108 protein-coding genes and 2 tRNA genes are annotated in these 115,343 nt (G+C 42.0%); 27 read left to right on the forward strand and 83 right to left on the reverse strand.

From position 1 onward, the window contains the following. Positions 1-360: 360 nt before the first annotated feature. The 3 genes from betT to A7P54_RS02595 form a co-directional block, all read right to left on the reverse strand. Positions 361-2,337 carry a choline BCCT transporter BetT gene (gene betT / locus A7P54_RS02585; RefSeq protein ID WP_005319672.1) on the reverse strand — a complete coding sequence of 659 codons (1,977 nt, stop codon included), beginning with the start codon at positions 2,335-2,337 and terminating at the stop codon, positions 361-363. 152 nt (positions 2,338-2,489) lie between these two features. Next, positions 2,490-3,185: an ion channel gene (locus A7P54_RS02590; protein WP_005200676.1), complete on the reverse strand. Its 696-nt coding sequence runs from the start codon at positions 3,183-3,185 to the stop codon at positions 2,490-2,492. 43 nt (positions 3,186-3,228) lie between these two features. Beyond that, the gene (locus tag A7P54_RS02595) at positions 3,229-3,825 is read right to left on the reverse strand and encodes a TetR/AcrR family transcriptional regulator (RefSeq protein ID WP_033133979.1); all 597 of its coding nucleotides are present in this window, start codon (positions 3,823-3,825) and stop codon (positions 3,229-3,231) included. Between the two features lie 85 nt (positions 3,826-3,910). Between A7P54_RS02595 and A7P54_RS02600 the strand changes: the two genes are divergently transcribed. Further along, positions 3,911-5,119, forward strand: coding sequence for an oxygenase MpaB family protein (locus A7P54_RS02600; protein WP_171548557.1), 1,209 nt, complete (start codon positions 3,911-3,913; stop codon positions 5,117-5,119). Positions 5,120-5,172: 53 nt separating this feature from the next. Here the strand turns inward: A7P54_RS02600 and A7P54_RS02605 are convergent, their stop codons facing one another. After that, complete coding sequence (locus tag A7P54_RS02605) at positions 5,173-6,888, reverse strand: cation acetate symporter (protein ID WP_033133976.1); 1,716 nt, start codon at positions 6,886-6,888, stop codon at positions 5,173-5,175. 1 nt (position 6,889) lies between these two features. Further along, positions 6,890-7,222 (reverse strand): DUF485 domain-containing protein, encoded by a 333-nt coding sequence (locus A7P54_RS02610; RefSeq protein WP_004802016.1) that lies wholly within the window; start codon positions 7,220-7,222, stop codon positions 6,890-6,892. Positions 7,223-7,407: 185 nt separating this feature from the next. Here A7P54_RS02610 and A7P54_RS02615 point away from each other — a divergent pair, with 185 nt between their 5' ends. Both A7P54_RS02615 and A7P54_RS02620 read left to right on the forward strand, forming a co-directional pair. Continuing rightward, positions 7,408-10,902 (forward strand): PAS domain-containing hybrid sensor histidine kinase/response regulator, encoded by a 3,495-nt coding sequence (locus A7P54_RS02615; RefSeq protein WP_171548650.1) that lies wholly within the window; start codon positions 7,408-7,410, stop codon positions 10,900-10,902. A 315-nt stretch (positions 10,903-11,217) separates the two neighbouring features. Beyond that, positions 11,218-11,979, forward strand: coding sequence for a hypothetical protein (locus A7P54_RS02620; protein WP_171548558.1), 762 nt, complete (start codon positions 11,218-11,220; stop codon positions 11,977-11,979). A 45-nt stretch (positions 11,980-12,024) separates the two neighbouring features. Here A7P54_RS02620 and A7P54_RS02625 read toward each other — a convergent pair whose 3' ends face one another. The 3 genes from A7P54_RS02625 to def form a co-directional block, all read right to left on the reverse strand. Further along, positions 12,025-14,136 (reverse strand): TonB-dependent copper receptor, encoded by a 2,112-nt coding sequence (locus A7P54_RS02625; protein ID WP_171548559.1) that lies wholly within the window; start codon positions 14,134-14,136, stop codon positions 12,025-12,027. A 75-nt stretch (positions 14,137-14,211) separates the two neighbouring features. Continuing rightward, entirely contained in the window at positions 14,212-14,649 is a 438-nt protein-coding gene (locus A7P54_RS02630; protein WP_033133975.1) for a DUF2946 family protein, read from the reverse strand. A 20-nt stretch (positions 14,650-14,669) separates the two neighbouring features. Further along, positions 14,670-15,200: a peptide deformylase gene (def, locus tag A7P54_RS02635; RefSeq protein WP_004802009.1), complete on the reverse strand. Its 531-nt coding sequence runs from the start codon at positions 15,198-15,200 to the stop codon at positions 14,670-14,672. Between the two features lie 122 nt (positions 15,201-15,322). Between def and A7P54_RS02640 the strand changes: the two genes are divergently transcribed. From A7P54_RS02640 to A7P54_RS02650, 3 genes are read left to right on the forward strand one after another with little or no spacing between them, the layout of a single operon-like run. Further along, positions 15,323-16,474 (forward strand): LysM peptidoglycan-binding domain-containing protein, encoded by a 1,152-nt coding sequence (locus A7P54_RS02640; RefSeq protein ID WP_004802007.1) that lies wholly within the window; start codon positions 15,323-15,325, stop codon positions 16,472-16,474. Between the two features lie 10 nt (positions 16,475-16,484). Next, the gene (gene dprA, locus A7P54_RS02645) at positions 16,485-17,618 is read left to right on the forward strand and encodes a DNA-processing protein DprA (RefSeq protein WP_171548560.1); all 1,134 of its coding nucleotides are present in this window, start codon (positions 16,485-16,487) and stop codon (positions 17,616-17,618) included. A 36-nt stretch (positions 17,619-17,654) separates the two neighbouring features. After that, a complete protein-coding gene (locus A7P54_RS02650) occupies positions 17,655-18,224 on the forward strand; it encodes a Sua5/YciO/YrdC/YwlC family protein (protein ID WP_171548561.1) in 570 nt (189 codons plus the stop codon). Positions 18,225-18,618: 394 nt separating this feature from the next. On the opposite strand, the gene A7P54_RS02655 is transcribed toward A7P54_RS02650, so the two are convergent. Beyond that, positions 18,619-19,539, reverse strand: coding sequence for a DMT family transporter (locus A7P54_RS02655; protein ID WP_171548651.1), 921 nt, complete (start codon positions 19,537-19,539; stop codon positions 18,619-18,621). A gap of 103 nt (positions 19,540-19,642) precedes the next feature. After that, a complete protein-coding gene (locus A7P54_RS02660) occupies positions 19,643-20,287 on the reverse strand; it encodes a TetR/AcrR family transcriptional regulator (protein ID WP_070076730.1) in 645 nt (214 codons plus the stop codon). Positions 20,288-20,433: 146 nt separating this feature from the next. On the opposite strand from A7P54_RS02660, the gene A7P54_RS02665 reads away from it, so the two are divergent. From A7P54_RS02665 to A7P54_RS02685, 5 genes are all read left to right on the forward strand, one after another. Further along, complete coding sequence (locus A7P54_RS02665; protein WP_171548562.1) at positions 20,434-21,657, forward strand: MFS transporter; 1,224 nt, start codon at positions 20,434-20,436, stop codon at positions 21,655-21,657. 288 nt (positions 21,658-21,945) lie between these two features. Continuing rightward, positions 21,946-23,160, forward strand: coding sequence for an MFS transporter (locus tag A7P54_RS02670; protein ID WP_171548563.1), 1,215 nt, complete (start codon positions 21,946-21,948; stop codon positions 23,158-23,160). 14 nt (positions 23,161-23,174) lie between these two features. Further along, the gene (locus A7P54_RS02675; protein WP_171548564.1) at positions 23,175-23,948 is read left to right on the forward strand and encodes a helix-turn-helix transcriptional regulator; all 774 of its coding nucleotides are present in this window, start codon (positions 23,175-23,177) and stop codon (positions 23,946-23,948) included. A gap of 118 nt (positions 23,949-24,066) precedes the next feature. After that, entirely contained in the window at positions 24,067-24,612 is a 546-nt protein-coding gene (locus A7P54_RS02680) for a glutathione peroxidase (protein WP_004801991.1), read from the forward strand. A 173-nt stretch (positions 24,613-24,785) separates the two neighbouring features. Next, positions 24,786-25,382, forward strand: coding sequence for a hypothetical protein (locus A7P54_RS02685; protein WP_171548565.1), 597 nt, complete (start codon positions 24,786-24,788; stop codon positions 25,380-25,382). Between the two features lie 94 nt (positions 25,383-25,476). On the opposite strand, the gene A7P54_RS02690 is transcribed toward A7P54_RS02685, so the two are convergent. From A7P54_RS02690 to A7P54_RS02735, 10 genes are all read right to left on the reverse strand, one after another. Further along, on the reverse strand, positions 25,477-25,896 hold the full coding sequence (locus A7P54_RS02690) for a F0F1 ATP synthase subunit epsilon (protein WP_004801986.1): 420 nt from the start codon (positions 25,894-25,896) through the stop codon (positions 25,477-25,479). A gap of 17 nt (positions 25,897-25,913) precedes the next feature. After that, positions 25,914-27,308 (reverse strand): F0F1 ATP synthase subunit beta, encoded by a 1,395-nt coding sequence (atpD, locus tag A7P54_RS02695; protein ID WP_004801985.1) that lies wholly within the window; start codon positions 27,306-27,308, stop codon positions 25,914-25,916. Positions 27,309-27,335: 27 nt separating this feature from the next. After that, a complete protein-coding gene (atpG, locus tag A7P54_RS02700; protein WP_004801983.1) occupies positions 27,336-28,205 on the reverse strand; it encodes a F0F1 ATP synthase subunit gamma in 870 nt (289 codons plus the stop codon). A gap of 89 nt (positions 28,206-28,294) precedes the next feature. Continuing rightward, the gene (gene atpA, locus A7P54_RS02705; protein ID WP_004801981.1) at positions 28,295-29,839 is read right to left on the reverse strand and encodes a F0F1 ATP synthase subunit alpha; all 1,545 of its coding nucleotides are present in this window, start codon (positions 29,837-29,839) and stop codon (positions 28,295-28,297) included. 42 nt (positions 29,840-29,881) lie between these two features. Beyond that, complete coding sequence (locus A7P54_RS02710; protein WP_171548566.1) at positions 29,882-30,418, reverse strand: F0F1 ATP synthase subunit delta; 537 nt, start codon at positions 30,416-30,418, stop codon at positions 29,882-29,884. A gap of 11 nt (positions 30,419-30,429) precedes the next feature. Continuing rightward, the gene (locus tag A7P54_RS02715; RefSeq protein WP_004801977.1) at positions 30,430-30,900 is read right to left on the reverse strand and encodes a F0F1 ATP synthase subunit B; all 471 of its coding nucleotides are present in this window, start codon (positions 30,898-30,900) and stop codon (positions 30,430-30,432) included. 39 nt (positions 30,901-30,939) lie between these two features. After that, on the reverse strand, positions 30,940-31,185 hold the full coding sequence (gene atpE / locus A7P54_RS02720) for a F0F1 ATP synthase subunit C (RefSeq protein WP_000424060.1): 246 nt from the start codon (positions 31,183-31,185) through the stop codon (positions 30,940-30,942). A gap of 82 nt (positions 31,186-31,267) precedes the next feature. Continuing rightward, complete coding sequence (atpB, locus tag A7P54_RS02725) at positions 31,268-32,143, reverse strand: F0F1 ATP synthase subunit A (protein ID WP_004801976.1); 876 nt, start codon at positions 32,141-32,143, stop codon at positions 31,268-31,270. 100 nt (positions 32,144-32,243) lie between these two features. Beyond that, entirely contained in the window at positions 32,244-32,642 is a 399-nt protein-coding gene (locus A7P54_RS02730) for an ATP synthase subunit I (RefSeq protein ID WP_004801974.1), read from the reverse strand. A gap of 170 nt (positions 32,643-32,812) precedes the next feature. Then, a complete protein-coding gene (locus A7P54_RS02735; RefSeq protein ID WP_005200703.1) occupies positions 32,813-33,652 on the reverse strand; it encodes a metal ABC transporter substrate-binding protein in 840 nt (279 codons plus the stop codon). A 219-nt stretch (positions 33,653-33,871) separates the two neighbouring features. On the opposite strand from A7P54_RS02735, the gene A7P54_RS02740 reads away from it, so the two are divergent. Genes A7P54_RS02740 through znuB form a run of 3 tightly spaced genes read left to right on the forward strand, consistent with a single transcriptional unit; the run spans position 33,872 to position 35,943 of the window. Then, on the forward strand, positions 33,872-34,369 hold the full coding sequence (locus tag A7P54_RS02740) for a transcriptional repressor (protein WP_004801969.1): 498 nt from the start codon (positions 33,872-33,874) through the stop codon (positions 34,367-34,369). Next, positions 34,342-35,130 (forward strand): zinc ABC transporter ATP-binding protein ZnuC, encoded by a 789-nt coding sequence (gene znuC / locus A7P54_RS02745; protein WP_171548567.1) that lies wholly within the window; start codon positions 34,342-34,344, stop codon positions 35,128-35,130. Before A7P54_RS02740 ends, znuC begins: the two co-directional genes overlap by 28 nt. Positions 35,131-35,133: 3 nt before the next feature. Next, positions 35,134-35,943 carry a zinc ABC transporter permease subunit ZnuB gene (gene znuB, locus A7P54_RS02750; protein ID WP_004801966.1) on the forward strand — a complete coding sequence of 270 codons (810 nt, stop codon included), beginning with the start codon at positions 35,134-35,136 and terminating at the stop codon, positions 35,941-35,943. Positions 35,944-35,952: 9 nt separating this feature from the next. Here the strand turns inward: znuB and A7P54_RS02755 are convergent, their stop codons facing one another. Beyond that, positions 35,953-36,576, reverse strand: a complete 624-nt coding sequence (locus tag A7P54_RS02755) for a LysE family transporter (protein ID WP_171548568.1) — start codon at positions 36,574-36,576, stop codon at positions 35,953-35,955. 157 nt (positions 36,577-36,733) lie between these two features. On the opposite strand from A7P54_RS02755, the gene A7P54_RS02760 reads away from it, so the two are divergent. From A7P54_RS02760 to A7P54_RS02770, 3 genes are all read left to right on the forward strand, one after another. Then, a complete protein-coding gene (locus A7P54_RS02760) occupies positions 36,734-37,654 on the forward strand; it encodes a Dyp-type peroxidase (protein WP_171548569.1) in 921 nt (306 codons plus the stop codon). A 172-nt stretch (positions 37,655-37,826) separates the two neighbouring features. Then, positions 37,827-39,617 (forward strand): arginine--tRNA ligase, encoded by a 1,791-nt coding sequence (argS, locus tag A7P54_RS02765; RefSeq protein ID WP_171548570.1) that lies wholly within the window; start codon positions 37,827-37,829, stop codon positions 39,615-39,617. Between the two features lie 340 nt (positions 39,618-39,957). After that, positions 39,958-40,569 carry an SPOR domain-containing protein gene (locus A7P54_RS02770; protein WP_004801958.1) on the forward strand — a complete coding sequence of 204 codons (612 nt, stop codon included), beginning with the start codon at positions 39,958-39,960 and terminating at the stop codon, positions 40,567-40,569. 55 nt (positions 40,570-40,624) lie between these two features. On the opposite strand, the gene A7P54_RS02775 is transcribed toward A7P54_RS02770, so the two are convergent. The 13 genes from A7P54_RS02775 to A7P54_RS02835 all read right to left on the reverse strand — a co-directional run bounded on the left by A7P54_RS02775 (position 40,625) and on the right by A7P54_RS02835 (position 50,541). Next, positions 40,625-41,278, reverse strand: coding sequence for a glutathione S-transferase (locus A7P54_RS02775; protein ID WP_171548571.1), 654 nt, complete (start codon positions 41,276-41,278; stop codon positions 40,625-40,627). Positions 41,279-41,375: 97 nt separating this feature from the next. Continuing rightward, positions 41,376-41,774 (reverse strand): OsmC family protein, encoded by a 399-nt coding sequence (locus A7P54_RS02780; RefSeq protein WP_171548572.1) that lies wholly within the window; start codon positions 41,772-41,774, stop codon positions 41,376-41,378. Beyond that, positions 41,771-42,718, reverse strand: coding sequence for a pirin family protein (locus A7P54_RS02785; protein WP_004801952.1), 948 nt, complete (start codon positions 42,716-42,718; stop codon positions 41,771-41,773). The genes A7P54_RS02780 and A7P54_RS02785 overlap by 4 nt, the downstream gene beginning before the upstream one ends. Positions 42,719-42,881: 163 nt before the next feature. After that, positions 42,882-43,154, reverse strand: a complete 273-nt coding sequence (locus A7P54_RS02790) for a DUF2798 domain-containing protein (protein ID WP_004801944.1) — start codon at positions 43,152-43,154, stop codon at positions 42,882-42,884. A 144-nt stretch (positions 43,155-43,298) separates the two neighbouring features. Beyond that, on the reverse strand, positions 43,299-43,607 hold the full coding sequence (locus tag A7P54_RS02795) for a DUF3861 domain-containing protein (RefSeq protein WP_171548573.1): 309 nt from the start codon (positions 43,605-43,607) through the stop codon (positions 43,299-43,301). Positions 43,608-43,626: 19 nt separating this feature from the next. Then, complete coding sequence (locus tag A7P54_RS02800; RefSeq protein WP_005200726.1) at positions 43,627-44,016, reverse strand: transcriptional repressor; 390 nt, start codon at positions 44,014-44,016, stop codon at positions 43,627-43,629. 14 nt (positions 44,017-44,030) lie between these two features. Then, a complete protein-coding gene (locus A7P54_RS02805) occupies positions 44,031-44,564 on the reverse strand; it encodes a PadR family transcriptional regulator (protein WP_171548574.1) in 534 nt (177 codons plus the stop codon). A gap of 336 nt (positions 44,565-44,900) precedes the next feature. Continuing rightward, entirely contained in the window at positions 44,901-45,167 is a 267-nt protein-coding gene (locus tag A7P54_RS02810; protein WP_096911049.1) for a hypothetical protein, read from the reverse strand. Between the two features lie 157 nt (positions 45,168-45,324). Further along, positions 45,325-46,581, reverse strand: coding sequence for an OprD family outer membrane porin (locus A7P54_RS02815; protein WP_171548575.1), 1,257 nt, complete (start codon positions 46,579-46,581; stop codon positions 45,325-45,327). Positions 46,582-46,657: 76 nt separating this feature from the next. Then, on the reverse strand, positions 46,658-48,001 hold the full coding sequence (locus A7P54_RS02820; protein ID WP_171548576.1) for an aromatic acid/H+ symport family MFS transporter: 1,344 nt from the start codon (positions 47,999-48,001) through the stop codon (positions 46,658-46,660). A 108-nt stretch (positions 48,002-48,109) separates the two neighbouring features. Then, positions 48,110-48,811 (reverse strand): fumarylacetoacetate hydrolase family protein, encoded by a 702-nt coding sequence (locus tag A7P54_RS02825; RefSeq protein ID WP_004801930.1) that lies wholly within the window; start codon positions 48,809-48,811, stop codon positions 48,110-48,112. 36 nt (positions 48,812-48,847) lie between these two features. Continuing rightward, complete coding sequence (gene maiA / locus A7P54_RS02830; RefSeq protein WP_171548577.1) at positions 48,848-49,483, reverse strand: maleylacetoacetate isomerase; 636 nt, start codon at positions 49,481-49,483, stop codon at positions 48,848-48,850. After that, positions 49,480-50,541 (reverse strand): cupin domain-containing protein, encoded by a 1,062-nt coding sequence (locus A7P54_RS02835; RefSeq protein ID WP_171548578.1) that lies wholly within the window; start codon positions 50,539-50,541, stop codon positions 49,480-49,482. Before A7P54_RS02835 ends, maiA begins: the two co-directional genes overlap by 4 nt. 153 nt (positions 50,542-50,694) lie before the next feature. Between A7P54_RS02835 and A7P54_RS02840 the strand changes: the two genes are divergently transcribed. Then, the gene (locus A7P54_RS02840; protein WP_004801927.1) at positions 50,695-51,588 is read left to right on the forward strand and encodes a LysR family transcriptional regulator; all 894 of its coding nucleotides are present in this window, start codon (positions 50,695-50,697) and stop codon (positions 51,586-51,588) included. 81 nt (positions 51,589-51,669) lie between these two features. Here the strand turns inward: A7P54_RS02840 and A7P54_RS02845 are convergent, their stop codons facing one another. From A7P54_RS02845 to guaA, 4 genes are all read right to left on the reverse strand, one after another. Beyond that, positions 51,670-53,127, reverse strand: coding sequence for an aldehyde dehydrogenase family protein (locus tag A7P54_RS02845; RefSeq protein ID WP_171548579.1), 1,458 nt, complete (start codon positions 53,125-53,127; stop codon positions 51,670-51,672). 348 nt (positions 53,128-53,475) lie between these two features. After that, a complete protein-coding gene (locus A7P54_RS02850; RefSeq protein WP_171548580.1) occupies positions 53,476-54,405 on the reverse strand; it encodes a LysR family transcriptional regulator in 930 nt (309 codons plus the stop codon). Between the two features lie 127 nt (positions 54,406-54,532). Continuing rightward, positions 54,533-55,315, reverse strand: coding sequence for an ANT(3'')-II family aminoglycoside nucleotidyltransferase (locus A7P54_RS02855; protein WP_171548581.1), 783 nt, complete (start codon positions 55,313-55,315; stop codon positions 54,533-54,535). Positions 55,316-55,372: 57 nt separating this feature from the next. Next, positions 55,373-56,941 (reverse strand): glutamine-hydrolyzing GMP synthase, encoded by a 1,569-nt coding sequence (gene guaA, locus A7P54_RS02860; RefSeq protein WP_005200744.1) that lies wholly within the window; start codon positions 56,939-56,941, stop codon positions 55,373-55,375. A 443-nt stretch (positions 56,942-57,384) separates the two neighbouring features. Between guaA and A7P54_RS02865 the strand changes: the two genes are divergently transcribed. Further along, positions 57,385-58,611, forward strand: coding sequence for a DUF445 family protein (locus tag A7P54_RS02865; protein ID WP_171061146.1), 1,227 nt, complete (start codon positions 57,385-57,387; stop codon positions 58,609-58,611). A 52-nt stretch (positions 58,612-58,663) separates the two neighbouring features. Here A7P54_RS02865 and A7P54_RS02870 read toward each other — a convergent pair whose 3' ends face one another. Next, a complete protein-coding gene (locus tag A7P54_RS02870; RefSeq protein ID WP_171548582.1) occupies positions 58,664-59,035 on the reverse strand; it encodes a NirD/YgiW/YdeI family stress tolerance protein in 372 nt (123 codons plus the stop codon). 135 nt (positions 59,036-59,170) lie between these two features. Beyond that, on the reverse strand, positions 59,171-59,587 hold the full coding sequence (locus tag A7P54_RS02875) for a DoxX family protein (protein ID WP_004801921.1): 417 nt from the start codon (positions 59,585-59,587) through the stop codon (positions 59,171-59,173). Between the two features lie 236 nt (positions 59,588-59,823). On the opposite strand from A7P54_RS02875, the gene A7P54_RS02880 reads away from it, so the two are divergent. After that, entirely contained in the window at positions 59,824-60,462 is a 639-nt protein-coding gene (locus tag A7P54_RS02880; RefSeq protein WP_005200750.1) for a DedA family protein, read from the forward strand. 13 nt (positions 60,463-60,475) lie between these two features. Here the strand turns inward: A7P54_RS02880 and A7P54_RS02885 are convergent, their stop codons facing one another. From A7P54_RS02885 to A7P54_RS02905, 5 genes are all read right to left on the reverse strand, one after another. Next, positions 60,476-61,066 (reverse strand): LysE family transporter, encoded by a 591-nt coding sequence (locus tag A7P54_RS02885; protein WP_171548652.1) that lies wholly within the window; start codon positions 61,064-61,066, stop codon positions 60,476-60,478. 210 nt (positions 61,067-61,276) lie between these two features. Further along, positions 61,277-61,666 (reverse strand): hypothetical protein, encoded by a 390-nt coding sequence (locus A7P54_RS02890; protein ID WP_004801913.1) that lies wholly within the window; start codon positions 61,664-61,666, stop codon positions 61,277-61,279. 9 nt (positions 61,667-61,675) lie between these two features. Next, positions 61,676-62,518: a ParA family protein gene (locus A7P54_RS02895; RefSeq protein WP_004801912.1), complete on the reverse strand. Its 843-nt coding sequence runs from the start codon at positions 62,516-62,518 to the stop codon at positions 61,676-61,678. An 82-nt stretch (positions 62,519-62,600) separates the two neighbouring features. Continuing rightward, on the reverse strand, positions 62,601-62,993 hold the full coding sequence (locus A7P54_RS02900) for a SirB2 family protein (protein WP_171548583.1): 393 nt from the start codon (positions 62,991-62,993) through the stop codon (positions 62,601-62,603). A 9-nt stretch (positions 62,994-63,002) separates the two neighbouring features. Beyond that, positions 63,003-63,311 (reverse strand): BolA family protein, encoded by a 309-nt coding sequence (locus A7P54_RS02905; protein ID WP_004801908.1) that lies wholly within the window; start codon positions 63,309-63,311, stop codon positions 63,003-63,005. A 189-nt stretch (positions 63,312-63,500) separates the two neighbouring features. Between A7P54_RS02905 and A7P54_RS02910 the strand changes: the two genes are divergently transcribed. Further along, positions 63,501-63,573, forward strand: a tRNA-Gly gene (locus tag A7P54_RS02910). A 41-nt stretch (positions 63,574-63,614) separates the two neighbouring features. Then, a tRNA-Gly gene (locus A7P54_RS02915) sits at positions 63,615-63,690 on the forward strand. Between the two features lie 65 nt (positions 63,691-63,755). On the opposite strand, the gene A7P54_RS02920 is transcribed toward A7P54_RS02915, so the two are convergent. From A7P54_RS02920 to A7P54_RS02955, 8 genes are all read right to left on the reverse strand, one after another. After that, complete coding sequence (locus A7P54_RS02920) at positions 63,756-64,127, reverse strand: rhodanese-like domain-containing protein (protein ID WP_171548584.1); 372 nt, start codon at positions 64,125-64,127, stop codon at positions 63,756-63,758. 210 nt (positions 64,128-64,337) lie between these two features. Then, positions 64,338-65,696, reverse strand: a complete 1,359-nt coding sequence (locus tag A7P54_RS02925; RefSeq protein WP_171548585.1) for an MFS transporter — start codon at positions 65,694-65,696, stop codon at positions 64,338-64,340. A gap of 118 nt (positions 65,697-65,814) precedes the next feature. After that, positions 65,815-66,840, reverse strand: a complete 1,026-nt coding sequence (locus A7P54_RS02930) for an enoyl-CoA hydratase/isomerase family protein (protein ID WP_171548586.1) — start codon at positions 66,838-66,840, stop codon at positions 65,815-65,817. Between the two features lie 13 nt (positions 66,841-66,853). Continuing rightward, complete coding sequence (locus tag A7P54_RS02935) at positions 66,854-67,627, reverse strand: enoyl-CoA hydratase (RefSeq protein WP_171548587.1); 774 nt, start codon at positions 67,625-67,627, stop codon at positions 66,854-66,856. Positions 67,628-67,648: 21 nt separating this feature from the next. Then, positions 67,649-68,776 carry an acyl-CoA dehydrogenase family protein gene (locus tag A7P54_RS02940; protein ID WP_171548588.1) on the reverse strand — a complete coding sequence of 376 codons (1,128 nt, stop codon included), beginning with the start codon at positions 68,774-68,776 and terminating at the stop codon, positions 67,649-67,651. A 10-nt stretch (positions 68,777-68,786) separates the two neighbouring features. Beyond that, on the reverse strand, positions 68,787-70,436 hold the full coding sequence (locus A7P54_RS02945; protein ID WP_171548589.1) for an AMP-binding protein: 1,650 nt from the start codon (positions 70,434-70,436) through the stop codon (positions 68,787-68,789). 78 nt (positions 70,437-70,514) lie between these two features. Further along, complete coding sequence (mmsB, locus tag A7P54_RS02950; protein WP_171548590.1) at positions 70,515-71,405, reverse strand: 3-hydroxyisobutyrate dehydrogenase; 891 nt, start codon at positions 71,403-71,405, stop codon at positions 70,515-70,517. A gap of 14 nt (positions 71,406-71,419) precedes the next feature. Beyond that, positions 71,420-72,937, reverse strand: a complete 1,518-nt coding sequence (locus tag A7P54_RS02955) for a CoA-acylating methylmalonate-semialdehyde dehydrogenase (RefSeq protein WP_171548591.1) — start codon at positions 72,935-72,937, stop codon at positions 71,420-71,422. A 165-nt stretch (positions 72,938-73,102) separates the two neighbouring features. Between A7P54_RS02955 and A7P54_RS02960 the strand changes: the two genes are divergently transcribed. Then, on the forward strand, positions 73,103-73,984 hold the full coding sequence (locus A7P54_RS02960; RefSeq protein ID WP_005200816.1) for a LysR family transcriptional regulator: 882 nt from the start codon (positions 73,103-73,105) through the stop codon (positions 73,982-73,984). 64 nt (positions 73,985-74,048) lie between these two features. Here A7P54_RS02960 and A7P54_RS02965 read toward each other — a convergent pair whose 3' ends face one another. From A7P54_RS02965 to A7P54_RS02980, 4 genes are all read right to left on the reverse strand, one after another. After that, the gene (locus A7P54_RS02965; protein WP_171548592.1) at positions 74,049-75,485 is read right to left on the reverse strand and encodes an amino acid permease; all 1,437 of its coding nucleotides are present in this window, start codon (positions 75,483-75,485) and stop codon (positions 74,049-74,051) included. A gap of 191 nt (positions 75,486-75,676) precedes the next feature. Continuing rightward, positions 75,677-76,036, reverse strand: coding sequence for a RidA family protein (locus A7P54_RS02970; protein WP_216077023.1), 360 nt, complete (start codon positions 76,034-76,036; stop codon positions 75,677-75,679). A gap of 9 nt (positions 76,037-76,045) precedes the next feature. Further along, positions 76,046-77,149, reverse strand: coding sequence for an alanine racemase (gene alr, locus A7P54_RS02975; protein ID WP_171548593.1), 1,104 nt, complete (start codon positions 77,147-77,149; stop codon positions 76,046-76,048). 23 nt (positions 77,150-77,172) lie between these two features. After that, the gene (locus A7P54_RS02980; protein ID WP_033133737.1) at positions 77,173-78,429 is read right to left on the reverse strand and encodes a D-amino acid dehydrogenase; all 1,257 of its coding nucleotides are present in this window, start codon (positions 78,427-78,429) and stop codon (positions 77,173-77,175) included. Positions 78,430-78,568: 139 nt separating this feature from the next. On the opposite strand from A7P54_RS02980, the gene A7P54_RS02985 reads away from it, so the two are divergent. Then, complete coding sequence (locus A7P54_RS02985; RefSeq protein WP_005200824.1) at positions 78,569-79,036, forward strand: Lrp/AsnC ligand binding domain-containing protein; 468 nt, start codon at positions 78,569-78,571, stop codon at positions 79,034-79,036. 43 nt (positions 79,037-79,079) lie between these two features. On the opposite strand, the gene A7P54_RS02990 is transcribed toward A7P54_RS02985, so the two are convergent. Further along, positions 79,080-80,267, reverse strand: coding sequence for a capsular biosynthesis protein (locus A7P54_RS02990; RefSeq protein ID WP_171548594.1), 1,188 nt, complete (start codon positions 80,265-80,267; stop codon positions 79,080-79,082). Between the two features lie 9 nt (positions 80,268-80,276). Beyond that, positions 80,277-82,250 carry a capsular polysaccharide biosynthesis protein gene (locus A7P54_RS02995; RefSeq protein WP_252728584.1) on the reverse strand — a complete coding sequence of 658 codons (1,974 nt, stop codon included), beginning with the start codon at positions 82,248-82,250 and terminating at the stop codon, positions 80,277-80,279. Positions 82,251-82,442: 192 nt separating this feature from the next. Between A7P54_RS02995 and A7P54_RS03000 the strand changes: the two genes are divergently transcribed. Continuing rightward, complete coding sequence (locus A7P54_RS03000; RefSeq protein ID WP_171548596.1) at positions 82,443-83,453, forward strand: glycosyltransferase; 1,011 nt, start codon at positions 82,443-82,445, stop codon at positions 83,451-83,453. After that, the gene (locus A7P54_RS03005; protein WP_171548597.1) at positions 83,446-84,456 is read left to right on the forward strand and encodes a galactosyltransferase-related protein; all 1,011 of its coding nucleotides are present in this window, start codon (positions 83,446-83,448) and stop codon (positions 84,454-84,456) included. Before A7P54_RS03000 ends, A7P54_RS03005 begins: the two co-directional genes overlap by 8 nt. On the opposite strand, the gene A7P54_RS03010 is transcribed toward A7P54_RS03005, so the two are convergent. From A7P54_RS03010 to A7P54_RS03125, 24 genes are all read right to left on the reverse strand, one after another. Next, entirely contained in the window at positions 84,453-85,175 is a 723-nt protein-coding gene (locus tag A7P54_RS03010; RefSeq protein WP_171548598.1) for a DUF6270 domain-containing protein, read from the reverse strand. The genes A7P54_RS03005 and A7P54_RS03010 overlap by 4 nt on opposite strands. Before the next feature lie 37 nt (positions 85,176-85,212). Continuing rightward, entirely contained in the window at positions 85,213-88,035 is a 2,823-nt protein-coding gene (locus A7P54_RS03015; protein WP_171548599.1) for a heparinase II/III family protein, read from the reverse strand. Between the two features lie 103 nt (positions 88,036-88,138). Then, positions 88,139-92,386: a glycosyltransferase gene (locus A7P54_RS03020; protein ID WP_171548600.1), complete on the reverse strand. Its 4,248-nt coding sequence runs from the start codon at positions 92,384-92,386 to the stop codon at positions 88,139-88,141. Positions 92,387-92,504: 118 nt separating this feature from the next. Beyond that, positions 92,505-93,752 carry a UDP-N-acetyl-D-mannosamine dehydrogenase gene (gene wecC / locus A7P54_RS03025; RefSeq protein ID WP_171548601.1) on the reverse strand — a complete coding sequence of 416 codons (1,248 nt, stop codon included), beginning with the start codon at positions 93,750-93,752 and terminating at the stop codon, positions 92,505-92,507. A 55-nt stretch (positions 93,753-93,807) separates the two neighbouring features. Then, on the reverse strand, positions 93,808-94,929 hold the full coding sequence (wecB, locus tag A7P54_RS03030) for a UDP-N-acetylglucosamine 2-epimerase (non-hydrolyzing) (RefSeq protein WP_171548602.1): 1,122 nt from the start codon (positions 94,927-94,929) through the stop codon (positions 93,808-93,810). A 135-nt stretch (positions 94,930-95,064) separates the two neighbouring features. Next, on the reverse strand, positions 95,065-96,741 hold the full coding sequence (locus A7P54_RS03035; RefSeq protein WP_171548603.1) for a polysaccharide biosynthesis/export family protein: 1,677 nt from the start codon (positions 96,739-96,741) through the stop codon (positions 95,065-95,067). A gap of 5 nt (positions 96,742-96,746) precedes the next feature. Continuing rightward, positions 96,747-97,847: a capsule biosynthesis protein gene (locus A7P54_RS03040; protein WP_171548604.1), complete on the reverse strand. Its 1,101-nt coding sequence runs from the start codon at positions 97,845-97,847 to the stop codon at positions 96,747-96,749. Further along, positions 97,828-98,499 (reverse strand): ABC transporter ATP-binding protein, encoded by a 672-nt coding sequence (locus A7P54_RS03045; RefSeq protein ID WP_171548605.1) that lies wholly within the window; start codon positions 98,497-98,499, stop codon positions 97,828-97,830. The genes A7P54_RS03040 and A7P54_RS03045 overlap by 20 nt, the downstream gene beginning before the upstream one ends. Beyond that, positions 98,496-99,317, reverse strand: coding sequence for an ABC transporter permease (locus A7P54_RS03050; RefSeq protein WP_171548606.1), 822 nt, complete (start codon positions 99,315-99,317; stop codon positions 98,496-98,498). Before A7P54_RS03050 ends, A7P54_RS03045 begins: the two co-directional genes overlap by 4 nt. A 301-nt stretch (positions 99,318-99,618) precedes the next feature. Beyond that, entirely contained in the window at positions 99,619-99,984 is a 366-nt protein-coding gene (locus A7P54_RS03055) for a ribonuclease E inhibitor RraB (RefSeq protein ID WP_004801857.1), read from the reverse strand. 136 nt (positions 99,985-100,120) lie between these two features. Then, positions 100,121-100,594 carry a GNAT family N-acetyltransferase gene (locus A7P54_RS03060; protein ID WP_171548607.1) on the reverse strand — a complete coding sequence of 158 codons (474 nt, stop codon included), beginning with the start codon at positions 100,592-100,594 and terminating at the stop codon, positions 100,121-100,123. A gap of 24 nt (positions 100,595-100,618) precedes the next feature. Continuing rightward, positions 100,619-101,284: a pseudouridine synthase gene (locus tag A7P54_RS03065; protein ID WP_171548608.1), complete on the reverse strand. Its 666-nt coding sequence runs from the start codon at positions 101,282-101,284 to the stop codon at positions 100,619-100,621. Positions 101,285-101,380: 96 nt separating this feature from the next. Further along, positions 101,381-101,833: a hypothetical protein gene (locus A7P54_RS03070; protein WP_171548609.1), complete on the reverse strand. Its 453-nt coding sequence runs from the start codon at positions 101,831-101,833 to the stop codon at positions 101,381-101,383. Positions 101,834-102,403: 570 nt separating this feature from the next. Further along, on the reverse strand, positions 102,404-103,291 hold the full coding sequence (locus A7P54_RS03075; RefSeq protein WP_004801849.1) for an EamA family transporter: 888 nt from the start codon (positions 103,289-103,291) through the stop codon (positions 102,404-102,406). Positions 103,292-103,363: 72 nt separating this feature from the next. Then, positions 103,364-104,065 (reverse strand): hypothetical protein, encoded by a 702-nt coding sequence (locus tag A7P54_RS03080; RefSeq protein ID WP_171548610.1) that lies wholly within the window; start codon positions 104,063-104,065, stop codon positions 103,364-103,366. Positions 104,066-104,194: 129 nt separating this feature from the next. Beyond that, complete coding sequence (locus tag A7P54_RS03085) at positions 104,195-104,893, reverse strand: hypothetical protein (protein ID WP_171548611.1); 699 nt, start codon at positions 104,891-104,893, stop codon at positions 104,195-104,197. Between the two features lie 64 nt (positions 104,894-104,957). After that, positions 104,958-105,476, reverse strand: coding sequence for a GNAT family N-acetyltransferase (locus A7P54_RS03090; protein ID WP_171548612.1), 519 nt, complete (start codon positions 105,474-105,476; stop codon positions 104,958-104,960). 76 nt (positions 105,477-105,552) lie between these two features. Beyond that, positions 105,553-106,128 (reverse strand): DUF4126 domain-containing protein, encoded by a 576-nt coding sequence (locus A7P54_RS03095; RefSeq protein WP_171548613.1) that lies wholly within the window; start codon positions 106,126-106,128, stop codon positions 105,553-105,555. A 127-nt stretch (positions 106,129-106,255) separates the two neighbouring features. Beyond that, positions 106,256-106,399 (reverse strand): zinc ribbon-containing protein, encoded by a 144-nt coding sequence (locus A7P54_RS03100; RefSeq protein ID WP_004637424.1) that lies wholly within the window; start codon positions 106,397-106,399, stop codon positions 106,256-106,258. A 136-nt stretch (positions 106,400-106,535) separates the two neighbouring features. Further along, positions 106,536-107,966: a hypothetical protein gene (locus tag A7P54_RS03105; RefSeq protein ID WP_171548614.1), complete on the reverse strand. Its 1,431-nt coding sequence runs from the start codon at positions 107,964-107,966 to the stop codon at positions 106,536-106,538. 77 nt (positions 107,967-108,043) lie between these two features. After that, the gene (gene acnD / locus A7P54_RS03110; protein ID WP_171548615.1) at positions 108,044-110,662 is read right to left on the reverse strand and encodes a Fe/S-dependent 2-methylisocitrate dehydratase AcnD; all 2,619 of its coding nucleotides are present in this window, start codon (positions 110,660-110,662) and stop codon (positions 108,044-108,046) included. Then, complete coding sequence (gene prpC / locus A7P54_RS03115; protein WP_004656677.1) at positions 110,662-111,819, reverse strand: 2-methylcitrate synthase; 1,158 nt, start codon at positions 111,817-111,819, stop codon at positions 110,662-110,664. Before prpC ends, acnD begins: the two co-directional genes overlap by 1 nt. A 269-nt stretch (positions 111,820-112,088) precedes the next feature. Then, positions 112,089-112,973 (reverse strand): methylisocitrate lyase, encoded by an 885-nt coding sequence (gene prpB / locus A7P54_RS03120; protein ID WP_005200878.1) that lies wholly within the window; start codon positions 112,971-112,973, stop codon positions 112,089-112,091. Further along, positions 112,966-113,676, reverse strand: a complete 711-nt coding sequence (locus tag A7P54_RS03125) for a GntR family transcriptional regulator (RefSeq protein WP_005209855.1) — start codon at positions 113,674-113,676, stop codon at positions 112,966-112,968. The genes prpB and A7P54_RS03125 overlap by 8 nt, the downstream gene beginning before the upstream one ends. Before the next feature lie 452 nt (positions 113,677-114,128). Here A7P54_RS03125 and A7P54_RS03130 point away from each other — a divergent pair, with 452 nt between their 5' ends. Further along, a complete protein-coding gene (locus tag A7P54_RS03130; protein WP_004801828.1) occupies positions 114,129-115,343 on the forward strand; it encodes an amino acid aminotransferase in 1,215 nt (404 codons plus the stop codon).

Genomic DNA, 115,343 nt, shown 5'->3' on the forward strand with positions numbered 1-115,343 from the left:
TTCTACAGCATTTCACATCAGGTGCAAGCACTTTTAAAAATTAAATTATTCGGTTGTTTTATTTTTAAACTTTAACTTATCTAATTCACTGATTTATATAATTTAAAATTTATTAATTATCTTAAAAGTGAATTTAAACAACATAAGCAACTGTAATTTAATGATTTTCTAATAAATATGCTTTAATTATCAGCGGAAAAACAACTTTATTTTTATATTTAGCTTTTATTTTAGCCACCTTAGTTCGCTAAAACGTCTTTCCAGCATCCTCTACATGCTTAAAATACACTCATCCAAATGAAAACAACGGCTTTGATACGCTCAAAACCGTTGTTTTCAATATTACAGTCAGCATTTCGACTAAGAAGTTGTGCCTCTCACAATATTTAGGAAGTAAAGATGACGTTCATATTGATCAATAATGTCCTGAATCAAATCTTCTTGCGTCCAATCCATCACATCATAGTTTTGCCCACCTTCACGCAAGAATACTTCTGCCTGAAAGTAATTGGCCTCATCTTCATCCGCACGCCCTAACATAAAGCTAGGTGGAACAGTGGCATGCGAAACCACTTTATAGGTAAAGTTAATTTCATGGTGATGATCGACATGCAATTGCAGACCATTTTCGATTTCACGAATTTCCACTTCCAAGTGACGGCGTTTGAATTCACGCTGAATACTTTCAAAAGCCTTACGAACTTGCGTGTCGATATAGTGCTGAACTTCAGTTTCAGTATGCGGATAATGCATGATTAAACCTAAACGCTGCTGCCAACTGCGTGGATTATTGATGGCTCGTGGGGTAATACGCGCCTCTTGAATGGCCTTCATTTTGGTGACATCCAACTTCAAGGCTTTGAGTAAACCCCAACTCATCAGCAACATAATAAAAGTAAAAGGCAGTGCACTCATAATAATAGAAGATTGCAATGCAGACAGACCACCAACCAACAGCAGGATAATGGCCAAAGCTGCCATCAACACGGTCCAAAATAGTCTTTGCCATGTTGGAGAATTCTCGGTTTTAGCGGTGAGATAATCGGTAACCAAAGCACCCGAATCCGCAGATGTTACGAAAAAGAGCATTACCAATACCGTCGCCAGCAAGCTCATCACACCCGAAAATGGCAAATGATTCAAAAACTCAAATAAAGCAACTGATGAATCCGTTTGCACGGCATGAAGCAAACTTACATTATGCTCCTGCATAATGCTAAACAGTGCAGCATTACCTAAAAATCCCATCCAGATGATGGTAAAACCTGTCGGAATCAGTAACACCCCAACAATAAACTCACGGATGGTTCGGCCACGCGACACACGGGCAATAAACATCCCCACAAATGGTGACCATGAAATCCACCATGCCCAATACATAATGGTCCAACCGCCAATCCAGCCATTCGGCTGATAGGCGTAGAGGTTAAATGTCATGCCAAATAGGTTCGACATATACGAACCCATGTTTTGAATGGTGGTTTGCAGCAGATAAATACTTGGGCCAGCAATAAACACAAAGGCCAACAACACCAAAGCCAAAATCAGATTGAGCTCGGAAAGGCGTTTGACCCCTTTATCCAGACCTAAAAACACCGACATGGATGCCAAAGCACTGACAAAAATAATCAGGATCACCTGAACATTGCTGCTTTGCTCGATCCCAAATAGATAATGCAGACCTGAATTGATCTGGGTGACCCCGAAACCTAAAGAGGTCGCCACCCCGAAAACTGTACCAATGGTGGCAAAGGTATCAATCCCATCGCCCCAAGGGCCATAGATTTTCTTACCAATAATTGGATATAAGGCGGAACGGGTTTTTAATGGCAGATTATGCCGATAAGCAAAATAGGCCAAGGCCAATCCAACCACGGCGTAAATTGCCCATGCATGTAAGCCCCAATGGAAAAAGGTAATTCTCAAGGCTTGTTGTGCAGAAGCGACACTTTCAGGATCACCACTCGGTGGACTGACATAGTGCATCACTGGCTCTGCTACACCGAAGAACATTAACCCAATCCCCATCCCTGCAGTAAACAGCATGGCAAACCATGAGCCGTTACTATATTCAGGTTGGCTGTGATCAGGGCCTAATTTAATTTTTCCGCTGGCCGAACAGGCGATATAAATCAGTAAAATCAAAAACACTGCAACAGAGAGGACATAGAACCAGCTAAACGAGTCCGTGATCCATTGCTTCAGTTGTTGTGTCAGAAATTCAAATGAACTGGGTGCGATAATGACGATTGCGATAAAAATCGCAATAATAATCACCGTGCTTAAAAACACGTTTGGATTCACATTCGCAAACTGCGAAGATGGCTTGGAAGGCATAATTCCCTCACGTTATTCTAATGATAATGGACAGGCCATGATGGCCAAAGAAGACATTCACAATGTGAATAAAAGCGAGCTTAAAGCATGTAAAACTCGATACTAATTATAAAAAATGTGAAAAATAAAGCAGTTGTAATGCTGTAACAAAGCTATTCTTTATCATTGGCGTGTTTTGGCGCATGTGCAATATACTGTAAGGCAATGAGGCGAGACACCACCACAGCCAAATACATGACCCCACCAAACATTTGCAGCATTGCCAACACTCTGGCCGCAGGGCTGATCGGGATTAAATCCGATAATCCAGTTGCGGACTGCAGACTAAAACTCAAAAACAATAAATCGAGCCAATGTTGTAAGGCTTGAGCTTGATTGGGATTTTGAAAACTATTTGGCAGGATTAACTGACAGATACTATATAAGAAGGCAAAAGCCCAAGCGATGAGGGTAAATACTGCCCCTGCTGCAAACAATTCATCTCTGGTGAGATAGCGATCCGCAAACATATAGCGCAATAAACCATAAGCCGCATAAAAGTAAGCCAAGGCTTCAAAACTATGCGCAATAATTTGTATGGTCCGATTGCCATATCCAAGAAAAATTAAAATCGAAAATAAGAACGCACCACTGACAAAGACCAAGCCCCAAAAGGTAAATACAGGGCTTTGCCGAATCACTTTAGCGATGATCAATAAGGCCAATACACCCAGCGACCAAGTTAAAGCACGAAATTCACTGTCGCCAGTGGTCAACATATATAAAATCAACAAGGCCAATTGAACCAGCAACAACCATGCTGATGGAAGTAAGCGAAGGCTCTGCCAAAATTGTTTTAACGTTTGCATGTTGTTATTCCTAAATCTTGTTCTGGTTTTCTTATCAATCGCATCATACTGCATCTAAAAATGAAACAATCATTTTCGAGAGTTCTTGTTGTAGTCGTTGTTCCTCAATCAAAAAGGTATTTTTACTGGCATAACGCATCATGGTAAATAAAGTACTGTTAATAATCACAAAAGACTTATGTTTTAAAGTTTCAAAATCCCAATGCGGATAGTAACGACCAAATAAATACATGCCGATTTCCAAGAAGTGCTGCTCCAATACCTGTGCCGCTTCCGAGTCACTATAAGCATGCCAGTTTTTTAAGATTTCGATAAAAAAACCTTGATCAGATTTCAAAGATTCAAAGCCAAACGCAATACTTAATGTGATGATGTCTTGAATAGAGGTTTGTTGTTGTAGCATCACCAACTGTTTTACTGCTTGCCCCAAGCTTTCGCTTTTACGCAATAATAGTTCTGCGATGATCTGTTCTTTATTTTCAAAATACTGATAGATCGACCCAACACTCACACCTGATTTTTCAGAGATTTTAGGCGTAGTCACCTGCAAAACCCCATATTCAGAAATACATTTCTGCGCCCCTTCCAAAATACTTTCGACAATCATTTTAGCACGCTGTTGCTGTGGTCTTTTTCTCATAAACAGACTCGACTGAAATGCGAATTGAATGCGAATAATTATTCATATTAAGCTTTGATTAAATAACAATCACAGGCTTTATGCAATGCAAAGCATCATTAAACCTAAACGCTTGGCTGCGTTTAAAGATATGAGTCAGTCTAATATCAAAACCAAAATTCTGAGTTATATCACTCATCAACAGGTTCAACCCAGTTATGCAGAATATCAGGCACTGAATACCGCTCTGCAAAGTGGTGATGAACCCATGGATCAACTGCTGCTATGGGTGCTACAGAATCCAAAACAACATCGTAAATACTTTGAAACTGCGCTATATCAAGGTCTCGATAAACTGCCACATGAAATTCCTGAACTCACTACCTTCTTTCAATTCGTTGAACAAAAACCTGCTTGGTATGATCAAAACAAAATTGATACTGCACTGAAATTTACCTATCGCTTGGGAATCAATAACGGTCTTATCCTCCGAGATTTATCCTTAATGACAGGCTATATGTACCCTGGTTTTAACCAACCCTTGGTCCTGACAGGCGCATTAAAAAAACAGGCAGGTACACGTTTGGCTGAAACCACCAAATGGTGGGTCGATATCACCGAAAAAAATGGTTTTGAACGTTTTAGCAAAGGTTTTACCTCCACCATTTTTGTGCGTTTTATTCATTCACTCGTGCGTCATCAACTGCAAAAATCAGAAAAATGGGATGCCAACACTTGGGGCATCCCAATCAATCAATATGATCAGGCCATGACCAATATCGCTTTTAGTGGTGTCGTCTTGATTGGAATACGGGCTTTAGGCATTTTTCCAAGTAAACAAGATGTCGATAGCTTTTTACATTTTTGGAAATACGCAGGCTGGCTAATGGGCGTTGAAGAAAAATGGCTAGTCGATCATGAAGCCGATGGTTGGAAACTGATTTACTGGATGCACTTCGCACATCCTCAATCTGATGACAGCAGCATTTCATTGGGTTCCAGTCTTTCCAAAGAACCCTTTGAGCGAAAATATCGCTATCTACGTTCTTTCCAACAGAAACTGGCCTATAAGCAGCATCTCGAGATTACTCAATTTTTCATTGGCCGTAAGAAAATGCAGAAGCTCGGTTTAGCTCCACAATCAGCATCTTGGTTTGCTTATTATCTGATTGGTCGTAATTTAGCCTTATATACAGGTGCTAAGCATATTCCAAAATTAAACAGCTTCCTTGAGCAAAATGGACGACAGCTACAACGGATTGGTCTGTCTTTATACCGCAACCAAGGGCAGCAACTGGCAAGTATGCATCAATAAGCCATAAAAAAGCCCTCAATCAATGAGGGCTTTTATTTTATGCTTGGTTTTGATTAGTGATCTGACGCGCCAGATGCACCGATCCCTGTCATTGAACGAACAAACTGAGCATCAAAGGCTTTACGCTCTTTCTCTGCACGTGCTGATTTATCAGTTACAGAGAAGAACCAGCAGCAAAGAAATGATAAAGGCATTGCAAAGAGTGCTGGACCATTGAATGGGTTTGGCGCAGTTTCAGAAATTGCCAAAGTATCGACCCAAACGGCTTTAGACAGAATGATTAGGCTCACCGCACCAACCAAACCAACCACACCACCAATCACTGCACCACGTGTAGTCAAGCCTTTCCAGAACATTGATAACACGAGGATTGGGAAGTTTGCACAACATGCCACAGAGAATGCTAAACCGACCATGAAGGCAACGTTTTGCTTCTCAAACAAGATACCCAAGATCATGGCAAAGATGGCTAAACCTAAAGTTGCAATTTTTGACATCTTCAATTCAGATTCAGGAGTGGTTTTGCCTTTTTTGAACACGTTGGCATATAAATCATGTGAAATCGCTGAAGCACCTGACAGGGTCAAACCAGCAACCACGGCAAGAATTGTTGCGAATGCGACTGCTGAAATAAAGCCCATGAACAAATCACCACCCACTGCATCACTTAAATGCACGGCAGCCATGTTGTTACCACCCACCAACTCTAATTTTCCTGTTACTGCCGCTTTTGCAACATCAAGGAATTGCGGGTTGTTCGCAACAAATAGGATTGCACCGAAACCGATAATGAAAGTGAGCAGATAGAAGTAACCAATAAAGCCTGTTGCAACCACAACTGATTTACGTGCTTCTTTGGCATCTTTTACTGTAAAGAAACGCATCAAGATATGAGGTAAACCTGCCGTACCAAACATCAACGCAAGACCAAGTGATAACGCATCAATTGGGTTTGCCGCGAGTTTACCCGGCCCCATGATTTTGGATGCTTCTTCCCAGCTCATGCTATGCGCTTGGCTATACACACCAATGGCTTGGTTAAACATATTGGTAAAGCTAAAGCCAACAGCTTTCATCACCATAAAGGCCATGAACGTCGCGCCACTGAGTAACATCACCGCTTTGATGATCTGTACCCAAGTCGTTGCCAACATACCACCAAAGATCACATAAGCCATCATCAATAGACCGACGATCACAACTGCGATGTTGTAGTTCAAACCGAATAGCAATTTGATCAACTGACCTGCACCCACCATCTGTGCAATCAGGTAGAACGCAACCACAACCAATGAGCTAAATGCTGCCAAAGTACGGACTGGCTTTTCTTCCAAACGGAATGACACCACGTCTGACAAGTTATATTTACCCAAGTTACGTAAGCGTTCCGCAACAAGGAAAAGTACAATTGGCCAACCCACCATAAAACCAAGTGAGTAAAGTAAGCCATCAAAGCCTGAGCTAAAAACTAATGCTGAAATACCCAAAAATGATGCCGCTGACATATAGTCACCCGCAATCGCCAAACCATTTTGGAAACCACTGATTCCACCACCTGCCGTATAAAAGTCTTGTGCAGATTGAGTTTGCTTTGCCGCCCATTTGGTAATGAACAATGTGAAACCGACAAAGATCGTAAACATAATGATCGCATGCCAGTTAGTCGCCTGCTGTTCAGCAGCACCTAGGTCTGGGCCCGCGAATGCAATACTTGAGCAGCAAAAACTGAGCAGCGTAAACAGTATCGCTTTAAATGATGTCCCTTTCATCTCAGTGCATCCCTTTTTCATGTGCAATGGCCTCAACTTCCTTGAGGGCTGCTTCATTCAGTTGATCAAGTTTCGTATTGGCAATATAGGAATACACACCACATAATAAAAATGACAATACGATAATGCCTAAACCAAGGGGAATTCCCCATGTGGTTACACCACCGCTAAATGAACTTGCTAAAAATTCTTTGTTATAGCCAACCAAAAGCATAAACCCAACGTAGATAAACAGCATGATTGCTGTTAATGTCCAACTTAATGTGCGCTTTTTGCTGACCATCTCTTGAAACTTTGGATTTCGTAGAATTCGATCTACCTGTGAATCATCCATAATTGACTCCTTATTTTTGTGTCCAACCGTGGACCCCTTTTTCACATGGGATTTTTCATTATCCAAAGTAACAAGATTATGCTTGACTCGTAACTTAGACTTTGGTCTCTAAATGACAATCTCTACTCCTTGCTATACCTGCACTTCGGGTATGATAAAAAATGGAATTTGATCACGTGAGCAATATGAACAGCTGGCTTATTCTTGGTGTCCTTGCCCTGTATATTGTGCTGTTATTCGGCTGCGCTTTTTTTGGTGAAAAACATGCCAGCCGTTTAAGTACCCGCGGCCGTATGCTGCTGTTTAGTTTGACTTTAGGGGTCTATTGCTCATCATGGACCTTTTACGGCGCGACGGGTGCTGCGGTACGTCAGGGGGTTATTTTTCTACCGATTTATCTTGGTCCTTTGCTGTTCATCTGGTTTGGTTATGACATCTGGAAACGCTTAGGTCGGATTCGTCAACATCATGCGATTTCTTCGATTGCCGATTTTGTCGCAGCGCGTTATGGCAAAAGTGGTAGCTTGGCCGCACTGGTGACCATCCTTGCTGTGATTGCGATCGTGCCTTATCTGGCTTTGCAACTGCGTGCTATTGCCCTTAGTGCATCGGTCATTCTTGAACAAAATGCGCATATCCATACCACCACCAATAGTGTGTTAGTGCTGACTGCGGTACTGGCAATTTTGGCGATGATTTTTGGTACCCGTCATATTGCCCATACCGAACAGCACGGCGGTTTAATGCTGGCAGTGGCGTTTGAATCCTTTGTTAAACTGTTTGCACTGCTCTGCGTCGCTGCTTTTTTCTTATTACAATCACCTGACAATATCAAACAGGTCAGCAGCGATGTCAGTCAGCATTTCCATGACCTGCAACAACTGGGTGTGCCTGAGACTTTTTGGGTTCAGACTCTACTTGCAGGCTTAGCCATGATTTGCTTGCCGCGTCAATTTCATGTGGCAGTGGTCGAATTACGGGATGAAAAGCATATTCGTGGCGCAAGACGCTGGTTCGCGGCCTATCTGATTCTGACCGTGATTGCGATTATTCCGATTGCCAGTTGGGCTTTACACTCTTTACCTGAATCACTTGGTACACCTGATATTGCGGTATTGGCTCTGCCTTTAAGCTATCAACAAGAATGGTTGGCTTTATTGGCCTTTTTAGGCGGCTTTTCGGCTTCAACAGGCATGCTATTAGTGGCTTCGGTCGCACTGTCGATCATGCTCAGTAATGACCTGATCATGCCCGCATTATGGCGCTTTAAAATCATTTCTCGCCATGATCAGCACCTACCTCGTGTACTCAAATTGACGCGTCGTATCAGTATCGTCAGTGTGATGCTATTAGGCTTCTTATTCTTCCATTTCTTTAATGATATCAATCAGCTTTCAGTCTTTGGCTTATTGGCTTTTAGTGCGGTGGCACAGTTTTCTCCCGCCTTGATTGGTGGACTATACTGGCGAGGTGCAAGTCGCCAAGGGGTTTATGTCGGCTTACTCATGGGCTTTGCCATGTGGAGCTACACACTACTATTTCCAACAGTATTACGCAGCTTGCCAGATCACTATCAAGAATTTGCACAACACCTATTACTGTTTGGGCCTTTTGATATTAATGGTCTGCGTCCAGAGGCTTTGCTTGGTTTCGAATCCTTTGCTCCCCTCACCCATGGCGTACTTTGGTCACTGGGTCTCAATGTGGTGCTGTATATCTGGGTGTCTCGTCTATATCGTCCAAGTGTGGCAGAACAAATTCAGGCGGAAAGCTTCTTCTATTATGAAAGTAAGCCTCTGCCATCAGCTCAGTCCAATACGGATTTAACCGATCTACACCTGAATGCCGCACGCCTGAAAGTCGGTGACTTATTGGCTCTGGCTAAACGGGTTACGGGTGATAAGCCAACCCTTCAAGCCTTCCAACAGTTTTGTGAACAAAACCATGTGGTTTTAAATGAAAATCACGTTGCCAATGGCATGTGGTGGCGTTTCACCGAACAGTATCTGGCAGGAATTATTGGTGCAGCCTCTGCACGTACATTGCTGACCACTGCCATGATTAACAATGGTTTAGCACTCGGGCAAGTTGCCAATATTCTCGACCAAGCTTCACAATGGCAGCGTTTTAATCAGAACCTACTCATGACCATGATCGACCATATGACTCAAGGCGTCAGTGTGGTGGATAAAAATATGTGTTTGGTGGCGTGGAACAACCAATATCTCAAGCTATTTGATTATCCTAAAGATTTGGTCTACGTCGGTTGTCCAATCGCAGATCTGATTCGCTATAACGCGGAACGCGGTGAATGTGGTCCCGGCCCTGTCGAGGAACATGTGCGCAAACGACTGCACTGGATGAAATTAGGCAGTGCGCATGAGTTTGAGCGGATTCGTAAAGATGGTCTGGTCATTCAGATGCGTGGTAATCCCATTGAAGGTGGGGGTTTCGTGACCACTTTCGCCGATATTACCGCCTTCCGTGAAAATGAAGCAGTGTTGGAAGAACGCGTCAGTGACCGAACTCAGCAGCTTGCCAATGCATTGACCGAGCAACAACTCGCGCTAGAACAAGCCGATAAAGCCAATCAATCGAAAAGTCGCTTCCTTGCCGCAGCCAGTCATGACCTATTACAGCCCATGCATGCGGCCCGTTTATTTAGTACTGCTTTAGAGCAAAGTGTGCATTCAACCGAAGACCAACAGACCTTGCAACAACTGGATCGCGCACTCTATGGTGCAGAAAGTATGCTCTCTGCTCTCCTCGATATTGCCCGTTTGGAAGGCGGCACGATTCAGCCAAAACGCCAAGCTTATGCACTGCATGACTTATTAAATGATCTGGAATTACAGTTCAAATCGATTGCTGCTCAACGCAATATTCATCTGTCTGTTCACGACACTAAATTTTGGGTCGATACCGATCCGCAATGGATGCGACGTATTATCCAGAACTTTGTCAGCAATGCATTGCGTTATACCGCTCAAGGTCGTGTGGTGGTTGGCGTGTTACGTTCTGCACAACGCCCAAATCATATTCGTATCGGGGTTTGGGACACAGGACCCGGTATTCATGAACAACAACGCCTGAAACTATTCCAAGAATTCGAACGCTGTGGCCATACTTCGCCTTGGGGCGAACAAGGTCTTGGTCTCGGACTTGCCATCGTACAACGTATGACCAGCCTGCTTGATTTTCCTGTGCATGTCTATTCGGAACTGGGTAAAGGCTCTTGCTTCATGATTGAAGTACCAATCGCTGAAGCGCCAAAAATTCAAATGGCGGTACCGCATGTGCCGGCACTGCAACATACCGCCTATAAAGTGTTGTGCTTGGACAATGATGAAACCATTTTAGAAGGCATGCGCACTTTACTCAGCAAATGGGGCTATCAGATTTTTACTGCAACAGAACCTGAGCAAGCCCTGCGACTGATTGAACAAGAGGATATTCAGGTCTGGCTGATCGACCAGCATTTGAACCATGATCAACGTGGTCTAGACTTCATTGAACAACATCGACTGGCCCATATTCCAGTCGCGCTGATTACCGCAGATTCGGACCCAGAACTTCCGCAATACTTAAAACAGCAGAATATTGTATTGTTGAGAAAACCACTCAAACCAGCAGGCCTGCGTGCGTGGCTATCTGGTTTAAAAATCATGCCCATGCAATAACTAGCAAAATATTTTGCAACATAGGCCAAAATGATCAAAACAATGCACTTTGCTCGATAATGAATTGACCAAAGTGCTCAAATCATTATTGGCTATGGCAAAAACGTTCACTTACATTAGTGAACGTTTGTACACTTACTTACAATTTAACAAGTATTTGTTTTTACTATTAAATTTTACCCTTAAAATTGCATCTACAACTTTAGTCGTATTCTACTTGTTTTCTCGATACCGCATAAATTGATCAAGTTCAACGAAACCTAGACCTCGGCTTGTTGGGTTTCTCATTACAAATTGTCAAAAAGGACATTGATCATGAATAACAGTCACCCTTCAACTGACCATAGCTCACAACAGTTTTATCGCCAATACAGCGCGAATGCCCTGTTACCTGAACTGGACTGGCAAACCATCTTTATACACAGCAAACTGGATGACACCCATTTACGCGCATTGAATACGCTTTACCAAGCCGCTGTTCCACTGGCACTCAATGTCTTTAACCAACTCAATTTTGATGTGTTTGCACCTGCGGCCTACCATCCACAAGGTCTTGGCTTATTTGAAAAACTGGCAGAGCAAGAAGAGACATTCTTAGACGCACTCGAAGCAGAATCAGCCCATCTTGATCATGAAACACGTCATCAAATCTGGAGCATGCTGTTACGTGGCGGTGCGGTATTGGTATTTAAAGCATGGTTAGGACATGTCAAAGGTGGTGAAAACCAATTGGATAAAACCCAGTTCGATGAACTTTCAGATTTACTGTTTATCAAAACACGCCCTGAACAATTAGCACAACGCTTAAAAGTCGATGCCAATGCCGCTTTGACGCACATTTTCTTAATGTATGAAAATGATGTGTTCTTAGACCATTTTAATAGCTTAGAAACGGCCGCTTTATTTGTTGATTTAGGCGTTTATGATGCAGCATTTTTAAGTCTGCGTGATGACCGTGTTGCAGAATATCTCAAAGCCAAAGGCTATGTGACTCAAGAACAAATCGATGATTTGCAATGTGCTTTAAATCCATTGTATTGCGATAGCTTAATGCCAAAACAGGATTGCTTGGCTTAACGCTAAAATGAAACAAGGTGGCTCAGCCACCTTGTTTTTTGTTGCTTAGAACTTCATGCTCATACGCATCCAGTAATTTCGACCAGTATTATTGAATTGCTCTTCACTGGCAAAACCAAAACCCGAACTACCGGCTTTATTCAGGTGCTCGGTATAGGTCTTATCCAAGACGTTATCGACGCCGACTGAAAGATCAATATCTTTATTGAGACTATAACTACCATTCAGTGAAATCGTTGAGAAACCTGCACTTGGTTTCAAGTCATAACCCACGATGTTACCTTGATGCAAGCTGATGCGATTTTGCTGATCCACCACTCGCCACAACATACCGAGCGTATATTTATCAGCAACATAGCGCAGGTTAACCCGACCTTCCAAAGGTGCGATTTGTGGTAACGGTGTATTGTCAGTGGTATTTTTCCCCCACGCATACATCGCACTCACATCTGCTTGAATGTGATCGGTAAACTGATAACCAATACCTGCCTCGGCACCCGCAATGGTTGCATCCACATTCTTCGCGCCAGCAGTAATGCCGCTGCTGCCATGCCCGCCATGTCCACCAGCATGCATATGGCTATGATCGTGATAATTCATCAGAATATAGTCATCAATCAACCCTGCGTATGCCGACACCCATGAGTTAAATGCCCCCTGCTGCTGAGTAAAACCAAGATCTAACTGTAAGGTTTTCTCTGGACGTACCCCATTAAAGGTATTGCTCGAACCTGCATTACCATGTTCAGGACTGAATAATTCCCAATAATCAGGCATACGTTCAACATAACCCAAGCCCACATAACTGTTTACGCCATGCTCGGCATTTTGATTTTCCAAACGAACAAAAGCACTAGGTAAGGTTTTTTCAAGTTGGGTATTGAAACCTTTGGCTTTAGAATCCGCACGCTCATCATCAACAGTGACTTGGTCTACACGAGCACCTGTCACGATTTTATTCTGCGGATTCAATTGATAAGTCAACTCACCAAAAGCACCATAAGACTGGAAGCGCATATCCTGACGGAAAGGTACATTCATCGATGTCATGGTCGGCGAGAACATACTGCCACCATGTTTATTGAACTGAGAGTCGACCCCAGTGATTAAGCTCCATTGATCCCATTCCGAGGTCATGGCCAAACGCGAGTTCAAAGTACGGCGTGTCACTTGCATCGCCATCGGGTTTGGCATCAACATGCTGTGTCCACCATGTTGCATTTCAACCAATGGCGGTGTACGCAGGCTATAATTATCCATGATATGGTCGTTATAGCTATAGTTGACCTGAGCTTCAATTTTCTTGATTACATCAGTGACATTTTTCTTTTCAAAACGTAGACCTAAGCTTTCACGGGCGAATTGTGCCCCATCCATACCACGACCCGCATATTCAGCCTCACCATCCGCTTTACCACCTGTCAATTCAAGCCAAGTGTTTTCATCTGGGGTCCAGCCCAATGCAACATCGGCATTCCAGCGCTCCCATGAGGACGGGATGGTGTTGCCATCGCCATCTTGATAACTATTCGATTCAGAGCGGTTGGCATTTAAGCGGATATATTTTTTCTCATCACCAATCGCCGCTTCAACATTCTGGTCTAAACGCCCAAATGAACCCCACAATACACTCGCCTGTCCACGATAGGGTTTGTCTTGGGTGAGCTTTTCAGGTTCACGTTCAAAGATCACCGTTGCTGCTGAACCGGTATTGGCATATTGAACCGTTTGTGGTCCTTTAATCACTGAAATTCGATCATAGCTTTCAGGAGAGATATAAGAGGTCGGTGCATCCATACGAGCAGGACATGCACCAAGGTTCTCCGTACCATCGGTTAAAATCTTGATGCGGGAACCAAACATACCACGAAAGGTCACATCTCCATTGGTGCCACCGCTTTGTATTGAGTTAAAACCCATAATACTTTGTAGATAGTCGGCACCATCTGTCGCTGGGATGGGTTGAATCGGTTTCTTAGGATCGGCTTGCACCACCAAACCATTGCTCTCATTCGGTTGTTGTGCAGTGACCACAATCGGTGCCATTGAGACATGTGCCTGCTCATGCTGAACAGGTTCTGCCCACGCCATTGCGGTATTTGAAGCAGCCAAGATCGCAACCGTCAGCGGTTGTAATAAAAATTTAGGTTGAGCCATCATCGGTCTCTCTTAAAACATAGATAAAACAGAGCCAGAGTTCCAAAAAAACCCTAACGAAAAGAAAGTTTTAATTTATGCAAAGAGTGGCGGAGCCCGCCCTTGAGGCAACAAGAATAACCGTTGCAGTGCAAAATAAACATGCTTAAAGGCTTGTTGATACGCAACTAAACGGATTTGGATACGGACCAAAACCTCTTTCACCCCCAATTCAGGCGGCAATACCAGATTGGCATAGACCGTACAGTACTGACATTGGTGGTTAGGATCGTGATGATCATGTTCTGGCATCGACACTTGAACATGTTCAAGTTGATGCTCATGCTGCAAAGATGCATGGACCGAATGGCTGTGCGAAGCTTGTAGCTTAGGCAACAGCAACGCCTGAGTAATGGTTTCACAGACAGGCGCGATTTGATATTGCTTCGGAAGTAGCGGCTGCAAGAAAACCGCAATCTGCAAACAGACCGCGGTTAAAGCCAGCAGCAAGCCACAACGAAACAAAGAGAACATCTTTAAAAAGTGTCTATCGCTTAACGTTTGACGCTTACTTTTTCTTTTTCACGTTGGCGAACCACTTTTTCCACTTTCTCACGTGCACGTTGACGCTTTAATGGCGATAAATAATCAACAAAAAGTTTGCCATTTAAGTGATCCATTTCATGTTGGATACAAACAGCGAGAAGTTCGTCAGCTTCTAACACAAATGCTTGACCTTCAAGGTTAATTGCCTCGATTTTTACGCGTGACGGACGCTCAACTTTGTCGTATATTTGAGGCACAGAGAGACAGCCTTCTTCATACGGCTGAGTATCTTCGGTCAGTGGAATGACTTTGGGGTTAATGAACACCATTGGTTGGTTTTTCTCTTCAGAGATGTCCATAACAATAAGCTGAATATGATGATCAACCTGAGTTGCCGCTAAACCTATACCCGGTGCCTCGTACATGGTTTCAAACATATCTGCTGCAAGCTGACGAATATCATCAGTGACTTCTTCGACTGGTTTGGCGATGGTACGAAGGCGGGGATCAGGAAAACTTAGAATAGGTAATAAGGCCATACAGTCGTCCTCACTTATGCCATTGATCAAAAAACCAACTAAAGGGAATACTTGATCAAAAAATTGTGTGTAAAGTCGTTATTATAACGCAACTACACACATAATTTTTAGGAATTATGATAATGAAAAAGGTTTTAAACGGCATACACTCATTTCATGCCTTGGGGTTAAAAAAACAACTGATTGCCGCTGCAATTTGTGCGGGATTAGGCATGAGCATTAATTTCGCCCACGCAGCCAGCCCAAATGTCAGTCCACCTTCAGTGAAAGTCGGTGCGCCACATGTTTATGTGGTGAAAAAAGGCGATACGCTTTGGGATATCTCAGGGAAATTTTTAAGTAAGCCTTGGCGCTGGCCAGAGATATGGGCAAGCAATAAACATGTGAAAAACCCGCACTGGATTTATCCAGGCGATCGCTTGCTGCTGTGCAGTTTGAACGGTAAACCATTGATTGGTAAAGATGAGGGCGATGGCTGTGACGGTATCATTCGTCGCTATACAGGCAATACCTCAAATTTACGTCCTCAAGTCCGTGTTGAGGCCTTGAATAATAGTGTTCCTGTTATTCCTTTGGCACACATTCAGCAATGGTTAGAGCGTACCTCGGTCCTGCCAGCAGATGCGATTGCCAATACCCCTTATATCTTGGGCACAGCAGACAACCGCGTACTTGCAGGTAAAGGTCAAAGTGTTTATGTGCGTGGTAAAGGCCTTGAAAACGGTCAACGTTATGGCGTATTCCGTGAAGGTGAGCCGTACATTGTATTGGACCAAAATGGCAAGAAACAGAATCTTGGGGTTGAGCTGACGCAAGTGGCTTCGGCTGTTGCCATTCGCAATGAAAATGACATCACTACAGTTGAACTCACCGATAGTTATAACGGTGAAGTTCGTCGTGGCGATCGGGTGATGGCTGAACAGGATGCCATGCTACCGACTTTATTCTACCCAATTGATGCTAATCAGGTAAAAGACGGCGGCAAAATCATTCGTGTGATGGGTTCAATTGGCACAGCGGCCAAAAATGGCGTGGTCACCGTGGATCGTGGCACCGCTGATGGCGTTGAAATTGGTCAGGTATTCAGCGTCTATCAAGATGGTGAAGTGGTCAGAGATCCAAAAACCAAAGAGAAAGTGAAACTCCCAGGACAATACCTAGGTAGCGCCATGATCTTTAAGAGTTTTGATCGTATCAGCTACGCCTATATCCTTGAAAGCGAGCTACCGATCAAGCTTGGCTCGGATATTAAGCCACCTCGTTTAGATGACTAAGTAAACGCCTATGTTGAATCAATTATCACCTCATCACTATCACACTGTGTTGGTGTGGTACTTGGTTCAGCATTCGCTGTCGAGTTTCAGCAAAATTCAGCAGCACTTTGGTGGTTGTGAACAAGCAACACAGCCTCATCGTTTCTCAGAATGGTCACAACTGGGCTTACACGCCAATCACTTAAAACGTTTAGCCGAATTTCAAAGCCCTCAGGGTCAGCAACAATTCCAACAACTACTTGATCTGGTTTGCAAATATAGCGATTTTATTTTAACGCCTGATGATATTGGCTACCCAACGCAACTACTACCTTATGTAAATCGTCCTCCCATTTTATTTGGACAAGGTCAGGCACAAGCCTTATTACAACCACAGATTGCCATGGTCGGCAGCCGAAAACCGAGTCCACATGGACGCCAAGTCGCTTATGATTTTGCCTATTATTTAAGTGAAAAAGGCTTTTATATCAGCAGTGGTTTGGCCCATGGGATTGATCAAGCCGCACATCAAGGTGGATTAGCACATCAGCGTACGATTGCAGTGACGGGTACAGGCCTCGATAGCGTCTACCCCGCTCAGCACAAACAACTGGCACAACAAATTACCCAATCTGGGGCCATCGTGACGGAGTTTCTGCCAACGACAATGCCCTTACAACAGCACTTCCCAAGACGCAATCGGATCGTCAGTGGTCTGAGTTTGGGTGTCTTAGTGGTGGAGGCTGCACTGAAAAGTGGCTCTCTCATCACGGCAAATGAAGCAGCCAATCAAGGTAAAATGGTATTTGCGATTCCAGGGCATATTTACAGTGAACATCATCAAGGTTGCCATCAACTGATTCGAGAAGGTGCCATTCTGGTCGATCATCCCGAACAGGTTATCGAGGATTTAGCACTACCGACGCAGTGGCAAGTCCAGCAACACTCAACTGATGAAGCCAGTACTGCTCCTCCGCCGAGCCTGCCCGCACATTTGATTGCGTTGTATCAGAGTCTGGACTGGATTGGACAAGATTTGGATCAACTGGCGCTGCGCCATCCAATTACGATTGCAGAGCTAACCGCCCAATTAATGGAATTGGAATTACTCGGTTTATGCATGCAACAAGCAGGACGCTATTTACGTTGTCGCCCAATGCATTAAACTAGTCATACTCTCTCCTGTTTTCACATACATCCCATGATGACTTCCTCTATTTCTGATGCAGCTCAACTTTTAAAGCAAGGACAAGTTCTGGCTTATCCGACAGAAGCAGTTTGGGGATTGGGTTGTGATCCCTTCAATGAACAGGCATTTCAGAAAATTCTGGAACTGAAACATCGTCCCGTTGAAAAAGGCGTGATCTTATTGGCTGGGCATTTAGACCAAGTCGAACATTTATTGCAGGACTTAGACCCAACAATCCGTCAACAAGTGATTGCTACATGGTCGAATCGCCTTGAGACAGAACGTGCCACAACATGGCTACTGCCTGCTGATCAAAGTATTCCAACATGGATCAAGGGGCAGCATCCTTTGGTCGCAGTTCGTGTCACGACACATCCTCTGTGCATGCAGCTATGCCAACAATTTGGCAGCTTTATTGTCTCTACCAGCGCCAACCCAGCTGGTCTCTCACCCGCACAAAGTTTAGAAGAAGCGCAACATTACTTCAGCACTTCATTAAATTATCTCGAAGGTGATTTAGGGTTGAGCCGAGAACCAAGTCGCATTTTGAATGCACTGACAGGTGAAGTTGTTCGCGCCTAATTAGGTGAATAGCGGACAAAAAAAAGCTCAGTTATATAGGGATAACTGAGCATAAAAAGGATGTGTATAATCACATCCAGAGGGTCCATAAATTTGGTGAGCAACCTATTCATTCTAAAAATGAATCATCTTGCTGTGATTGCTATTATGAGGGAATCGTCCCATTTATACAAATATATTATTTATCTAACAAAAAGTGTGAAAAGCGTACCAATTTTGTCACTTCCTCATTTTCAATAAAATTATATTTATATTTTTATTCAGCTTTTTTTTGATCATAAATTTAGTAAATCTTAAAAATATATTTGCAAATCATATAGAAAGCACAGTCACCAAAAAATATTTTTGGTGCGTTTGTTGATATTTTAAACAAACGCACCGTCAGCTTTCATATTTAAGATGCAGATTCAGCCAGCGGAGCCGATACTTTAACCGTTTTCTTCTGCGCCATAATGATCCCCATCAGGATCATCAGACCGCCAATGCTATGATAAATTGTCCAGTGCTCTGACAACCAGAAACTGGCAATAATCGCAGTAAATACTGGCATTAAATTCATAAAAATACTGGTACGATTTGGGCCAATCGCCTGTACTGCGACCATCCATAATAAAGGTGCAATTAATGAAGGGAACATGCCCGCATACAGAACACTCGCTGCATTCTGAGCATTAATCCCATCTAGGCCAAACCAGAGCAAAAATGGGACGTGATACAGCAACGCAAAACCAATTTGTACATACAAGCTGCTTAATAAAGGAAGCTGTAGCTGCCATTTTTTCAAGAACACGCCATAAAACGCATAGAAACCCACAGCCAATACCATGACTGCATCGCCCCAATGTCCACCTTGATCAAATAGGTTTGAGAGGTGACCTTGACTCATCACATAAATCAAGCCTGCAAAAGATAAAAGACTGCCAAAAATGGCAAAACGATTCGGTGCATCTTTTAAAATAAAATAAGAGATAAAGATGGTAAAGATCGGGACAAAGGCATTCACAATGCCCATATTGGTCGCCGTCGTATAGTGGGCAGCGGTATAAGATAAACCTTGGTACAGCACCATACCAAAAGCACTGAGTACGGCTAATTTAGGAATCAACGGACGAATTACAGCGCGTTGTCGCCATACTTTCGGCAACATAAACGGTGTCAAAATAATAAAGGCAACAAACCAACGATAAAAACTAATACTCACAGGCGAAATATAGTCCGCCACATAGCGTGTCACTGCAATATTCAACGACCAAATCAAAACCGCAATCAAGGGCAATACGAAGGCCCACTTTTGGTACTTACTTAACTGACCCATCATTTTCTCACCCTATCTCAGCAATGAGAGTATTGTGGAAGATGTCCAAAATAATTGAAATATCGTATTTCAGACATTTATATCGCAGTCACGACATCGTGGCTTAGAACAGCTCCCATGCGCGCATCGCGTGTTCAACCACCTTATGCAGTTGTTCAACCGTCGCCCCATCTCGTGCTTGAATCGTCAGACCCTGCACAACCGTTGCATAGAAGTCTGTCATTTCCTGTAAAGGCGCTGTTGCTGGCAAATCCCCGTTGGCAACTCCCTGTTCTAAACGCTCAAACAGTTTTTGCTTGGTCTGCAAACGTTTTTCCAGAATATTGTGTTGAACCGCCTGTGCATTGTCCGAGCAGTTCATGGTCGCAACCACCAACATACAACCTGCTGGTTTATTCGGTTGAGCCAAACGTTTAACGTTGTCATATAGATAAAGCTCAAATGCAACTTTGGCGGTTTTGGCTTCTAAAAAAATAGGAACAATCGGACAAGCTTCATGTGCCAAATAATAGTCGATGCATTTATAAAACAAACCCGCTTTATCACCAAAGCTACTATATAAGCTCGGTGCAGTCAGCTCTAGCGCTTGTGTTAAATCGCTGATCGACGTGGCTTCATAACCATGCTCCCAAAATAGCAACATGGCTTTTTCCAAAGCCTGCTGCTCGTCAAAACACTTTGGACGACCACGCTTTTTTTTCAAGCTGTCATCACAGGGTGTTGGCAGAGGATCAGGTGCATTTGTCATAACAGTCACAGGTATTTTCATAACGATCACTATCAAATTAATTGACGCAGCAACATTAATCAACTATTTTATTTTATATCGATCGTTATAAAAAATTACTACTTTTCAATTTTATTGTTATCTAACTAACAATAAAGGGAATTTTTATGGAAAACCCATCTGCAACTGACCTCAGCTCACTGGAGTCAAACCCCTCACAAGGAAACTGGCTCGCATTGCTCTCTGTTACCTTCAGCGCTTTTGCCTTGGTCACAGGTGAGTTTCTTGCGATTGGTGTACTCAATGACATCGCAAGGGACTTTCAAGTCTCGGTTGGAACAGCTGGTCTAACCGTTTCATTGACCGCAATCGTCGGTATGTTTGCTGCAGTGCTGATTCCAATTTCGGCGAAGACACTAGATCGACGAACTCTGTTACTGATGCTCACCCTGTTAATGATTATTGCCAATCTTCTCACCGCATTTGCGCCTAACTTTATCCTGCTATTAGTCGGACGTATCATTCTGGGCGTTGCCGTTGGCGGATTCTGGGCCACTGCAGTTGCTTTAAGTGGCCGCCTTGCACCGCCCCATTTACCGATTGCCAAGGCAACGGCTTGGGTGGCTTTCGGAGTGACTTTGGCCAGTGTATTAGGTGTTCCGATGGGCACATGGTTAGCTCAGTATAATGGTTGGCAGACCTCTTTCACGGCAATTTCATTGATGGGGGTATTGCTGTTTATCTTCCAGTATCTGTATCTGCCTCAACTCAAACCCGCCTCTTCATTGCATTGGAAAGAACTTCCGATCCTGTTGCAACATCCTGCTGCGCGTAAAGGTCTGATCATCTTTATTTTTATGGGCTTTGCACATTTTGCGGCTTATAGTTATTTTTCTGCCTTTTTTAAGCATCAATTGGACTTCTCTGATGGCCTGATTAGTCGTTTACTGCTGGTCTATGGGATTGCAGGAATTTTTGGCAATATTTTTGCTGGCTATCTGGGGCAGAAAAATATCCGTTATACCTTTGCAGTCAGTGGTATCACCTTCTTCTTTGCCTTTCTGTGCTTACCGCTGTCTGGCGCATATGTCGTCTCTGCAATCATCTTGACTGCTTTATGGGGCTTCGCTTATGGCATTATCCCAACCGCAGTCAACATCTGGATGTTTACACATGCGCCTGAAGCCGTTGAAAAAGGCATGCCAATGGTGACATTAACCTTTTTAATTTTGATTGCGCTGGGCAGTATGTTTGGTGGCATTATCGTGGATTATTTTAATGGTACGGTCTTATTTTTCGCCATGCTGCCATTGGTCCTCTGTTCTCTAGTATTGATCTTTACGCTGGCACGAGGTCTGAACAATCCCAAAATCCATTATCAGAAACAATGATACAGGCTGAGCTCATACTGAATGCCCCCTGCTTAGATATTTCTTCTATCCGCACCATGACTGGTCGCCTCTACACAAATTGTTAAGGCGACCTATTGATTCGTTTCCACGTGACTTTCCCAAGCTATGCATATTTCTCATAAGCCTTATAAATATTTTTATAACGATCACTATTAAATTAATTGACGACCTTGAATTTATCTATTATTTTATTTTATAGCGATCGTTATAAAAACTTAATTTATTCTTAACCCTTTTGTCATCTTAATGACAAATAAGGACATTCACATGGAACAATCCACTTCCTCAGATGCACGACCCATCGAAACCACGCAAGGCAGTTGGTATGCAATTTTAGCTGTTGCCATTGGTGCTTTTGCCTTGGTGACCAGCGAATTCTTGCCAGTAGGCGTACTGAATAGTGTCGCGGCGGACTTAAATATTTCCGTCGGGACTGCAGGTTTAATCATTACCTTACCTGGGGTGATGGCTGCAATTGCTGCACCACTATTACCTATTTGGGTCAAACAACTTGATCGTCGCTATGTATTGATCTTATTGACTGCAATTATGGTCATAGCCAACACCATTACTGCATTTGCCGATAACTTCAATGTGTTATTACTCAGCCGTCTAGTACTCGGAATTTCAATTGGTGGCTTCTGGGCAACCGCAATCGCGCTCAGCGGTAAGCTTGCACCACCCCATTTACCCATCGCCAAAGCCACTGCAATTGTGATGGCTGGTGTTACTTTTGCAACCGTCCTAGGCGTTCCGATCGGAACATGGCTGAGTGAATTCTATGGTTGGCGCAGTGCTTTTGGCATTACTGCGGTGATTGGACTACTGGTTTTGGTTCTACAAGTGATGTTCTTACCAAAACTGAAACCTGAGTCTGCCATTCATTTACGCGACCTACCTGCATTATTGCGTACCCCCAAAGCACGTAGCGGCATGTTGATCGTGTTACTGATTGGTCTTGCTCACTTCTGTGCCTATAGCTACTTGGCACCCTTTTTTAAAAATATTGCAGGTTTTAACGGGACCACCATTAGCTCATTACTTCTGCTTTATGGTATTGCAGGTATTTTTGGTAATGCCTTTGCAGGCTATAGTGGCAATTTAAATGTGCGCTATACCCTTGCCTTTGTCGGGATCTGTTTTGCAATCGTCTTCTTTGGCTTCCCAATCTTTGCAGTTCATGAGTTTGGTGCGATTGTACTGACCGCCTTATGGGGTTTTGCTTTCGGTGCCTTCCCGACCTCAGCCAATATCTGGATGTTTGTGCATGCCCCTCATGCCGTTGAAAAAGGGATGCCTCTGTTCGTGGGCATGTTCCAAGTCATGATTGCCACAGGTTCACTACTCGGTGGTTATGTGGTTGATCATTTCAATGAAAATATCTTAATTTATGGTGTAATTAGTTTTGTTGCCTTAGCTTTGATTAGTATTTTTACTTTAGCCAAAGGTCTAAACAATCCTAAAGTAACTTACGAAAACTAAAATGAGCCCCTCAAATGAAGCATGATATTGCTGAACAATTTCCCTTTTTACACGGTATAGAAGTCCATGAATTTCTCTATCAAAAAGACGATATTGTCACACCTCATTCTTCACTTTGGGGCGATTTCAATTTTAGTTTGAATGGGACGTTAGAGTTTGATATTGAAGGTCAATACTACCTATCACCACCGAGTTATGGATTGTGGTTACCCTCACGAACCGAACACCAATCACTCCCTGTTGAACATGAAATTCATTATATTTGTATCCGCCTACATCCTAAGTTTGGCGATTTTTTAGGGAATACTTGTCGTTGTTTTAGTATCGAGCCTTTCTTTCGGGCATTGGTACTGCAAATCTTAGAGCAACAAAAACAAGCTGCTCCCCCTGAATATCTCGAACACCTGCTACAAGTGCTGTTCGACCAGCTCAAACAAGCCCCTGCTTACTCACATTACTTACCGCAAAGTAGCCATCCTATTTTATCGCCAATCTTAGAGAAGCTATCTGATCCTGAGTTATTTAATAGCAGTTTACAGCAGGTATTACAGAATTTTACGGTGAGCGAGCGGCACGTTTTACGCCTGAGTCAACAAGAGTTACAACTGTCGCTGTCAGAATGGCGTAATCGCGCCAAGATTATTTTTGCCATCAACCAGATCCGCCAAGGAATGACCATTAAACAGTTGGCCTTTGCTTTAGGCTATCACCACAGTTCCAGCTTTATTGAGTTCTTTAAGCGCTATACGGGACAAACTCCCATTCAACTTAAAAATGCCTCCCTCTAAAATAAAGGCTTGGTTTTTCTGATTATTTGTATGGATTCATATCAAGAGCATTGCACTCTGCGGCAATAGCAGTTAAAACAAACGGGTATTGTCACAACAACAAATTAGGACGTATTCCATGAGCCAATCGGTTTATCACATTCCAGTTAAAGACATTAAAGGCCAAGAAGTCGATCTAGATCAATATCAAGGCAAAGTCCTGTTGATCGTTAACGTAGCATCAAAATGTGGTTTAACACCGCAATACGAAGGTCTGGAAAAACTGTATCAAGCCAAAAAAGATCAAGGTTTAGAAATTCTTGGTTTTCCTGCGAATAATTTCTTGGAACAAGAGCCAGGATCAAATGATGAAATCCAACAGTTCTGCTCACTGAACTATGATGTGCACTTCCCTCTGTTCGCAAAAATCTCTGTTGCGGGGGAGGATAAACATGCTTTATATCAAACCCTGACCCAAGCGATTCCAGAGCGTCAGGGCGAAGGTCCATGGTGGAAAGACTTGGTCGATTATGGTTTAACGCCAAACAACCCACCAGAAGTGTTATGGAATTTTGAAAAGTTCTTAGTGAATAAGAATGGTGAAATTGTTGCTCGTTTTGCACCAGATATTACTGCGGATGACGAGCGTATTGTCAGCGCGATTGAAGCGGAATTAGCGAAGTAAACTTGAGAAACACCTATAGAAAAGCGCAGTTGATCTGCTCTTTTCTATTCCAAACCTAGAAAGTCCTTCGTCTCCCTACATTCATCAAACTGTTGCTGAATTGCAAAAATCACTTCTTTCTCCACACTTTCTGATTATAGTGACCCTCTCTTATAATCTGGTGTCGTTCAGCCATGATGGAAAATCTATCTCTCAAAGCCATTCTCTCTGTATCTACACTTGCGGCGGCATTAACGCTCACTGGCTGTGACCAAGCCCCTCAAGAGAATGAACAAACTGAGCAAACAACTGTGTTTGAACAGACAGACACAACTTCTGAAAATACAGAAAGAGCAACAGCAATCACTCAGGATACCCACCCCTTAAGTCGTGGCAATATGTTGAACATCGCCCGTGATATTGCCAAGTTGCAAATCGAGACTGATGACTACGTCACGCTGCTTAAGCAATCACAAAGCAACCTTGAACAAGCGATTCAAGATAAAAATGTTCAAAGTCTGCAACAGACAACAGGTACTTTAAGCCAAGAATTGAATGGTTTACATGATGCCTTGCTGGCACTCAATTTAAAAAGTACGGAAGTGGATCAAATTCGCCAAAGCTTATTGAGTGCAAATCAACAGCTGCTAAATATGCCGCTATTGCATGGTCAAACCGATCTTTCAAAAATTGATTTTGCCAAGATAGAAAAGCAGTTTAATACGATTCAAATGGATATGGTAAAACTAGCGACCCTAGTGTTGGGAAATAAAGACGAGTCAAATACTTAAAAGTATCGATTGTTTAACTTCAAATTCAGGTTTCAAAATAGATGAGACATAAAAAAGCCACCTTACGGTGGCTTTTTTATGTCAAACCTGCAAATTACAATGCGCGGTTTTTCATCTTACGAATCGTTTCGAGCTGACCTGCGATCTCAGATAGAGATGCGAGTGCAGCAGCAGAGTCCAAGTCACTCTTTTGATTTGCTAGCAATGCTTCAGCTTGTTTACGAGCATCCAAAATTGCAGCTTCATCTAAATTGTCAGCACGAACTGCAGTATCTGCAAGTACGGTAACAACATGAGGTTGAACTTCTAACACACCGCCAGATACATAAACGATTTCTTCTGTACCATTTTCCAACTGAACACGAATCGGGCCCGGTTGGAGTAAAGTTACGAGTGGTGCATGCCCTGGTAAAATACCAAGCTCACCGCCCGCACCTTTTGCGATTAACATCGTAACTTGTCCAGAGTAAATTGACTCTTTAACACTTACGACATCACATTGCATAGTCGCCATGAGATGATCTCCTTAAATTAGAGTTTCTCAGCTTTAGCAATCACTTCGTCAATACCACCAACCATATAGAACGCTTGTTCTGGGATGTGATCGTATTCACCAGCTAATAGACCTTTAAAGCCACGAATCGTTTCTTTAAGCGGTACTAATTTACCAGGCGCACCAGTAAACACTTCAGCTACGTGGAATGGTTGAGAGAAGAAACGTTGGATTTTACGCGCACGGTAAACAACCAATTTGTCTTCTTCTGCTAACTCGTCCATACCCAAGATTGCAATGATGTCTTTAAGCTCTTTATAACGTTGCAATACGTTCTGTACAGAACGTGCAATTTCATAATGCTCAGCACCAACAACCAATGGATCTAACTGACGTGAAGTTGAGTCAAGTGGATCGATCGCTGGATAAATACCAGAAGATGCGATGTCACGGCTCAATACAACTGTTGCGTCTAAGTGAGCAAATGTTGTCGCAGGCGATGGATCTGTTAAGTCATCGGCAGGTACGTATACTGCTTGGATCGAAGTGATCGAACCAGACTTAGTAGACGTAATACGCTCTTGAAGAACACCCATTTCTTCTGCAAGTGTCGGTTGGTAACCTACTGCAGATGGCATACGACCTAACAATGCTGATACTTCAGTACCCGCAAGTGTATAACGATAGATGTTGTCGACGAATAATAATACGTCACGACCTTTACCATTTTCGTCTTTTTGATCACGGAAATATTCAGCCATGGTCAAACCAGTTAACGCTACGCGTAAACGGTTACCTGGTGGCTCATTCATCTGACCGTAGACCATTGCTACTTTGTCAAGAACGTTAGAATCTTTCATTTCGTGATAGAAGTCGTTACCTTCACGAGTACGCTCACCAACACCAGCAAACACAGATAAACCTGAGTGTGCTTTCGCGATGTTGTTGATCAACTCCATCATGTTAACGGTTTTACCAACACCCGCACCACCGAATAAACCAACTTTACCACCTTTCGCAAACGGGCAAAGTAAGTCGATGACTTTGATACCAGTTTCTAAAAGATCAGTAGAAGCTGCTTGTTCAGCATAAGAAGGTGCTTGACGGTGAATCGGCAAACGCTCTTCAGTCGCTACAGGACCCGCTTCATCAATTGGGCGACCCAAAACGTCCATAATACGACCAAGCGTAGCTGGGCCAACTGGAACAGAAATCGGTGCGCCAGTGCTAGTCACGTTAAGACCGCGTTTAAGGCCTTCAGTAGAACCCATTGCGATAGTACGAACTACACCATCACCAAGCTGTTGCTGAACTTCCAAAGTCGTTTCAGTACCATCAACTTGGAGAGCTTCATAGATCTTAGGAACGCTATTACGTTCAAACTCGACGTCGATAACCGCGCCGATGATCTGAATGATACGACCGCTACTCATTGCTGTCTCCTCAATTCAAAAATAATGTTAAACGGCAGCGGCACCACCAACGATCTCGGAAATTTCCTGAGTAATCGCGGCTTGACGCAGCTTGTTATAAATGAGTTGTAGGCTCTTGATGAGATCGCCTGCATTGTCAGTCGCTGCTTTCATAGCGACCATACGTGCAGATTGCTCACAGGCGATGTTTTCAATCACACCTTGATAAACCATAGACTCGATATAGCGGACCAACAAACCATTTAACAATTCTTCTGCTTCTGGTTCATAGAGGTAATCCCAACCATAAGTACGGTTAAGGTCATCACTCTCTTCTGCTGGTGCTAAAGGAACGAGTTGTTCTACTTTAGGCTGTTGTGTCATTGCATTGATGAAGCCATTTGATACGAGGTAGATACGATCTAATTCGCCCTTATCAAATGCATCAAGCATAATTTGCACTGAGCCCGTTAACTGTTCCAAACTTGGTGTATCACCCAACTGAGTGGTCACACCGAGCACTTTACCGCCGTAGCTCTTAAAAAACGAAACCGCTTTTTGACCAATCAAAGCAAATTCAACTTCAATTGACTGCTCTTGTTGTGCTTTGACATGCTGCACAACTTTCTTAAACAAGTTAATGTTTAAGCCGCCTGCCAAACCACGATCTGAAGACACCACAATATAGCCAACGCGCTTAACTGGGCGCTCAACCATATAACGGTGTTTGTATTCAGGGTTTGCTTGGACTAAGTGAGCAATTACACGGCGCATATTATCGGCATACGGACGGCCCTGAGCCATGCGCTCTTGCGCACGACGCATTTTAGAAGCAGCTACCATTTGCATCGCGCGAGTAATCTTTTGCGTGCTCTTGATACTAGCTACTTTGGCGCGAATTTCTTTTAAATTTGCCATACGCTTAACCTAGTATTCGAAAGCTCTTGCGAGCTTCCGAAGGTTGATCCGTGAACCAAACTTAACTAAAGTTTTAGCTATTGCTAAAATTAGTAAGTTTGAGTCGCTTTGAAGCTTTCAATACCTGATTTGATTGCTGCTTCGATGTCTTTGTTGTAATCACCAGTTTCATCGATCTGTTGCATTAACGCAGCTTGTTCAGAACGGAAGTAAGAAATTAACGCAGCATCAAAGTCTACGATTTTCTTCACTTCTACGTCAGCCATATAGCCTTCGTTAGATGCATAAACAGAAACAGCTTGGTCAGCAATTGAGTAAGGAGCATATTGTTTTTGCTTCATTAACTCAGTTACACGTTGACCATGCTCAAGTTGCTTACGAGTTGCTTCATCAAGATCAGAAGCGAACTGAGCAAACGCAGCCAATTCACGGTATTGCGCTAAAGCAGTACGGATACCACCAGACAATTTTTTGATGATCTTCGTTTGAGCAGAACCACCAACACGAGATACAGAGATACCCGCGTTCACAGCAGGACGAATACCTGCGTTGAATAATGATGTTTCTAAGAAGATCTGACCGTCAGTAATCGAAATTACGTTGGTTGGTACGAATGCAGATACGTCACCAGCTTGAGTTTCAATGATCGGTAACGCAGTTAAAGAACCAGTTTGACCAGTTACTGCACCGTTCGTGAACTTCTCAACATAATCAGCTGAAACGCGCGAAGCACGTTCAAGAAGACGCGAGTGAAGATAGAATACGTCACCTGGATACGCTTCACGACCTGGTGGACGACGTAAAAGTAATGAAATTTGACGGTAAGCAACAGCTTGCTTAGACAAATCATCATAAATAATTAACGCGTCTTCACCACGATCACGGAAGTATTCGCCCATTGTACAGCCTGAGTACGGAGCTAAATACTGCATTGCTGCAGGATCAGCGGCCGCAGCTGCGACAACAGTTGTATACGCCATAGCGCCAGTTTCTTCTAGCTTACGTACCACGTTTGCAATTGTTGATTGTTTTTGACCAATCGCAACGTATACACATTTAATGCCAGAGTTTTTCTGAGCGATGATCGCATCGATCGCCATTGCTGTTTTACCAGTTTGACGGTCACCAATAATCAACTCACGCTGACCACGACCTACAGGGATCATGGTATCAACTGATTTATAACCAGTTTGAACAGGTTCGTCGACAGACTGACGCCAAATTACACCTGGTGCTACTTTTTCAACAGCATCAGTTAATTTTGCATCAATTGGGCCTTTACCATCAATTGGATTACCCAAAGCGTCTACGACACGGCCAAGAAGTTCAGGACCAACCGGAACTTCTAATACACGACCTGTGCAACGAGCTTTTTGACCTTCTTGAAGGCTTAGGTAGTTACCTAAAACAACGGCACCCACTGAATCCTGTTCTAGGTTCAGTGCCATACCAAATAAGCCGCCGTCGAATTCGATCATTTCACCGTACATTGCATCTGCAAGACCGTGAATGCGCACGATACCGTCAGATACCATGACGATGGTACCTTCATTCTTCGCGGTCGCGCTGGTGTCCAGATCGCCGATACGCTGTTTAATGAGCGCACTGATCTCGGATGGATTCAGTTGTTGCATTGCGCTATTCCTCAATCTTTTTTAAGTTCAGTCTTTTTGCTATTACGCAAGAAGACGAGTCCGCATTTTTTCAAGCTTGTTAAGCGCAGAGTCATCTATCACTTGGTCGCCTGCACGAATCACAACACCTGCGATCAACGCTGGATTAACGTTAACAGTGACATGAACTGTTCTGTTAAAACGTTTTTCAAGCGCATGAGCTAAAATATGCTCTTGTGTCGCATCCATTGGAAAAGCAGATTCAATTTCTACTTCCAATGTGTTGTTGTTCTGCGATTTAAGTAGTTCGTATTCTGTTGCGATTTCAGGCAATAAAACTAAACGATCATTATCTGCAAGCAATGTCAGAAAGTTAGACACTGATTGAGTTTGATCTTCACCTAAAACCTTGGCAAAAAGACCTACTTGTTCCGCAGGAGTCAGCTCAGGGCGATTTAAATAAGCGGAAAATGCTTCATCTTGCACCGCAGCACTGAGCAGTTGTAACGCATTTGACCAAGCGTCAGTTGCATTCTGCTCAGATGCATAAGCAAATGCTGCTTTGCTGTACGGGCGTGCTAACGTCAAGAGTTCAGCCATATTCGCCTCGCTTAAAGTTTAGCAGCCAGCTGATTCAGCATGGCATTATGAGCTTCTGCGTCAACTTGTTGGTTCAGAATTTTTTCTGCACCAGCAACTGCCAAAGCAGCAACTTGTTGACGTAATTCTTCGCGAGCAGAATTGATGTCTTGATCAACAGTTTCTTTCGCCTGTTGACGAATACGCTCACCTTCAGCAGATGCTTGGGTACGCGCTTCTTCGATCAATTGTGCTGAACGACGGTTCGCTTGTTCGATCAATTGAGCCGCTTGTGCTTTTGCTGCGTCTAATTCTGCCTTTACTTGTGCTTGCGCATCAGCAAGGTCAGCTTTTGCTTTTTCAGCAGCGTTTAAGCCATCAGCGATTTTACGCTGACGCTCACTAATCGCATTGATTAGTGGAGGCCAAACAAACTTCATGCAGAATGCGACAAAGATCGCAAATGCAATTGCTTGGCCAATCAATGTGAGGTTGATATTCATTTCGCTATTCCTCAATATGTGGATTTAGGAATTAAGCTATTAACCTACAAATGGATTAGCGAAGATGAAGAACAAGCCAATACCAACACCGATCATAGGCACAGCATCAAGAAGACCCGCAATTAAGAACATACGAGTTTGAAGTTGTGGAGCCAATTCTGGTTGACGAGCAACAGCTTCTAAGAAGCGACCGCCTAAAAGACCAAAACCAATCGCAGTACCTAAAGCACCGAAAGCGATCAAGATAGCAGATGCAATTGCAACTAGACCTAAAGTGAGTTCCATGAAAAATTCCTCAGAGGTTAGGTTATTACCAAATTAAACTAAAATTTAAGCCCAACGATCAGGTGATAGTTAGGCAATACCATTAATGCTTTTCGCTTGCCATGCTCAAGTAAACGATGGTCAGCATCATAAAGATAAATGCTTGCAGCGTGATTACAAGAATGTGGAAAATAGCCCAAGGCACAGATAACGCCCACTGGATCCAGAACGGCAATAATGCGATCAAGATGAAGATCAACTCACCCGCATACATGTTACCGAACAGTCGTAGAGCTAACGAAACTGGACGAGCAAGGAAAGTTACTAATTCCAAAATTAAGTTCACTGGAATCAATAACGCTTTTGCAAATTTGTTACTTGGGTTGAATGGGTTAAGTGCCAATTCACCGACGAAACCGCCGATCCCTTTTTCACGAATACTATAGAACAAAATTAAAACAAATACAGACAACGACATACCAAGGGTAATGTTCGGGTCAGTAGATGGAACAACTTTGAAGTAAACGTGGTGAGGGTCCATACCAAATACGTTTGCACCAATCAATTGAGCTGTATACGGGATCCAGTCAACAGGGATTAAGTCCATTGCGTTCATGAGGAAAATCCACACGAAAATGGTTAATGCCAATGGTGCAATTAAACGTGATTTGCCGTGGAAAGTATCACGAACACTTGAGTCTACAAACTCGATAATCATTTCAATCGCTGATTGGAATTTAGTTGGAACACCTGCATTCGCAGCTCTCGCAACTGTCCAAAACAACAAACAGAAAATCACACCAAGTCCGATAGACCAACCCATTGAATCCAAGTGAATTGCAGTGAACCCCATCGAATGAGCTTCTTCAGCAGTCTCAGCCAATTTCCATGTACCATCAGGCATTTTGCCATAGGTCATATTGGTCAAGTGATGCTTGATATACTCGGTCGAAGTCAGGGCATGTTCTTCAGCAGCCATAAATCACACCTGGTCAATGTCAATCATTAAAAAGAAGTAGAAACGAATCAAGCGGATGGCAAAGATCCCGCCTCTACTTCCAAAAATCTCAAAATGTGTTTTATCCTCGTTTTTGTAGACGTGCCACCCAAAATGGCGCGACCCACGACATCGCTTGTACGAGAATAAATCCACAAAACAATGCAACCGGTGACAGCGGTTTAACATTGCTCAAAATTAATATAAAACCCACGATCACAATCGCAAACTTACCGAGCATTCCTCGGTACATATTCAGCATGACTTGTTTTGATGCTCTTGCGCCTGCCGTTCTAAACGACTGCCAAGCAAAATAACAATGTGCCAACCAACATACCAAAGCCCCAAGCGCAGCACTCAAAGCAGCAGTTGTATCTTTCATTGCCCATGCCAGTAAAGCGGCAACAGGAATCATACATGCTTGTAAGAAGACCAAAGCTTTTGCTAATCGTCGGTCAATCATGCGACTAGTTTGGCTCATTTTTTACCCACTTACAGCAGAACTGCTTGACAAGTTTTAATCATGATCGTTTCGAATCGCAGGCATTATAGAGTTACACCCCTGAACATGCAATCTTTTCTCGACTTAAGTCTGCTTTTTTCGTTACCATATTTTTTGACGTTAGAGTCAATTGATTTTTATTTTTTTGATCAATTTTGTGCACTTATTACGCATTTATCGGTTTTTAAAGCCAATTTTTGCCATGCTGTTACAAAATTATCTTCACCACGCATGCTTTCATCTACCGATTGGAAAACTACTGGGTTCATTTTTTGGTACTGACTGGCACTTGCTGTCGTTTCGGCCAATAAGCACATTTTATTTTGCGGACGATTGTCTCTTAAGTACTTAATCTGAGCTGCCGTTGGTGCAATATGTGGATCATCGGTCAGCGCACCTGCAAATTTCAGGTTCAATGCTCTTTCTAGATACTGATAGGCATCATGATAAGACCAATAGTTTTTGGCTTTATTAGAGCTTTCATATTGTTGTGAGGCTTGCAGCATCTGCTGAGAGAACTCTTTGGCATTGGCCATATATTTGGCTTTATTTTCTGGATATTGCTGCGAACGTAAAGTTGCAATAAAGAAAGCGATACGTACCGCATTATTTGGATCTAACCACACATGACTATCTACCGTGTTCGCCATAGATGCACCACGCAAATTACGCAGCGGTAAAGTCGTTAAAATGCCTGAATCCAATAGCGCAATCGCTTTACGGTTCTGATTTAGCATCTTTTCAAGCGGTGCCTCATGCGCTTTCCCAAGCCAAATCACCAAAGAGGCATCTTGAATCGCTTTACGGTGTGCTGGTGTGAGTTGTACGTCATGGCCACTTTGATCTTTTAATAACAGAATCGGTTCTTCTACTCCGTCTGTTACTTCTTTGGCAATCAGATAAATTGGGTGTGTTGAAACCACCAAGCTTTGTGTCCAGCCCCATGTGCTTAACATCGAAAACAAGACCAAGACAAATAGGCGAGACATCACAACATTACTCAATTTAGCGAAGCATGTTATAATATAACAAAAGTTAAAAAATGCCTATGTCTATTTTTAGATTCGCTGCACTATCCGTCGTGCATTTAACTTATATAGATAGTTATCATAAATTGCATGTTATGATAGCGGGGCTATTGCGACACTATTCAGACACTTGATGTCAGTGAAAATTCAATAGGCTCTACAAAACAATGAGGTCAATCTATGAGTTCTTGTTCACATGAACATGACAATGCTTTACATGGTGTTCACGGTCATCACGATATTAAAGCACGCCTTGCCGAAGCAGAAATTTTATGCACTGCGACTGGCGCTCGTCTGACACCTTTACGTAAAGAAGTACTTGAACTCATTTTAAATGCATCTGCACCAATGGGTGCTTATGACTTATTGGCGAAAATTAAAGGCCAAGCAGATCGCCCTGCCGCGCCTCCTACGGTTTACCGTACTTTAGACTTTTTATTAGAAAAAGGCTTAATTCATAGACTTACATCTATTAATGCCTATATTCCTTGTTGTCATCCACGTGAAGGCCATCAAGCGGCTTTTCTGATCTGTACGGAATGTCATTCTGTGAAAGAAGCATCAGCACAAGGTTTGATCCAGCAACTCGATCAACTTGCGTCATCAGACCAGTTTTTAGCGCAACATAGCATTATTGAAATCTCTGGAAAATGTCATCAGTGCAGCACACGCCAGTAAGCACTCCACTTATTCAGCTGGAGAAAATCTCAGTTCGTCGTGATGAGCTGGATATTTTAAGAAATGTAGATTTTGCCTTGCAGGCAAAAGAAATTGTGACGTTGATTGGTCCCAATGGCGCAGGCAAATCTACATTGATCAAAGTGCTGTTAGGTATCATGCCGCCGAATACAGGCAAAATTCACTTTTCTAAAAAATTAAAAATGGCCTATGTTCCGCAGAAGTTTAACCCTTCTGCGAGCCTCCCTTTACGCGTACAAGATTTGCTTGATCTAGAAGTCTGCGAACAGGCGTTACGCGAAGAGATTATTCGCGACACAGGCATTCAAAAATTACAGTCATCCAAAGTACAGCAGCTTTCAGGTGGTGAACGGCAACGGGTGTTACTGGCTCGTGCTTTATTGCGTCAACCCGATATTTTAGTACTAGATGAACCAATGCAAGGCTTGGATATTCAGTCCGAAGCTGAGCTTTATGAATATGTCCGCAGTTTGCCTGAACGCTATGGCTGTGCTGTGTTGATGGTGTCACATGATCTACAATGGGTGATGCAAGGTACGCATCGCGTAGTCTGCCTTAACAAACATATTTGCTGTAGTGGTTTACCTGAAAGTATTCAGCAACATCCAGAATACCAAGCGATTTTTGGCACCCAACGTATGTTCTATCAGCATCATCACAATCACTGTGGGCATAGTGATCATGCCGAACCGTGTTCGCACGATCCACGCCCACATATTCACCCTGAGCCAAAGGTCTAAGCCATGATGGAATGGTTACAACTCCTCCTCCCTGCTTGGATCATGGGGTCATTACTGGTTTTTCTAACCGCTCCTCTCGGCTGCTTGATGCTTTGGCGCAGAATGTCTTTTTTTGCAGACACCATGGCACACGGCACCTTACTCGGTGTCGCAGTTGCAGGGATTCTGAATTTACCTTTTTGGCTGGGTGTCGCTTGCCTTGCGCTGTTGCTGGTTGCTCTTCTTTGGGTTTTGCACGATTCACGCCTACCCAATGATGCATTACTCGCTTTAAGCTCAGCCACCCTCCTCTGCTCTGGTCTGCTACTGATTCAGCAAGTACCAAGTTTGCGTCCTGAATTGCTTAGCTATTTATTCGGCGATTTACTCAGTATCGAGTGGGCTGATTTACCCATGTTTGCCGTGGTGATTGCAGGTGCATTAATCGTACTTTATCGTTCATGGTCAGCGCAGATTCAAATTGCGATTGATCCTGATATCGCCATGAGCGAAGGCGTCAGTGCCAACTGGCAACGTTTGATCTTCATGTTGTTATTGGCTTTGTTTACCGTATTGGCATTACGTGCGGTCGGTTCATTATTGATGGGTGCTTTACTGGTGATTCCAGCCCTGAGTGCACGCTTATTGGCGCACTCCCCCAAACAAATGGTGGTTTGGGCATTTGTGTTGGCACAGCTCGGGGTCACGGTTGGCCTATGGTCGAGTGCTGCACTGAATATTTCTACAGGCTTAAGTATTGTTCTGTGTATGGCACTTTGCTTTGCCGCTATTTTCATCACGCAAAAACTCAAAAGCCAAGCTCAATCTGCCTAAATCAGGCAGTCAGCTTGACTGTTGAATTGCACTTAATAAAAGTGCTGCACCACTAAACATCACCGCAAAACCACGATTTAAATATTTTTGCTGTGTTGGTGAGCGAAGCAGTCTCAATACTTTCGAAGCCAGTCCGGTATAGCCCGCCATGACAATCAGATCGATCGTCACCATCGTGACCGCCATAATTAAGTATTGCAGCCATTGTGGTCGACTCAAATCTAGAAATTGCGGTAAAACAGCCAGCAAGAATACAATGGCTTTAGGATTACTCATATTCACCACAAAGCCTTTCAATATTAAGGCTAAAGCGGATTGAGGTTGCTCCTGTCGAATCTCAATCGACTGAATCGGTGCAGTCCACTGCTTATACGCCAAATAAACCAAATAAGTGACGCCAAACCATTTCACCACCTGAAAAGCCAAAGGTGTTGTCGCAAACAGCACACCAACACCTGCTGCCACAATCAGAATTTGTATGAGTAACGCCACTTGCAGGCCAATGACGTTCCAATAGCCATGTCGAAAGCCGTAGTTGAGGCCACTCGACATTGACGCAATTGCGCCTGCGCCTGGTGAGATACTAATCACCCAGCACGCCAACATAAAAGCAAACCAAATCTGCAAAGACATAACGACTACAGTCGAACAATAAAAGGTGAATTATACCGTTTTATCAGCGCATCACGTTGATATTTTAGGCAAGAAAATTTAGCAAATAAGCTACTCTACCCTGATAACATCAGGCACAATTATCGTTTTCCCCTTAAAAATAACTAAGGAGTTTTTAATGACTGCGCAATCTGTCATTCTTCCATTACCTTCTGACCACGCCCGCTTTATTGTTTTACGTTTAAAAGATCTAAGCATTGCCGAATTAAAACAACAGATTGAAGCTCTCCTTTCGACCCGTGACCGTTTAATCACACAACACCCCAATGACCAGATTAAAACAGCCATCGCTTTTGGTCCCGAACTTTGGGCGCGACTCAACTCGCAAACACCTGAAGGATTTAAACAACTCGACCCGCAACAGGGTGCCTTTAATATGCCAGTGGTGCCTGCTGATGTATTTATTCATCTCGCCAGTGCCCGTGCAGATATTTGTTTTGCCATGAGCCAAACTTTTTTTAACGGCATTCAAGACAAAGTCGAAGTCCTAGATGAGCGTGCTTGTTTCCGTTTCTTTGATGGCCGTGATATGACAGGCTTTATTGATGGAACAGAGAATCCGCAATTTCCAGATGACCGTGCAGAAGCAGCATTACTACCAGAAACAGCAGGTGCCTTTGCCGAAGGCAGCTTTATCTTTGCGCAGCGTTATATTCATGATCTTGCAAAATGGCAAATGCTGAAAGTCGATGCGCAAGAACATGTGTTTGGCCGTACCAAACTTGAGTCAATTGAGTTGGATGATGATGTAAAACCAGAAAACTCACATGTCGCACGTACAGTCGTTGAAGACGATGAAGGTGAGGAAATGGAAATCTTGCGTCACAGCTTGCCTTATGGTGATGGCAAAGGTGAGCAAGGCTTATTCTTTGTCGCTTACACCAACAATTTAAGCATTATTGACGAGATGCTGAAACGTATGTTTGGGACCACAGGTGATGGCATTCATGATCGCTTGCTGCATTTTACTACCGCAATTGATGGTGCTTATTACTTCGCGCCAAGCGATGAATTATTAGAACAGATTTTAGAAGATTAGAACCACCAGATGCTATGTTTATCAATGACATAGCATCTGTATGACCACCAAATTTCTACTCACGCCAAAAAGATTTATGTGAATATGTTAATTCCGCACAAATCCCACTCCCCTTAAGCCGATAAAATTTGCTATATTGGTCGTTTTTCCGCGACATTTATTTTCGGTAACTATGAATACGGCAATACAAGCAGCTCTCGATCATGCGGTACAAACCCTGCAACAACAAGGTGTACTTCCTTCAGATTGGACCAACACGAGCCATTTAACCCGTACCAAAGACCGAAGTCACGGAGACTTTGCTTCAAATATCGCCATGATCGGCTCAAAAGTTGCAGGTATGAAACCTCGCGATCTCGCTGAAAAAATCTTGGCAGCCCTGCCTGAAGTCGCTGACATTACCAAAGCAGAAATTGCAGGTCCGGGTTTTATCAACTTCTTTTTGAATGCTGACCAACGCTACGCGGTACTCGACCAAATTCAAGCACAAAAAAATGATTATGGTCGTAGCCAAGCCAACGCAGCTAAAAAGATCCAAGTCGAGTTTGTCTCAGCAAACCCAACCTCTAGCCTGCATGTCGGCCATGGTCGTGGCGCAGCGTATGGTATGACCGTTGCGAATCTATTAGAAGCGACAGGTGCAACCGTTGATCGTGAATACTATGTCAATGACGCAGGTCGTCAAATGGACATTTTGGCGACTTCAACTTATTTACGTTATTTAGAATTGACGGGACAAACTTTAGTTTTCCCTAAAAATGCCTACCAAGGCGACTACGTCAAAGAAATCGCACAAGAAATTATTGATAAAGATGGCAATGCACACGTTCGTGCCGTTGCTGACATCTATAAAGATGTACCAGAAGATGTTCAATACGCTGAAGAACTCGATGCAGAAGGCAACAAAGTTGTGCTTTCTGGCGATAAAGAAAAACACATTGATGGTTTGATCGCAAACTCACAACAACACTTGGGTGCGGACTACCGTGTTTTCCATCAAGCAGCGTTACATGCCATCTTAGATGACATCAAAGATGACTTGGCTGACTTTGGCGTGACCTTTGACAAATGGTTCAGTGAAGACTCTTTAACTGACAAAATTGACGAAGCGCTTGAGACATTAGACCAGCGTGGTTACCTCTATGAAAAAGAGGGTAACATCTGGTTTAAATCAACTGAATTTGGTGATGAAAAAGACCGTGTGGTAAAACGTCGTAATGGTCAAACCACTTACTTCGCCTCTGACATTGCTTATCACTTAAATAAATTACAACGCGGCTATACTGACCTGATTGATATTTGGGGTTCAGACCACCACGGTTATATTTCACGTGTCAAAGCTGCCATTGATGCAATGGGCTATGACTCGAAGAAATTGACTGTGCTTTTGGTTCAGTTCGTAAGCTTGTGGCGTGGCGGTGAGATGGTACAAATGTCATCTCGTTCGGGTCAGTTCGTGACTTTACGTGATCTACGTAAAGAAGTGGGTAATGATGCCGCACGTTTCTACTATGTGATGCGTAAGTCTGAACAACACATCGACTTTGACCTTGATCTTGCGGTTTCACAAAGCAAGGACAATGCGGTGTATTACATTCAATATGCCCATGCACGTATTTGTCGTATGTTAGAAAAAGCAGCCACTACAGGGATCAGTTTTGATGCTGTTGCAGCACGCGAACAAGCCAATCGTTTAGAACTTGATGCTGAAACAGAAATTCTGTCTAAGCTTGCTGCTTATCCTGATATTTTAGTCCGTGCGGCAAATGTCTATGAACCACACCAAATTGGTAACTATCTTAAAGAATTAGCTGCCCTATTCCATGCTTGGTATAATGAGCATAAAGTTTTGGGTGATGATGTAGCGCTTACACAAGCACGTTTATTGCTTTCAATCAATGTACAGCAAGTTTTACACAATGGCTTAGAATTACTCGGTGTCTCCGCTCCTGAGACCATGTAAAAAGTGAAGCAAAAGCTTCACACATGGTCGCAAGACGGAGGGCTGTGCCCGAAGTAACCATGTAAAAAGTGAAGCAAAAGCTTCACACATGACTGCAAGACCGAAAGCTATGCTTGAGATGGGCTGTAAAACAGCAAAGCAACACTTTGCACATCGTCGCAAGACCAAAGGCTATGCCTGAGGTAAAACGGCAACCAGTAAATCAAAGCTTAAACACATGTAAACTTAAACCATGATTGTTAAACAATATGGTAAACAAAGCATTATTTTTAAACATAATGCTTTGTTTTTAAGCAGATTCAAGTTACAAATAACCTAATAGGATCAAGAGGAATTTCTGGTGTTTGGAAAAACGCAACGTGGTGTATCTGAACGACCAAACAAGCCCAAAAAACCACTCATTCCAAAGTGGTTAGGAATGCTTGTCGCAGTTCTCGCGATCCTGTGCGCTGCCGTGATGCTCATGCTTTGGCAACCATGGCAGCCTGTTCCTGCAAAAAATCAGGTAACTTCTGAACACTATGAAGAAGAAAATACCAATAAAGACTACCGTTTTTACGACTTACTTCCGCAACAGCAAGTAACCCCAATTCCTGAGCAAGCCGTGCCAGAATCTAAACCTCAGGGCAATGTTGTGATTATCGAGTCACCAAAACCTGAAACCACAACAACAGAAGATCCAAGTGGCATCACCCCAAGTGAACAAGCTGCAGCTCCTGCACATGCAACTTATATTTTACAAGTACGTAGCTACCCTGACCCAGACAGTGCTGACGCACGTCGTGCAGAAATCATCCTGAATGGTTTATCTGCAGATGTGGTGAAAAGCGTTGAAAATGGTCAAACTTGGTATCGTGTGTTCTCTGGACCTTATGACAGCCAAGAATCTGCGCTTGCTGCTCAACAGACCTTACAACATAGCGGCATTGATTCAATTGTAATTAAACGCTAAAAATAGAGTCACAATAAAAAAGGGAACAATCAGTTCCCTTTTTTATGTTAAAAATTTATGTGCATTGAGAATGCAGCGTTCCTTGTTCAGCACGTTGAAAAGCCGGACGCTGCTGAACACGTTGTACAAAAGCCTGAATGTTTGGATACTTACCATGTAAGCGGTTCTGAATCGCAATCAATGGAAAGGCCATTTGAATGTCAGCAAAAGAAAAATCACCTGCAAAATAATCATGTTTTGACAAATAATCTTCAAGATACAAAATATGTTCTTTCACCCGTGGACGAACAAAACCAGCTTTAACACCATCGGTAATTTTTTCCGCAATCGGACGAATCACCCAAGGAACATGTTTGCTGACATTATTCATCACTAGGGTCATGACCAATAACGGCATCAATGAACCTTCTGCATAATGCATCCAGTACAAATATTGATGTTGATCAGATGCCTGCTGAGGTTTAAATTTGCTTTGAAGATCATACTGCTGTTGCAAATAATCGAGGATTACAGCAGATTCAACAATGACATCATCCCCATCGACCAAAATAGGTGCTTTACCGAGAGGATGAATTTGTTTAAGGCTTTCTGGCGCTGCGTAACTGGCTGACCTTTGGTAATACTCAACTTGGCAATCCACACCAAGTTCTTCTAACGCCCACAATATGCGGAACGAACGTGAGCATTGTAGGTAATGTAAGGTAATCATTTTTGTGCCTGCTTTTTAGCTGCGTAACTATGGTTTTAGTCCCTCTCATAGCTACGCTTAGAATTATGTTTTGCCCAAGCACAATAGCACTTTAGTCTTAAAGAATCATGGTCTGAATGTCTAAACTACGTAACAAAGTTTTAGTAACAGGCGTTTTGCTACAGACATTGAGAAGCTTTTCTTTTAAATCTTGTGAAACAGGTTGTTTAAATATTACACGGCGCTCGATCCGTTCCTGCTGTTCACGATTGGTATGAAAATCGACTTCAACCGAAAACGCACCCAAATCCATTTCCTTATGCTGTGCATACATGCGCAAGGTAATCATGGTGCAGGAGGCCAAGCTTGTGGTCAGGAAATCATAAGGTGCTGGCCCTGTATCATGTCCACCAAACTGTTCTGGCTTATCGGTAAGAAATTGATGTGTACCACTCTTCACCTCGCCTTTCCAAGGTTCTGGCAAAGTCTGGACTGCTGCACTGGCAATAATACTCATTTTGATGCCCTCATTTGATCGGGTAACACAGGTGCTTCTAGGCGTTTACCTTGGTAATCTGGAATTTCCCCAAAACGAGCATCGTGATTAATCCAGTCTTCACGCGCTTGCTTTAACTCTTCCATGGTACGCCCTACAAAATTCCACCACAGTAAAATCGGCGATTCAAACGGTTCACCACCAATCAATAACAGACGATGACCTTGAGTTAACTCGACTTCAATTTCAGTGAGTCCAGTTTCCAAAACCACCATATTATCGGCAGTCAGTTCATGACCATTGACGCGAGCCGTGCCCTCCAACGCCATAAAGGCATATTCAAACTTTGGATTGAGTGGAATACGGGTTTTGGTATCGGCTTGTGCAGTCAGATCTACACCCACCAAAGGCGTATGCACGTGTACAGGTGAGGTTGTATCGAGGAAATCTCCGACCAGTACTGTAAATTCAACCTGATCTTTATTCACAATCGGTAATTCTGGATAGTGCTCAAACTTAGGCGACATATTCAGTTTGTCATCTGGTAAAGCAATCCAAAGCTGTGCAGCATGCATTTTGGTTTCGGTATCAGGTGCAACTTCGGTATGTGAAATTCCGTGACCTGCCGTCATCAAATTGACTTGCTTCGGGCGAATTAATTGTTTTGAGCCCAGACTATCGGTATGCATCATGGTGCCTTCAATCATCCATGTGAACGTCTGCAAACCAATGTGTGGATGCGGTCCCACATCTAAACCATCACCCGCTGGAAAACTCACAGGCCCAGCATGATCTAGAAAACACCACGCCCCGACCAAACGTTTTTGTCGGCTCGGCAAAGCCCGTTTGATCACGGTTCCCTTACCAATTTCGGCAGAACGAATGGTAAATTCTTGAATGAATTGATTAATATATGTTTCGCAGTCTTTTGAATCAGAAATATCGTAGTCGTTATTATTGCTCATGATATTGCTCTCTTTTACCTATGCTATTGCAATGAGTTGATAGCTTGATCTTATCAATACAATCATTCAGCAATATAGTCTTTTAGTAATACACAGAGTGTTATTCATGAGACAATCTTGATATAGGCTTAATATCCTTCGATAAAATACCGCCTCATTAGGCTTATGGCTTAGCTTGCATATCGACAATCAAGCCTGTTAAACGCCGTACCACAGGCAATAAAACCAAGACCAATGGATAAGCGATCAACCAAGAAAACATCCATGTTTCCAACCAGATCATGGTAAATCCTGAAATAAAGCCCGTTCTCATCCATAGATTAACGAGTGATAAAGTCCCACTCATAAAAAAAGATAAAATCAGCGGTAAGATCCACGCTGCATACTTCGCGGGTAATTTTGCAATCAGTCGTGGGCTTGCTTTCAATTCTTGCATTTTTAGCTCGTTTTAATAAAAACAATCTTTAGTTAATTTTAATAATATATAACGTCATCAGCATGATCCATAAATGATACACAGGATACTATTTATGCAACAATCTATTGCTGAATGCATCATGGACTTTGTTTTAAAACAACCTTACTCAGGATTGTCTTTCTTCACGTGCTGTTTTAAATTTTTCATAAACTGACCAAACTGAGGTAGAAAAGTTTCAAATAAAGGATGATCTTTGTTTTCCAACATCACTTCACTAAACAGCTTTAAGCCCACTGCAAATGATTTGGTGGTTTGATCATCAAAAAAATCAGCCTTCTTCAAACGCTCAACGATCTCAAAGATATCGTCATGATTACCCGTATAAAACTCTAAACGCTCGGTATAGGTCGAGACTTGCCCTTTCGCATCCTTTAAATGCTGTACCGTGACATGATATTGATGTTGTTTCATGCTTCTGCTCCAAGAGGCTTTAAGCACTCTCTTTAATTTCAACCTGCATCAGGTCGACTTGAAATTGATGAAATACCGCAGCCAACGACTGTAAAAATGCGGTCTGTTTGGCTGTGGTTAAATCGGCACAACGAATATGCAACATTTGACTGTTAGGGATTGAAGGTAAATTAAACTTAGTCTCAGCACGATGAAACTGATAACTGGCAATCAAGCCGACCTGCACCAGATCACTGACCACCCGATACACTGTGGCCAAACTCAGTTGCTGTTTCTGTTCATTCAGCCGTTGATAAATCTGCTTCACCGTAAGCTCTTCTGATTGTTGTGCCAGCACAGACAATATCGCCATACGTGGATGAGTCACCCTTAGACCCGCCTGCTTGATTTTCTGTTGTAGCTCTAACATATTTCGCTCCCAACTTATAAACGTCCAATTGCGATAGCGGCCTGATCAATTTTTTCCGCAATTTGATGAATCTGTTCTTGTTGCAAATCTGCAATATTCAGCTTTAAACGCAATGCGGTTTTAAGATTTTCCATCGCGCGATGGATATCAATCAGCTGATCATTATTATGAATTTCACGTCTTAGTCGCAGCTTTTGTAGAAGTGCCAACAGCATGTCTTGCTGCTCTTTTAAATAGCTGTCGCCATAGTCGGTAATCTGATATTGCTTACGTTCAGCATCCAGCACGCGAATCAAATTCATTTCTTCCAACGCAGTTAGTGTTGGATAAATTGTTCCTGCACTTGGGGTATAACCATCGCCTACCAGATCACTAATTTCTTTAATAATTTCATAGCCATGTTTGGGGCTTTGCTGAATCAAATGCAGTACCAACAGTTTCATGCGACCTGATTCAAATAAGCGACCACGGCGACCGGCTCGGTGATGTTCTCGATGTAATAAAGCCGCTTCGGCTTCATCATGGGAATGCTCTGATTGATGTTTCATCTGTTATTTTTCTCTATATTTGCTTAATTTACGCATATTAAGATATATCTTAATATATCTTTTATCAAGTTAAGATATAACTTAAATCTTAATGACTTGATATTGAAAGAATTATTTTTCTAAGGAAGGGTTTTAAAAAAGTTAAGTAATAAAAAAGAGCTGCTAAGCGCCCTTCTTTTATTACTAGGTAAGTATCGGAATTGATCAAAAAGAGGTCTATTTACTTCAAGTATAGTCTCAACAGAAACATAAGATATTGATAATAAATATTTTAAGTTAATTTTCCATAATGCCTTTATTTTAATAGCGTAGCTTATCTGTTGTTATAGAACTATCCTAAGCATTATTTTTTAAATCAATTGCTTTTTTTATTGCTATACCTATGAATGCTGCAGTTAATAGAATTATAAACCATACATTTTCACTTAGATCATCTCCTCTAAGTGAAAGTAATCCGATAGCTAAAAAAGGAGACGTTATAGCTAATAATATTGCTCTTATAAATCGCATTTTTCTGTCATCTTTTGCAATGTCTGGTTTTCGATGCTTAATTGCAAATTCGCCAATAAAAAATAAACCTATTGATATGATTAGAAACCACATATTTCACTTCCCCATTTCTTAATTTTTATAAAATTAGCATAATATGGTTTATGCAGAAAAAATCCAAATTTCTTAATTAGCATCAAACATTTAAAATTTCTTTTTAAAAAATAAAAAAAGAGTGCTCAAACACTCTTTTTTACGACTTTGAATATGATTAAAACCGCTTCGTATAGTTCACAAACAAACGGTCTTCACCAAAGTCATTGCCATGTTTGACCTTGTAATCAACACGCAGATATTGAACAGCAAAACCCTTTAAATAAGGCTGCTGAAAGGCATAATTGACCAAGACATTGGATTCAGTTTCATGATTTTTCTCACCATTGGCGGTTTTAAAATCATGACCATAAACATACTTAACCATGGCATTTAGCCCCGGTACGTGGTCTTTAAAATCATAGCCATACATCAAATGATAAGACTTTTCATTCTGCTTAAAAAAGCCTGTGGCATTCCAGTTAATAAAATACAACTCAGGCAAAAAACCATCAGGTAAAGGATAGGCCGATTCACCAACAATCTGTTGATAACCCAAACCAAAGCTCTGATTGTTCACTTTCAACATTTCCAGCAGCCCGATATTTTGCGCATCAATCTCAAAATTATTGCCATCATTTTTAGCATTAAAATATTTCAACTTGGAATTGAGTGAAAAAGTCGGCTGTTTCCACGTATGCTCCAAGCCTAGATAGTGTTTGTTATATAAATCTTCTAAATTGCCAAAATAGTATTCAGCTTTCAGTGCAGGTGTCAGTTGATAACGTAGATCTAGATAATTTAAGCCATCGGAATAGGCCGTTTTGCCTTTGGCGGTAAAGGAAAAGCGATGAAAATCCTCCTCATTGCGTGGAGATACTTTTTCCACTCTACCCAGTTCAACATACAGCTGATCCGAAATCTGTGACTTTAAATTCGTCCCCCAATACGAGGTAATGAGCTGCCGACTCGCATCTGAAGTGGTGACAGGTAAATCCAGCCATAACTCCCCGATACTCAACAAGGTTTTGTTATAACCCAGTTTTAAGGTTGCCCCATATTTTGAATAATCAGCGGCTTGGGATTGTGTTTTGGAGTCAAAGGGCAACACCATATCACTGACATGCCGATCTGCACTTAAACGTACGGCATATTGCACCGAAGCGTCCGCGCCAATACGAATCGGCTTGTCTGCGATCACTAAAGGCGTGTCGTGTAAATTTGAAGTATAAAATAAAGATGCCCCTTGCGACCAACTGCCAAAATTTTTGGCATTGGGATTGTCATAATCCCGATATAGATAGGCATTCTTTAGGTTAAATTTCCATTCATCTTGAATAGCTTGGGTTGGATCTGCTGCCCATAGCACCGAACTGCTTCCTAACATCACCAACAGTAGGCTCAGCGTTAAAGTTTGTGTATTTAAATGGCTCATTGAAGGAATCATCCATCGCTGGGGCTGTGCCATCCATTGGCACAGCAATCTATTTTTATGTGGAATATCTTTGATTTCAGCCTAGCGTTGTCACAACGACAGGCTGTTCTTTTTTAAGGCGTTTAATCAGCAATAATGAAATGGCCGCACAGAAGGCAGGAATAGCAAGAATGCTCAGAATGGCAAAACTAGAAAGGTTCAATGACATCAGCCAGCCGCCCATGATAGAGCCGACAACAGACCCTACACGTCCAATCGCATTGGCCCAACTCACGCCAGTTGCACGACAATGTGTTGGATAAAAACTGGATGAAAAGGCATTTGCGCCAACTTGTGAGCCACTGATCCCCACACCCACACCAAACATGGCAAACATCAGCAATATAGTATTGGACTGTTCAATCCCGAGACCTAAACAGATCAGGAACAAACCACCAAAAGCATAAGCTGCACTTAAAATTTTAGTCGCATCCATTTTATCCATCAGCAAGCCTAAGACGATGGCACCGATTGTTCCGCCAATCTGAAAGATCGAGGTGAGCCATGAGGCATTGGATAAGTTAAAACCTGCATTGGTAAGTAAAGTCGGCATCCAGCTTGAGATCATATAAATAATCAGCAGACTCATGAAAAATGTAAACCAAATCAGAAAAGTACCTAAAGCAAGACCTTTACTAAATAGGTCTTTAAGACTTGATTTTGCCACTTCATTTGCAGGCGGGACCAAGCTTGGAATCTGCGTGATATGCGGTGCCATACGACGAATGATGCTTTCAATGTGTTCGGTACTTTTTTGTTTCAAAACCAGAAAACGCAGCGATTCAGGTAAGAGATAATATAAGAAAGGCACTGTACATAAAGGCGCAATCCCCCCGATCAATAAAATGCCATGCCAACCGATATGCGGTAGCAGTTGTGCCGATAGAATCCCACCCAGCGCAGAGCCAATGGTAAAACCACAAAACATCATGGTGACCAAATTGGAACGGCGGGACGTCGGTGCATATTCTGACGTTAAGGTAATGGCATTCGGTAAAGCACCACCTAAACCTAGCCCAGTGAGAAAGCGCCAAATAATCAGCGTTTGTAAATCCGATGAGAACGCTGCAAAAAGACTGGCACAGCCAAACATGATCACCGAGCCGATCAGAATCGGCTTACGTCCAAGTTTATCGGACAAAGGGCCAAAAATAAGTGCGCCTGCCATTAAGCCAAATAAACCTGCGCCAAATAACGGTGCCAGATCAGTGGGTTGTAAGCCCCACTCGGCTTTCAATGCAGGCGCAATAAAACCGACTGCTGCGGTATCGAAGCCATCAATTGCAACAATCAAAAAGCACAACCACATGATTAGCTTTTGCAGAGCTGACAGTGGTATTTCATCAATGAAATTTTGTACATCTATGGTTTTCTGAGACATAACGACTCCTTTTGCCAATACCTTGGCCAGTGCAATCCTTAGCAAAGGTGCTCAACTCTATTTATTGTTCAGTTTGAGCACCTGTTTAAACCACTCAGATCAAGTGAGTTATTTCACATTCACGGTGATGCCTGTTAGACCTGTAATCTCCGCACGCATCACATCACCTCGCACCACAGCACCGACCCCTTCAGGCGTACCTGTAAAGATCAAGTCACCCGCTTTCAGTTCAAATAAGGTCGACAGATTGGCAATGGTTTCAGCAACGGACCAGATCAGATGGGTGATATCACTGCGTTGTACCGTTTCACCATTCACGGTCAAATGAATATCAGCCTGATTGATTTCACCAGTTTCCGTCATCGGGTGAATGGGGCCAATCGGCGCAGAAAAATCGAATGCTTTGCCAATTTCCCATGGACGCCCCTTTTCACGCATACTCATTTGCAAGTCACGGCGAGTCATGTCCAAACCAACCGCATAACCATAAATGTAATTTACGGCATCTTCGACCGAAACATTTTTAGCATCGCGTCCTATCGCCACCACCAACTCAATTTCATAGTGATAATTTGAGGTTTCGGTTGGATAAGGAAGATCTACCGCATCCTGATTAACGGGTACGATCGACTCTAGATCGTTCGGCTTACAAAAGAAAAATGGCGGCTCACGATCTGGATCAAAGCCCATTTCACGTGCGTGGGCAGCGTAGTTACGCCCGACACAATAGACACGACGTACTGGAAATTGCTGATCTGAGCCATGAATAAACAGGCCCGCGGGTGTCATTGGCTGGAAAATAAAAGTCATGGCATATTCCTTGTTGATATAGGTTAAATCAGCGCCTTAAAACGCATCGGCCTGCTGTTCAGGCGCAGCTTTCTGGAATGCGTCGAGGGTCATACAATGCTGATAAATTTCATTAATTTGAGGATAAGCCGACAGGTCGACCTGAAAGCGTTCTGCCGATACCACTTGTGGAATCAAATATGCATCGGCAATGCTGACTTGCTTGCCATAGCAGAACTTTTCCCGAGTTGGATCTTCAGCCAATATGTGCTCTAAGGCTGAAAAACCATCCTGAATCCACTTGGCACACCAAGCATTGATCTGATTCTGATCCAGTCCAAGCTGGCGTAAATACTCCAGTACACGCTTATTGTTTAAGGGATGAATATCGCATCCGATCAAGGCTGCAATGGCACGTACTTTCTCTCTACCCAACGCATCTGCTGGCAGCAAAGCAGGCTCAGGATATTGCTGTTCTAACCATTCGATAATGGCAGGGCTTTGTAACAGCATCCCCGCCTCCGTTTCCAGGACGGGAACAAAACCCTGTGGATTTAGCCTTTGAAAAGCAGCTTGATGATGCTCATTTTTCGCCAGCGATACATAGCTCGCCTCATAATCCAAACCCTTGAGATTCAGGACAATGCGGGTACGGTGCGAGGTGCCACTACGGAAAAATCCATACAGTTTCATGGGCTCACTCCTTCAGCATGGCGTTCACGTACCGAATACAAGCCTAATTTACGTTGCAAAGGTGCCTCATCGGCAATAAACACATAGCATGGCTGCGCAGATGTATTGATTAAATCAATAACAGCAAAACATGGTGCACATGCGGTATCCGCTTGGGTTAAATGGAAGTCCTGTTGATCAATCTGAATGGTCAGTCCACCTTCAATGACATGAAAGACCTGTGCAGTGGAACGCAAAGGCAAAGACAGCGTTTCATTCGGACGCAGAAGTAAAGCTGAATAACCCAGAATGTTCTGACAGTCTTTACCTGTTTCAGGATTGACATAAGCCACTTGTAACGGGTCCTGATAGCCAGCTTTTTCAGCCAAGGTATCCAATACTTTTTTGGTGTCTTTCCAGGCATAACGCATCATCGGATAAGGCGCATCTTCACGATTAAAATGTGGTGTAGGCACGATACCCGCTGCATATTGAGGCGTAGAACCTTGATTAATCCGATCCACTTCCTGACGGCGACCCTCTTCAACAAAAGAGGCTTCCATGTAGTAAACCAGCGGTAAATCTAGGATATCCATCCAGATTACGGGTTGATCACCATCATGCCCATGCTCATGCCACAAACCAGAAGGCGTCAGGATCATGTCGCCATGTTCCATAATGCATTTTTGCCCTTCGACCGTGGTATAGGCACCCTCTCCTTCAACAATGAGGCGCACCGCATTCGGTGCATGTCGATGTGCAGGCGCCCACTCTTGCGGAAGCAACAATTGCATACCTAAATACATGGCTGGGCTGACTTTCATATTCTCCAAACCATGACCAGGGTTGGCGAGTGCCAAGACACGACGCTCTGCCTTTTCAATCGGTGTTAACTCACCTGCTTCTAACAACAGTGGTTTGATCTGCTGGAAATACCAAGCCGTTGCAACCGTTTGCGGTCTTGGTTTATGCGGTGGAATAAAACTTCTTAGATTGGGCCACAATGGCACCAGATTGGATGCATTCAGTTCTTCACGATAACGTTCTGGTAGCTCTTCGAGCGTGCCTAACTGTTCCATATGTCATTCCTTTTTTGCCCATGGAGCACAATACTAATGACGATAATTTCATCAATATTCGGTGTTGGCTCAATGTAGCAATCAGGATGTGTTGAATCTATGCACAAAAAACAATAGGCTGTATTGATAAAATCAATACGGTAGTTCATCGACATGTTTGATCTGGATACACGGCTGCTGAAAATTTTCTTTGAAATTTATCAGCACAAAAGTATTTCTAAAGCAGCGGAACAGCTTGGTATTGGTCAACCCACCTTGAGTATTGCGCTGAATAAACTCAGAGCACATTTTCGTGATCCATTGTTTGTGCGTATTGAAAATAAAATGCAGCCCACTGAGCTTGCTCAACAGATCTATCCGATGGTGGTAGAAATCTTAAACCGCCTGAAGTTAGTCCAGAATTACAATATTGACTTTGATCCACAGACTTCGACTTATCAATTCCGTATCAGCATGACCGACATCAGTCATTTGGTATTTTTACCACGTCTAATGAATTACATGCGCCAGCATGCCCCCTCAATTCGTCTGGAAATTTTACCGATTGATAGCCAAACCGCACCAATGATGTCGAATGGAGATATTGATCTCGCCATTGGATTTCTCCCTCAGTTGGAAGCTGGTTTTTACCAACAAACCCTGTTTCAGCAGCATTACACCTGTATCGCCAGTCAACAGCATCCGAGACTGACAGGAACTAGCCTGTCTGCTTTGGAGTTCGCTCAGGAATTACATGTCGATATCTTGGCGACTGGGGGACATTATGTGGTGGAACATGAGCTGCAAAAACACGGCGTCAATCGAAATATTCTGGTGCGTTTACCGAGCTATTTGGGAGTTGGTCTGATTGTCCGAGATACCGATACCATTGCGACAATCCCTCACTATCTGGCGCGGGTCTTTATGACCCAAGGTGGACTCAAGACTTTTGAACCGCCTTATAATTTCCCTCAATTCAGTGTCAAACAACACTGGCATTCACGTGTGCATCAGACCCCAAGTAATCAGTGGTTGAGGCAAATTTGCTTTAAACTGTTCTCGGCCTAATGCTTAGAGCAAGCTTAAAATAAAATAGCGCATCGAAATCGATGCGCTATTTGATATCTGATTCAATGACGAACAGAACACCTATTCCACTCTAGAAATACCGGTTGAAATGGTAATGTGCTTATATTCAATAAAGTCATCCATCGCTGCCATACCATTCATTCGGCCAAGTCCAGAATTTTTGAAACCGCCTTCCTCAAACTCATCATAAACCACAGCCCAATCATTAATCCAAACCGTGCCCGCTTCCATCTCCGTCGCCACCCGCAATGGTAAATCCACATCACGACTCCAGATTGAAGCCGCTAAACCATATTGATTGTCATTGGCGAGTGCAATCGCTTCCGCTTCAGTATCAAACACCTGTAAAGTCAGCACTGGCCCAAAGGTTTCTTCCTGAATGATGTCCATCGAATTATCATTCACTTCAAGCAAGGTTGGGCGGTAGAAAGCCCCTTTCGCCAACTCACCCTCAGTGATCGGCCCACCACGAACAATGACCTTCGCTCCTTCGGCAATCGCTTTTTCAACCACCGCATCGACTCGTGCTACATTATTTTTGTCGATCAATGGTCCCATATCACTGCTTGGATCAGCAGCAGGGCCAACTTTAACCGCTTCCAAGCGCTGAGCCAGTTTCTGTTTTAGTTCATCAGCGAGCTCACGCTGCACCAATAAACGTGAACCGGTCATACAGAACTGTCCAGCGAAGATGGTGAGCGCTTTTTCTAACTTCGGCAAGACCAGATCGAGATCAGCATCTTTAAACACGATCATCGGCGTTTTACCCCCTAGCTCTAAGCCAAATCGTTTCAGATGTTGTGCACCTGTTGCCGAAATGGCCTTACCAGTTGCCGTGCTGCCGGTAAAGCTAATCACAGGAACATCTGCAGATTCAACCAATAGGCGTGCTCCCCCTCCAGTCGACTCACTAAAAAGATTGATCACACCCTGTGGTAATGAAGGAAGCTCAGAAAAAATTCGGGAGATCACAGCATTGGTTTGTGCAGTTTGACCCGGCATCTTAATGACTGTTGTGGTGCCCGCGGCCAATGCAGGTGCCAGTGACCTAATCATTAAAACCACTGGAGAATTCCACGGTACGATAATGCCAGATACACCCATCGGTTCACGCAAAACCATGGAATAGCTGCCTGGCTTTGGTTCTAATGCTCGACCATACTCGGTCAAGGTTAATGCCGCGTAATAACGTAATTTGGCAGGAACCATCGTCACTTCAAAGCTGGCTTCTGCTTTAATTTTTCCATTTTCAGTGGCAAGGATCTCAATCAACTCATCTGCATGGCGTTCAAAAGCATCAGCCATTTCATTGAGTACTTTTGAGCGTAACCGACGGTCACGCTTCCAATCATTTTTTTTAAATGCGGTCTTTGCTGCCCATATAGCAGCTTCCACCTGCTCTACGGTTGCATTGGCATATTGCCCGATCACTTCATATGTTGCTGGATTAATCGACTGTATATGCTGATGAGAGTCCACCCACTCACCATTAATCCAGTTTTTAGCTAGTCTATTCATCTGCACATCCTAAAATGAAAATAAGAGAAGATCGGCTGAGTCCTCAATCAAATATCGGTTTTCTAGCGTGTTCACCATCATATTTCACTCACACAATCGACAATCTAAGTAATTGCCAGACTGCAACCCATGCTATTTCTAAACAACACTTGCAAGTTACTTTGGATTCATGGGTTCGACTTGTGATGGCAATTCATCGCGAGCGTAAATGCGGATTGAATTCTCGATCTTCTGAGATCACCCGATATCAATAAGGGTTAAAGCGAGGCAAACACCCTACCAAATGATGATTTTTGTTCGCTAGACCACAAAAAACAAAACTATGATTCGCTTTTTCCGAACATTCCCTTAGGACGACTGCCGCAAAATGTTCTGAATCTGGCTATCCCAAGGCGCAGGATGACCAATTTTTGTGGATAGAAAATCAACCAAAGCTTGAATTTTAGGTGAAGCTCGATTCGACAAGCGGTAAACCACAGAAATATTGCCTCCCGAAGGTGAGAACTCAGGCAGAATCACCTCGAGTTGCTGCTGGCAAATGGCGTCTGCGGCAAGAAAGCTTGGTAAAATCGCAATCCCTAAGCCCAGCTTGGCAGCTTCCAATAATTGATGACCACTATCTGTACGTAGATAAGGTGAAATTCGGAAAAATGCCTTCTTACCGGCGACAGGGAGTTGCCACATGCCGTGCGGTTCTCGAGGTAGGTACAACAGACCACGATGGCGCAACAGCTCATTCGGATGTGTTGGTCTTCCATATACTTTTAAGTAGTCTGGACTTGCACAAATATAATGATGATTCGGTGCAATGCTCTGGCTGATCAGGTTGGAATCAGGTAACTCCCCCATCCGAATCGCGGCATCATAATGACCATTATTCAAATTGACGAATTGATCACTCGACTCAAGATCCAGCTTGAGCTCAGGGTACAACTGCATGAATTCCGCAAAATAAGGCGCGAGAAATTGAATGTTAAATGCTTGTGGTACCGATAAACGAAAACTGCCACTCAAATGCTCATGCCGAGCACTAATGGACGCTTCCAAATCACTTAACTCCGCCAGAATCTTGGTCGACTGCCGATAAAATTCCTGCCCAGCCTCGGTGAGCAACATACTCCGACCACGATGAATCAGTGCGGCAGATAAACGCTGTTCCAATTGTTGAATCCGTTGACTCACCACCGATTTGGTAATGCCCAGACGTTTCGCTGCATGGGTAATACTGCCTGCTTCAACCACTGCGATATAAGTTTGCATTTCAACAATCTGGTTCAAAAGGCACTCCCCATCAGGGTTTAGTCATAGACTGATGTTAGGTCTAATCACGCCTACTTGAATAGTCTGTTCTTGCAATACTAAGTCTTATCCATGCAACAATCCTAGCAATGTCCTTTACTGTTTATTATTTATGTATTTTTTGTTCTAAAAGCACTTTTATTTTCATACTGAGGAAATCAACAACAGGACCTAAAGCCTGATGCTGTTGTTGCCAATTTTGCTTTCCAATCTTACCTTTATATTCTTGAATCATGCGCTGCAAAACAGGCTGATGTTGCGGTAGTAACTGAGCAACCACCCATTGCGCAGCCTGATCTTTAGGTGCAATCTCATTCGTCACCAAACTAAAATAAATACGGCATAAGGCCAAAATCTGATTACGTTCATCGGCATCCTCATCCCAATGCGCCACAATCGAGGGATAGGTGTCTGCCATCGCCTGCCAGAGTTGCTGTACTGGTATCGCAGCTGACCACTGTGTCAAACTTGGTCCGAACAAAGTCCGATGATGCATTTGTGCTTTCTTCAGCAAAATACTCAAATCGGGGTCTGTATGTGCACGGAGCAAAGCACCTTGGCTTAATTCCTCCCGTAACCATTCCCCGAACTGTAGTTCGTAGCTGAGCGGATAACTTCCCGAAACAATATGATCTTTGCGTACGATGGTGACTTCAAGTGCACGTTGTACAGTACCAATCGGCTGCGAAATGTGTAATAAGGTTTCTGCCAGTTGTTGTCGTTGCTGGAGTGTCAGGGCTTGACTCACCACAACCAAAACATCCAGATCACTTTCTGGACCTAGCCCGCCATCAACGGCTGATCCATACAGATAAATGGCAAACAGGGACTCACCCAAAAGCTGCTGTAAAGATCCTGTTAACTGTTCGAGTTGCAAGGTTTCGGACATGCTTGACCTCTTTGTCAATCACATAAAAAAGGCAGGATTCTCATCCTGCCCTTGGTCTTATTCCCACTCAATCGTTGCTGGTGGTTTAGATGACACGTCGTAGACGACGCGTGAAACATCTTTAATTTCGTTCATGATACGGGTTGAGATTTTATCAACCAATTCATATGGAAGATGTGCAAAGCGTGCTGTCATAAAGTCAACGGTTTCTACGGCACGCAGTGCAATCACCCATGCATAGCGGCGACCATCACCAACAACACCCACTGATTTTACAGGTTGGAATACTGCAAATGCTTGTGCAGTTTTATCGTACCAACCGCTGTCACGCAGTTCTTGCATAAAGATGTCGTCAGCAAGACGAAGAATATCAGCATATTCTTTTTTCACTTCACCCAAGATACGCACGCCCAAACCTGGACCTGGGAACGGATGACGGTAAATCATGCTATGCGGTAAACCAATTGTTGTACCTAATTTACGTACTTCGTCTTTAAACAAGTCACGTAATGGCTCAACCAATTCAAACTCTAGGTCATCAGGTAAACCACCCACGTTGTGGTGTGATTTAATCACGTGTGCTTTACCTTGTTTGCTTGCAGCAGATTCAATTACGTCAGGATAAATCGTACCTTGTGCCAAGAATTTCACGCCATCAAGTTTACGCGCTTCTTCGGCAAAAACTGCGATGAACTCACGACCAATGATTTTACGCTTTTTCTCAGGATCAACTTCACCTGCCAACGCAGTTAAGAAGCGCTGTTCAGCATCAGCACGGATCACACGGATCCCCATGTTTTCTGCAAACATTTGCATCACTTGATCGCCTTCGTTTAAACGAAGTAAACCATTATCTACAAATACGCAGGTCAACTGATCGCCAATAGCTTTATGCAATAACGCAGCAACCACAGATGAATCCACACCACCAGACAAACCTAATAGAACTTTTTCATCGCCAATTTGTGCACGTAACTGTTCTACGCGTAAGTCGATAATGTGTTCAGGTGTCCAAAGACCGCGGCAACCACAAATCTGATGTACGAAATTCGACAGTAATTCAGCACCTTTTGCCGTGTGAGTCACTTCTGGGTGGAACTGAACGCCATAGAAACGACGTGTTTCATCACTCACCGCAGCAAATGGACAGCTAGGTGTGCTTGCAGTGACTTGGAAACCTTCCGGAATCGCACTGACTTTATCGCCATGACTCATCCATACATGAAGTTGGTTCTCGCGATCTTGCAAGTTACCAATCAAATGATCACGTACTAGAATATCCACTTCTGCATAACCAAACTCATGTACTGTACCTGGCTCAACTTTACCGCCAAGTTGTTCAGACATGGTTTGTAAACCATAGCAAATACCCAACACTGGTACGCCTAATTCAAATACAACTTGCGGCGCGCGTGGGCTTCCTTCTTCATGTACGCTCTCAGGGCCACCTGATAAAATAATCCCGTTCGGATTAAACGCACGAATGTCTTCTTCAGACATATCGAATGCATACATTTCAGAATAGACACCCGCTTCACGTACACGACGTGCAATGAGCTGGCTATATTGAGAGCCGAAATCCAGAATAAGGATACGATCTTCAGTAATTTGAGTATTGGTCGTCATGGTTCATCTTAAAGGCAAATGAATTAAGCGCCATATTCTAACATTTTTCACGCTTTGGCGCATCGCAATTCATCATCTATCTTGTTTTTTCATTGAACAGCTAAATCAACACTGATATTTAAACTAAAATTTCAGAGCAAAGCACAAAATAAGGAGAGTTAAATCAATAATTCTTGCCCATTCTGCTCAACACAAAGCAAAAATTGGTGCTAAGATGACGAGTCAAGATATGTATTACCACGGAAAGGTATTCAATCGACGGCATCGTTGCCTTTTTATACGATTGTGATGTCCTGATTCAAAGGAAAAATAAAAGGGTAACTCAAAAATTAATGGTCTTGGTGTTTCATCAACGGCCGAAAATATTTCACTATCATCTAGCGCTTGCCCGACCACGAGCAACAATTAGGACTTGAAGGACCAATAAAATAATGTTTCAAGAAATGATTGCGGATTTTCAACAGAATTTCTGGTTATATATTTCAATCCCCTTTATCAGTGGCTTTATTGGTTATGTCACCAAGGTCATTGCCATTCAAATGATGTTCTCACCACTTGAATTTAAAGGATTGCGATTATTTGGTCTTCCACTCGGATGGCAAGGGATTGTTCCCCGTAAAGCAGAGAAGATGGCCACCACAGCAGTGGAGTTGATGACCTCCAAGCTGATTAAACCCGAAGAAATTTTTGCCCGACTCGACCCGAAACGTATTGCCCAAGAAATTGAAAAACCGTTGATGGCAGCAGCTGAGGACATTACCCGAGAAGTGGCACAACAATACCAACCCGGCCTATGGGAAGGCATGCCTGAGTTTGCACGACAAAAACTGATTAAGCGTGTCCAAGCCAAAGCGCCAGAGATTGTTGAACATATTATGAGTGAAGTACAAAAGGATGTTGCCAAGTACTTCGACATCAAACATATGGTGGTCAACAACCTGCTCAAAGACAAACGCCTGCTCAATGAAATCTTTAAGAAAGTCGGCAAACAGGAATTCAAATTCTTTAGTAATGTCGGTTTCGTCTTTGGCTTTGCGATTGGTGTGGTACAAATGCTGTGCTGGATCGTGACCCAAGGTAAATATCCATGGATGCTGCCGATGTTTGGTGGCTTTGTCGGCTTCTTTAGCGACTGGATGGCTTTGCAAATGATGTTTAGACCTTTGTATCCGAAAAAGATTATGGGCTATACATGGCAGGGTTTATTCATTAAACGCCAAAATGAAGTGGCTGCTGATTATGCTGCGTTGATTTCCAAGCAACTACTGACATCACGTAATATGATGGAAGAGCTTTTTTCAGGCACGCATTCGGATAAAGTCATTGAGTTGGTCAGCCGTCAAGTCAAACAAGAAATTGATTTACAAGCTGGTATTGTCCGTCCATTAGTGGTCTATGCGATTGGCGGTGAAAAGTATCAGAACTTGAAAGCAGAAGTGGCTGAACGTATTTTAAAACAACTTCCAGACACCATGCGCTATGTGGAGTCTTATGCTGAAGATGCGATGAATGTGCGGAATACTTTGGTTGAGCGTATGCAGAAACTGAGTCCAGAAGAGTTCGAAGGCATGCTACGTCCTGCCTTCAAAGAAGATGAATGGTCATTGATTATTGTTGGTGCTGTGCTGGGTTTCCTCGTCGGGGAGATGCAGATTCATTTCATGCTCTAACACTTTTATCTAAAAAAGAAAAAAGGAAGCTTATGCTTCCTTTTTTATGCACTTATCGATGCGTGTATTTTTCAACTTTAATCACTTCAATATCGGTTGGTTTATAGCGATGGGTATCCACTTCACCCACTAAACGTACATGATCACCCACTTTTAGCCCTGCTTGACGCCAAATATCATCATCAATTTCGACGCTAATCGTACCGCTCGAATCTTTAAACTCATAATGGTCGCTTTTCAAGTGTTTGCTAATCTGGCCAGTCAGAGTGACTCCGGTTTCATCGGCCAATTTCGCGACTTGGCTTACCGTTACCACATTCTTTGTCGCTTCCTGTACCAATACATGATCATCCTTACCTGCCCATGCTAGGCTCGATAAACCTGTAACGACCACCAACCCACAACTGATCAACATTTTTTTCATTTTCATGTCCTATTTGTTTTAACCATTTATGATCTAAACAGAAATAAGCATGGCTGTCGGCTTCAGTTTGTAAGTAAGCGAGTGAGACATACGAACTCCCCGCGACTGAGCACGGGGCAATCTCTCATGAGCTTATTATTTTTCAATCAGATGATCGAGGCTGATACGACCTGCGCCATACAGCATCAGCATAAAGAAGCCACCTGCCATCGCGAAGTTTTTCATAAAGTTAATGGCATCTTCTGCACCGCTATGGAAGATAAAGGCCGTAATAATACTAAAAAGCCCTAAACCCAAAGATGCAAAACGTGTTTGGAAACCAAATAGTAGAGCCAAGCCACCACCAAACTCGACCAAGATCACCAAAGGTAATAAAGCACCCGGAACACCCATGGACTCCATATAACCCACTGTACCCGCATAGCCTACAATCTTGCCCCAACCTGCAACAAGAAAAATATAAGCCAATAACAAACGAGCAATCAAAGTGACAACATTAGCCACGCCAGACTGTGTTACGATATTTTTTACAACAACATTCGGATTAAACATAATCAATTCCACACTGTTTGTTTTTTAACATGCTAGCAGTTTATGCGTCTTTAATTTTGCAATAAACACTAATTTAGTTAACATATCGTTCCTTATTTGCAACAATAAAAATATTTTTCAGGTCCCCAACCTCTCCTCATCTATGCTGAAAAGTTACCAATTAATTTGCTTTTTATACTGACTTTCTACAGAGGCACTGCTAGGATTTAGTCCACATTCATAGTGTTAACACCTTCATGGAACTCATTGATTTTATTCTGCACGTTGACGAACACCTTTTAGAATTTATTACCAATTATGGCGTTTGGATTTATGCCATTTTATTCTTAATTATTTTTGTTGAAACTGGTTTAGTGGTGATGCCATTTTTACCAGGAGATAGCTTGTTATTTGCTGCTGGTGCATTAGCAGCATCTACAGGCGCAATGGATCCATGGGTGCTTGGCATTCTATTATTTATCGCTGCCGTTTTAGGTGACACCTTAAACTATCATATTGGTCGCTATATTGGACCACGCGTATTTGAAACCAATTCACGTTTTATCAATAAACAACATTTGATTAAAACCCAAGAGTTCTTTCAGCGTCATGGTGGTAAAACCATTATTTTCGCTCGATTCATTCCTTTTGCACGGACCTTCGCTCCCTTTGTGGCGGGTGCGGGTAGCATGAACTATAAGTACTTCCTGACTTATAACGTAGTAGGTGCATTCTGCTGGATCGCATCTTTCATTACCCTTGGCTATTTATTCGGGAATATGCCAATCGTAAAAGATAATTTTACCCATTTAATTTTCGGTATCATTATTATCAGTGTATTACCGGGTGTGATTGGATTTATTCGCCAGAAAATGAAGGGCGCCAAAGCGGAATAAATTGAAGCTTGGTTTAAAACAAACGAAAGATCATGGGCAGCATACACATCAGTAATAACATGGCCGATCCTTTATATAGATGATCGGCTTTGATTCCAACCAAACTTCCCGCCAGTAAAGCACGTCCAAACAGCATCCAGAAAATACTGACTGGAATCAGAATAAGACTAAAAATCGCAAAAACCAGCGCGGCTTGCTCAATCGAGTTCCATGTTTCACTTGGGAAAATACCAGATGCCAACAACACCGTTTTCGGATTTTTGAGTGTAGAGAGAAATAACTGTCTTTTACGGATATGTTGGTGATGTTGATCTAGTTTTTGTAGATGTGAGCCTTTCCACAGATGGAATGCCATCCACAGCACATACAGCAAACTGAGCGTATGTAGAATTGCGCCAATTGCGGGCCAAATCGGATCAAATAAATGAATGAAAAGCGCCCATAAACTAATGCCATACAGATAACCCAACCATTCAATTGGGATAAAAGTCATCGTTTTAGGTACACCGTGTTGATGTGTTGCACTGGCAAGCAAAGCATTGGTCGGACCAGGTATTAACAATACCGCCAACATCGCCAAAACAAAAAACCAACTCTCAATCATATACATACCGAACGACTATACATGGGCGCCACCTTAAACGAATTTAGTGCAAAAACACAAATTTTAGCAGTGTGACCGAACGAGATAAATCAATAAGTTACGGGGTGTTACTAATTCAAGTATTTAATTTTTATCATTTTATTTTGAAACATTTTGCTATAATTTAGTTACTAACCGCCATCTTGTGCGATGACGATCAGTTCTCAAAATTTACGATTTTGGGCGTTGTTTTACAATGATTGGGCAACCTTTGAATTTTGCTGCCTGTACAATCGCATCTTGTTGACCTAATACATTAGCAAGTTCAGTATTTTTGGTATTCATCGACTGTCCCATATTCACCGAGATCGATGGACCAAAGCCCCAACCGCCTCTGCCCCAGCCACCACCAAGGCCAAGACCGACACCCACACCTGTACGTTTTGGCGTTTGCACACCATTTTCGATATAGAGCTGAATACGGTTGTACTCGGCTTGCAACTGCTGGCAATTCAGTGCTTGATATTGTGTCGGCGATACATAAGCTGGCTTAACCGTTGATGCACATGCACCCAATAACATGCTCGCAGCCAAAACAGGCATCCAATATAAGCGTTTCATAAGATTCTCTTATTTCTTTGATTCAATCTCATTGAACAGGGTCACATAAGCGACGGTCAATTTGTGGTCAGATGCCAAATGAATCAAGGGTAAATTCTTTTGATGTGATTCTTTCATCAAGATCGATGGCGGCAACATGCTATCCAGCACAGGCAAACCTTCATCTTTTAACTGTTGAACCACTTCACGAGGTAATTTTGCCTGAGATTGGAACTGATTGACCACAATTCCCTCAATCTCCAAGCGATCATTATGATCATCTTGGGTTTCGAGCACATTTTCAATCAAAGTTTGTAACGCACGTTTTGAAAACACGTCACAATCAAATGGAATCAGCACGCGATCTGCTGAAATTAATGCAGATAAAGTAAAGAAGTTAAACGCGGGCGGCGTATCAATAAAGATGCGGTCATAGCGCGCACTGAGAGACTGGATCGAATCACGTAATTTATAAATTTTGTGCTTACTTTCCAGTGCATGCTCCAATGCACCTAGGCTTGGGCTTGCTGGAATCACATCCAGATTGTCAAAAGAAGAACGGTGGACATAGCTGTCCAAGCCTTTGCCACGTGGTGCTTTCAGGATTGAACCAATCGCATTGCCGATCAAGCCCTTTTGCTGCGTACTACCTAAAATATCATCAAAGAAGTTTTCAATGTTTGGCTCTAAAGCTGCTTTATCAGCAGAATAGGTCGCATCTTCACCTAAAAGGTATTGGCTTGAATTCGCTTGTGGATCAAGGTCAATCACCAAGGTTCTAAACCCCTGTTTCGCGCTAATCGCAGCGAGATTGACTGTAATACTTGATTTCCCCACACCACCTTTTTGGTTAAACACCACACGCGTTAACATGATTTCCCTCTATAATATTTTTGTAAACTGCACGCAGTTTAACCTAGTGACAAAACAATTACTCAAACAATGTGTCGAACAATCAGGCAAAAACAGGCTTAATCATCACCAAACCAAGAATCCCCACCATCGCCACCGTCCCGATGAGTAATCCTGCACGGCGTTGTTCCAATAAAATGCTGCTGCCCTTTTTATAGGTTTTGATCAAAGACGACCACAACACAAAAAATAAAATCACTTTGGCATAGAACCAAGGCTGCACCTCAAAATTATTCATGAACAGTAAAACCGCACCCGTCACAATAATTAAGGTCAAAGATAGATGTTGTAATCCCACCAAGCCTTTACGTGCTTTTGGATTGGGTTGTTGACCTTGTACACCAACAAAGAGTGTTGAACCACGTAATACAAAAGCAATGATCAATAAGCTCACTGCAGACATATGCACAATTTTAGTGAGTAAATGAATATCCATCATTAATCCTTAGCTTTTTGGTGCATGTGCACATTCAGGACTGGCAGGTGCTTGGCCTTGCCATTCGCTCGGTACATAAGCATGAATCGCAAGTGCGTGGATTCGACCCGGACTCATCAACTCCGCTGCAACGGCATAAATTTTTTGATGACGTTGTACTAAACGTAATCCTTGAAATTCATCACTTACCACGATGACTTTAAAGTGTGATTCTTTACCCGGGAAATATCCGCCATGCCCTGCCGACTCATTGATCACTTCAAGATGGGTAGGTGCAAGCGTGTTTAAATGTTCAATCAACTGTTGTTCTAAGTTCATCAGTCACTCTGTAAGGTCAGATTGAGATAGCTCATTAGTATACATGAGCGCAATCTGAGGGAAACTTTTGTACAAAAATTTGCTTCCCCATGCTTTTTTTCATGAAAATGCTTTAATTTTATGCAAATAATCAATTTCTTTGCATAAAATTATTGACCCTATTTTTGCATAATGTATTATACACGGCATGCGGGAATAGCTCAGTTGGTAGAGCATAACCTTGCCAAGGTTGGGGTCGGGAGTTCGAGTCTCCTTTCCCGCTCAAATTTTTTAGTGTAAGTTTTCGTAAAAACTGCTCAATTAGCGGGAATAGCTCAGTTGGTAGAGCATAACCTTGCCAAGGTTGGGGTCGGGAGTTCGAGTCTCCTTTCCCGCTCCAGATTCAAAAAAGCCCTAGTCGAAAGATTAGGGCTTTTTTCTTGTGTTTTAGTTTCATATCTAATTTTAAATCACGGGTTTGTTTGCCTCTACCCATGCTTTAAAGCCGCCCTCTAAATGCGCTACATTACGATATCCCAATGCCTGTAATGTCTTTACTGCCAGCGCCGAACGTCCACCACCCGCACAATGTAGAATGGTTCTGGTATTCGGTTGTAATTCAGACCGATACATCGGACTACTCGGATCAGCAGCGAATTCTAAAGTGCCACGAGAGATATGCAACGCGCTTGGTATTGTTCCAGCAACACGCTCTTCTGCGTCTCGCACATCAACCAGAATTGCCTGTCCTGAGGCCAACTCTTGTTCAACTTGATCTGGGCTTAGATTTTCAATCTCTGATTTTGCCTGTTTAACCCATTCAGCGACCGTATTCATTCTAATTATCCTTCCTTTATTATGGACTCACTCAAAATACTAGCGTATTTCAATTTAAATAAGCCTGAATAAATACACTTTGCAACAAAGCTTAAAAATAATCCTCCCCATGCCTAAAAATTTTATGCTCCACGTGGAACCTTTTAAAGCCTTCAAAGAAAAAGGTGCTTCTAATGACGAGAAGCACCTTTTCAGATTCATTTCTTATCCTTAAGACGGTTCTGTGACTTTAGCTTGCACATTGACTGCTTTTTTGCGCTCGGTTTGCATCCCCGCCAGCAGTCCATCCCGTGGCATAAAAGTGGTCGAGATAATCGCAATCACAGCCATACTGCCAATATAGATCATAATCAGATGTGGGCTGCCGCCACCGACACTGAGTAGCTTTGTCGCAATCAACGGCGCTAGTCCACCACCCAATACACCAGCCAACTGCACCGAAATCGAGATGCCACTATAACGGATTTCTGCGGGGAACTGCCGCGCAAACAGTTGTGCTTGCGGTGCGTACATAATCGGAAATACCACCCCAATCGCCAACACGATTGCGGTCCAGACCAACACAGGGTCTTTGGTATTGAGCATGCTAAAGAACGGATAGCTATACAGCGCCAGTACACATAAGCCGAACATAAACATATTACGCTGACCGACTTTATCGGACAAATGTCCACATAATGGGGTCATAAACATAATCACAATGGCCCCACAAATGGTGGCAAATAGGATCTCTTGTCTAGCAATCCCCAACTGTGTGGTGGTGTAGGCCAAAGTAAAGGTCGAGGCAATATAAAACCATGCATTTTCAGCTGCGCGCGCCACAATAATGGTGATCAGTTGCTTCGGATGATTTTTAAAGACCTGTAAAGCAGGGACTTTAACTTCTTCCGCCTGCTGCTTCACTTTTTCAAAATCGGGCGACTCTGGCACTTTGACTCGGATGTACCAACCGACTGCCAGTAACACGATGCTGGCAAGAAATGGAATCCGCCAACCCCAACTAAACAAAGCCTGCTCAGGCAATAAAGACACCAACCCTAGTGCAATTGAGGCAAGCATTAAGCCACCGCCAGTACTGGCTTGAGGCAGGCTTCCCCAAAATCCTTTTTTACCTTCTGGCGCATGTTCAACCGCCATCAGCACTGCACCGCCCCACTCACCACCCATGGCCATACCTTGGATAAATCTCAGGATCACCAAGCAGATAGCAGCCCAGTAGCCAATCGACTCATAAGTGGGTAACAAACCAATCAGAACGGTTGGAATCCCCATCAACATCAAGGTGAGCAATAACATCGATTTTCGGCCAATCTTGTCACCAAAATGCCCAAATACCAGACCACCCAACGGTCGCCCGATGAATCCCACCGCATAGGTAGCGAATGCGGCAAGCACACCCGTCAGCGGATCAAGGTTAGGGAAAAACAATTTATTAAAAATTAAAGCTGCTGCCGCACCGTAGATAAAAAAGTCATACCACTCTATGGTGGTGCCTACCATACTTGAGATACCCGCCAAGCGATGAGAGGACTTTTTAGCAGATGAACCGTTTCCATGTATTGTTTGCATCATCATGTTCCTTTCTTGGATCTTCTTGTTTTAGGTTTTTTTGCTGATCATCAATCCTGACCATCAGCATGTCAGACGTTTTACTACTCCTTCGATGAGTCAATATGCATGATTGGATTTAGCTGAGTTTTTCCAGAATCTGTTCCAGCTCGGGGTTGCGTTGTTGCCATTGTGGCTGTTTATCCTTATCGACAATCAGGGCACGTACCCCTTCAATGAAATCACCGTGTTCAAACCAGATATCTTGTAGGTCTCGCTCCAGTTGCATGCATTGTGGCAAGGAAAGACCACGGCCTAAATGTTGTAGTTTCAAACTGGTTTGTTTGGCAATGAATGAGCGTTGCTGCAAGATGCTGAGCATTTTTTCTGCCCAAGGCTGCAATTGCTCATCCTGCTCGTTCGCAAGGCTTTGCTCAATTTCGTCCAAATGCTGAAAACCGAAATGTTTGCGAATACCATCTGCCAACTGTTTCAGTTCACTTTCAGCAGGTCGGGTAATAAAGCACGCAACAATATGCTCAATATTCTGTTTGCTTAGATTCGGTTCATTAATCAGCGCATCTTGCAAAGCATCCAACTTGTCACTGGGTACGTGATAGTCGATCAAATCTAAATAAAGGGCATCACTACTGCTGATCTGCTCGCCCGTAATGGCCAGATAAACCCCAATATCATCCAGTCGAGACAGGAAATGGGTCGCACCGACATCAGGGAAAAAGCCAATCGCAGTTTCAGGCATCGCAAATCGAGATTTTTCACTGCTCACCACAATATGGCAGGCTTGTGCCAAACCAAAACCACCACCCAACACATAACCATCGAGCACCACCACCACAGGCTTTGCATAGTCACGCAGCAGGTTCAGCATTTTATATTCGGCACTAAAATAACCTTTATAATCAGCCGTATCATTTTTATAGCTATCATATAGATAACGGATATCCCCACCTGCACAGAAAGCTTTGGGGCTATTCGATTTAATCAGGACCGCCTGAATTGCTGCATCATAACGCCACAGTTCCAGTTGGCTACAGATGCCCTCAATCATCTCCAGTGACAAGGCATTTAAATGTTTAACCCGATCTAAGCTAATCAGACCAAGACTACCTTTTTGCTCAATCATTAACTGATTTTCGATATTCATTGTTGTTAATCTCTTAACTGTTTTTAAATTTGGCCTGACGTTTTTCCACAAAAGCCTGCATCCCTTCTTTCTGATCCGATGTGGCAAAAATGGAGTGGAACATCCGTCTTTCAAAACGTAAGCCTTCGGTCAGATTGACTTCAAAGGCGCGATTAATGCTTTCTTTCAGCATCATGTTGGCCGTTAAAGAGCGCGCAGCAATGTTTTCTGCGGCTTGCAGGGTTTGTTCAAGCAATTCTTCCTTACGAAACACACGTGCCACCAACCCGCTTTGTTCAGCTTCGACTGCACCCATTTGCCGTGCGGTAAGGCACATTTCCATGGCTTTGGCTTTGCCAATCGCATGGGTTAAACGTTGTGTACCGCCAATCCCGGGAATCACACCCAATGTCACTTCAGGCAGACCAAACTTGGCATTGTCGGCACAATAGATAAAGTCACACATCAGGGCCAATTCACAACCACCGCCAAGCGCATAGCCGCTGACCGCAGCAATCAAAGGTTTACGGCGTTGCGCGATACGATCGGCAAGATGGAAAAAATCATCAAAATAAATGTCGGGAAAGTTCAGCTCCGCCATTTCCTTAATGTCGGCACCTGCGGCAAAGGCCTTTTCTGAGCCTGCCAACACCATGCAGCCAATCTCGCGATCTTTTTCTAATTCATCTAAAGCCTGATTCACTTCGCTAATTAATTCACTATTCAACGCATTCAAGGCTTGTGGACGATTCAGCGTAATCAGCCCTACGCCATTGCATTTTTCTAATAAAATGGTTTGCCATTGCATCATGGACTCCTTGTTCTCTGGTTATAAGCTACGGGCAATGACTAAACGTTGAATATCGCTGGTGCCTTCATAAATCTGACAAATTCGAGCATCACGATAGATACGTTCAATCGGGAAATCTTTCAGATAGCCATAGCCACCAAACACCTGTAACGCGGCTGAGCAGACACGTTCAGTCATTTCCGAGGCAAATAGCTTGGCCATGGAAGCTTCATTGAGACAGGGTTGCCCTGCTTCTTTGAGACGTGCAGCGTAGTGCACCAGCTGTCGAGCCGCTTCTATTTCGGTCGCCATACTGGCAAGGCGAAACGCAAGTGCTTGATGCTCAAAAATTGGTTTGCCAAAGGTCAGACGCTCTTTGGCATAGCGCGTAGCTTCTTCCAATGCTGCACGTGCCAACCCGACCGCCTGTGCAGCAATGCCGATGCGACCACCTTCCAGATTGGCAAGCGCGATTTTCAGTCCCTCACCTTCCGCACCCAACATCAGGCTTTTATGAATACGCACATCAGTCAGCGCAATTTGGCAGGTATCGGAGGCATGTAAACCGAGTTTTTCTTCAATGCGTATCACCTCATAGCCAGCTGTATCACGTGGCACGAGGAAGGCACTGATGCCCTTTTTACCCGCACTTGGATCAGTCACGGCAAATACAATAATCACGCCTGCGTTATCACCCGAGGTAATAAATTGTTTGGCACCATTGAGAATGTAGTCATCACCATCTTTCACGGCACGGGTTTTAATCGCTGCAGCATCTGAACCAGTATGCGGTTCAGTCAGGGCAAAAGCACCGATCATTTCACCTTGCGCCAATGGTTTTAAAAAGCGTTGTTTCTGCTCATCGGTACCAAATTTTAAAATTGGCACACAGCCCACCGAGTTATGCACGCTCATGATGGTTGAAGTAGCACCATCGGCTGCGGCCACTTCCTCAAGCGCCAATACATAAGCGAGATTACCTGTATCAGAACCACCCCATTGCTCAGGAATCAGCATCCCCATAAAGCCGAGCTGCCCCATTTGTGCCAATGCGTTTTTTGGAAAAGTGCCATGTCGGTCCCAGTCACTGGCATTGGGCTTGATTTGTTCTTGGGCGAAGCTTTTCGCCATATCTCGAATTAAGCTTTGTTCTTCAGTTAATTGCATCTTGTGTTCCTTACCCTGCTTTCGCTTGCTGTTTCGCAATTTCCTGATGACGTAATAAAAAACGCTGAATCTTGCCGCTTGGGGTTTTTGGCAATTCAGTGACAAACTCGACCAAACGCGGATAGGCATGGGCAGACAGGCGTTTTTTCACAAACTGACTCAATTCCTCAGCCAGTTGCTCCAAAGGCTGAATGCCTGCCGATAAAATTACAAAGGCTTTCACCACCTCGGTCCGCTCTGGATCAGGCACCCCGATCACTGCCGCTTCAACCACTGCATCATGTTCGAGTAAGGCACTTTCCACATCAAACGGTCCAATCCGATAGCCCGAAGTAGTAATCACATCATCACTGCGCCCAACAAAACTCATGCTGCCGTCGGCATGCAATTCGGCAGTATCGCCAGTCAAATAGTACTGCCCAATAAAAGGCGATTTACGCGTTTCATGATAGCCACCAAACCACATCATCGGGGATTGGCTGATATCGACCGCTAAAATCCCGGGTGTATCTGCAGGCAATTCTTCACCTTGTTCATTCACGACGGCAACACGATAACCTGCACTGGCAAAACCCGCCGAACCTGCACGAACTTCATGGCTTAAACCATGGTGATTACACACCACCATGCCCACTTCAGTTTGCCCATAATGATCATAAATCGGCGCATCCAACACCTGTTTAAACCAGCGAATCACTTCTGGATTCAATGGCTCTCCTGCACTACTGACCACACGGAACTGGCCTTTTAACGCGGCCATCTGAGCAGGGTCCGCCGCCATCATCATGCGATAAGCCGTAGGTGCACCTGCCAGATTGGTAATCTGATAATCCTTCACTATCTGGCACAGGCTATCGGTACTAAAACCACCGTCATAGAACAAGATGGCATGCCCTAAGAATAAGGGGCCAGTAATACCGAAGTACAGGCCATATGCCCATCCTGGATCGGCAATATTCCAGAATGAATCCTCTTCTCTGAGACCAACCGCATCTTGCATATAGCGCGCAAATGCCAATAAGGCTTTTAACGGCACTTCTAAAGGTTTTGCAGGTCCTGTCGTTCCTGACGTAAACATCAATAAAAATGGATCTTGAAGGCTTCGCATGACCAAGTCACAGTGCTCAGGTTGATGCTGTACTTCATCCCAGAAATTAAAGTCTTCTGGATTTAACGGTGTCGCTTGCTGATCTGCAACCGTGACAATTGCGGGGCAACGCTCAACTTCATCGAGTTTGCTGCGGTTCACCACATCAGTCACCACTAGCTTACTTTGGGCCAGTTGTAGGCGATGCTCGATTGCCTTTGGCCCAAATGCAGTAAACAAAGGTTGATATACCACACCAATCCGCCAAGCGGCAAAAATCGTCACCAGCAACTCTGGTGTTCTCGGCAGTAATCCTGAAATACGATCACCTGCTTTTACACCCTGCGATTTTAAAAAATTGGCAAATTGACTCGACCATTGCTGTAACTGGCGAAAGGTATACTGTTCTTTTCGGCCATCTTTGCCTTGCCAATACAATGCGATCTTGTCGCTTTGTGCGTGGCGATCACAACATTCATAACAGGCATTCAATGCATCGACTGAACCTGACAGCATCTGTGTTGCTGTACTTTGCAGATCAAAAGCCTGTACCGTCTCTTTATAATTCAACATCTGTGTTCCCTCAGTCTGGTTTGATTGTTATTCATGACACGGTTTAATTTTTTGATAGCCATCCTTTGGCCTGAGCTGTTATGCCTCTGGCGGCAGGTATTGCTGAATAATGCTGGAAAAATCGAGATGTGCATTGCCACGCATACACATTTGCTGATACAGCTGTTGCACCATACCACCCAACACAATCGGTTGTTTGACCTGCCCTGCCGCTTCTACTGCAAGCCCTAGGTCTTTCAGCATCAACTGCGTGGCAAAACCATCTTGATAGCCACGCGAAGCGGGCGCATTTTCATTAATCTGTGGCCATGGATTACAGACTTCCGAACTCCAGCAACGACCACTTGAGGTGTTAATTACACCGGCCAAGGCTTGTGGATCAATACCCAGTTTAGCACCGAGCGCCATGCCTTCTGCCACGGCAGCCATAGAAATTCCGAGGATCAAGTTATTGCAGATTTTGGCAATTTGACCTGCACCCACCTCACCGCAATGCACCACGTTTTTGCCCATGTGGCTGAGTACAGGTTTGACTTCGTCAAAAGTCTGATCATTGGCACCCACCATAAAGGTCAAGGTCCCCGCTTGTGCGCCAATGGTGCCACCCGAAACAGGTGCATCACAAATATGAATGTTTTTACTCTGCGCAATCGCAGCAATATCCTTGATGGTTTGTGGATCAATGGTACTGCTATCGATACATAAGCTACCCGCTTTCAGTACTTCAAGTACCCCCTCTTCACCAAGATAGACTTCTTTGACATGTTTGGCGGCAGGTAACATGCTGATCAGCACATCGGCTTGTTTGGCAGCCGCTTGAGGGCTGTCACACACCACACCACCCGCCTCGGCAAAGTGCTGAATGGCCACTTCGCTGAGGTCATAACCATAGACGGTAAGTCCGGCTTTAAGTAGGTTGTGGGCCATTCTGCCGCCCATATTGCCTAGACCGATAAAGGCGATATTCATCCGTGATCCCCTTGTTAACGTAAACTGATGGTGGTATTGACACCGCCCACTTCATGACTGTCTTCAAACCAGCGACTGGTAATGGTTTTGGTTTGGGTATAGAACTGCACAGCCTGTTTGCCATAAGGGCCTAAATCACCGAGTTTTGAACCACGAGAACCGGTAAAACTAAAGAACGGTACTGGGACAGGAATTGGAATATTGATGCCGACTTGACCGATATCAATCAGGTTCTGGAAAGTACGCGCAATCGCACCACTTTGAGTAAATAATCCCACACCATTACCAAATGGATTGGCATTGATCAGCGCAATCGCCTCTTCAAGCGTATCGACACAAATAATCGCCAGCACAGGACCAAAGATTTCTTCTTTATAAATACGCATATCCGTATTTACACCACTGAAAATCGTCGCTCCGACAAAATTGCCTGACTCATAACCGTGTACCTGAACATCGCGGCCATCAAGCAGTAGTTCTGCACCTTGTTCAACACCACTATTGATCAAATCCAGTACACGCGCTTTGGCACGTTTTGAAATCACAGGGCCAATATCAGTATTCGGTTCATGCCCGGCATTAACAGTTAATGTTTTGGCCTTTTCAACCAACTCTGCAATCCAGTGTTTACTGTCTCCGACCATCACCGCAACTGACAACGCCATACAACGTTGCCCTGCTGCACCAAATGCCGCACCGACTAAAGCATTCAGCGTTTGTTCTTTATTGGCATCAGGCATTACCGCGACATGGTTTTTCGCGCCCATCATCGACTGCACCCGTTTGCCATGTTGTCCTGCAAGGTTATACACATGGGTGCCCACTGCGGTCGAACCGACAAAGGAAATCGCTTTAATATCTGGATGCGTACACAGACGATCAACCACCTCTTTACCGCCATGCACCACATTGAGCACCCCTGCTGGAATGCCTGCCTGAATCGCAAGTTCGACCAGCATCATGGTCGACAATGGGTCTTGCTCAGAAGGTTTCAATACAAAGGTATTGCCACAGACAATCGCCATTGGGAACATCCAGAGCGGAATCATGGCTGGGAAATTAAATGGGGTAATGCCTGCGCACACGCCCAAAGGCTGCTGTAAGGTATAAGTATCGACACTACGTGCCACGCCTTCAACGTATTCACCCATCTGCAAAGTACCAATCGAACAGGCATGCTCAACTACTTCCAGACCGCGTTGAATATCCCCTTCGGCATCCGCCAAAGTCTTGCCTTGTTCAGCCGTCAGTACCTGTGCAATCTCCTTCATGTTGGCACGAATCAGGTCTTGCAGTTTCAGCATGATACGCATACGCGCCTGAATCGGGGTCTGACGCCAAGACGCAAATGCTGCTTGTGCAGACTGAATTGCCGCATCGACTTCCTGCACCGTGGCAAATGGCACACGACCAATCACTTCCTGCGTTGCAGGATTAATAATGTCTTGCCATTGTTGGGTTTCAGATTCGATAAAACGGCCATTAATGAGTAACTTGGCTGTTTCCAATTGAATATTTTGGATTGTGTTCATAACCTCTCCATAGGCCGTATTTTTATTGTGTTCAGTGTTCAGAAAATATCGATCGTCGTATTTTCTTTATTCAGGTTTTATTCGAGACTAGCAAAGAAAGCTTTGACCACCAACGCAAATTAATGCACGATCATTGTGCAAATATGCACAAGGAAGACCATAATAATGAAAGTGGATTGGGATCATCTACAGTTTTTTTTAGTGTTGGCACGAACCAAAACCTTAACCAATGCCGCCCGCATTATTGGCGTGGAACACAGCACTGTAGCGCGGCGGATTCAGGCGTTGGAGCAGGCTTTAGGCATTACCCTATTTAAACGCGAAGCCTCTGGCTACGAGCTGACTATGGAGGGTTTGGCATTGGTACCGCGGGTTGAGCAAATGGAATACGCTTTTCTGCAAATTGAAAAACCGCATCAACCTTTGCAAGGCCGTGTGCGAATTGGCACACCTGAAGGTTTTGGTACCGCATTTTTGGCACGCTTGTTAGCAGAGTTTTCCATACAGTATCCCTCGCTCACCATTGACCTGATTCCAGTGCCGAAAATGATCAAGTTGTCGCATCGTGAAGCAGATATTGTGGTCTCGATTGAACGACCCACCTCTGGTCCCTATATCATTACGCGACTCTCAGATTATTGTTTAAAAATTTATGGCAGCAAAAGCTATCTGTCTCAGCATCCCCCGATTCGGCATTTACAAGATTTAACCCCGCATCGCTTCGTCAATTATATTGATGATTTGGTCTATAGCCCCGAGCTGTACTGTCTGGAACGCTTACCTTTAAAACTGAACGCTAATTTCCGCAGCAGTAGTATTTTAGCGCAGCAGATTGCAGTGAGTGCGGGTGCAGGATTGGCGATTTTGCCCAAGTTTTTGGCCGATGATAAGCCCGAGCTTGAAGCCGTATTGGAGCAACAGGTGCGCTATACCCATACCTTTTGGATGCTGACCTTTGTCGATCTACAGCATGAGCCCCGTATTAAACTGGTCTGGGATTATCTACGCAAACAGGCTGATCAATATCAGCACTTATTGGTGGATTAAACACATTGGCTAGACCATAAAAAACCGATCAATATAGATCGGTTTCTTACTCAATAGACAAGAATTATTGTGCCAATTCACGACCCATTTTTTTCATGCGTGGTTTATACATCAACTGATAGGTTACAGCCAAAATGATCACCCACAACGGGCTAACATACAGGGCTTTTAAGGTATCTGGTTCAAGTGCCAAAATCACCAACGCAAATAACAAGAAGGCAATCACGATATAAGACATGAATACGCCACCCGGCATTTTAAACTTGGATTGAGCATGCAATTCTGGAAGTAATTTACGGTAGCGCAGATAGCAGACCATAATCAGACTCCAGACACTAATGAATAGAATCACACACAGTGAACTCGCCAGCGTAAAGGCCTCAAGGGTATTCGGTACAAAATATTGTAGTACCGCACCGCCCATGATGAAGACACAAGAGAAAATCAAACCATTGGCTGGCACGGCACTTTTCGATAAACGACCAAAGGCATTCGGCGCCTGACCATCTTTAGATAAACCAAATAGCATCCTACTGGTGGAGAACACTCCACTGTTCATCGAAGACATCACTGAAGACAGGACCACCAAATTCATGATGATGGCTGAGGTGACAATCCCTGCATTTAAGAATAACTCCACAAATGGGCTCTTGTCTGCACGGATAATATTCCACGGTGTCACGGACATCACCACCAATAAAGCCAACACATAGAACAAGATAATCCGAATCGGAATCGCATTAATCGCCTTAGGCAAATTCTTATGCGGGTCTTTGGTTTCAGCCGCAGTGGTTCCAATCAGTTCCACCCCGACAAAGGCAAATACCGCGATCTGGAAACCGGCCAAGAAACCATCCAGACCTTTTGGAAACATACCACCATGCGACCAGACATTACTGAGCGAAGCGACAGTGCCATGCGGTGCCTGAAAATGGCTAAAGATCATATAGCCACCAACACCAATCAAGCCAATAATCGCTAAAATCTTGATCAGCGCAAACCAGAACTCAATTTCACCAAACAGACGTACCGTCAGCAAATTCAAGAACAGTACAAACAGCACACAGCCTGCACTAATGGCAGCCTGACCAATTGGAGTAAACATGGTGCCTTCGGGCAGCCAGAAGGTGAGATAATTGATCACGGCGGCCAGATCGGCAATACCAACCAGCACCCAACCTAACCAATAGGTCCAGCCCATGTAATAGCCTGCCCATGGCCCAATCAGGTCATGTGCCATATCGACAAAGGATTTGTAATGCAGGTTGGCAAGCAACAATTCACCGAGCGCCCGCATTAAGAAGAAAAACATGCCACCAATAATCATGTAAATAAACAGAATTGATGGGCCTGCCAAAGAGATGGTTTTGCCTGAGCCCATAAAGAGCCCTGTACCAATGGCACCGCCGATGGCGATCAACTGCAAATGGCGATTGGAGAGTTTACGTTGTAAGTCTTGGGGCGACTGTTCGCCTTCTGACTGATGAGATGTAACCGTCATATAAAGTTCCTTTTACTTTTTTCCTAAATGAGTCAGCACTTGATTTATACGCCATACCCTAGCTGTCTTTTAAAGACGGCTGACTCATTTCGATTGCAAGAAAATACGTATCTGACTACGTTTTATCTACTGCAAATACGTTACTTTTCTTCTTTTTTTATATTTTTTAAACAAAAATAAAGCGGATCGCTTTATTTTTGTGCTGCAATGACTGCAATTTCGATCAACCACTTCGGATTGACCAAGTCTGCCTGAATAGTGGCACGCGAAGGTGCAACATGACCTTTTAACCAGTCAATCCAGATGGTGTTAACCACAGGGAAATCAGACAGGTCTTTAAGAAATAATTGTGCAGACAATAAACGTGATTTATCGGTTCCTGCTGAAGCCAAAAGTTGTTCAATGGTTGCCAACACTTCACGGGTTTGCCCTTCAATATCTAAGTCCGCATTTTTAGGCACTTGTCCTGACAAATACACCACTTGATTGAATATCGTCACTGCGCTCATGACTTCATTGGTATTGAGCTTTTGAATATCTGAATGAGACATAAGAAATCCTTATTCCTGAGTAATAAATGAAACACGTGCAGTCACGCCACACATCAGTTCATAACCGATGGTGCCTGAACCTGCTGCCACTTCATCAATGGCTAAAATTGTGCCTGAACTGGACTGGCCCCAAAGCACCACTTCACTGCCAACATCAGCATCGCTGATCGGGCTGAGGTCTACCGCCAGCATATCCATGCTGACCCGTCCAATGATTTGGGTGCGAATCCCATTGACCAAAACTGGGGTTCCTGTTGCTGAAATGCGTTGATAACCATCGGCATAGCCACAGGCCACGATGCCAATTCGGATCGGTTGCTCGGCCACATAGCTAGAACCGTAGCCCACACTTTCATTGGCATTGAGTTCTTGTACGGCAATAATCTCGCTGCGCAAGCTCATACTCGGCGCAAGGCCCCAGTCCTGAATGGTATGTTTGGGATAATCGGGCGAACTGCCGTACAGCATGATGCCGCCACGCACATAGTCTGACTGTAGTTGAGTTTGATATCTTAAGATTGCAGCACTGTTACTGACCGATCTTTCTCCCGGTAAACCTTCAATCGCTGCGTCGAATTGCTGCAATTGATAGTCAATGCCAGTTTCACCAAAACGGTCCCCATCAGCATCGGAGAAATGCATCATATGAGTGATGCTGGCAATGTTGTCCGACTGGCTCAGCTGCTGCCAAATGTCACGATATTGTTGTGGTTTAAACCCTAAACGGTTCATACCACTGTTCATTTTCAGGAAAATATCGAATTGAGCGGGATAGGCATGCTGCTGTATCCAAGCCACCTGTTGGGTATTGTGTACGGTAAAACTCAATTGATACTGCACACAATCAAACAGGTCTTGGGCAGAGAAAATTCCTTCCAGCAATAAAATCGGGCCGGTCCAGCCCAAAGCCCGCAGACGTTTTGCTTCGTCCAAATCGAGTAAGGCAAAACCATCGGCGCTTTTAAAAGATGCATAAACACGTTCAATTCCATGTCCATAAGCATTGGCTTTGACCACAGCAAACACTTTGCTGTTCGGAACCGATTGCCTTACCACCGCAAGGTTTTGGCGTAAGGCTTGGGCATGGATCACCGCAGTAATTGGACGAGGCATAATTAACTTCCCTGTCTGTGCAATTAAGCGGCGTGTGAATAACGTTGAATCGACAAACCATCGGTACTAATGTCAGGGCGATGGTTCATAACCAGATCACTGATCAACTTGCCTGAACCACAGGCCATGGTCCAACCTAAAGTGCCGTGCCCTGTATTCAGGAACAGATTCTTGTACTGGGTTGCACCAATAATTGGGGTACTGTCTGGAGTCATTGGACGTAGGCCAGTCCAGAATGAGGCTTGAGCTAAATCTCCACCCGGGAACAAGTCCTGAGTCACCATTTCCAATGTGGCACGACGATCTTGATTCAATCCAAGATTGAAGCCGCTCAATTCAGCCATACCGCCGACACGAATTCGTTGATCAAAACGGGTAATTGCAACTTTGTAAGTCTCATCCAATACCGTTGATTGTGGTGCAAATTTTGGCTCTACAATCGGAATGGTCAGTGAATAACCTTTGACTGGATAAACCGGTAAATTCAGTTCCAGTGGTTTCAGGAAGTCCCGAGAGTAACTACCAAAGGCCAAGACATAACGATCCGCAGTGAGAACTTCACCATTGACCTTGACGCCTTTGATTTCATCGCCTTCAACAATCAGGTTTTCAACATTTTGGTCGAATTTGAATTCCACACCCAAATCTTGCGCCAGTTTTGCCAAGGCATTGGTAAATAAATAGCAATCGCCCGTTTCATCATTCGGTAAATGTAAGCCACCGACCAGTTTATCGGTATGGGCTAAAGCCGGCTCTACACTCGCCAGTTCTTGGGCATTCAGTAAAGCGAAGTCGACACCACACTCTTGCAACACTTGAATATCACGTTGTACCGCTTCAAGTTGCGCGTCGCTACGGAACACTTGTAAGGTGCCCTTTGAACGGTTTTCGTAGTTAATGCCGGTTTGTGCTCTTAAATCACGTAAGCAGTCACGGCTGTATTCTGCCACACGCATCATGCGTTCTTTGTTCACTGCATAGCTTTGTGGATTACAGTTTTTCAGCATCTGTGCCATCCACTGCAACTGCCACATACTGCCATCAATATTAATGGCTAATGGCGCGTGATGCTGGAACATCCACTTGACTGCTTTAAAAGGAATACCCGGTGCTGCCCATGGGGTTGAGTATCCTGGGGAGATTTGACCTGCATTACCAAAACTGGTTTCTTTGGCAGGTCCTGATTGACGGTCAAGTACCGTCACTTGCGCACCTTGTTGTGCAAGATAATAAGCACTTGCCACACCAATGACGCCACTTCCTAAAACGATTACGCGCATAACAGATCCCTCAAGCACACACTAGGTTATTTAACTAGTATATTTTTGGATCAATAGTTTTTTTCACTGATTTTATGACTATAATCTAGGTAATTTCATATTTTCGTCGCGAAAAAATTAAAATAAAAGGGAATCTTCTATGCGTAAATTAGACCGGATTGATCGCCAGATTTTAGATATTTTGCAACGTGAAGGCCGCATTGCCATCAGTGAGTTGGCATCTCGGGTCAACCTGTCCACCACGCCCTGCTCAGAACGAGTGAAGCGTTTGGAGCGTGAAGGGATTATTGTGGGCTACTATGCTCGACTCAACCCAGCTTATGTCGATCGCAGCCTGCTGGTGTTTCTTGAAATCAAACTGTCTGCCAAATCTGGCGATGTATTTGATCAGGTGGCACGAGATCTGGTTGATATTCCAGAAGTACTGGAATGCCATCTGATTTCAGGTGAGTTTGATTATCTGGTCAAAGCACGCTTAAAGGAAATGAGTGCCTATCGCCGCCTATTAGGTGATTTATTAAAAAAACTGCCAGCCTCCGCCTCTTCACATAGCTATATTGTGATGGAAGAAGTCAAAGAGTCTTTATATTTAGATATGGGGATATAAACTTGTACCCAATAAAAAAGCCCTGTTTTAAGGGCTTTTTTTATTATTTCATCCAGAAATTTTTGCCGTAATAGGCCCCATTTAATTGGGTTATTTCAATCAGTTTTTCTCTAAATAGATGAAAATAGGCTTCATCGGGTGGAGTCGGATTACACCAGAACGCATCCAGATCACCTTGTACGGTTAACCCAGGCAAATCATATAGCGAACGCCCCAAAGTCTTTACCGGAATGTGGTGATAAAGTGCCTGAATCCCCGTTGTACTATTAATCGTGACCAAACCTAGACCATGTTTTAATAAAGTCGGCAAATGGATGTCACAGAAATAATGAACCCGATCCTCTATCCCTAGCTTTGCTGAGACGTCCTGAATCAACTGAGCATACTGACGATAACCACGGTCCATCGGATGATGCTTGAGTACTAAATGGTGCACTGGGTTGGCATGCTGTGCAAAAGAGTGAAGAATCTCGACGATACAGTCGCGAATATCCGTGTAATCACTATGTACACGAACTTGTGAATCATTATGTACTTGTAAGGTATAGATAAAATAATTCTTACTGTGTTGCTGAATAAAGGCATCAAAGCGCTTCGGCTCAACCAAGGAGTTTTTAAAGCGACGTAACATCGCCATAAACCAGTAGCCAAACTCTTGTACTGGGTTATAACCCCGATGATGTCGATAAAAAGGATAAAGCCAGAACAGCAAAGCCCAACACAGATAATATTGAAAACCGCTCCACAGCATCAGGTGGTAGTGGTTATCACTGGATTCACGATGCAGCTCTACAGCGTCCTGATTATTTTCAGCTAAGAACAGTTGTTTAAAATTCGAAAAGTCATTGACCCCATCCGCCTCAAAGGTGAGGTAGTCTGGGCGAATATAACCTTCCTCAAACACATAGAACTTGATCTGCAACTGTTGCGCAACCGCGTGTGCCTGTTGATGGTAGAAACGACAATCGCCGAAACATACAATCGCATCAATTTGATTTTGCTGAATATGTTCAGACAACCAAGCGCCAAAATCAGTTGATTTTTTTCGGTAATGCCAAATATTCGGGCGAGAGTGATAGTAACGCCAGTCCCCCGCATTAAAATTGACTTTAAAACACTCAATTTGTTTGGTTGTAAGCCAGTCTGACAAATCTGTGAAGAATGAGCCTATTGGACCTTGTAATAACACAACTTTTTTGGCTGACAATAGCTCATCTAGATATATAGACAATCTCTAATCCTAAAACTTTATTTTCAATTCACGCAAGCGTGTAAACATCCATGACCAAACGCTTGATGGAGATTTCTCGGCCGTTTGCTGTAATTTGCATATCTGTTGCATCACATGTTCTGGTGTGACCAACGGAATCTGTAATATACGTGTCTGCGGTAAATTATAAACAGGATATTCTACCAAAACACTAAACGCTAACTCGTCCACTGTGAGCTTACGTTGTCTTCTCTCACATGTGTGTCGATCAACTGTAACCCCCCAACCTGCATAAAACGGCATACCATAACAGTATACTTTAATGTTTCTTAACAGTGCTTCAAATCCAGATAAAGAGGTGATTGTGTGCAGCTCATCAATATATTCGAATAGTGTGATAATAGATACGTTTTTTTCAACCCGATCGACCAGATGCTTCATCTCATCCCATGCAATTTTGCCCTTTCTGAGTCCTTCTTCGACATCGGGGTGAGGTTTGTAAATAATATAAGCATCGGGGTGGTTTTTTCGCACTTCTTCGATCAAAGCCAGATTGGTTTTAATGTCGATTCCGCCCAGCTGAATTGATAAGTCATCTTCAACCTGTCCCACCACTAAAATGATTTTTTTCTCAATATTCTGAAGCGCTTGAACACCATCTGAAAGCTGCTGACCAACGTTATATTTGGTCAGTTTATTTTGAATGATCTGCTGTACCAACGATTGAATACGCCACTGCTGCTCTGGGCTGAGCTGTACCTGATTCAGTAGCTGTTCCAAACGTGATGGACGCGTGGCATCGTAGTAGATTCCAACATCATCAAAGACCAATGAAAAAGGCCTAATAAGTTTAGCACCGAGTCCCAACGAGCGAAGAAAACCATCTTCAACCGTCCATACCTTTTGGTAACCTTGTTGCTTGAGTAATGCCGCCTTTTTACCCCATGCCACAATGGCTTGATCTTTAGCTGGTTTACGCCAGTGTTTAAAGCGTAGTTCAACCTGAGGAAAGGCCAGAAAATCTTTAATAAAGCTCTTCTTCCATCGACTAAAACCATAAGCCACCACAGTTGTAGCGGGGATTTGTTTTTGAAATTCAATATTAGGAATCAGAATATCTACAATTTCCTGCAATTCACAGATCTGCTGTGAAACAGGCGAAACATATTTGGCATAGCGTAAATAAGCCGCAGCAAAAAGCTGTTCAATACTCCGCGAGACATGTCTACGGCTTTGAATCGCTTCAGGCAATTGCATGCGATCGTGTGTTAACCCCCAGCCTGCATACCACGGAATGCCAAAGCAATTCACTGGCTTGCCGCACAATAATGCTTCGAAGCCCAATTGAGAACTCACCACATAGACTTCCGACATGTGCTGGCACAATTCGATCGGATTATAATTCTCTGTCAGTAGCTTGATATTGGGTGCGTTGAGGTGCTCAAGTGAAAAGTGGCTTTGAGCTTTTCCGGCTAAAACATCAGGATGTATTTTCACCCAAATAGTTGCATCAGGATGATCAGTTAGCGCTTGTTGCAGCATGCTATTAAAACTTTCTGCCGATGCCATTGCATAGGGAATCGATTGATCCCCCATGGTTTGATCAACCACAAGGATATTTTTTTGATTATGAAATTTGCTTAATTCAAGTGATTGGTAATGTAAATTGTATTTGCTGATACCCGCATTCAAAATCTTTTGAATCAATGCTTGCGCTTGTAATATCTCATCTTCAGAAAGTGATAACGCCAAGATGATTTTTTCTAAATCCGAGGATTGTGTCGCATCAAAATAAATACCCGATTGATCTAAAACGACAGAAAGTGGTTGATAACCCGCTTTACCGAGACCTAAAGAACGGATAAAGCCGTCTTCTGCACACATGGCAATACCATGCTGCTCCAAAGCGAATGCTTGTGCTTTTTTAAAACTGTTCTTACGCCCCCAACCCCAAAATATTTTATTATTTTTCGTGTTTGTGCGTTTTTCGATTTCTTGAGTCAATGAATTATATAAATCATTGTTTTTAAAAAAATATATTTTCTTAATCCCAAAAGGAATGTAATCTAACATATGAACGTTTACAATGTTGGCGCAGTTCATTTACTATTATATCACATATTCTTTTCAAAATTTTTTCTACCCTATGGTGGGGGATATTTGAAACTAAGCCACTAATTCAAATTAAGTTTTTTAATGGAAAAATCAATTAACATTTTAGCTGTCTTGGATGACTTTACATATAGCGCGCTTAATTTAGAAGCTAACGTAAATTTAATTTCATACCAACACTGGTTCTATCATTTTTTCCCAGGGAAGATTGATTTTGTCTTAGTTGAATCTGCATGGTTAGGTCAGCAGCGGAAATGGCAATACCATATCGCAGACTATCCCGAGCATCCAAGACGCAATAATGATAAAGTCAAGGCACTGATTCAATGGGCTAAAAAACATCAAATTCCAACAATTTTCTGGAATAAAGAAGACCCGTATCATTTTGATCAATTTATTGATTCTGCACGTTTATTTGATTTTATTTTTACCACCGACCGTGCATCCATCCCGAATTATCAACGCTTGTGCCCAGACGCAAAAATTAATTATTTGAATTTCCCGTTTCAGCCCAAAATTCACTATCCTGCCCCAATCAGCCAAACAGTTTCTCGTTCTAGCTTATTTATGGGCAGCTATATGCATCATATGTTCCCGGAACGTCGTAAATGGCAAGATATCTTATTTCAAGCTGCCGTACCGCATGGCCTATGCATCATCAACCGACACGATGACAAAAAAGATAAAAATTATAAGTTCCCCGCAACGCTAAAAGCTGAATATTTACACTCGGTCCCTTATCGTGGGACGGGACATATTATGCGTAAATTTCAACAAATTATTAACGTCAACTCAGTCACCACCTCGCCCACCATGCTCTCAAGAAGAGTGGTCGAAGGAATGGCCAGTGGTCGTCTGGTGATTAGTAACCCGAGTCTTGCCCTACAGAATTTATTTCCAGATCTCTGTGAAGTGGTTGAAACACAGGAACAGGCAGATGAATTATTTACCCAACTCAGCTATGGATTAAGTCAGCAACAAAACGAAAAAATAAGTTATGCTTGTGATCATGTATTCACCCACTATACGGTGAAACAATGGTTAAAAGACATCCTCAACAGTTGCCAAATCGATCACCCCTACTTATATGCTTAAATTTTTTTTCTCGAAAAAGAAAAGACCTGATTATGGTGCGGTTGATTTATCAATCGTCATTCCAATCGACTTAAGCTATCGTAGCCATGATATTTTGCAACGAATCAAACGTCTGGTCGCAATCGCACAAGACCAGTCCATTGATTTTATTTTAGGCTGTAATGCACAACCAGAACGCCAAGTACAACAACTCAAAAAGATCATTGCAGGCTGCCCACAAATTACGCTGGTGATTGACCACAGTGCCAGTGGACATCTTTCTCGGCTAAGAAATATTGCATTGGCGCAGGTACAAACACGCTATGTCATGTTTCTTGATATCGATATTCATATCAATCTTCAGCAAATCCATAACGCATTTACCGAGGTACAACAGGATCCTGCACAGTTGTGTATGTACCCATGTTTGTATTTGAGTAAAAAAGGCAGCAAGCAGGTCAACCACCTGACATTAGCGGCGTTTAGACACGCCTATTATGACTTTAGGCGAGACCTGATTTTACATCTCGCCTTCCCATCGTCCATCATCATTACCGACTTGAAGTCTGTACACGCAATTCATGGTTTTGATGAACAGTTTATAGGACATGGCTATGAGGATTTTGATTTTATGCTGCGCCTGTTTCAGCATAAAGGCTTAATCGATTATCAACCAGCCTTATTACTTGATGAAACCTATCTCGCACCGATGATGGCTACAGGTTTTCGAGCCATCTTGGCAGAGAGTCAACTGGAACAATTGCTAAAAAAACAATACTTTTTACATATTCATCATGAGAAAGATAAAAAGAGTCTCTATCACCAACAGCGGCAAGCCAACCAGCAACGCTTTGAAATGAAACTCAAACAACAGATAAATGCAGAAGCGAAAGTCACTGGTACGGCCCCACCTTACCTGTTAAAAGCATTCTTTCAGTTGTTAGCTCAGCAGAAAATTAAGCGCCCTGAATATTCTGCACTTTGGGCAGAAATTCAGGGACATAGACTAAGAAATTTAAATTAAGCAAATAATCTAAGATTAATAAAATTATAATATTCATCAATATAATGAAATGGAGAAATCCCCCATTTATGTTCCGACTTAGATAAAAGTAATCTATCAGGAACAACTATAAATTGGTCTTTATTTAAATATTTTTCTAAAAATAAGTACATTTTTTCTAATTTTTCATTTTCTTCTTTTACTTTTTCATCAGATATATCAGGAATAGAATTTCCGTTATCGAGCTTATTCGTCCAATAAGTTTTTTGGATTAAAATTTTTTCAATCCCAGCATTTTCTGTTAAGTTCTTTAGAAAATTTTTAACTCCTCTTGTCCATAATTCGAAGAACTTATCACTATGAGCATTGATCGTGCTCTTAGGTTTTATAGATGCTCTTAAAAACTCATTCGAACGTGTCACATAAGAATTATTACTTAATACAGCTAAATGAAATCTTTCATCAATTAAATCCATTAAAAGTACATCAAAGTTATTTTTTTCTATACTTTTTAATATACTTCTATCAAAATCATATTCAACCATTCTTCTTTGAAAAGCAGAAGTTATTTTGTTCAAATTTTGAGTATATTCTTCTTTTATACTAGAATTATCTAACTCAGAGCTTAATGTAGCTAGCGAACTTCTTGCGAAATAACCAACCAAATTATAGCTGTCTTTAGGAACTAGTTCTAATGTATCTCTAGAGACACAACTACCATAAATCAAAATATTTTTCATAAACGTACCAACATGCATATTAAATCTAAATAATTTCTTAAACATCTAAGAATTTGATTAAGGTTTTGACTTTACCTATCTTATTAGAATAGGAAAGCAACAATTGCTCAGTCGCTGTTTTTTCATTATATTTTTTGCTAATAAATGCACTACCATCCTCTCTTTTCACTATTTTAACTCGATAAGGAGAAGGATTAAATGACATTACGCCTATAGGTTTTTCATTAATTTCATTATGATATATGTAAACATTTCCTTGAAATTCTTTTAGAAAGATAGTATCTCCCATCAAAAATCTTAACTCCGTATTTTGAGAACTACTGTTTAAGACCAAATCTTCAATTTCAATTAGTTCATTTGGAATAAATTCAATCTTTCTCCTTGTGTTTATTAATTCAGATTTAATTTCAAATCCTTCCAAGGTAAAACGATCTTCCATTATTTTCATAGGCGATAATTTAACATTACCTAAAGGTACAGTTTCGTAAGAAATATTCTCTAAACCAACTGTATTATGAGATACATCTGAAGCAAACCATTGTCTTAATGGGACATACTGATAAGTGTACTTACCAGGATCAGAGAATAATTCAATATTATTATGATAATAAATAAAAGATAAGCCATCACAATGTTGATGAACATTAGAAATACTAGGTCCATAGAAAATAAAAGCAAATGGTGACAATATAGCATTAGGATGGCTTCTAATGATCTGATAACCAGAAGAGTGCAAATCGTTGTAAATACACAAGTTGTTTTTTACATCAATCACTTGAGAGTTTATTAAATCTTTTTCCTCTAAAAGAATACCATTTCCTTCAGTATCACCAATCCTAAAAAACTCTTTAGTTGGTGCAGTAAACCACTTAGTGACTAAATCTCCATTTTTTACTATATGGTTTATTCTATCTTTCATACTATCAAATATTTCAACATTTATTTTTTTTATAATATTTAGGTTGTAAAAATGATAGAAGGGTGAATTCTCAGCACTTACTGAATTTTGATCAAAATACTTATCAAGCAAAATATTTAAGTTGGATATACAAAAATCATCATGGTTTTTAACATTAACAATAAAACATAAAGTTTTTAACGCTATTACTTGATAAAGTGCATGATTCCCTACTCCTAAATTTTCTTCTTTAGACAGCCATATAATATGATCATTGATTAGTTCATCAATAATAACTTGTACTGAACTAGAAATTTCCATATGAAATTCAGAAATTAAAAATTTTAGAAATCCTAAATGAAAAGATCTGAAGGCAACTCCCATATCATACCAAGTATATGTTGATCTATATTTAGAAGAGTTTTCATACCAATCAAGCATGATATTAAGATTAAAATCCACGGCTATTTCAGCATTCTCTTTAGATGGATTTCTTACATAAAATGCCCATGCTGCAGACATAAATCTCCACGCATTTAAGTTAAAATTTACATTATTATCACTATGTTTCCATACAATAGGAGGGATAAGAGCAATGCTTTTTATATCATGTCTTGGTACCCAGCCATTTTTTTTCAAATCCTGAAAATCACCACCAATTACGTAAGGAAATATCTTCTTACAACGCTCCACTATCTCAATTTTTTTATTCAATTTTCCATTTATTCTACACTGATGTACTTGTTGTATTTTCCCACCAAAAAAATCTTTGACAAACAGAGAAATACTATCTATATCCTGAGATGGTAACTCAAAAATAGATTCTGGTTGATACCACACAGTTTTTACTTTTTGTCCATTTTTTAAAAAATAGATAGCATATTCTAAGTTTTGATTAATTTTAGAGTTATCTAAGTAAACCTCTACTGCTCTACTATCCTCTTGATCAATAATTTTAAAATTTATTTTATCGTTTTCTATATCTTCTTTTAATGAGAATTTTGGAACATAGTCTTGATCTTGGTAGGGAATAGAAAGCTTGGTAGCTATCTCTGACATAGATTTCCCTTCTATAATTTTATTAATTATATCGATAAGAATATCTCTGCTAGGAGGCACATGGCCCTCCCCCCAATTTCCCATATGAATATTTAGTCCATTAAGATTACCAAAAGAATTCACACCCAATCTTTCAATATTTTTTATTGATTGAAAATACGGCTTAAAATGATTTTCAATATGGTATTTATCAGAAATATTCTGAAGATATAAAATATCAGCATCTTCCAAAATAGGAGATGTATTAATCAGCCCTATTTTTTCTATAAGCTTTAGTATTTCCTTTTTCTTTTTTGGCCCACTTATTGCAATACACTCTTTAACTTCATTTTTAAAAACAGGAAAACAAGATTTCAAATAATTAATAACATGATTAGGATAATATTCAGCAATACTAGTTTGTGGATTCCACACCACTGTTTTAGCTGCTGTCTTTAACAAACTAGTTTGTATTAATGATGCGAAGCCACCACCAGACCCTCCAATTAAAATTGGCTTAATTTGTAATTTTTCAAAAATTTGATCTAGTATAACCGAAATTTTCTCAGGTAAATTACGTTCTAAATGATTACCAGCATACCAAGATAATGTTAAATCATTTGAAAGGGATAAAGAGGGATCGGAAATACTTATTAGCGGAAGATTCAGGCTTTTAGATAGTTCTATTCCAGAAAAAAAAGGTGGTATGCCTTTTTTACTTAATGCTCCCCCAAATACCACTAAGCAATACCCATTTTCTTTTTTTTGGAAGCCTTGTAATAGTAAGTCTAGTGAAATAGCACCCAAATTAATAACATGTATGCCATTGCAGAATTCTTCCTTCTTTATGAAATCATGATATTTCGACTCATAAACCTCTGTATTCCATCTGCTATAGTTAACAAAACTATTACTAATCACCATAAAAATTTACCTAACTCACTAATCTTTTTTAGTCACCATAATAAATAAATCTCTTGCAAAAACATTAATTTCCACAAGAGATTATCTATCAACTACTTACTCTTTAATTTTTAAGAAGATCCAACTCTTTACAAATAGTGTTGGTATATCCACTCTGTTCATTTACACGAATAGCCGCCTGTTTACTTAATTGTTTAAACTTTCGTGCATTTTTAGATAACTGATATATTTGTTTTGCCATATCAATATAGTCCTCTCCATCTACTAATACTCCGCAGAGGTTATCTACAAATTCAGGAATAGCGGTAACTGACGTTGTGACTGGTATTAATCCTGAGGACATAGCTTCATCTCTAGAAACACCTTGGCTATCCATACGTGTTGGAACTATAAATACCCCATATTCTTTATGTAATTTGGCAATTTCGCTATGATTTAGGAATGTTTTATGCAATTGGACATTAGAAAATTTTTGCAGTGGTTGAGTTGTTTTTTCAAACAATGCACCATCTCCATAAATTGCAATATCGAATTTAGAGAAATTAGGATACTTAGCTAATTCTTCAATTGCTTTTACTGTTAAATCATTTGCATATTTTCTACTGGCAAATGGTCTAATTGAAAGCAGTTTAAAACGTTGTGTAGATACCTTTTCCTTATATTGGAAAAAATTAGTATCAATGTAATTATGGATAATATGGCTTTGTTCTGTTGGAAATTTTACTGCTAAATCCTGCTCTGATTCATCTAAAAAATATTGTGAAACAAATACAAATTGTGTATTTGGTCGTAACTCATTTAATACTAGATTACGCCAGAAGTGACGTCGTTGATCACTTAGCTTTTTCTGACGAACAATTTCCTGCTCACTCATATTCTCAAATTCAAATTCTCGACGTTGCCAAACTTGGATTTCAGCTCCATGAACCCAGATAATAATTTGAACTTTATCCTGATATTTTTTTACGACATCCCAAATCTTTTTATCAATCAAATGAATACATACTTTACTGTATACACCTGAGGCTAATAATTGATCTAGCATTTCATGATTATGTGAGAAAATATCAATTCCTTCAAACTCATTAAAGCCTACTTCTTGAACTGAAGCTGTCACTTTAAACATATCTGCTAAATGATTTTCTCTTTTATATGCGCGAAGACGTGTATGTAAGAAACCATATTTATATAAATCACTATAAGATGGGTATTGTTTTGCAACAACTAACGTTTTTGACTTAGAAATAAAATTATTAATAGGATTTTTAACAGTCCCAATATGTAACCCTTCAATTTCTGTCAAGCCTGCACCCACTACTTTAAAACCGATGCGAACATATCGACATTCCATAGGAATCGCTAAAGCATGACCACCAAGAATTGGATTCATTGAATGAGAAATTTTCTGTTTATTCTCATCTTGAAATTCAAATACAATTCTAACCTCTTCGGCTGATGTATGTGCCTTTAGTTCAAACTCACTATTGAGAACTAAATTTAGCTCTTCTCTAGTAAAACTTTCCTTAATATACATATAGCAATGCTTAGTAGGAGCTAATGTTGTTTTAATAACAAATTTGTCTTCTACTTTTTTGAATTGGATCTGATTTGAAGAGGGCTTTACTAAGTTTTTATTAAAGAAATCTGCATCTAAAATAATTACTGAAGAGTTTTCTAAATCAAATTTTTTCTGATTATTTTCTACAGTAGATGAGTAACAAATTTTCTTCAATACTGATTGACCTGAACCTTTTAATCGTAGTGACAAATTAAAATAGTCAACTCCATCTGGTAATAAAATCTCTAACTCTTCGTTTATTGAAAAAATATTAAAATCTTTCTTATTTCCTGAAAAATCAAAAAATTCCACTACAACCTGTGTATCAAAATTACTTTGACAATCTACAAGAAGCTTAATTTTCTTAACAGATGTTTTTACTCCCACTTTTGACAAAATAGGCAAATAATTATGCTTTTTAGCATCCAAAGATGAAAAAATATTAACAGCATCATCTTTGATGGAGAATTTTATCAATTTATTAGAAGTAGTAATACTTTCAGAAAAATATTTTGCATCATAAATTACAGAATCTCTATTATCCTCAAATAGAGGTTGTATTTTTTCAGCATAAGGTAAGAGTTGTTCATTTAAACATACTCCTATATCTAATCCATCTTCTAAAGTGCATACTTTTTTCTGATCTTCCAAAGAAGCTTGTACACCATTTTCAATATAATTAAATCGATCAATAGAAAAAGCAGCATCACCAACTTTCAGAGATTTATCTGATAAAAATTGATCTATTAGGTTAGTTTTCGATAAAATTTCACCAGCAGAAATCATAGATCGAGATATTATATATGAATCTACCATCTGATACTCGATGCCACTTTCTAATTTAACTGACCCTATAAAATTATAAAAACTATCTTTGGTTGCAACTTTTACACCTAAGTCATTTAAATATCTGAAACTTAAAGCTAAGTCTTCAATATAATTTTTTAAATAGCTGTTTTCAGAAGTAAAAAAACTTACTAAATCTATATTCAACTTATTTAAACTAGAAAAAATATCACTCTTTTCTTTAACTTCAAAAACATCATCATATTTTGGCAATGTATTTTGACTAGGATTTTTAACAATCAGAACCTTATCTCGGTAGCTCTGCTCTTTGAACATTGAATAGATATATTCAAACTCTTCCAAACTGTTTGTTTGAGCAACAATTGCAACTGAATATCTATTTTGTTCTTTTTTTATCTTTAATTTTTTTAAAATATAGTTTAGACGGTCTTCGTATGTATGTTCAGATAAAACTTTACGCAAGCCTAACAATCTAAATTTATCAAGCTCATCTTTGCTACTCATAGTTTGATTTAACTTTTGCTCTAATTCACTTGAGTTATCAGAACATAGAACTAAATCACCGAAGAAATTACGTACACCTCGTGAGTAGTTGCTTAAAACAATTGTATTTGAAGCCAACATTTCAAATACTCGACGTGCAAACATTGATTGGGACTGCTTAATGGTATTCATATTAATACCATAATTATATCCCTTATATGCTTTATCAATTTCATGTGGCTCTAAACGCCCAAGAATATACTGTTGATATTTCTCTGGAAACGTATAGTGTGGATGTGGCTTATTATAATTACGATCATATATTTCTAATTTTCTAAAATTAATCGCAACATCTGTTAAATTAACAAAATCTCTTTGTCTTTCAGGATATTTTAAATAGAAAGAACCTGCAAAATTGAACGCATCTTTACGCTCATACTTTTCAATTGGGTTATGGACTTGAGGCTGCGCTGCGAAAGGTAATAAATAGACATGGTCATGTCCAACTTGTGCTTTATATCGTCCAATACAATCAATATCTGTTGTAAAGACAACATCTACCTGTTTTGCGACCTCAATAAACGTTCCAAAATGTACAGGATCTTCTTTATTCCAGAATAATGTCTTAATTGAGTGCATATGGCAATATTTTATAAGTGCCCCTACCTCGCTCGAGTTTTGGCTAACTTTCGCTTTCCATAAACTTTCTTTACCTTGCCAAGCTGATTCTATAAATAGAATATCTGGCTGGAACTCACTAACTTCTTCTAACCAATTTTCAGGTGTAAGCTGTAATAGCGTTGCTTCAGGAGAAAAGCAAAAGTAGGTAAACTCATCCATAATACAAGCGATTTTTAATTTACCGCCATCAGAGTTAATTTCCGTTTCTTTTAGGACATTATCTCGTTTTACTTGTGGCTCGATTTTAATTGTTTCTATTTTCTTAAGTTCAAATAGATCTTTCTCATGTAAATCATTTATTAATTTACCTTGAATATCTTTATATTCTCCTTCAAGAAAAGGAACCTCTTTTTCTACTTTCTTTTCACTGTCTAGTTTTTCAAGCACTTTTTTCAGTAGAAAAACTGAAATTTGTTTTATATTACGCTTTTCAGGAGTTTCGTTCTGCTTCATCAACGCATATAATTTTTTTTGGTTATGAGTTAAATTTTCTTCACCCTTACGTTGAAAAGCTTCCAAAGCTAAATTTAAGCTCATTCCGGGTAGTTGTCTGACTTTTTTATGTCCATTCAACACATCAAGAATTGATTTTCCTAACTGGAAAGCAATAGTTTGATGCTCAGCTTTAGAAAATTTTTGATTAACTTTTTGACGAACGATATTATTCTCTTTTACCAGTTCATTCATTTCTTTTTGTAATTCTTGTACTTTAGATTTTGGAATATACTGTTCGTCAATTAAATATTGAATATTTTTTAGAAAAGCTTCTTTCTCCTGTTGGTCCATTTGTTTTAATTGCTCTAATATATTTTCAATATTCATCGATCAATTCCAGTTCCACATTTACCTGAAAAGAAGTAAGTACATTTACATCATTAATGAACCAAGCTACAGAAATTAATTAAAACATTACTTCAGTAGCTTGGATTATTTCTTTAACTTAAACAGTTGCAACAAAATTCAAAATTCGTTTATCTGCATAGTTTTTGTTTAAACCCATAAAGTTCGAATGGTCAACTAAAATAACATTTACATCAGCCTGCTGTATTGCTTCTTCCAAATCAACTAAACGACCATTAGTAATTTCTGTTGGAAGTTTTTGAATATGAGGCTCAACCAAGAACAATTCGACGTCATTGTTTTGACCAAACTCTTTCGCAATTTCGACCGCTGGGCTTTCACGTAAATCGTCAATATCTGGTTTAAATGCTAAACCGAGCAATGCTACACTAGGTTTACGACCCAAATTCCCTAGCTTTTGGACTTCATTTTCAATTTGCTGAATAACCCACTGTGGTTTGTAATCATTTACTTCACGGGCTGAACGTACCATTTTAGCAAGATCAGGAGTTTTATTGACAATAAACCATGGATCTACTGCGATACAGTGTCCACCGACACCAGCACCTGGTCTTAAGATATTGACTCGAGGATGATGGTTCGCCAGTTTAATTAACTCCCATACATCAATATCTAAACGATCACAAATCAAAGAAAGCTCATTGGCAAATGCAATATTGACATCACGGAAAGCATTTTCTGTCAGCTTGGTCATTTCTGCAGTACGTGCATTGGTCTCTAACAATTCACCTCTAACAAAAATTTGATAAACATCTTTTGCTTTTTGGGTACATGCCGTAGTCATACCACCGATAGTACGGTTGTTTTCAACCAATTCACGGATTACATGCCCAGGCAGGACACGTTCAGGGCAATAAGCGACATGAACATCAACATCAGTATCTGTTGCTTGTTTTGGAAATTTCAAATCAGGACGTAGGACAGATAACCACTCGACCATCTGTTCTGTCGCTCCGACTGGCGAAGTTGACTCTAAAATAACCACATTACCTTTTTCTAGTACAGGAGCAATGGTATTTACTGCAGCTTCAATATAAGAGAGGTCGGGAGTATGGTCTTCACCTTTAAATGGCGTCGGCACTGCAATCAGAAAAGCATCGGCTTTTTCTGCTTGTAACGATGCTTTTAAATGTCCAGAAGATACCACTTTTTTTACGATTTCTTCTAAACCAGGCTCTACAATATGAATCTTACCTTCATTGATGGTATCAATCGCATACTGATTCACATCTAGTCCAATAACATGCGCACCATAATTTGCAAACATGGTTGCTGTTGGCAGACCAATATAACCCAAACCACTTACTGAAATTTTTAACTCTGACATGGAGATTCTCTACAATATTTAAAATATGCTTCTACTATTCGTTAACACTTTGCGATTAAGCAAATTGCTTTAAATGCTCAATGATTCTTTTACATGACAGTCCATCGCCATAAGGATTATGCGCAAGACTCATTTGCTGATGCAGTGCTTGGTCATCTAATAACGCAGAGGTCTGCTGAATAATTAATTCTTTTGAAGTGCCCACCAGTTTTACCGTGCCAGCTTCCACAGCTTCTTGACGTTCTGTGGTATCACGCATCACCAAAACCGGAATACCTAAAGATGGTGCTTCTTCTTGGATACCACCAGAGTCAGTTAAAATGATATGGCTATGTTGCATTAACCAAATAAACTGCACATATTCTTGCGGTTCAATCAATTTAATATTTTCAACACCATCAAGATATTGATAAACAGGTTGCATCACATTCGGGTTCATATGTACAGGGTATACAAATTCGACCTCTGGATAGCTTTCCGCAAGTGCCTTAATCGCTTTACAGATATTCTCAAAACCCTCACCAAAGTTTTCACGACGGTGGCCAGTAATCAAAACTCGCTTTTTATCGAGATCAAGCATATGAAAATGCGCACGCATTTCCTGCTGTAACGCTTCACTATTATTGAGCTGATCTTTCACATAAAAGAGCGCATCAATTACAGTATTACCGGTAATACAGATTTTGCTTTTGTCGATATGTTCTTGGAGTAAATGATTAGCAGAGGTCTCTGTTGGACAGAAATGCCATTTCGCAATCACACTGGTCAATTGACGATTAGCTTCTTCTGGCCATGGCGAGTAAATATCATAAGTACGTAAGCCCGCTTCAACATGACCCACATCAATCTTTTGATAGAAGGCCGCCATTGCTGTGCTAAGCGTGGTAGAGGTATCACCATGTACCAGTACGAGGTCAGGTTTGCAGTCGACCAAAACTTCTTCCAACGCCAACATCATTCTGGCATTCAGTTCAGTCAAGCTTTGACCTGCTTTCATGATATTGAGGTCATAATCAGGTTGGATATCAAATACAGATAAGACGGAATCCAGCATTTGTCGATGCTGAGCTGTGATACAGACTTTTGTTTCAAAAAATGGATCTGCACTTAATAGTTTTACCAAAGGCGCCATTTTGATCGCTTCAGGTCTTGTTCCAAACACAACTAACACTTTCATATTTTCACCAAATTATTCAATAATTTATTTAAAATTATTGTTTCAACACCATATACTATCAACATGTTTGTTTTAACCCTGACCCATTTATGTATCAAGGCGCTATAAGCAATCCCTGCAATAATCAAGTTATCCCTATAAATCCAATGCCACTTTGGCTGCAATCGCGATCTGATACAATACTTGGGTAATCCCTCGCGTTAATTCCACGACTTTGGTTTGTACTTTAGGAAGGACTAAAATCTCATCCCCCTGTTGAATCTTATAACGTTTACTGACCAGTTCAGACTCACCATTTTGATGAATCACCACCAGTTTTGATTTATTCGATTTCTGAGTGAAGCCACCGACCTGATCAATATAAGATGCCGCCGTCATATTCGGTTGCCATACCACACCATTCGGGAAAGTCACTTCACCATGCACCATAATGACTGAAGTTTTTTCAGGAATGTTTAAAATATCGCCATTTTCTAAAATTACATCATCAAAGTCTTTGGCATTTAAAACCACTTGACCTTTTGGCTCTACCGTACGTGCCTTGGCAATAAACTGTTTGACCAACTCGGCATCTTTTACGCGTAGATTAGCCTCTTCCTGCGTGGTTGAGCGTACAGAAAATGTTGCTTCTTCAAGTTTATCTAAAGAAACGTTTAACATTTCCTTTTGTCGCTTAGCAACCGATGGACGGAAAAGCTGTAAGGCATCCACCTCTGATAGGGTGTTTGGCTGAATCTGCTTCATTACTTCTGACAGTTTAGATCCATATGGTAATACTACCGCATGGGCACCATTATGCGCACCTTCAATTCGTACCTGAATAGTGCCTGCATAACGATCCGCAGTCACGGTTAAGATATCACCATCTTCAATCACCACATTATTGGCAGCCGAAAGTGGATAATATTCACTGCGATACTCTGTACCCTGACGGCGCATAATACTGACATTGGTCGCTCCAGGTTTCAGTTTTGCTACTGATAATGCCTGAGCAACGGTGACTTCAGGAACGTTAAATTCAAAGTCATAAGCATTAAACACTTCACCCGACACCGAGAAGGTATGGCTACGCGGCGCTACCACAATCACATCGCCATCACGGAAGCTATAAGGCTGTAGTTTACCTGCAATTAAAAAGTCATAGAGATTGACATATTGCTTGAGCTGCCCATTACGCATGATGCGAATATCGACATAGCTACCACGTTGTGCGTCAACTCCACCGGCACGATCCAGATATGCCAATACGCTGTCATTGGCAACACCACCATAAGCACCAGGTTGATTCACGAAGCCCGTAACCATGACTTTCACGGGTTGCGACTGAACCAAGGCTGCATAGACCCCGACATTAGCGACATAAGTCTTACGGACATAACCTTCAATCAAAGACTGCAGTCGGCCATTGGTGGTACCCGCGACTTTGACTGGTCCGACATTCGGAATAAAAATATTGCCTTGCGGGTCCACAGTTAAAGTACCCGCAAACTGGTAAGCACCCCATAGACGTAAATTGATATTATCGCCAGGGTTCAGTACATAGCTGTCGTTAAATGTCGAACCTGCGGTACTGGCAAAAGCACCTTTAAATAACTGTTCACCAAACATTTTGGTTGGCACTGAGTATTTTTGTGCGCTACTTGGAGAAAGCCCAACTACCGATTGACTTGGTAAAATGGTATTGTCTGAAACATTATTATTTGTTTGTAAAACATTACTTGCTAAGTCTTGAGGTAAAAGAGACTGTGTATCAGCCGCAAAACTATAAAAAGAAGACAATGCAAGCATACTGGTCAATAATATTTTTTTCATTGTGCTTATTCCTTATGCTCACGGATAATCGAGTAAATCAACATCGTAATACCAAATAAAATATTTAAGACTAAAAAATAAGTCGCAATCAAATAAAGAATACGAGGATAAAGTGCATCTTGTGCTAACTCTGGGGTAGAAACTACCACTAATTTTTTCAACTTCCGCGAAGCCTCCAAACGGGCTTTTTCAAGCGAGGCCAATGAAAGCTTGTAGAGATCAGTTGCAAATTCAACATTGGATTTTAAGGCTTCAAAATCTGCCACACTTTTATTCAGCTTACTCGTATTTGGTGAGGTGAGTTTGGCTTTCTCATCGGTGATTTGCTTCTGTACCGATTCAATCTGACTACGGATTGCTACCACCTGAGGTGCGGTTTCATTTAAATAACTTAATGATGTTCGTTCTTCAGTACGTAACTGCGCCAAATTCGACTCTAGGCTGGCAACCACTGTTGCAACTGCTTGAGCTTGCGCCTGAGGATCAAACATCTGATTTTTATTTTGATAGTCTAGTAAAGTATCACGCGAAGCATCTAATTGCTCTTTTGCCTCATTCAATTGCTTTTCGGCAAACTTAAGTTGCTCTTCAGCAATCTGTTGAGACAAACTATTAATAAAACTTTCACTATTTTTTAGAATTTCTTGGTTGAGGCGCAGAGCAAAACCCGAACTAAACCCCTGTGATGATATCGTCATCATCATAGTTTTTTCATCTAAATTAACTTGTACACGCTGGTTAAAATATTTTACTAAATCTTCAATTGAAGCATCAGAGTCTAAACCGAAAACTGGATCATTGGGTGCAATAAAGGCTTTACGCAAATTGAGTTTTTTGTCGAGGCTTTCCACCATATTACGGGAGCTAATATAGGCGGTTAAGATATGCGCATCTTCACTACTGGTATTACTAACACCAAGTAAGGTACTCAAACCACTTGAAGCAGCAACATTTGATACTTCACCCACCTGTTTAACTAACAGCGTCGATTGAGATACGAAACGCTCTTGTGCAAAAAAAACGAGATAAGCGACAATCAGCAATAGTGGCAACATTACAATGGCGATGTAGCTGATCACCAGACCTTTATTTGTTATTGACCGCATATTCTTTATAGACCTCTATTGCCTCTGCAATATCTTCAAAAAATTCAGCTTGACCATTACGCATTAGAAAAGCCACATCACAATTACGGGTCAAATCATTTAGGTTGTGCGACACCATAATAATATTGGACTTCTGTTTTAACTCATCCAATAAAACTTGGCTCTTTTTTCTAAAATTGGCATCACCAACAGCTCCAGTTTCATCGAGTAGATAATAATCAAAATTAAACGCCATACTCATTCCAAAACCAATTCTTGAACGCATACCTGATGAGTAGCTTTTAATCGGCATATCAAAATACTTACCAATATCGGCAAAGGATTCGACAAATTCAACCACTCTCGATACATCTTCCTCATGGCTTAAATAAAGCCGAGCGACAAAACGAACATTTTGTCGTGCAGTCAGACTACCTTGAAAGCCACCTGACAATGCCACAGGCCAAGAAATGGTTTTATTGGTCACGACTTTGCCACTGTCAGCGAAATCGATACCGCCAATAATTCTAAGCAGGGTACTTTTACCCGCACCATTTTTGCCTAAGATCGCTACACTTTTGTTTTCAGGTAAAGTGACATTTAAATCTTTAAATACATAATGACGCCCTTTCGGAGTCACATAGGATTTAGTCAAATTACGCAGTTCTATCATTTAGATTTCACCATTTGCTGCTCAAAACGCTTATAAAGCAGCAAGCCTAAAAATAATGAACCAATAATCCATTCAGCTACATAAGTCAGCGAAATACCATTGACTAAAGGATAATTCGGTGCAACCGCATGTCGCATTGATTCTAATATATGGATTACAGGATTCCATAATAGATATTGTTGATATTCAGCAGGTACAAAATGAATGGTATAGATTACCGCAGATAAAAAGTAGAGCATTAAAAATAGCATTGGAATAAATTTATTCAGCTCTCGTGAAATGCTTCCAATTACAATAAACACTAAAGATAGACTAAAACTTAGTGCATACAATAAAATCCAGTATCCGAGTAGTTTTGGAACTGCATCAAAACTAATATGAAATCCAAGCCAAAGTAGAATGGCATTAAAGAATAGATAAGCAATAAAATATAAAAATAACTCTAAAAAACTACGCGCAATCAGTGTATCAATAGGCTTTACTGGACGATAGCTAAACAGACCTTGGTTAGCTTGAACAGCACCTAGAGATTGACTTATTGTCGTTCTAAATAAGAAAAATGGGATAATCCCATTGACTAGAAAAACCTCAAACTCCATCCCTGGTATAGTATGGCTAATTCGACCAAATAAGATTAAAAGAAAACCAATATGCAACGCAGGTTCAAGTAAAATCCAGAAATAACCAAGGCGAAACTGACCAAAACGGGTTTGCAACTCGCGTAAAAAAAGCGCACGAACTGCCGCATACATGACTTGCAGTCCGCCACGGGGTTTTAACCGTGGTAATCCTTTTAAACTGGATGTTTGCTCATCCATCCGACCCCCTGTAAGTGCTTATTCTTTGCACTAGCCTTATTTTCCAGCGAAGCTTAAATTATTTTTTCGAAAAGTTAAAGTTTCAAAATGTTCCATAATTTATGAATACGAGAAAGTTCTTCTATTAAAAAAATGTAAAATTACGGCACGAATTAAAGCAGAAGAGATTAGTAGATCACAGAGATAACTAAAATACCTATCTTTCAAAAAGTTATAAATCGAAAGTCAACCACCCCAATGTGCAAGGTGAGCAAAAATAGTGTAGTGAATTGTTATTTCAATAACAATTCACATAATTAAGTTACTCGTCTTCGTCGTAAATATAGCTCATACAACCCCAACCATCATACTCGCCATTGAACTCTTTGGCGATCTTGGTCATCCATTCTTCCAAGTCTTCAATATCTTCATATTCCAAAATCATGTTGACATGAATGTTCAGCACCCAAAGATCTGAACCATCTGAGTGTACTTCTTCCTGAAAAAGTGAAATTTTTTGTTCTTGGTGTAAAAGATGCAAGGCACATTTTTCAACCTGTTCTTGTTTTTCAAAAACAATCGAAAATTCGACTTCATGTGGCTCGTTGAGTTCATTACCATCTTCAACCATCTGCCATAGCACGTTGCCATTATCATTGTCTGGGAATTGGTCATAGTCGCGAGTCATATAAATATCCTTTGTTGTGTTTTGGACTTGATATTTGGCTATAGATTAACCGATTTTTATGTCATTTTTTAGACGGATTAATAGCAATATTGTAGTCAAAAAACGATCAAAGTAAACGTCCTGAGACTCCCGTGTCTCAACGTAATACGATGCTCAGTACGATCTGATCAAGGCAAGCTATGCCATTTTCATAGATGGGTTCTGGATAGTCTCTAAAAACATCTCGCTCAATATGCGACAGACGAAATCCACATTTTTGATAAAGCGCTAGTTGATCCAGACTGGAGTTACCTGTTTTGACCCATAATGTTTGGATATTTTGATCTCTTGTATTTTCAATGGCAAATTGAATCAATGCCTTGGCAAACCCCTGTTTTTGATAGCGTGAATCTACGGCTAGATTTTTAATTTCAGCTTGATCAGCCGTTCTGAGTAAACAAAGTTGTGCAATGATTTGTGCCTGATCATTCAACATGACGAACAGATTCGACTGCAATAAATAGGTTAAGACCTGCTGCCAACTTGGATCGGCCTCTAATAAAAGTGCCTTTAATTGACTTTGCTGTATCTCTGAAAGTACTTCCCATTCAGTATATTGAATCGAATACATGCGCTTGCCTATTTATTGTAGTGTTTAGAACTTTAGCTCAGAATGGATTTCGACTGCATGCATTTTTAAAGGATGTTTGAATGCCAGATAAGCCGCATGCAGCGCCATCCGTTGTAAATGGAACTTGGCAGGTTCAGGATGATAAAGTTTATCGCCCATAATCGGATGACCAATGTGCATCATATGTACGCGTAATTGATGCGAACGGCCCGTGACGGGTTCTAAACGGACACGGCTTTGATTGCTTACTTCATCATATTGCATCAGTTGAAATAAGGTTTTGGCAGACTTACCCAATTCAAAATGCACCATCTGACGCGGGCGGTTTTCCCAATCGGTAATGAGCGGTACTTCCACACTGCCCTCGCTCTGAATCTGTCCCTGTACCAAAGCCACATAGTATTTTTTGACAGTACGCGCCTGAAACATTTTACTGATTGCCACTTCTGCATCACGGTGTTTGGCAAACATGAGTAAGCCCGAAGTTGCCATATCTAGACGATGCGTGACTTTGGCAGCAGGGTATTTTTCCAAAACCCGTAAATAGGCACTGTCCTGATGTTCAGGTAAACGCCCCATGACTGACAATAGCCCAGCAGGCTTATTGATCACCAGTAAATCGTCATCTTCATAGACGATCTCTAAAGGATCTTGTGGTGGTGTATAAATAAAATTGTCGTTTAGAGCCATGGCAACAGAACAAATTGAATCAGGTACAGGATGGGGAGTGATTATAGTTGCGCCAACAGCTTTCGCAACCGCTGATTTTCCTCATCACTGTTACGATCAAGACGGTGTTTTCAACCCCTTGCCCAAGCCTTGTTTATAGATCTCTTCTAATGTGGCAATGTCCCGATTTAAGAATGCAATCAGATAATCTTTGACACGCGCCAAGCTCAATTGTTTAAACGAAATGCTGTCTTTGCTTTTACGCGTGACCAAGCCAAACAAATCTTTTTTAGGAATGATGACGGGAATATCACTGTCCAGTTTGAATTCAAGCTGCTGTGATTTGGCGTAGGCATCCAGAATAATCACGATGCTATGCTCGCTACGATGATCCGTCACCATAAAACTGGTATCTGCACCATTGAGCTGTAATTGACGAACCAACTGCTGACGCCAAGTCATCTCGTCAAACTTGGTTAAAATCGTTGCCAAATCAAAGCGACCGACATGATCGATGTCATTGTGATTCATTTGATGTGGATAGCGAATTTTAAGCTCGAACTCATTCATTATAGTGCTGACCTATAGCTGTGATTTTTTGATTTATTAATATAAAAATAATTATATCACTTTGTTTTTTAATATAAAAATATCGACTTATATTCACAATATTCAGATTACAGGATTAGTTTCACACTCAGTTTTAGTTTTATTGATCTAGTTTTTATTATTTTGATCGAATTATTGATGCTCTCTTCAATTAAATTTTTTAGGGTATCAAGGGAAAACAGAGGTTGTTTACTTCAACACCTATGACTTTGTAAGCCATAACCTTTGCCTATAAACTTTTGATCTATAGCGTCCTAAGCCGAATCGAGACCTTTTGGGTTCGTACACACTTGCTTTATAAGCGTCGGTGCATGCTACTCTTTTCGATCCCTTTCACACCCTTGAGACATAGTTTAGGCAGATCACGGTGGGATTGTTTTCCTAAAAACTGCTATTTTTAGCAATCAATGAAATAATTTTGCATACTCTATTCTAAAAGTTAAAATATTTCCCATATCTAATAAAAAACTACGATTTATATTCCGATAAATTCAAATTTACATGTGTATTTTTTCAAATAGAGCTTCTCATCTAAGCCCAAATCACCATAATCGCAGCCACAATCACCAGCCATAAACCGAAATGATCAGTTTTAGCGAGCTTTTCCTTAAAGAAAAAGGCTGAGATTAATAGACTAAATAGAATTTCGACCTGGCCCAGCGTTTTGACAATCGCCACGGTTTGCATACTCATAGCACTAAACCAGCCGACGGACGCCAAAAAGCTACAGATACTCACTCTTAAGGTTAAGCCAACCCGTTGCCACATTTTATATAGCGTTGGTCGGCTGAAAAATCCGAGATAGATCAATAATACGATGCATTGAAAGCTGATCAGACTACACAGCACCCATGCAGCACGATGCAAAAATGGCAACATGCTTAGTTCTAAACTGGCTTCACGCACCAATAAAGAGGTGATGGCAAAGCAAAGTCCGCTACCGAGTCCAATCATCAAGGTTTTAAAGGACAGATCGGACTGCTGCTTACCTTTACTGAGTAAGAATACTGCAAGTCCCCCAATCACCACACCAACCCAGCCCCATGTGCTGAGATGTTCCTGTAAGAACAGCACACCGACCAAGGCCGCCAAGATGGCTTCACTTTTGGCAAGCCCCACCCCAATGGCATAGTTCTTTTGCTGAAACAGTTTGACCATCAAGGCAGTGGCATAGATCTGGCTAATACCTGCAATCACGATATACAACCAGAATTTATCGGAAAAATGCACCGATGTTGTGACTGGCTGATGCAGATATAGAAAAGCCAAATAACTAAAGGCAAAGATCGGTGAAAAGATAAAGCGAGCCAGTGTGGTGCCATAGACATCCACGCTCGTACTGAGTTGTTTTTGAAATGCATTGCGCCAAGCCTGCATAAATGCAGCCATCAGGGTGAACAGAATCCAAGTGATCATCATAAGCTTGAACGCAAGAGCAAAAGTGAAGCTAATTTACGCTGTTCTGACTGGTTTTTCGATAGTCACCATTGCTTAAAAACTTAAATCATTAAAGTCTTTCACTTTGGACAGATAGATCGGCGGCTGCTTGATTTTACTCCACGTTTCTTTAAACCTTGGATCATCTTCTGGATCTTGGCTTAAATTGTCACGAACAACTTTTTTACCCGTTAAAAAATTAATACTGGTTTGACTTTGAATAAGGGGGCCGTGATTGCTTGAATCATCATAGCCAATCAGGCGTAGATCATTGCCTTCCAAGCGGAACAGATAACGCCAATAACCATAACGTCCATGCGAATAATAAACCCTCAGTAAGTTATTTTTAATTTCCATCCATAGGTCAGGTGGGAAATAGACACCACCATCTTCATTTTCTGAGCTAAAACAGTTGAGGTTACTCACAACGGGTTTGTATTTGCCTTTTTCATTCAGCAATACAATCACGCCACGGCGGTTGCGGTCTAAATGCCCACGATATTCATCATGTACAAAGGCTTTGGGATCAGTGGCTTTGACGATCAGCACCACATCCTTCAGACCATCTTTATTGAGATCGCCTTCAATCGCTTCAAAGAGATGATATTTTGCAGGGATATAAGCTTTATAAGTGACTTTATCTTTGCGGAGTTTCAGTTCTTCTGCCGATGGTTGTTGTTGGGCAAAGCTGAGTTGCGGCAGTGCAGATAGGCTTGAGAATGCTAATAATGCGGTAATGAGTTGAGTCTTTATCATCTTTTTATTTCATCATTCAGGTCGTTATTGATGCTATTTCTTTTATAAACAATGGTTGAGTTTCTCTTGGTGTTTTTGCATGAATCCAACGTGCAGCAACAATCTTCAAACTCATCATCCGCCCTTACCTTAAAAGCTTAAATAATCAAACTCTTTAATTTTCGATAAATAGAATGGCGCTTGATTAATTTTACTCCAATTCTCTTTAAATTTTGGATCACCTTCAAAGTCTTGACTTAAATTTTCACGGATAACTTTGTTTGCTGTTAAAAAGTTAATACTGGTTTGGCTTTCAACATAAGGCCCATGATTACTTGAATCATCATAACCAATCAGGCGTAGATCATTGCCTTCTAAGCGAAATAGATAACGCCAATAGCCATAGCGTCCATGGGCAAAGTGTACATTCAGCACATTATTGTTAATTTCTAAGCTTATATCAGGGGCGAAATAAACACCACCGTCTTCATTTTCCGAGTAAAAACAATTTAAGTTACTGACAATCGGCTTGTAAGTACCTTTTTCGTTCAGCAATACAATCACGCCACGGCGGTTGATATCTAAACGGCCACGATACTCATGTTCAACAAAAGCTTCGGGATCGGTTGCTTTAACCATCAACACGACATCTCTTATGCCATCTTTATTCAAGTCACCTTCAATGGCTTTAAATAAGCGATATTTTGCAGGGATATAGGTTTGATAAGTGACTTGGTCTTTCCGTAGTTTCAGTTCTTCTGCTGTTGGTTGTTCTTGGGCGAAGCTGACTTGTGGCAGTATCGCTAAGCCTGATAATACGAATAATGCGGCAATGAGTTGAGTTTTCATAAGTCCATCATTTTTTTAATATTGAATAGCATTCACACCAAGCATTTATTTGCTCAGCACTAACTCAGATTTTTTCTATTGCTTTATTTAAGACATACCTTTGAATCACTTGATCTAGGGTAATTTCAGAATCAAGATAGCCATTATTTGCTTGAATCACTTTTGCAGAAGCCAAATTGGATTTATAGCAATGTATATGCAGTTGCGTTAAGCCCAGCTCCCACGCTTTCTGAATGGTAAGTTCCAGTAACTTAGTGCCTAAATTTTGTCTGCGTCTAGAAGGACGAATCCCTAAACCAATATGTCCACCACAATGTTGAATCTGTGCATTAAGCTGAGGTCTTAGATTCGACACACCGATAATTTTATTATCATCGACCAACCAATAGGTAATATTGGCTACATGTCCTTCTTGTAAAGACTGCCCTTTTTCATATTGTTCTAATTTATTCAAAAACTTGTCAAAATCTGCGTGATCGAAGTCCAATGTGAGCGGGTAACGTTCTTCCTCAGCAAGTTCATCAATATAGTCGTTATAACTCTGTTTAAACCTTGAATGAGGTTTTACCAAACGAAGTGACATCTACTTATACCTCCTAAAGAAGCGTTTTTATTATCCGTATTCACAATATAAAAATGATAGATTTAAAAATATAAGCTTATCGTGCAGGAGTGACTTGCTCTTGACGTTTTGAACGAATCCAGCGTGCTGCAACAATAATAAAAACAATCACCAAGACGGTAATTAGCGCAGGCATGACGAAGGCCAAAATCGACAATACGATTGAGCCAATCAACTCACCTGTCGAGATCACAAAATTCCCCAGCCCCCCTGTAGTGGCAGTTGAAACCCCACGTGCCGCAACCGTACTCATTTGCACTACGCCTGCGGTTCCGCCACCGACAATCAGTGCCGCTGCCCAAGTCGCAAACTGGGACATTTCGCCACTACTCACTGCCATCGTGGTCAGTGTTCCTGCCACCACAGCCGCAGGTGTGGCAATGGTATCTAATAGATTATCCACCCACGGCACATAGTAAGCTGCGATTTCACAAATCGTGGCAAAACCCAGTGCCATACACACCGATGGAAGTGCCAGCCATTCAAAGCCTTGGGCAGGTTGATACCATCCCATGAGGGTGGCAACACTCATCGCCAACAGCGGCACAAAGACACGAAAACCGCAGGCTGCGCTGAGTCCAACGCCAATACAGAGTCCTAAAATTGTTTCCATCACGGATTACCTTTCTATGCCTATGACAGGTCTTGTTATCTAAATCTTATTTTTAAGGTAACAAAAAGCCCTATCAAGGGATAGGGCTTTTATTCAAACAGTGGGTAACTGTTTGGTATTTTGCGGCTTAGGCATTCTTACTGTTGAATTGATTGCCAAGGCATTTGGTACACGGAGGTAAACGATCAGTACCAATTTCTAAATAGGTGCGGTGTCCGCATTGAACACAAAAATAGAAGCCTGTTCCAGGTTTTTCGCCAGCAGTTACCATCTTTGCTCTCCATAGATTTTAGAAATGGTACATATACTATAGCGTGATAGTTTTGATTATTTATTGACCTTTCCGACGAGTGGTGATGGCGGAAATGTGAAGAATGAAATTTGGATACTTTCATTCACCAGATAATTTATTCATCTGCAACACTAGCAGATGCTTTGGGTATAGCATTAACTATTACAACCTCAATATTCGGCATAGCACTATTTTTTACTAACTCATTAAAACTTTGCCATCTTGAATTTGTAATTCCTCCATTGTACAAAACTAAATAAATTCCTTTCTGGCTTTTTTCTGCTTTTTTATAAATTGGTAATTGTTTCTCATAACCATGTACCAATTGTTTATTGGAACTTAGTTTAATTTCAACAATCACTTTAGCTGAAGCTCCAAGGCTAATTTTAAAGTCAACAGGTCCCCTACCCGCATCAGCTTCAAGCGTTAGGTCTAAGTTATTTGCATTACAGTATGCGTTTGCAATTCCAAAGAATAATAACTGTGATGCAGACTCACGCTTCCTTTTATCTTTATCATCATAAAGCAATTTGCATAAACCATTATTCTCAATCAAATCTTTAAAATGCACACAAATTTTATTTACAACCCTATATACATTTTCGAGGGTAGGCTCTTTTTTCAATTTTAATTCTAAAGGTGATTCTAATAAAATTGATTGTGCAGTTCGATACCAGCTAATCTCCCCTGCTTTATCTTCCTCAAAGTTATAGTAGCTTGGCTTAGACCTAAAATACTCACCCAATAAATCTTTTAATAAGTCTGGATATTTTATAAAAACATCTTTTATATAATTTTTCTTCTCTTGCGTCGTAACTTCCTTGTATGCATCCCTAAAAATTTGATTAACAAATTCTTTTAATTCATCATTATACGCTTTTATCCAATTTAAATCCGCAAAATCATTAGCAACAGGCAAATCTCTTAAAAAAACTTTAGGAATTAATATAATAGGTTCTTTGTTATAAGGATTCTGAGGTAACTTCTCAGCAGGATAATTGTTTGAAAATTTTAATAGTTTTAACTCAACATCTAATTCTCTGCAAATTCTTTGAGTATAGAAAATAAATTGCTCAATCAAAATATTAGTAATCATATCACTTATTAAGTCTGGACCGACATCCTCTTCAAAAGCACCTAACAATTCAAAAATTGTAGGGTCTTCATTACCAGCATTAATTATTGATTTTATATCGGTTAAAATTCTTTTCTTTTTCTTTGGGCCAATACCACTCCCTCTAGTGCTTTTAGAGGAATACCCTATATGAGACCCCTTAATTTCACTAGACTCAAAAAGATTAAATGCTTTTTTCCAAAATATATCATTTAGAGAATTAGATTTTGCTTGTTTTAGCAATCTTATAATTTTTTCAAAGAATTCTTGAATTTTAATATAAGTCCCACTGAACTCAGGAATATCTGTATTTCTAATTAAACTCGGATCAATGAAAAGTCTTGTATCTATGCCAAGAATAGGATCAAATGCACCTGTCTTTTCAAATATTGAAAGATCAATTTTATACTCATCTGCAAAACTTATAATCATTATATTTTCCAAATAAAAACCCCATCATCAAGATAGGGCTTTTATTAAACAGAATCAATTACTTTCAGATTAAAGTATTAAGCCACTTGACCTTCTAAGAAGTCTTGTGCAAAACGCTGTAATACCCCACCCGCTTCATATACAGACACTTCTTCTTCTGTATCTAAGCGACAGGTCACAGGTACTTCCAGAATCTCTTCCTTACCATCCGCTGTGGCACGCTCAATCACTAAAGTTAAAGTCGAACGTGGCGCAATATTACCAATCACGCTATACAGCTCAGTACCATCCAGCTTTAAGGTCTTGCGGTTAACACCCGGCTTAAACTCAAGCGGTAAAACGCCCATACCCACTAAGTTAGTACGGTGAATACGCTCAAAACCTTCGGCCACAATCGCTTCAACACCTGCAAGACGAACACCTTTCGCAGCCCAGTCACGACTTGAACCCTGACCATAATCTGCACCCGCAACAATGATCAACGGTTGCTTACGGTTCATGTAGGTTTCAATCGCTTCCCACATGCGCATCACTTCGCCTTCTGGCTCGACACGCGCTTTTGAACCTTGCTTAATGGTGCCGTCTGAACGAACCACCATTTCATTAAACAATTTCGGGTTAGCAAATGTTGCACGTTGCGTGGTTAGGTGATCACCTCGATGGGTTGCATAAGAGTTAAAGTCTTCCTCAGGCACACCCATTTTCGCCAAATATTCGCCAGAAGCACTGTCTAATACAATCGCATTCGATGGAGACAAGTGATCCGTGGTGATGTTGTCACCCAAGATCGCAAGCGGACGCATATTGGCTAAAGTACGCGGTGCAGCCAACGCCCCTTCCCAATATGGAGGACGGCGGATATAGGTACTCATTGGACGCCAATCATACAGCGGGCTTGCCGCTTCTTCATTGACACCCAAATCAAACATCGGAATGTAGATTTTACGGAACTGTTCAGGCTTCACGGCTTCTTTGACAAGTGCATCAATTTCAGCATCCGAAGGCCAGATATCTTTCAGGTAAATTGGATTGCCATCTTTGTCATTTCCGAGCGAATCGGTTTCGATATCAAAACGGATGGTTCCTGCAATCGCATACGCCACCACAAGCGGCGGAGATGCCAAGAACGCTTGTTTTGCGTATGGATGAATACGACCATCGAAGTTACGGTTACCCGAAAGCACGGCAGTGGCATACAAGTCACGCTCAATGATTTCTTGTTGAATCACTGGATCAAGTGCGCCCGACATCCCATTACAGGTGGTACATGCATAGGCCACGATACCAAAACCAAGTTTCTCAAGATCACCCAACACACCCGCTTCTTCTAAATACAGCGCAGCAGCCTTAGAGCCCGGTGCAAATGAAGATTTCACCCAAGGTTTACGTACCAAGCCCAATTCATTGGCCTTACGTGCCAATAAACCTGCAGCAACTGTATTACGTGGGTTAGAGGTATTGGTACAAGAGGTAATTGCAGCAATAATCACGGCACCATCAGGAATTAAACCTTCTGCTTCTTGTGCCTTGGCAAGCTCTAAGTTCCCTGCAATGCCTTTTGCTTTCAAATCAGCCGTAGAGACACGTGCATGTGGGTTTGATGGGCCAGCAATGTTACGGGTCACCGTTGAAAGATCAAAACGAAGTACACGTGGGTACTCAGCTTTGGTCATATCCGATGCCCAAAGACCGATCTCTTTGGCATATTGCTCAACCAAAGCCACTTGCGTATCTTCACGACCTGTCAGACGTAAATACTCGATGGTGTTCTGATCGATATAGAACATTGCCGCAGTTGCGCCATATTCAGGCGTCATATTTGAGATGGTGGCACGGTCGCCCACAGACATGCTGTCGGCACCTTCACCGAAGAACTCGAGGTATGCACCGACGACACGTTCTTTACGCAAGAACTCGGTTAATGCCAATACGATATCCGTTGCAGTAATGCCTGCTTGACGCTGACCGACAAACTCAACTCCGATGATGTCTGGCAGACGCATCCAAGACGCGCGGCCAAGCATCACATTTTCAGCTTCCAAACCACCAACACCGACTGAAATTACGCCAAGCGCATCGGTATGTGGGGTATGTGAATCTGTACCAACACAGGTATCCGGGAAAGCCAAGCCATCACGGTTTTGGATCACTGGAGACATTTTCTCCAAGTTGATCTGATGCATGATGCCGTTGCCCGCTGGGATCACGTCGACATTTTTAAATGCAGTCTTGGTCCACTCAATAAAGTGGAAACGGTCTTCGTTACGACGGTCTTCGATTGCACGATTTTTCTCAAATGCATCAGGGTCAAAGCCACCGAATTCCACTGCCAAAGAGTGATCCACGATCAACTGGGTTGGCACCACAGGATTGACCTTGGAAGGATCACCGCCTTTGTCTGCAATCGCATCACGCAAACCGGCAAGATCCACCAGTGCGGTTTGACCCAAGATGTCATGACAAACCACGCGTGCTGGATACCATGGAAAATCAAGATCCTGACGGCGTTCGATCAATTGGGTTAAATAGGCCGTTAAATTTTCCGCATCAGCTTTACGCACCAGCTGTTCAGCCAGCACTTTCGAGGTATATGGCAGCTTTTCGTATGCGCCTGGCTGAATATCTTCAACGGCTTGACGCACGTCATAATATTCGAGCTGGGTACCTGCCAGCGGTTTACGATATTTTGTGTTCATTAACCACGCTCCGCCAATGGTTTGAATTCAAGATTTTCAGGGCCAGTATAGTTCGCGCTTGGACGAATGATCTTACCGTCTTGACGTTGTTCAATCACGTGTGCAGACCAACCCGCAGTACGTGCAATCACGAATAATGGCGTGAACATTGCCGTTGGAACACCCATCAAGTGATAGCTCACCGCACTGAACCAGTCGAGGTTCGGGAACATGTTTTTCACTTCTTTCATCACGGCTTCTAAACGTTCAGCAATCACATACATCTTGGTATTTTCTTGCGCTTCAGCAAGTTCACGCGCCACTTGCTTGATCACTTCGTTACGTGGATCAGAAACGGTATAGACTGGGTGACCGAAACCGATTACCACTTCTTTTTTCTCAACACGGCTACGGATATCCGCTTCTGCTTCATCTGCATTGTCATAGCGTTGTTGAATCACAAAGGCTACTTCGTTCGCGCCACCGTGTTTAGGGCCACGTAACGCACCGATACCGCCTGTGATTGCCGAATACATGTCTGAACCAGTCCCTGCAACGACACGCGAAGTAAAGGTTGATGCATTGAATTCATGCTCTGCATACAGAATCAAAGACGTGTGCATGGCTTGAATCCACTCTTCCGATGGCGCTTCGCCATGAAGGAGATGCAAGAAATGCGCAGCAATCGAGTCATCATTGGTTTCAACTTCGATACGACGACCGTTGTTGCTGAAGTGATACCAGTACAACAACATTGAGCCTAGGCTTGCCATCAATTTATCTGCGATGTCTTTTGCACCTGCTTCGTTGTGGTCTTCATGTTCTGGGGTTAAACAACCCAGTACAGATACGCCAGTACGCATCACATCCATTGGATGTGCAGACGGTGGCAGTTGCTCTAGTGCTGTTTTCAATGCTGCTGGTAAGCCACGCAATGCTTTTAATTTTGCTTTATAGGCTTTGAGTTCGGCTTTGTTTGGTAATTTGCCGTGTACCAGAAGGTGTGCCACTTCTTCAAATTGGCTGCCGACAGCAAGATCGAGAATGTCATAGCCACGGTAGTGTAAGTCGTTGCCGCTGCGACCTACGGTACACAGTGCAGTGTTGCCTGCAACTTGTCCGCTGAGTGCAACTGATTTTTTTGGTTTGAAGCCTGTTGGCGTTTCATTACTGCTCATAAGATTGTCCTTTTTATATCCTTAGGTGAATTTCGTAGCGGTGTCTTACCGAACTCTCATCTTATTTGAGGATAAGCCTTCGGCTGGACTTACTTTTGATGGATCAAAAGTAAGCAAAAATCCTTTGTTGGCCTGACGGTACGTCCTTGCTACCGCAGCCCAACGTGGCGGCATCCATGCCGCCTTCACGATTCTTTAGTCTTTCATAAAAGAAGGTCTTAAATTCGTGAAATCCCTCTCCCTCTGGGGGAGGTTAGGAGGGGGTAAAATTATTTATTCTTCGCAAAAGTTCCATCAAGATATTGTTCAAACGCATGGTAGTTAATGCGTTCATACAACTCCTGACGGGTTTGCATAGTATCGACCACATTTTTTTGTGTGCCTTCTTTACGCAAAGTCTCATAGACATTTTCTGCGGCCTTGTTCATGGCACGGAATGCAGAAAGTGGATACAGCGCAATGCTGACATCGGCAGAAGCCAGTTCGTCCGTAGTAAATAATGGCGTAGAACCAAATTCGGTGATATTGGCTAAAACGGGTACTTTAGTCAGATCTGCAAATTGCTTATACATGGCCAACTCAGTGATCGCTTCTGGAAATAGCATATCTGCACCCGCTTCGATGTAAGCACCCGCACGGTCAATCGCTGCCTGTAAGCCTTCAACCGCCAGTGCATCAGTACGTGCCATGATCACAAAGCTATCATCAGTACGTGCATCGACCGCGGCTTTAATACGATCGACCATTTCTTGTTGAGTCACGATGGCTTTATTCGGACGATGACCGCAACGCTTAGCACCGACTTGGTCTTCGATATGCATTGCAGCAGCACCAAACTTAATCATCGACTTGGTGGTACGCGCGATATTAAAGGCAGAAGCACCGAAACCCGTGTCGACATCAACCAATAACGGTAGGTCACACACATCAGTAATACGGCGTACATCGGTCAATACATCATCAAGGTTACTGATACCCAAATCAGGTAAGCCCAAAGAACCTGCGGCAACACCACCACCAGACAAATAGATCGCCTTGTAGCCTGCACGCTTTGCCAATAATGCATGGTTGGCATTGATCGCACCGACCACTTGTAATGGTTTTTCATTTGCGACCGCGTCGCGGAATAGCTGACCAGCAGACTGTTTAGCCATGTTGTTGTTCTCCTTGATTTTGCAGCAATGTTTGCTCAACAATTTTGTAAGATGCATTGATGTGACGGTGCATCAGCATTTCGGCAAGCTCACCGTCACCTTCAGCAATCGCATCTAATATGCGGATATGTTCGTCCCAAGCTTTGCTGGGTCGATCTGGGGTATTTGAAAACTGGATTCGATACATACGGATGAGGTGATACAGCTCATCGCATAACATTTTTTCTAAGGTTTTATTACCACTGCTTTTGATAATGCAGTAATGGAAATCGTCCTGGCCTTCTTGCAGATAGTAGCCCTTGCCTGCTTTAAAGTTTTCATCTTCGGCATGCATGCGCAATACATCACGCAAGGCCAGAATCTGTTTTTTATCAATATGCTGGGCTGCAAGTTTACAAGCCAAGCCTTCTAAAGAAGCACGAATTTGATAGAGTTCCTGAAACTGCTGTAGCGACAGTGACACCACCCGGGCACCGACATGAGCCGTTCGCTCTACCAGTTTCTGCCCTTCCAGACGATGAATGGCTTCACGTAAAGGCCCGCGACTAATGCCATACATCCGTGCCAGTTCAGGTTCTGAAATCTTGCTGCCCGCAGGAATATGTCCCAATACAATCGCCGACTGAATTTGCTTGAATACGTGTTCCGTCAGGGTCATTCCCTGACTGGTGCTGAGGGCTTGAGGAACAAGGGTATCTTGCATATTGTCGACAATCTCTACAATTTTTATGATTTTATAACCAGATAAAAGAAAAAATGCAATAGGATTGTCGACAATAAATTAGACTGGTGCTTTCAATCCGACGTGATTGTGATCACTCAGTGGCTGATCAACACACGGCCAAAAATCTTATATAAGAATAGATAAAACAACAGGTTAATGATAATCCAAATCATCGCCCAACTCTGAGCTTTGATCAACTGAGCAGACTTAGACTGTTAATGCTACGACCATGGTATGACAGCTTGATTGTAGACAATCTTTATAATCAGCTTGTAGCGACAAATTTTGTAAGTAAATACTGCACCAAAATGTAAATAACAGCGTGCTTCATGCAGTCTTTATTGATACATTATTGGGCATCGAAGGTTCCGCTCATAAAGCGCAACTTCCCCAGACATCTATGCACTTTGTTGAAGAAAAGGACATTGTTAATGTTTCAACATATCCCACCTTATGCAGGCGATCCAATCCTTTCATTGATGGAACAGTTCAATGCTGATCCACGTGCTGAAAAGGTAAACCTCAGTATTGGTTTGTACTATAACGAAGACAGTATCGTTCCTCAGCTTGATACCATTATCGAAGCGCAAAAACGTATTGCACCTAAAAATACCCAAACCAAGCTTTATTTACCAATGGAAGGTTTCAAACCTTACCGTGATGCGATTCAAGCCTTATTGTTTGGTGCAAACAGCCCTGCAATTCAACAAGGTCGTGTTGCAACGATTCAAACGCTTGGTGGTTCTGGCGCATTAAAAGTCGGTGCAGATTTCTTAAAAACCTATTTCCCGAATTCAGAAGTTTGGGTGAGCCAGCCAACTTGGGATAACCACGTTGCCATCTTCAATGGTGCAGGCATCAAGAGCAACTTCTACCCATACTTCGATGCTGAAACACGTGGCGTTGATTTTGATGGCATGTTGTCTACCCTAAAAACATTGCCAGAACAAAGCATTGTGTTATTGCACCCATGCTGCCATAACCCAACAGGTGCAGACTTGAACCCAGCACAATGGGATCAAGTGATTGTGGTATTAAAAGAACGTAACCTGATTCCATTCCTCGACATCGCCTACCAAGGTTTTGGCGATGACATGGAACAAGATGCTTATGCCATTCGTGCATTAGACCAAGCAGGTCTAAACTTTATTGTTAGCAACTCGTTCTCTAAAATCTTCTCACTTTACGGTGAGCGTGTTGGCGGTTTGACTTTCGTATGTGATGATGCAGAAGCAGCAAAATGCACATTCGGTCAGTTGAAAGCAACAGTACGTCGTATCTACTCTAGCCCACCTACAACAGGTGCGTGGTTGGTTGATCAAGTGTTAAATGACGCTGATCTCAATCAACAATGGCAAGGCGAAGTCAAAGAGATGCGTGAGCGTATTATCAAAATGCGTAGCATCTTGAAAGATGAGTTAACCAAAGCCCTTCCTGAGCGTGACTTTAGCTACCTTGTGAATCAAAAAGGCATGTTCAGCTATACTGGTTTAACCGCTGAGCAAGTGGACATTCTTCGTGAAGAATATGCAATCTACTTGGTACGCAGTGGCCGTATCTGTGTTGCAGGCCTGAACATGAACAACGTATACAAAGTTGCCAAAGCAGTGGCTGAAGTTTTAGCAAAATCTGCTGCAACCGCTTAA

The organism is Acinetobacter sp. Ac_3412, from assembly GCF_013072675.1.
In the GTDB taxonomy this organism is placed as follows: domain Bacteria; phylum Pseudomonadota; class Gammaproteobacteria; order Pseudomonadales; family Moraxellaceae; genus Acinetobacter; species Acinetobacter higginsii.

What these genes read in the sequence shown, in the direction of transcription:
- A7P54_RS02940 (WP_171548588.1), bottom strand. Translation starts at nt 68,776, where the DNA reads ATGCAATTAACTGAAGAACAAAGCTTAATTCGAGATATGGCGAAAAGC.
- A7P54_RS03130 (WP_004801828.1), top strand. Translation starts at nt 114,129, where the DNA reads ATGTTTCAACATATCCCACCTTATGCAGGCGATCCAATCCTTTCATTG.
- betT (WP_005319672.1), bottom strand. Translation starts at nt 2,337, where the DNA reads ATGCCTTCCAAGCCATCTTCGCAGTTTGCGAATGTGAATCCAAACGTG.
- A7P54_RS02835 (WP_171548578.1), bottom strand. Translation starts at nt 50,541, where the DNA reads ATGGAACAGTTAGGCACGCTCGAAGAGCTACCAGAACGTTATCGTGAA.
- A7P54_RS02610 (WP_004802016.1), bottom strand. Translation starts at nt 7,222, where the DNA reads ATGGATGATTCACAGGTAGATCGAATTCTACGAAATCCAAAGTTTCAA.
- A7P54_RS02815 (WP_171548575.1), bottom strand. Translation starts at nt 46,581, where the DNA reads ATGAGCCATTTAAATACACAAACTTTAACGCTGAGCCTACTGTTGGTG.
- argS (WP_171548570.1), top strand. Translation starts at nt 37,827, where the DNA reads ATGAATACGGCAATACAAGCAGCTCTCGATCATGCGGTACAAACCCTG.
- A7P54_RS03000 (WP_171548596.1), top strand. Translation starts at nt 82,443, where the DNA reads ATGGAAAAATCAATTAACATTTTAGCTGTCTTGGATGACTTTACATAT.
- A7P54_RS02740 (WP_004801969.1), top strand. Translation starts at nt 33,872, where the DNA reads ATGAGTTCTTGTTCACATGAACATGACAATGCTTTACATGGTGTTCAC.
- A7P54_RS02795 (WP_171548573.1), bottom strand. Translation starts at nt 43,607, where the DNA reads ATGAAACAACATCAATATCATGTCACGGTACAGCATTTAAAGGATGCG.
- A7P54_RS02780 (WP_171548572.1), bottom strand. Translation starts at nt 41,774, where the DNA reads ATGAGTATTATTGCCAGTGCAGCAGTCCAGACTTTGCCAGAACCTTGG.
- A7P54_RS03005 (WP_171548597.1), top strand. Translation starts at nt 83,446, where the DNA reads ATGCTTAAATTTTTTTTCTCGAAAAAGAAAAGACCTGATTATGGTGCG.
- A7P54_RS02930 (WP_171548586.1), bottom strand. Translation starts at nt 66,840, where the DNA reads ATGAATATCGAAAATCAGTTAATGATTGAGCAAAAAGGTAGTCTTGGT.
- dprA (WP_171548560.1), top strand. Translation starts at nt 16,485, where the DNA reads ATGTTGAATCAATTATCACCTCATCACTATCACACTGTGTTGGTGTGG.
- A7P54_RS02895 (WP_004801912.1), bottom strand. Translation starts at nt 62,518, where the DNA reads ATGTTAACGCGTGTGGTGTTTAACCAAAAAGGTGGTGTGGGGAAATCA.
- A7P54_RS02660 (WP_070076730.1), bottom strand. Translation starts at nt 20,287, where the DNA reads ATGACAAATGCACCTGATCCTCTGCCAACACCCTGTGATGACAGCTTG.
- A7P54_RS02920 (WP_171548584.1), bottom strand. Translation starts at nt 64,127, where the DNA reads ATGAATACGGTCGCTGAATGGGTTAAACAGGCAAAATCAGAGATTGAA.
- A7P54_RS02755 (WP_171548568.1), bottom strand. Translation starts at nt 36,576, where the DNA reads ATGTCTTTGCAGATTTGGTTTGCTTTTATGTTGGCGTGCTGGGTGATT.
- def (WP_004802009.1), bottom strand. Translation starts at nt 15,200, where the DNA reads ATGGCCTTATTACCTATTCTAAGTTTTCCTGATCCCCGCCTTCGTACC.
- A7P54_RS02655 (WP_171548651.1), bottom strand. Translation starts at nt 19,539, where the DNA reads ATGGGTCAGTTAAGTAAGTACCAAAAGTGGGCCTTCGTATTGCCCTTG.
- A7P54_RS02970 (WP_216077023.1), bottom strand. Translation starts at nt 76,036, where the DNA reads ATGTCTCATTCAGATATTCAAAAGCTCAATACCAATGAAGTCATGAGC.
- prpB (WP_005200878.1), bottom strand. Translation starts at nt 112,973, where the DNA reads ATGGCTAAACAGTCTGCTGGTCAGCTATTCCGCGACGCGGTCGCAAAT.
- A7P54_RS02710 (WP_171548566.1), bottom strand. Translation starts at nt 30,418, where the DNA reads ATGGCTGAACTCTTGACGTTAGCACGCCCGTACAGCAAAGCAGCATTT.
- A7P54_RS02890 (WP_004801913.1), bottom strand. Translation starts at nt 61,666, where the DNA reads ATGAAACGCTTATATTGGATGCCTGTTTTGGCTGCGAGCATGTTATTG.
- A7P54_RS02630 (WP_033133975.1), bottom strand. Translation starts at nt 14,649, where the DNA reads ATGTTCTCTTTGTTTCGTTGTGGCTTGCTGCTGGCTTTAACCGCGGTC.
- A7P54_RS02870 (WP_171548582.1), bottom strand. Translation starts at nt 59,035, where the DNA reads ATGAAAAAAATGTTGATCAGTTGTGGGTTGGTGGTCGTTACAGGTTTA.
- A7P54_RS02625 (WP_171548559.1), bottom strand. Translation starts at nt 14,136, where the DNA reads ATGGCTCAACCTAAATTTTTATTACAACCGCTGACGGTTGCGATCTTG.
- A7P54_RS02865 (WP_171061146.1), top strand. Translation starts at nt 57,385, where the DNA reads ATGATTGCGGATTTTCAACAGAATTTCTGGTTATATATTTCAATCCCC.
- A7P54_RS02900 (WP_171548583.1), bottom strand. Translation starts at nt 62,993, where the DNA reads ATGGATATTCATTTACTCACTAAAATTGTGCATATGTCTGCAGTGAGC.
- atpA (WP_004801981.1), bottom strand. Translation starts at nt 29,839, where the DNA reads ATGCAACAACTGAATCCATCCGAGATCAGTGCGCTCATTAAACAGCGT.
- A7P54_RS02945 (WP_171548589.1), bottom strand. Translation starts at nt 70,436, where the DNA reads ATGTTGAATTATAAAGAGACGGTACAGGCTTTTGATCTGCAAAGTACA.
- atpG (WP_004801983.1), bottom strand. Translation starts at nt 28,205, where the DNA reads ATGGCAAATTTAAAAGAAATTCGCGCCAAAGTAGCTAGTATCAAGAGC.
- A7P54_RS02965 (WP_171548592.1), bottom strand. Translation starts at nt 75,485, where the DNA reads ATGACGGTTACATCTCATCAGTCAGAAGGCGAACAGTCGCCCCAAGAC.
- A7P54_RS02785 (WP_004801952.1), bottom strand. Translation starts at nt 42,718, where the DNA reads ATGAGCAATAATAACGACTACGATATTTCTGATTCAAAAGACTGCGAA.
- mmsB (WP_171548590.1), bottom strand. Translation starts at nt 71,405, where the DNA reads ATGAATATCGCCTTTATCGGTCTAGGCAATATGGGCGGCAGAATGGCC.
- alr (WP_171548593.1), bottom strand. Translation starts at nt 77,149, where the DNA reads ATGCCTCGTCCAATTACTGCGGTGATCCATGCCCAAGCCTTACGCCAA.
- A7P54_RS02730 (WP_004801974.1), bottom strand. Translation starts at nt 32,642, where the DNA reads ATGAGCCAAACTAGTCGCATGATTGACCGACGATTAGCAAAAGCTTTG.
- A7P54_RS03015 (WP_171548599.1), bottom strand. Translation starts at nt 88,035, where the DNA reads ATGGTGATTAGTAATAGTTTTGTTAACTATAGCAGATGGAATACAGAG.
- A7P54_RS02615 (WP_171548650.1), top strand. Translation starts at nt 7,408, where the DNA reads ATGAACAGCTGGCTTATTCTTGGTGTCCTTGCCCTGTATATTGTGCTG.
- A7P54_RS02775 (WP_171548571.1), bottom strand. Translation starts at nt 41,278, where the DNA reads ATGATTACCTTACATTACCTACAATGCTCACGTTCGTTCCGCATATTG.
- A7P54_RS02590 (WP_005200676.1), bottom strand. Translation starts at nt 3,185, where the DNA reads ATGCAAACGTTAAAACAATTTTGGCAGAGCCTTCGCTTACTTCCATCA.
- A7P54_RS02675 (WP_171548564.1), top strand. Translation starts at nt 23,175, where the DNA reads ATGAAGCATGATATTGCTGAACAATTTCCCTTTTTACACGGTATAGAA.
- A7P54_RS02735 (WP_005200703.1), bottom strand. Translation starts at nt 33,652, where the DNA reads ATGTCTCGCCTATTTGTCTTGGTCTTGTTTTCGATGTTAAGCACATGG.
- znuB (WP_004801966.1), top strand. Translation starts at nt 35,134, where the DNA reads ATGATGGAATGGTTACAACTCCTCCTCCCTGCTTGGATCATGGGGTCA.
- A7P54_RS03045 (WP_171548605.1), bottom strand. Translation starts at nt 98,499, where the DNA reads ATGATAGAACTGCGTAATTTGACTAAATCCTATGTGACTCCGAAAGGG.
- A7P54_RS03125 (WP_005209855.1), bottom strand. Translation starts at nt 113,676, where the DNA reads ATGCAAGATACCCTTGTTCCTCAAGCCCTCAGCACCAGTCAGGGAATG.
- A7P54_RS03010 (WP_171548598.1), bottom strand. Translation starts at nt 85,175, where the DNA reads ATGAAAAATATTTTGATTTATGGTAGTTGTGTCTCTAGAGATACATTA.
- A7P54_RS03080 (WP_171548610.1), bottom strand. Translation starts at nt 104,065, where the DNA reads ATGATAAAGACTCAACTCATTACCGCATTATTAGCATTCTCAAGCCTA.
- A7P54_RS03070 (WP_171548609.1), bottom strand. Translation starts at nt 101,833, where the DNA reads ATGAATGAGTTCGAGCTTAAAATTCGCTATCCACATCAAATGAATCAC.
- A7P54_RS02640 (WP_004802007.1), top strand. Translation starts at nt 15,323, where the DNA reads ATGAAAAAGGTTTTAAACGGCATACACTCATTTCATGCCTTGGGGTTA.
- A7P54_RS02760 (WP_171548569.1), top strand. Translation starts at nt 36,734, where the DNA reads ATGACTGCGCAATCTGTCATTCTTCCATTACCTTCTGACCACGCCCGC.
- A7P54_RS03095 (WP_171548613.1), bottom strand. Translation starts at nt 106,128, where the DNA reads ATGGAAACAATTTTAGGACTCTGTATTGGCGTTGGACTCAGCGCAGCC.
- wecB (WP_171548602.1), bottom strand. Translation starts at nt 94,929, where the DNA reads ATGAAAGTGTTAGTTGTGTTTGGAACAAGACCTGAAGCGATCAAAATG.
- A7P54_RS02905 (WP_004801908.1), bottom strand. Translation starts at nt 63,311, where the DNA reads ATGAACTTAGAACAACAGTTGATTGAACATTTAAACACGCTTGCACCT.
- A7P54_RS02665 (WP_171548562.1), top strand. Translation starts at nt 20,434, where the DNA reads ATGGAAAACCCATCTGCAACTGACCTCAGCTCACTGGAGTCAAACCCC.
- atpB (WP_004801976.1), bottom strand. Translation starts at nt 32,143, where the DNA reads ATGGCTGCTGAAGAACATGCCCTGACTTCGACCGAGTATATCAAGCAT.
- A7P54_RS02825 (WP_004801930.1), bottom strand. Translation starts at nt 48,811, where the DNA reads ATGACTTTTATTTTCCAGCCAATGACACCCGCGGGCCTGTTTATTCAT.
- A7P54_RS02800 (WP_005200726.1), bottom strand. Translation starts at nt 44,016, where the DNA reads ATGTTAGAGCTACAACAGAAAATCAAGCAGGCGGGTCTAAGGGTGACT.
- A7P54_RS02955 (WP_171548591.1), bottom strand. Translation starts at nt 72,937, where the DNA reads ATGAACACAATCCAAAATATTCAATTGGAAACAGCCAAGTTACTCATT.
- A7P54_RS03040 (WP_171548604.1), bottom strand. Translation starts at nt 97,847, where the DNA reads ATGCGGTCAATAACAAATAAAGGTCTGGTGATCAGCTACATCGCCATT.
- A7P54_RS03050 (WP_171548606.1), bottom strand. Translation starts at nt 99,317, where the DNA reads ATGGATGAGCAAACATCCAGTTTAAAAGGATTACCACGGTTAAAACCC.
- wecC (WP_171548601.1), bottom strand. Translation starts at nt 93,752, where the DNA reads ATGTCAGAGTTAAAAATTTCAGTAAGTGGTTTGGGTTATATTGGTCTG.
- A7P54_RS03060 (WP_171548607.1), bottom strand. Translation starts at nt 100,594, where the DNA reads ATGTATTCGATTCAATATACTGAATGGGAAGTACTTTCAGAGATACAG.
- A7P54_RS03075 (WP_004801849.1), bottom strand. Translation starts at nt 103,291, where the DNA reads ATGATGATCACTTGGATTCTGTTCACCCTGATGGCTGCATTTATGCAG.
- A7P54_RS02820 (WP_171548576.1), bottom strand. Translation starts at nt 48,001, where the DNA reads ATGTCTCAGAAAACCATAGATGTACAAAATTTCATTGATGAAATACCA.
- A7P54_RS02880 (WP_005200750.1), top strand. Translation starts at nt 59,824, where the DNA reads ATGGAACTCATTGATTTTATTCTGCACGTTGACGAACACCTTTTAGAA.
- A7P54_RS03090 (WP_171548612.1), bottom strand. Translation starts at nt 105,476, where the DNA reads ATGTCACTTCGTTTGGTAAAACCTCATTCAAGGTTTAAACAGAGTTAT.
- A7P54_RS02855 (WP_171548581.1), bottom strand. Translation starts at nt 55,315, where the DNA reads ATGTCCGAAACCTTGCAACTCGAACAGTTAACAGGATCTTTACAGCAG.
- A7P54_RS02650 (WP_171548561.1), top strand. Translation starts at nt 17,655, where the DNA reads ATGATGACTTCCTCTATTTCTGATGCAGCTCAACTTTTAAAGCAAGGA.
- A7P54_RS02935 (WP_171548587.1), bottom strand. Translation starts at nt 67,627, where the DNA reads ATGCAATGGCAAACCATTTTATTAGAAAAATGCAATGGCGTAGGGCTG.
- atpD (WP_004801985.1), bottom strand. Translation starts at nt 27,308, where the DNA reads ATGAGTAGCGGTCGTATCATTCAGATCATCGGCGCGGTTATCGACGTC.
- guaA (WP_005200744.1), bottom strand. Translation starts at nt 56,941, where the DNA reads ATGACGACCAATACTCAAATTACTGAAGATCGTATCCTTATTCTGGAT.
- A7P54_RS02960 (WP_005200816.1), top strand. Translation starts at nt 73,103, where the DNA reads ATGAAAGTGGATTGGGATCATCTACAGTTTTTTTTAGTGTTGGCACGA.
- A7P54_RS02790 (WP_004801944.1), bottom strand. Translation starts at nt 43,154, where the DNA reads ATGCAAGAATTGAAAGCAAGCCCACGACTGATTGCAAAATTACCCGCG.
- A7P54_RS03065 (WP_171548608.1), bottom strand. Translation starts at nt 101,284, where the DNA reads ATGGCTCTAAACGACAATTTTATTTATACACCACCACAAGATCCTTTA.
- A7P54_RS03105 (WP_171548614.1), bottom strand. Translation starts at nt 107,966, where the DNA reads ATGATTATAAGTTTTGCAGATGAGTATAAAATTGATCTTTCAATATTT.
- A7P54_RS02805 (WP_171548574.1), bottom strand. Translation starts at nt 44,564, where the DNA reads ATGAAACATCAATCAGAGCATTCCCATGATGAAGCCGAAGCGGCTTTA.
- A7P54_RS03085 (WP_171548611.1), bottom strand. Translation starts at nt 104,893, where the DNA reads ATGAAAACTCAACTCATTGCCGCATTATTCGTATTATCAGGCTTAGCG.
- A7P54_RS02605 (WP_033133976.1), bottom strand. Translation starts at nt 6,888, where the DNA reads ATGAAAGGGACATCATTTAAAGCGATACTGTTTACGCTGCTCAGTTTT.
- A7P54_RS03100 (WP_004637424.1), bottom strand. Translation starts at nt 106,399, where the DNA reads ATGGTAACTGCTGGCGAAAAACCTGGAACAGGCTTCTATTTTTGTGTT.
- A7P54_RS02985 (WP_005200824.1), top strand. Translation starts at nt 78,569, where the DNA reads ATGCGTAAATTAGACCGGATTGATCGCCAGATTTTAGATATTTTGCAA.
- A7P54_RS02595 (WP_033133979.1), bottom strand. Translation starts at nt 3,825, where the DNA reads ATGAGAAAAAGACCACAGCAACAGCGTGCTAAAATGATTGTCGAAAGT.
- A7P54_RS03020 (WP_171548600.1), bottom strand. Translation starts at nt 92,386, where the DNA reads ATGAATATTGAAAATATATTAGAGCAATTAAAACAAATGGACCAACAG.
- A7P54_RS02845 (WP_171548579.1), bottom strand. Translation starts at nt 53,127, where the DNA reads ATGAATAGACTAGCTAAAAACTGGATTAATGGTGAGTGGGTGGACTCT.
- A7P54_RS02980 (WP_033133737.1), bottom strand. Translation starts at nt 78,429, where the DNA reads ATGCGCGTAATCGTTTTAGGAAGTGGCGTCATTGGTGTGGCAAGTGCT.
- A7P54_RS02680 (WP_004801991.1), top strand. Translation starts at nt 24,067, where the DNA reads ATGAGCCAATCGGTTTATCACATTCCAGTTAAAGACATTAAAGGCCAA.
- A7P54_RS02925 (WP_171548585.1), bottom strand. Translation starts at nt 65,696, where the DNA reads ATGCAAACAATACATGGAAACGGTTCATCTGCTAAAAAGTCCTCTCAT.
- znuC (WP_171548567.1), top strand. Translation starts at nt 34,342, where the DNA reads ATGTCATCAGTGCAGCACACGCCAGTAAGCACTCCACTTATTCAGCTG.
- maiA (WP_171548577.1), bottom strand. Translation starts at nt 49,483, where the DNA reads ATGAAACTGTATGGATTTTTCCGTAGTGGCACCTCGCACCGTACCCGC.
- A7P54_RS02715 (WP_004801977.1), bottom strand. Translation starts at nt 30,900, where the DNA reads ATGAATATCAACCTCACATTGATTGGCCAAGCAATTGCATTTGCGATC.
- A7P54_RS02875 (WP_004801921.1), bottom strand. Translation starts at nt 59,587, where the DNA reads ATGTTTAATCCGAATGTTGTTGTAAAAAATATCGTAACACAGTCTGGC.
- A7P54_RS02670 (WP_171548563.1), top strand. Translation starts at nt 21,946, where the DNA reads ATGGAACAATCCACTTCCTCAGATGCACGACCCATCGAAACCACGCAA.
- A7P54_RS02685 (WP_171548565.1), top strand. Translation starts at nt 24,786, where the DNA reads ATGATGGAAAATCTATCTCTCAAAGCCATTCTCTCTGTATCTACACTT.
- A7P54_RS02690 (WP_004801986.1), bottom strand. Translation starts at nt 25,896, where the DNA reads ATGGCGACTATGCAATGTGATGTCGTAAGTGTTAAAGAGTCAATTTAC.
- A7P54_RS02600 (WP_171548557.1), top strand. Translation starts at nt 3,911, where the DNA reads ATGCAAAGCATCATTAAACCTAAACGCTTGGCTGCGTTTAAAGATATG.
- A7P54_RS02840 (WP_004801927.1), top strand. Translation starts at nt 50,695, where the DNA reads ATGTTTGATCTGGATACACGGCTGCTGAAAATTTTCTTTGAAATTTAT.
- acnD (WP_171548615.1), bottom strand. Translation starts at nt 110,662, where the DNA reads ATGAACACAAAATATCGTAAACCGCTGGCAGGTACCCAGCTCGAATAT.
- prpC (WP_004656677.1), bottom strand. Translation starts at nt 111,819, where the DNA reads ATGAGCAGTAATGAAACGCCAACAGGCTTCAAACCAAAAAAATCAGTT.
- atpE (WP_000424060.1), bottom strand. Translation starts at nt 31,185, where the DNA reads ATGGAACTCACTTTAGGTCTAGTTGCAATTGCATCTGCTATCTTGATC.
- A7P54_RS03055 (WP_004801857.1), bottom strand. Translation starts at nt 99,984, where the DNA reads ATGACTCGCGACTATGACCAATTCCCAGACAATGATAATGGCAACGTG.
- A7P54_RS03035 (WP_171548603.1), bottom strand. Translation starts at nt 96,741, where the DNA reads ATGAAAAAAATATTATTGACCAGTATGCTTGCATTGTCTTCTTTTTAT.
- A7P54_RS02620 (WP_171548558.1), top strand. Translation starts at nt 11,218, where the DNA reads ATGAATAACAGTCACCCTTCAACTGACCATAGCTCACAACAGTTTTAT.
- A7P54_RS02885 (WP_171548652.1), bottom strand. Translation starts at nt 61,066, where the DNA reads ATGATTGAGAGTTGGTTTTTTGTTTTGGCGATGTTGGCGGTATTGTTA.
- A7P54_RS02810 (WP_096911049.1), bottom strand. Translation starts at nt 45,167, where the DNA reads ATGTGGTTTCTAATCATATCAATAGGTTTATTTTTTATTGGCGAATTT.